At 39.8% G+C, this 98,012-nt stretch carries 113 protein-coding genes, 1 tRNA gene and 5 pseudogenes; 20 read left to right on the forward strand and 99 right to left on the reverse strand.

Going from position 1 to position 98,012, the window contains the following annotated elements; all coding sequences use genetic code 11:
* Positions 1 to 135 precede the first annotated feature (135 nt).
* The 35 genes from PGU50_RS10805 to rpsJ form a co-directional block, all read right to left on the reverse strand.
* The gene (locus PGU50_RS10805; RefSeq protein WP_173825842.1) at positions 136 to 1,623 is read right to left on the reverse strand and encodes a sensor histidine kinase; all 1,488 of its coding nucleotides are present in this window, start codon (positions 1,621 to 1,623) and stop codon (positions 136 to 138) included.
* 3 nt (positions 1,624 to 1,626) lie between these two features.
* The gene (locus PGU50_RS10810; RefSeq protein WP_117823724.1) at positions 1,627 to 3,243 is read right to left on the reverse strand and encodes a response regulator; all 1,617 of its coding nucleotides are present in this window, start codon (positions 3,241 to 3,243) and stop codon (positions 1,627 to 1,629) included.
* A gap of 14 nt (positions 3,244 to 3,257) precedes the next feature.
* Entirely contained in the window at positions 3,258 to 4,595 is a 1,338-nt protein-coding gene (locus PGU50_RS10815; protein WP_173825846.1) for a substrate-binding domain-containing protein, read from the reverse strand.
* 159 nt (positions 4,596 to 4,754) lie between these two features.
* Positions 4,755 to 5,291, reverse strand: coding sequence for a bL17 family ribosomal protein (locus PGU50_RS10820; protein WP_117558532.1), 537 nt, complete (start codon positions 5,289 to 5,291; stop codon positions 4,755 to 4,757).
* 147 nt (positions 5,292 to 5,438) lie between these two features.
* Positions 5,439 to 6,398: a DNA-directed RNA polymerase subunit alpha gene (locus tag PGU50_RS10825; protein WP_008372575.1), complete on the reverse strand. Its 960-nt coding sequence runs from the start codon at positions 6,396 to 6,398 to the stop codon at positions 5,439 to 5,441.
* 146 nt (positions 6,399 to 6,544) lie between these two features.
* Entirely contained in the window at positions 6,545 to 7,138 is a 594-nt protein-coding gene (rpsD, locus tag PGU50_RS10830; RefSeq protein WP_022220185.1) for a 30S ribosomal protein S4, read from the reverse strand.
* Between the two features lie 26 nt (positions 7,139 to 7,164).
* Positions 7,165 to 7,560 (reverse strand): 30S ribosomal protein S11, encoded by a 396-nt coding sequence (rpsK, locus tag PGU50_RS10835; protein ID WP_008372572.1) that lies wholly within the window; start codon positions 7,558 to 7,560, stop codon positions 7,165 to 7,167.
* 40 nt (positions 7,561 to 7,600) lie between these two features.
* Positions 7,601 to 7,969, reverse strand: a complete 369-nt coding sequence (gene rpsM, locus PGU50_RS10840) for a 30S ribosomal protein S13 (protein WP_022220186.1) — start codon at positions 7,967 to 7,969, stop codon at positions 7,601 to 7,603.
* 451 nt (positions 7,970 to 8,420) lie between these two features.
* Positions 8,421 to 8,534: a 50S ribosomal protein L36 gene (rpmJ, locus tag PGU50_RS10845; protein WP_005339020.1), complete on the reverse strand. Its 114-nt coding sequence runs from the start codon at positions 8,532 to 8,534 to the stop codon at positions 8,421 to 8,423.
* 119 nt (positions 8,535 to 8,653) lie between these two features.
* On the reverse strand, positions 8,654 to 8,872 hold the full coding sequence (infA, locus tag PGU50_RS10850) for a translation initiation factor IF-1 (protein ID WP_004607275.1): 219 nt from the start codon (positions 8,870 to 8,872) through the stop codon (positions 8,654 to 8,656).
* Positions 8,873 to 9,133 (reverse strand): KOW domain-containing RNA-binding protein, encoded by a 261-nt coding sequence (locus PGU50_RS10855; RefSeq protein ID WP_055157816.1) that lies wholly within the window; start codon positions 9,131 to 9,133, stop codon positions 8,873 to 8,875.
* Positions 9,134 to 9,152: 19 nt separating this feature from the next.
* Positions 9,153 to 9,917 (reverse strand): type I methionyl aminopeptidase, encoded by a 765-nt coding sequence (gene map / locus PGU50_RS10860; protein WP_117558530.1) that lies wholly within the window; start codon positions 9,915 to 9,917, stop codon positions 9,153 to 9,155.
* Between the two features lie 3 nt (positions 9,918 to 9,920).
* On the reverse strand, positions 9,921 to 10,565 hold the full coding sequence (locus PGU50_RS10865; protein ID WP_022220188.1) for an adenylate kinase: 645 nt from the start codon (positions 10,563 to 10,565) through the stop codon (positions 9,921 to 9,923).
* 86 nt (positions 10,566 to 10,651) lie between these two features.
* A complete protein-coding gene (gene secY, locus PGU50_RS10870) occupies positions 10,652 to 12,004 on the reverse strand; it encodes a preprotein translocase subunit SecY (protein ID WP_270246954.1) in 1,353 nt (450 codons plus the stop codon).
* Positions 12,004 to 12,444, reverse strand: a complete 441-nt coding sequence (gene rplO / locus PGU50_RS10875) for a 50S ribosomal protein L15 (protein WP_008372558.1) — start codon at positions 12,442 to 12,444, stop codon at positions 12,004 to 12,006. The genes secY and rplO overlap by 1 nt, the downstream gene beginning before the upstream one ends.
* Before the next feature lie 22 nt (positions 12,445 to 12,466).
* On the reverse strand, positions 12,467 to 12,649 hold the full coding sequence (gene rpmD, locus PGU50_RS10880; RefSeq protein WP_008372557.1) for a 50S ribosomal protein L30: 183 nt from the start codon (positions 12,647 to 12,649) through the stop codon (positions 12,467 to 12,469).
* A gap of 13 nt (positions 12,650 to 12,662) precedes the next feature.
* Positions 12,663 to 13,172, reverse strand: a complete 510-nt coding sequence (gene rpsE / locus PGU50_RS10885; RefSeq protein ID WP_008372554.1) for a 30S ribosomal protein S5 — start codon at positions 13,170 to 13,172, stop codon at positions 12,663 to 12,665.
* A gap of 15 nt (positions 13,173 to 13,187) precedes the next feature.
* Positions 13,188 to 13,556: a 50S ribosomal protein L18 gene (gene rplR / locus PGU50_RS10890; RefSeq protein ID WP_008372552.1), complete on the reverse strand. Its 369-nt coding sequence runs from the start codon at positions 13,554 to 13,556 to the stop codon at positions 13,188 to 13,190.
* A 19-nt stretch (positions 13,557 to 13,575) separates the two neighbouring features.
* Entirely contained in the window at positions 13,576 to 14,118 is a 543-nt protein-coding gene (gene rplF / locus PGU50_RS10895) for a 50S ribosomal protein L6 (RefSeq protein ID WP_008372550.1), read from the reverse strand.
* 133 nt (positions 14,119 to 14,251) lie between these two features.
* Positions 14,252 to 14,653, reverse strand: a complete 402-nt coding sequence (gene rpsH / locus PGU50_RS10900; protein ID WP_008372548.1) for a 30S ribosomal protein S8 — start codon at positions 14,651 to 14,653, stop codon at positions 14,252 to 14,254.
* 19 nt (positions 14,654 to 14,672) lie between these two features.
* Positions 14,673 to 14,858, reverse strand: coding sequence for a type Z 30S ribosomal protein S14 (locus PGU50_RS10905; protein WP_008372546.1), 186 nt, complete (start codon positions 14,856 to 14,858; stop codon positions 14,673 to 14,675).
* A 13-nt stretch (positions 14,859 to 14,871) separates the two neighbouring features.
* The gene (gene rplE / locus PGU50_RS10910) at positions 14,872 to 15,411 is read right to left on the reverse strand and encodes a 50S ribosomal protein L5 (RefSeq protein WP_008372545.1); all 540 of its coding nucleotides are present in this window, start codon (positions 15,409 to 15,411) and stop codon (positions 14,872 to 14,874) included.
* Between the two features lie 23 nt (positions 15,412 to 15,434).
* Entirely contained in the window at positions 15,435 to 15,746 is a 312-nt protein-coding gene (gene rplX / locus PGU50_RS10915; protein WP_022220190.1) for a 50S ribosomal protein L24, read from the reverse strand.
* Between the two features lie 12 nt (positions 15,747 to 15,758).
* Positions 15,759 to 16,127, reverse strand: a complete 369-nt coding sequence (gene rplN / locus PGU50_RS10920) for a 50S ribosomal protein L14 (protein ID WP_008372541.1) — start codon at positions 16,125 to 16,127, stop codon at positions 15,759 to 15,761.
* A gap of 36 nt (positions 16,128 to 16,163) precedes the next feature.
* Positions 16,164 to 16,418 carry a 30S ribosomal protein S17 gene (gene rpsQ / locus PGU50_RS10925; RefSeq protein ID WP_022220191.1) on the reverse strand — a complete coding sequence of 85 codons (255 nt, stop codon included), beginning with the start codon at positions 16,416 to 16,418 and terminating at the stop codon, positions 16,164 to 16,166.
* A 29-nt stretch (positions 16,419 to 16,447) separates the two neighbouring features.
* A complete protein-coding gene (rpmC, locus tag PGU50_RS10930) occupies positions 16,448 to 16,654 on the reverse strand; it encodes a 50S ribosomal protein L29 (RefSeq protein WP_008372537.1) in 207 nt (68 codons plus the stop codon).
* Entirely contained in the window at positions 16,644 to 17,081 is a 438-nt protein-coding gene (gene rplP, locus PGU50_RS10935; RefSeq protein WP_008372535.1) for a 50S ribosomal protein L16, read from the reverse strand. Before rplP ends, rpmC begins: the two co-directional genes overlap by 11 nt.
* Positions 17,081 to 17,737, reverse strand: coding sequence for a 30S ribosomal protein S3 (gene rpsC / locus PGU50_RS10940; RefSeq protein WP_008372532.1), 657 nt, complete (start codon positions 17,735 to 17,737; stop codon positions 17,081 to 17,083). The genes rplP and rpsC overlap by 1 nt, the downstream gene beginning before the upstream one ends.
* 11 nt (positions 17,738 to 17,748) lie before the next feature.
* Complete coding sequence (gene rplV, locus PGU50_RS10945; protein ID WP_008372530.1) at positions 17,749 to 18,135, reverse strand: 50S ribosomal protein L22; 387 nt, start codon at positions 18,133 to 18,135, stop codon at positions 17,749 to 17,751.
* Positions 18,136 to 18,166: 31 nt separating this feature from the next.
* Positions 18,167 to 18,448 carry a 30S ribosomal protein S19 gene (gene rpsS, locus PGU50_RS10950; RefSeq protein ID WP_008372528.1) on the reverse strand — a complete coding sequence of 94 codons (282 nt, stop codon included), beginning with the start codon at positions 18,446 to 18,448 and terminating at the stop codon, positions 18,167 to 18,169.
* Between the two features lie 25 nt (positions 18,449 to 18,473).
* Entirely contained in the window at positions 18,474 to 19,316 is an 843-nt protein-coding gene (gene rplB, locus PGU50_RS10955; RefSeq protein ID WP_055261675.1) for a 50S ribosomal protein L2, read from the reverse strand.
* A gap of 69 nt (positions 19,317 to 19,385) precedes the next feature.
* Positions 19,386 to 19,691 carry a 50S ribosomal protein L23 gene (rplW, locus tag PGU50_RS10960; protein ID WP_008372525.1) on the reverse strand — a complete coding sequence of 102 codons (306 nt, stop codon included), beginning with the start codon at positions 19,689 to 19,691 and terminating at the stop codon, positions 19,386 to 19,388.
* Positions 19,691 to 20,311 carry a 50S ribosomal protein L4 gene (rplD, locus tag PGU50_RS10965; RefSeq protein ID WP_008372524.1) on the reverse strand — a complete coding sequence of 207 codons (621 nt, stop codon included), beginning with the start codon at positions 20,309 to 20,311 and terminating at the stop codon, positions 19,691 to 19,693. The genes rplW and rplD overlap by 1 nt, the downstream gene beginning before the upstream one ends.
* Positions 20,312 to 20,341: 30 nt before the next feature.
* On the reverse strand, positions 20,342 to 21,022 hold the full coding sequence (rplC, locus tag PGU50_RS10970) for a 50S ribosomal protein L3 (protein WP_055297549.1): 681 nt from the start codon (positions 21,020 to 21,022) through the stop codon (positions 20,342 to 20,344).
* A 90-nt stretch (positions 21,023 to 21,112) separates the two neighbouring features.
* Positions 21,113 to 21,430 (reverse strand): 30S ribosomal protein S10, encoded by a 318-nt coding sequence (rpsJ, locus tag PGU50_RS10975; RefSeq protein WP_008372521.1) that lies wholly within the window; start codon positions 21,428 to 21,430, stop codon positions 21,113 to 21,115.
* 407 nt (positions 21,431 to 21,837) lie between these two features.
* Here rpsJ and PGU50_RS10980 point away from each other — a divergent pair, with 407 nt between their 5' ends.
* Positions 21,838 to 22,329, forward strand: a complete 492-nt coding sequence (locus tag PGU50_RS10980; RefSeq protein WP_270246955.1) for a nitroreductase family protein — start codon at positions 21,838 to 21,840, stop codon at positions 22,327 to 22,329.
* A 425-nt stretch (positions 22,330 to 22,754) separates the two neighbouring features.
* Entirely contained in the window at positions 22,755 to 22,946 is a 192-nt protein-coding gene (locus PGU50_RS10985) for a hypothetical protein (protein WP_118198918.1), read from the forward strand.
* A gap of 468 nt (positions 22,947 to 23,414) precedes the next feature.
* On the opposite strand, the gene PGU50_RS10990 is transcribed toward PGU50_RS10985, so the two are convergent.
* Positions 23,415 to 25,703 carry a hypothetical protein gene (locus PGU50_RS10990; protein ID WP_270246958.1) on the reverse strand — a complete coding sequence of 763 codons (2,289 nt, stop codon included), beginning with the start codon at positions 25,701 to 25,703 and terminating at the stop codon, positions 23,415 to 23,417.
* A gap of 196 nt (positions 25,704 to 25,899) precedes the next feature.
* Between PGU50_RS10990 and PGU50_RS10995 the strand changes: the two genes are divergently transcribed.
* Positions 25,900 to 26,520, forward strand: a complete 621-nt coding sequence (locus PGU50_RS10995) for a TetR/AcrR family transcriptional regulator (RefSeq protein WP_117558517.1) — start codon at positions 25,900 to 25,902, stop codon at positions 26,518 to 26,520.
* A gap of 115 nt (positions 26,521 to 26,635) precedes the next feature.
* Here PGU50_RS10995 and PGU50_RS11000 read toward each other — a convergent pair whose 3' ends face one another.
* From PGU50_RS11000 to PGU50_RS11030, 7 genes are all read right to left on the reverse strand, one after another.
* Positions 26,636 to 27,109: a glycine/sarcosine/betaine reductase component B subunit gene (locus PGU50_RS11000; protein ID WP_055158009.1), complete on the reverse strand. Its 474-nt coding sequence runs from the start codon at positions 27,107 to 27,109 to the stop codon at positions 26,636 to 26,638.
* Between the two features lie 11 nt (positions 27,110 to 27,120).
* Positions 27,121 to 27,885 carry a proline reductase cluster protein PrdD gene (gene prdD, locus PGU50_RS11005; protein WP_270246960.1) on the reverse strand — a complete coding sequence of 255 codons (765 nt, stop codon included), beginning with the start codon at positions 27,883 to 27,885 and terminating at the stop codon, positions 27,121 to 27,123.
* 177 nt (positions 27,886 to 28,062) lie between these two features.
* On the reverse strand, positions 28,063 to 28,788 hold the full coding sequence (prdB, locus tag PGU50_RS11010) for a D-proline reductase (dithiol) protein PrdB (RefSeq protein WP_270246961.1): 726 nt from the start codon (positions 28,786 to 28,788) through the stop codon (positions 28,063 to 28,065).
* A 21-nt stretch (positions 28,789 to 28,809) separates the two neighbouring features.
* A complete protein-coding gene (locus PGU50_RS11015; RefSeq protein ID WP_022220196.1) occupies positions 28,810 to 29,091 on the reverse strand; it encodes a CBO2463/CBO2479 domain-containing protein in 282 nt (93 codons plus the stop codon).
* Between the two features lie 11 nt (positions 29,092 to 29,102).
* The gene (gene prdA / locus PGU50_RS11020; RefSeq protein ID WP_117558504.1) at positions 29,103 to 30,974 is read right to left on the reverse strand and encodes a D-proline reductase (dithiol) proprotein PrdA; all 1,872 of its coding nucleotides are present in this window, start codon (positions 30,972 to 30,974) and stop codon (positions 29,103 to 29,105) included.
* A 77-nt stretch (positions 30,975 to 31,051) separates the two neighbouring features.
* Positions 31,052 to 32,380, reverse strand: coding sequence for a proline reductase-associated electron transfer protein PrdC (gene prdC / locus PGU50_RS11025; protein WP_270246963.1), 1,329 nt, complete (start codon positions 32,378 to 32,380; stop codon positions 31,052 to 31,054).
* A gap of 421 nt (positions 32,381 to 32,801) precedes the next feature.
* Positions 32,802 to 32,899: transfer RNA gene (locus PGU50_RS11030), tRNA-Sec, on the reverse strand.
* A gap of 145 nt (positions 32,900 to 33,044) precedes the next feature.
* On the opposite strand from PGU50_RS11030, the gene PGU50_RS11035 reads away from it, so the two are divergent.
* Positions 33,045 to 34,076 (forward strand): proline racemase family protein, encoded by a 1,032-nt coding sequence (locus tag PGU50_RS11035; protein ID WP_117823717.1) that lies wholly within the window; start codon positions 33,045 to 33,047, stop codon positions 34,074 to 34,076.
* Between the two features lie 136 nt (positions 34,077 to 34,212).
* Positions 34,213 to 34,800: a TetR/AcrR family transcriptional regulator gene (locus tag PGU50_RS11040; RefSeq protein ID WP_008372489.1), complete on the forward strand. Its 588-nt coding sequence runs from the start codon at positions 34,213 to 34,215 to the stop codon at positions 34,798 to 34,800.
* 273 nt (positions 34,801 to 35,073) lie between these two features.
* Here PGU50_RS11040 and PGU50_RS11045 read toward each other — a convergent pair whose 3' ends face one another.
* The 14 genes from PGU50_RS11045 to yedF form a co-directional block, all read right to left on the reverse strand.
* Positions 35,074 to 36,276 carry a Wadjet anti-phage system protein JetD domain-containing protein gene (locus tag PGU50_RS11045; protein WP_022220200.1) on the reverse strand — a complete coding sequence of 401 codons (1,203 nt, stop codon included), beginning with the start codon at positions 36,274 to 36,276 and terminating at the stop codon, positions 35,074 to 35,076.
* Between the two features lie 6 nt (positions 36,277 to 36,282).
* Positions 36,283 to 39,642, reverse strand: coding sequence for an ATP-binding protein (locus tag PGU50_RS11050; RefSeq protein WP_270246996.1), 3,360 nt, complete (start codon positions 39,640 to 39,642; stop codon positions 36,283 to 36,285).
* Positions 39,635 to 40,261, reverse strand: a complete 627-nt coding sequence (locus PGU50_RS11055; RefSeq protein WP_117823716.1) for a DUF4194 domain-containing protein — start codon at positions 40,259 to 40,261, stop codon at positions 39,635 to 39,637. Before PGU50_RS11055 ends, PGU50_RS11050 begins: the two co-directional genes overlap by 8 nt.
* Positions 40,262 to 40,288: 27 nt before the next feature.
* On the reverse strand, positions 40,289 to 41,647 hold the full coding sequence (locus PGU50_RS11060) for a Wadjet anti-phage system protein JetA family protein (protein WP_195502407.1): 1,359 nt from the start codon (positions 41,645 to 41,647) through the stop codon (positions 40,289 to 40,291).
* A 171-nt stretch (positions 41,648 to 41,818) separates the two neighbouring features.
* The gene (locus PGU50_RS11065; protein WP_008372464.1) at positions 41,819 to 42,055 is read right to left on the reverse strand and encodes a DUF3343 domain-containing protein; all 237 of its coding nucleotides are present in this window, start codon (positions 42,053 to 42,055) and stop codon (positions 41,819 to 41,821) included.
* A complete protein-coding gene (locus PGU50_RS11070; protein ID WP_022220208.1) occupies positions 42,055 to 42,258 on the reverse strand; it encodes a sulfurtransferase TusA family protein in 204 nt (67 codons plus the stop codon). The genes PGU50_RS11065 and PGU50_RS11070 overlap by 1 nt, the downstream gene beginning before the upstream one ends.
* A gap of 69 nt (positions 42,259 to 42,327) precedes the next feature.
* The gene (yedE, locus tag PGU50_RS11075) at positions 42,328 to 43,425 is read right to left on the reverse strand and encodes a YedE family putative selenium transporter (protein WP_270246966.1); all 1,098 of its coding nucleotides are present in this window, start codon (positions 43,423 to 43,425) and stop codon (positions 42,328 to 42,330) included.
* Between the two features lie 181 nt (positions 43,426 to 43,606).
* Positions 43,607 to 44,746, reverse strand: a complete 1,140-nt coding sequence (locus PGU50_RS11080) for an aminotransferase class V-fold PLP-dependent enzyme (RefSeq protein ID WP_270246967.1) — start codon at positions 44,744 to 44,746, stop codon at positions 43,607 to 43,609.
* 13 nt (positions 44,747 to 44,759) lie between these two features.
* Complete coding sequence (locus tag PGU50_RS11085; protein WP_117823712.1) at positions 44,760 to 45,677, reverse strand: selenium metabolism-associated LysR family transcriptional regulator; 918 nt, start codon at positions 45,675 to 45,677, stop codon at positions 44,760 to 44,762.
* Entirely contained in the window at positions 45,674 to 47,590 is a 1,917-nt protein-coding gene (gene selB / locus PGU50_RS11090; protein WP_270246968.1) for a selenocysteine-specific translation elongation factor, read from the reverse strand. Before selB ends, PGU50_RS11085 begins: the two co-directional genes overlap by 4 nt.
* Positions 47,587 to 48,981 carry an L-seryl-tRNA(Sec) selenium transferase gene (gene selA, locus PGU50_RS11095; protein WP_270246969.1) on the reverse strand — a complete coding sequence of 465 codons (1,395 nt, stop codon included), beginning with the start codon at positions 48,979 to 48,981 and terminating at the stop codon, positions 47,587 to 47,589. The genes selB and selA overlap by 4 nt, the downstream gene beginning before the upstream one ends.
* 24 nt (positions 48,982 to 49,005) lie before the next feature.
* On the reverse strand, positions 49,006 to 50,049 hold the full coding sequence (selD, locus tag PGU50_RS11100; protein ID WP_117558478.1) for a selenide, water dikinase SelD: 1,044 nt from the start codon (positions 50,047 to 50,049) through the stop codon (positions 49,006 to 49,008).
* Positions 50,050 to 50,135: 86 nt separating this feature from the next.
* A complete protein-coding gene (locus PGU50_RS11105; protein ID WP_117558476.1) occupies positions 50,136 to 51,056 on the reverse strand; it encodes a selenium metabolism-associated LysR family transcriptional regulator in 921 nt (306 codons plus the stop codon).
* Between the two features lie 357 nt (positions 51,057 to 51,413).
* Positions 51,414 to 52,013 (reverse strand): sulfurtransferase-like selenium metabolism protein YedF, encoded by a 600-nt coding sequence (gene yedF, locus PGU50_RS11110; protein WP_117823709.1) that lies wholly within the window; start codon positions 52,011 to 52,013, stop codon positions 51,414 to 51,416.
* Between the two features lie 289 nt (positions 52,014 to 52,302).
* Here yedF and PGU50_RS11115 point away from each other — a divergent pair, with 289 nt between their 5' ends.
* Complete coding sequence (locus PGU50_RS11115; RefSeq protein WP_270246970.1) at positions 52,303 to 53,160, forward strand: class I SAM-dependent methyltransferase; 858 nt, start codon at positions 52,303 to 52,305, stop codon at positions 53,158 to 53,160.
* Between the two features lie 233 nt (positions 53,161 to 53,393).
* Here the strand turns inward: PGU50_RS11115 and PGU50_RS11120 are convergent, their stop codons facing one another.
* The 8 genes from PGU50_RS11120 to PGU50_RS11155 all read right to left on the reverse strand — a co-directional run bounded on the left by PGU50_RS11120 (position 53,394) and on the right by PGU50_RS11155 (position 58,728).
* Positions 53,394 to 53,855, reverse strand: a complete 462-nt coding sequence (locus PGU50_RS11120) for a low molecular weight protein-tyrosine-phosphatase (protein ID WP_270246971.1) — start codon at positions 53,853 to 53,855, stop codon at positions 53,394 to 53,396.
* A gap of 162 nt (positions 53,856 to 54,017) precedes the next feature.
* Positions 54,018 to 55,217, reverse strand: a complete 1,200-nt coding sequence (locus PGU50_RS11125) for a site-specific integrase (RefSeq protein WP_270246972.1) — start codon at positions 55,215 to 55,217, stop codon at positions 54,018 to 54,020.
* A 90-nt stretch (positions 55,218 to 55,307) separates the two neighbouring features.
* A complete protein-coding gene (locus tag PGU50_RS11130) occupies positions 55,308 to 55,508 on the reverse strand; it encodes an excisionase (protein WP_270246973.1) in 201 nt (66 codons plus the stop codon).
* Between the two features lie 14 nt (positions 55,509 to 55,522).
* Complete coding sequence (locus PGU50_RS11135) at positions 55,523 to 56,524, reverse strand: hypothetical protein (RefSeq protein WP_270246974.1); 1,002 nt, start codon at positions 56,522 to 56,524, stop codon at positions 55,523 to 55,525.
* A 90-nt stretch (positions 56,525 to 56,614) separates the two neighbouring features.
* Positions 56,615 to 57,415: a type IV secretory system conjugative DNA transfer family protein gene (locus PGU50_RS11140; protein WP_270246975.1), complete on the reverse strand. Its 801-nt coding sequence runs from the start codon at positions 57,413 to 57,415 to the stop codon at positions 56,615 to 56,617.
* Complete coding sequence (locus PGU50_RS11145; RefSeq protein WP_270246976.1) at positions 57,399 to 57,995, reverse strand: hypothetical protein; 597 nt, start codon at positions 57,993 to 57,995, stop codon at positions 57,399 to 57,401. Before PGU50_RS11145 ends, PGU50_RS11140 begins: the two co-directional genes overlap by 17 nt.
* A gap of 52 nt (positions 57,996 to 58,047) precedes the next feature.
* Positions 58,048 to 58,428: a hypothetical protein gene (locus tag PGU50_RS11150; protein WP_270246977.1), complete on the reverse strand. Its 381-nt coding sequence runs from the start codon at positions 58,426 to 58,428 to the stop codon at positions 58,048 to 58,050.
* A 66-nt stretch (positions 58,429 to 58,494) separates the two neighbouring features.
* Entirely contained in the window at positions 58,495 to 58,728 is a 234-nt protein-coding gene (locus tag PGU50_RS11155) for a hypothetical protein (protein WP_204454647.1), read from the reverse strand.
* 255 nt (positions 58,729 to 58,983) lie between these two features.
* Here PGU50_RS11155 and PGU50_RS11160 point away from each other — a divergent pair, with 255 nt between their 5' ends.
* The 3 genes from PGU50_RS11160 (at position 58,984) to PGU50_RS11170 (ending at position 62,755) form a co-directional block, all read left to right on the forward strand.
* Positions 58,984 to 59,370, forward strand: a complete 387-nt coding sequence (locus PGU50_RS11160; protein ID WP_270246997.1) for a helix-turn-helix domain-containing protein — start codon at positions 58,984 to 58,986, stop codon at positions 59,368 to 59,370.
* A gap of 179 nt (positions 59,371 to 59,549) precedes the next feature.
* Positions 59,550 to 61,658: an HsdM family class I SAM-dependent methyltransferase gene (locus tag PGU50_RS11165; protein ID WP_270246978.1), complete on the forward strand. Its 2,109-nt coding sequence runs from the start codon at positions 59,550 to 59,552 to the stop codon at positions 61,656 to 61,658.
* The gene (locus PGU50_RS11170) at positions 61,637 to 62,755 is read left to right on the forward strand and encodes a restriction endonuclease subunit S (RefSeq protein WP_204454653.1); all 1,119 of its coding nucleotides are present in this window, start codon (positions 61,637 to 61,639) and stop codon (positions 62,753 to 62,755) included. The genes PGU50_RS11165 and PGU50_RS11170 overlap by 22 nt, the downstream gene beginning before the upstream one ends.
* Positions 62,756 to 63,135: 380 nt before the next feature.
* On the opposite strand, the gene PGU50_RS11175 is transcribed toward PGU50_RS11170, so the two are convergent.
* The 10 genes and pseudogenes from PGU50_RS11175 to PGU50_RS11230 form a co-directional block, all read right to left on the reverse strand.
* Positions 63,136 to 64,389, reverse strand: a complete 1,254-nt coding sequence (locus tag PGU50_RS11175; protein WP_195509666.1) for an RNA-binding domain-containing protein — start codon at positions 64,387 to 64,389, stop codon at positions 63,136 to 63,138.
* Positions 64,390 to 64,846: 457 nt separating this feature from the next.
* Positions 64,847 to 65,047, reverse strand: a complete 201-nt coding sequence (locus PGU50_RS11180; RefSeq protein WP_270246979.1) for a hypothetical protein — start codon at positions 65,045 to 65,047, stop codon at positions 64,847 to 64,849.
* A gap of 104 nt (positions 65,048 to 65,151) precedes the next feature.
* A pseudogene (locus PGU50_RS11185) lies at positions 65,152 to 66,056 on the reverse strand (HaeIII family restriction endonuclease).
* Positions 66,057 to 66,174: 118 nt separating this feature from the next.
* Positions 66,175 to 67,173 (reverse strand): alpha/beta hydrolase, encoded by a 999-nt coding sequence (locus tag PGU50_RS11200; protein ID WP_270246982.1) that lies wholly within the window; start codon positions 67,171 to 67,173, stop codon positions 66,175 to 66,177.
* Between the two features lie 187 nt (positions 67,174 to 67,360).
* A complete protein-coding gene (locus tag PGU50_RS11205; RefSeq protein ID WP_270246983.1) occupies positions 67,361 to 68,128 on the reverse strand; it encodes a carboxymuconolactone decarboxylase family protein in 768 nt (255 codons plus the stop codon).
* A 28-nt stretch (positions 68,129 to 68,156) separates the two neighbouring features.
* A complete protein-coding gene (locus PGU50_RS11210) occupies positions 68,157 to 68,627 on the reverse strand; it encodes a flavodoxin (RefSeq protein WP_270246984.1) in 471 nt (156 codons plus the stop codon).
* A gap of 126 nt (positions 68,628 to 68,753) precedes the next feature.
* Positions 68,754 to 69,632 (reverse strand): LysR family transcriptional regulator, encoded by an 879-nt coding sequence (locus PGU50_RS11215; RefSeq protein ID WP_270205988.1) that lies wholly within the window; start codon positions 69,630 to 69,632, stop codon positions 68,754 to 68,756.
* 76 nt (positions 69,633 to 69,708) lie between these two features.
* Entirely contained in the window at positions 69,709 to 69,855 is a 147-nt protein-coding gene (locus tag PGU50_RS11220; protein ID WP_270246985.1) for a hypothetical protein, read from the reverse strand.
* A gap of 98 nt (positions 69,856 to 69,953) precedes the next feature.
* A complete protein-coding gene (locus PGU50_RS11225; protein WP_117834809.1) occupies positions 69,954 to 70,988 on the reverse strand; it encodes an alcohol dehydrogenase in 1,035 nt (344 codons plus the stop codon).
* 55 nt (positions 70,989 to 71,043) lie between these two features.
* A complete protein-coding gene (locus PGU50_RS11230; RefSeq protein ID WP_270246986.1) occupies positions 71,044 to 71,787 on the reverse strand; it encodes a TraX family protein in 744 nt (247 codons plus the stop codon).
* Between the two features lie 209 nt (positions 71,788 to 71,996).
* Between PGU50_RS11230 and PGU50_RS11235 the strand changes: the two are divergent.
* From PGU50_RS11235 to PGU50_RS11270, 8 genes and pseudogenes are all read left to right on the forward strand, one after another.
* Positions 71,997 to 72,122: pseudogene (locus PGU50_RS11235) on the forward strand (helix-turn-helix domain-containing protein); the annotation flags it as partial.
* A gap of 213 nt (positions 72,123 to 72,335) precedes the next feature.
* Positions 72,336 to 72,707 carry a GntR family transcriptional regulator gene (locus tag PGU50_RS11240; protein ID WP_004611555.1) on the forward strand — a complete coding sequence of 124 codons (372 nt, stop codon included), beginning with the start codon at positions 72,336 to 72,338 and terminating at the stop codon, positions 72,705 to 72,707.
* 3 nt (positions 72,708 to 72,710) lie between these two features.
* Positions 72,711 to 73,562, forward strand: a complete 852-nt coding sequence (locus PGU50_RS11245) for an ATP-binding cassette domain-containing protein (protein ID WP_004611556.1) — start codon at positions 72,711 to 72,713, stop codon at positions 73,560 to 73,562.
* Complete coding sequence (locus PGU50_RS11250) at positions 73,559 to 74,215, forward strand: ABC-2 transporter permease (protein WP_117801673.1); 657 nt, start codon at positions 73,559 to 73,561, stop codon at positions 74,213 to 74,215. The genes PGU50_RS11245 and PGU50_RS11250 overlap by 4 nt, the downstream gene beginning before the upstream one ends.
* 239 nt (positions 74,216 to 74,454) lie before the next feature.
* On the forward strand, positions 74,455 to 74,676 hold the full coding sequence (locus tag PGU50_RS11255) for a hypothetical protein (protein ID WP_009320125.1): 222 nt from the start codon (positions 74,455 to 74,457) through the stop codon (positions 74,674 to 74,676).
* 22 nt (positions 74,677 to 74,698) lie between these two features.
* Positions 74,699 to 74,884, forward strand: coding sequence for a DUF4177 domain-containing protein (locus PGU50_RS11260; RefSeq protein ID WP_044929481.1), 186 nt, complete (start codon positions 74,699 to 74,701; stop codon positions 74,882 to 74,884).
* A 268-nt stretch (positions 74,885 to 75,152) separates the two neighbouring features.
* Positions 75,153 to 75,350, forward strand: a pseudogene (locus PGU50_RS11265) (winged helix-turn-helix domain-containing protein); the annotation flags it as partial.
* 325 nt (positions 75,351 to 75,675) lie between these two features.
* Positions 75,676 to 76,842, forward strand: coding sequence for an XRE family transcriptional regulator (locus PGU50_RS11270; RefSeq protein WP_117801671.1), 1,167 nt, complete (start codon positions 75,676 to 75,678; stop codon positions 76,840 to 76,842).
* Between the two features lie 330 nt (positions 76,843 to 77,172).
* Here the strand turns inward: PGU50_RS11270 and PGU50_RS11275 are convergent, their stop codons facing one another.
* Positions 77,173 to 77,373, reverse strand: a complete 201-nt coding sequence (locus PGU50_RS11275; protein ID WP_154266806.1) for a hypothetical protein — start codon at positions 77,371 to 77,373, stop codon at positions 77,173 to 77,175.
* A 460-nt stretch (positions 77,374 to 77,833) separates the two neighbouring features.
* On the opposite strand from PGU50_RS11275, the gene PGU50_RS11285 reads away from it, so the two are divergent.
* On the forward strand, positions 77,834 to 79,447 hold the full coding sequence (locus PGU50_RS11285; protein ID WP_117801670.1) for a recombinase family protein: 1,614 nt from the start codon (positions 77,834 to 77,836) through the stop codon (positions 79,445 to 79,447).
* Positions 79,448 to 79,511: 64 nt separating this feature from the next.
* Entirely contained in the window at positions 79,512 to 80,057 is a 546-nt protein-coding gene (locus PGU50_RS11290; protein WP_270246987.1) for a hypothetical protein, read from the forward strand.
* A gap of 8 nt (positions 80,058 to 80,065) precedes the next feature.
* Here PGU50_RS11290 and PGU50_RS11295 read toward each other — a convergent pair whose 3' ends face one another.
* The 10 genes and pseudogenes from PGU50_RS11295 to PGU50_RS11340 form a co-directional block, all read right to left on the reverse strand.
* Entirely contained in the window at positions 80,066 to 80,767 is a 702-nt protein-coding gene (locus PGU50_RS11295; protein WP_270246988.1) for a transglutaminase-like domain-containing protein, read from the reverse strand.
* Positions 80,757 to 81,425, reverse strand: coding sequence for a class I SAM-dependent methyltransferase (locus PGU50_RS11300; RefSeq protein ID WP_270205992.1), 669 nt, complete (start codon positions 81,423 to 81,425; stop codon positions 80,757 to 80,759). Before PGU50_RS11300 ends, PGU50_RS11295 begins: the two co-directional genes overlap by 11 nt.
* Positions 81,426 to 81,438: 13 nt before the next feature.
* Positions 81,439 to 82,350 carry a ketopantoate reductase family protein gene (locus tag PGU50_RS11305; protein ID WP_270246989.1) on the reverse strand — a complete coding sequence of 304 codons (912 nt, stop codon included), beginning with the start codon at positions 82,348 to 82,350 and terminating at the stop codon, positions 81,439 to 81,441.
* 19 nt (positions 82,351 to 82,369) lie between these two features.
* On the reverse strand, positions 82,370 to 83,152 hold the full coding sequence (locus PGU50_RS11310; RefSeq protein ID WP_044998575.1) for a ZIP family metal transporter: 783 nt from the start codon (positions 83,150 to 83,152) through the stop codon (positions 82,370 to 82,372).
* Positions 83,153 to 83,634: 482 nt separating this feature from the next.
* Entirely contained in the window at positions 83,635 to 84,501 is an 867-nt protein-coding gene (locus PGU50_RS11315) for a TrmH family RNA methyltransferase (protein WP_270246990.1), read from the reverse strand.
* A gap of 44 nt (positions 84,502 to 84,545) precedes the next feature.
* The gene (locus PGU50_RS11320) at positions 84,546 to 84,818 is read right to left on the reverse strand and encodes a hypothetical protein (RefSeq protein WP_008369091.1); all 273 of its coding nucleotides are present in this window, start codon (positions 84,816 to 84,818) and stop codon (positions 84,546 to 84,548) included.
* A 28-nt stretch (positions 84,819 to 84,846) separates the two neighbouring features.
* A complete protein-coding gene (locus tag PGU50_RS11325; protein ID WP_270246991.1) occupies positions 84,847 to 85,359 on the reverse strand; it encodes an HD domain-containing protein in 513 nt (170 codons plus the stop codon).
* A 108-nt stretch (positions 85,360 to 85,467) separates the two neighbouring features.
* A pseudogene (locus PGU50_RS18240) lies at positions 85,468 to 85,749 on the reverse strand (zinc-ribbon domain-containing protein); the annotation flags it as partial.
* 7 nt (positions 85,750 to 85,756) lie between these two features.
* Positions 85,757 to 86,299, reverse strand: a complete 543-nt coding sequence (locus PGU50_RS11335; RefSeq protein WP_117558437.1) for a hypothetical protein — start codon at positions 86,297 to 86,299, stop codon at positions 85,757 to 85,759.
* 13 nt (positions 86,300 to 86,312) lie between these two features.
* On the reverse strand, positions 86,313 to 86,453 hold the full coding sequence (locus PGU50_RS11340) for a hypothetical protein (RefSeq protein WP_181974551.1): 141 nt from the start codon (positions 86,451 to 86,453) through the stop codon (positions 86,313 to 86,315).
* 155 nt (positions 86,454 to 86,608) lie between these two features.
* On the opposite strand from PGU50_RS11340, the gene PGU50_RS11345 reads away from it, so the two are divergent.
* Complete coding sequence (locus PGU50_RS11345; protein ID WP_028087387.1) at positions 86,609 to 87,124, forward strand: helix-turn-helix domain-containing protein; 516 nt, start codon at positions 86,609 to 86,611, stop codon at positions 87,122 to 87,124.
* 50 nt (positions 87,125 to 87,174) lie between these two features.
* On the opposite strand, the gene PGU50_RS11350 is transcribed toward PGU50_RS11345, so the two are convergent.
* The 13 genes and pseudogenes from PGU50_RS11350 to PGU50_RS18245 all read right to left on the reverse strand — a co-directional run.
* Positions 87,175 to 87,591, reverse strand: a complete 417-nt coding sequence (locus tag PGU50_RS11350; protein WP_008369083.1) for a hypothetical protein — start codon at positions 87,589 to 87,591, stop codon at positions 87,175 to 87,177.
* Positions 87,592 to 87,613: 22 nt separating this feature from the next.
* A complete protein-coding gene (locus tag PGU50_RS11355) occupies positions 87,614 to 87,829 on the reverse strand; it encodes a hypothetical protein (RefSeq protein WP_055248899.1) in 216 nt (71 codons plus the stop codon).
* Positions 87,830 to 88,277: 448 nt separating this feature from the next.
* Entirely contained in the window at positions 88,278 to 89,843 is a 1,566-nt protein-coding gene (locus PGU50_RS11360) for a hypothetical protein (RefSeq protein ID WP_270246992.1), read from the reverse strand.
* 244 nt (positions 89,844 to 90,087) lie between these two features.
* On the reverse strand, positions 90,088 to 90,660 hold the full coding sequence (locus PGU50_RS11365; protein ID WP_270246993.1) for a CDP-alcohol phosphatidyltransferase family protein: 573 nt from the start codon (positions 90,658 to 90,660) through the stop codon (positions 90,088 to 90,090).
* Complete coding sequence (locus tag PGU50_RS11370; protein ID WP_117558430.1) at positions 90,650 to 91,714, reverse strand: FUSC family protein; 1,065 nt, start codon at positions 91,712 to 91,714, stop codon at positions 90,650 to 90,652. Before PGU50_RS11370 ends, PGU50_RS11365 begins: the two co-directional genes overlap by 11 nt.
* Before the next feature lie 33 nt (positions 91,715 to 91,747).
* Positions 91,748 to 92,791 carry a HAMP domain-containing sensor histidine kinase gene (locus tag PGU50_RS11375; protein WP_117910575.1) on the reverse strand — a complete coding sequence of 348 codons (1,044 nt, stop codon included), beginning with the start codon at positions 92,789 to 92,791 and terminating at the stop codon, positions 91,748 to 91,750.
* A complete protein-coding gene (locus PGU50_RS11380; RefSeq protein ID WP_044024695.1) occupies positions 92,791 to 93,501 on the reverse strand; it encodes a response regulator transcription factor in 711 nt (236 codons plus the stop codon). Before PGU50_RS11380 ends, PGU50_RS11375 begins: the two co-directional genes overlap by 1 nt.
* Positions 93,480 to 94,913 carry a phospholipase D family protein gene (locus tag PGU50_RS11385; RefSeq protein WP_270246994.1) on the reverse strand — a complete coding sequence of 478 codons (1,434 nt, stop codon included), beginning with the start codon at positions 94,911 to 94,913 and terminating at the stop codon, positions 93,480 to 93,482. The genes PGU50_RS11380 and PGU50_RS11385 overlap by 22 nt, the downstream gene beginning before the upstream one ends.
* Positions 94,914 to 95,111: 198 nt before the next feature.
* Positions 95,112 to 96,671 carry a cardiolipin synthase gene (gene cls / locus PGU50_RS11390; RefSeq protein ID WP_270246995.1) on the reverse strand — a complete coding sequence of 520 codons (1,560 nt, stop codon included), beginning with the start codon at positions 96,669 to 96,671 and terminating at the stop codon, positions 95,112 to 95,114.
* A 277-nt stretch (positions 96,672 to 96,948) separates the two neighbouring features.
* Entirely contained in the window at positions 96,949 to 97,158 is a 210-nt protein-coding gene (locus tag PGU50_RS11395) for an integrase DNA-binding domain-containing protein (RefSeq protein ID WP_243014418.1), read from the reverse strand.
* A gap of 1 nt (position 97,159) precedes the next feature.
* Entirely contained in the window at positions 97,160 to 97,336 is a 177-nt protein-coding gene (locus tag PGU50_RS11400; protein ID WP_004843915.1) for a hypothetical protein, read from the reverse strand.
* A gap of 89 nt (positions 97,337 to 97,425) precedes the next feature.
* Positions 97,426 to 97,551, reverse strand: a complete 126-nt coding sequence (locus PGU50_RS18165) for a DUF6462 family protein (RefSeq protein WP_330674237.1) — start codon at positions 97,549 to 97,551, stop codon at positions 97,426 to 97,428.
* Positions 97,552 to 97,672: 121 nt separating this feature from the next.
* Positions 97,673 to 97,852: pseudogene (locus PGU50_RS18245) on the reverse strand (zinc-ribbon domain-containing protein); the annotation flags it as partial.
* Between the last annotated feature and the right edge of the window lie 160 nt (positions 97,853 to 98,012).

Genomic DNA, 98,012 nt, shown 5'->3' on the forward strand with positions numbered 1-98,012 from the left:
TTCAAGGTTCAAGCAGGGGTTAGTATATAGAAAACGCTATGTTTTGACCCCGGCATCATTTTCATACTTTTAATACGGAAAATCTTCCTCTTTTGGTAGAATATTTTCTGCTTTTCCGTGAAAAAGTTAGTTTTTTTATGATGGAAGTTGAATATTTTTAGCTGCTATGATGATCGTCGCATTTGTGCCTTCATTTTCCTTGCTTTCAAAGAACACTCCGTATTCTTCCCCGTAATAATACTTGATTCTCTGGTTCACATTCGATACACCAAAGCCCTTCGCTTCATCTCCTGTATCCGTCCCTGCCATCTTTTTCCGGAGACTGTTCAGTTCTTCCTCTGTCATACCTTTTCCATTGTCAATGACCTGGAAAATGATTTTATCTCCCTGCTTTTTACCGGTAATCAGGATTTTACCTTTCCCCCGCTTATTCTTAATTCCATGATAAAGCGCATTTTCGACAAGAGGCTGCAGTGTAAGCTTCGGTATAATGTAGCCGTAAATCTCCTCATCCATCTGGATCTCATAGTCCAGAATATCCTGATAGCGGAACTGCTGGATCTCCAGATAGCTCTCAATATGCGTCCGCTCTTCTTTCACTGTAATATAATCATGTCCTTTGCTTAAGGTTGTGCGGAAAAAATCAGAGAGCGAGGTTACCATTTTCACAACCTCTGCACTTTTATTTTCCTCAGCAAGCCAGACAATGGCATCAAGAGTATTGTAAAGGAAATGTGGATTGATCTGTTCCTGCAGAAGTCGGTTCTCAATAATTCTGAGATTTTCCTGTTTTTTCCGGATATCATCTACCAGAATCCCGATTTCCTCTGTCATATCGTTAAAGCTCCGCGTAAGCACCGCAATCTCGTCCCCTGCTTCGACCTGTGTTTTTACAGAGAAATCACCGCCGGCAACCTTCTCTGTCAGATCACACAGATCGCGGATCGGTCTTGTCACACTTCGTGCTGCTCGTCCACTGAGCAGCAGGGAAATACTCATCGCAACAATTGCTACTCCGACCGCCAAAATGGTCGAATTACGGTTATTCCGGTTCAGTTCCGTCTGTACAGTCACAAAATTGGAAGTTTCCAGATAGACATAGTCCTGGATTCCGGTTTGTACCAGTGTCGTCAGATCTTTGACATTACTGTTAAAATATTCCATTCTCTCATCATAAGAAGTCCGTTCTTTAATCTGTTTATCCAGATCCTGTACACAAAAACGGAGTGAAGACAGTGAATTTTTAATACGTCCCGCCTGTGACTGGTTGAGCGGAACCGTCGCATTTTGCGTCATCTTATCACACGCCTCTTCCATCTCCGTAATATAGTCGTATGGATTCACCGTCACTACTCCATTTACCGTTGTAACTCCATCTCCGACCTCCTTAAGCTGCTTATTACTTACCACAGCAAGATACACACTATAGTCCAGCCGACTTTTAAAGTCTTTCACATAACGGTTGGCATAGGCAACACTTTTTGTAATCTCAGAATAAGCTGATGCCGCATTATTTAAAGACACGATCAAATAGGCGGACAAAATTACCATTGGCAGAAATGCTGACAGCGAAATGGAAAGCAGTTTCTTATTGATCGACCAGTTCTTATATTTCACCTTCATATTCTATCCCCTTCCTCTTGAACGGAATTCCTTCGGCGAACATCCCTGTGTCTTTTTGAATATATAGCTGAAATAATGGGAATCTTTGTATCCCACCTCATATCCGATGTCCGATGTCCTCTTATCCGAACACATCAGAAGCTCTTTTGCTTTTTCCATACGAACACCCGTCAGATATTCTACAAAGGTTGAGCCAACCTCCTGACTAAACAAAGAACTGAAATAGCTCGGACTGATGTTGACGCTCGAAGCCACCAGGTTCAGTGAAATATTCTCTGACATATAATTTTGTCCGATATAATCTCTCGCTTTTTCAATAATTTCTGAATAGCGTCTGCCCGATGCCTGCTCTCTTAACCGGATCATTCGTCTGACTATATTTTCCAGGTACTTCCTCGTTGCCTCCAGTTCCTGCACATACTGCGATACCTCCCGCACATCGCCAAGCTCTCTTTCAATATCTTCTTTTTCAATGTTCAGACTGTCTCCCAGACTTTGGACGCTGATAAAAGTATCCATTACAATATACTGTCTCAACATCATCGACTGCAGGTTCTGCTCACCAATTGCATCAAAATATGCATCCATAAAGCTTTTTACTTCATTTTCCGTTCCTGTCTTCAGGAAACGCTCCAGCATTTTCCGGTTCTCCGCCATGGTTCCGAGTCTGTGCATCTCAACGTCATTCTGAACTCCCATTTGATGAACCTCTGAATAACTCACAAACTGTCTCAAACTTCTTGAAAAACGCTCTGCAAAGGCTCTGTTTGCATCATTGTAGGATCTTTTAATCTCACTGAACCTCCCCACCTGACTTCCAATTCCTCCAAAATATTCCAGATTTTTATATTTTTCCAGAACTTTTTCCAGATCTTCCCTAAATGTCTGAGCTCTCGCAGTCAGTTCTTCACCAACAGCTCCCTGTGCAATAAATCCCCATCCTTCTACACCTCTCCGGAACCACAGGAGCTTTTCTGTCTGCTCACTCAGATTTTCTATATCTTCAGTTGCACTTACAATATCCTCGTTATAATCCATCGGATGATCGATCATAATGATCTTAAAGAGAATCACACAATATCCCTCTGCACTGATTTCAATTCCCAGTTGCTTTCCCTGCTCCAGACATTCTCCAAATGGCATACTTCCTGCAAACACCTGATTGAAAAACTGAAACTTTTCACTTTCTTTGTTTTCCTGCATTTCACGGGCATATTGATTCATCTGCTCTTTTTCGCTTTGCTCTTTCCGGATTTCTTCTGCTACTTTGTTAACTGCATCCAACAATTTCTCTGAAGAAATTGGTTTCAGAAGGTAATCGGTTACACCGATCTTAATCGCCATCTTTGCATAATCAAACTCATTATATCCACTCAGAATCATGATTTTCGTCGCCGGAAGTACTTTTTTAACCTGCTCACTGAGTTCCAGTCCATCCATAAAAGGCATCTTAATATCCGTGATCAGGATGTCTGGTTTCTTTTCAAGAATCATCGGTAACGCAAGTTCTCCATCACTTGCCTCTCCGACAAAGTCATATCCATGCATTTCCCAATTAATACTGTTCTTGATCCCATTTCTGATAATAATTTCATCTTCAACCAAAAATACTTTTATCATTCTTCTTCCTGCCTTTAATATGTTCTGTTTTCTATAATTTCATCCAAATCCATAGTTCCATCAAAATATGTTTCTTCCACGTATTGTTCCTTATCAATGGAAATATCCGATTCCAGTCTCTGGATCAGTTCTGCCGCTTTCGGTCCCTGGCCAGGATTGCATTCAAAGGTTACATTCAATTTACCTTCTTTTACAGCTTCGATCCCCGCTTTACTTCCACCAAATGAAATCACAATAATATCTCCGTCCTCTCCACAGGTCTTTCCTGATTTCCCGATCGCATCGATGGCTCCCAGTGCCATCTCGTCACTCTCTGCAAACACTACCCGTAAATCCGGTTCCTGCTCAAGAAATAGTTTCATGACTTTCTCTGCCTCTTCTCTGGAATTGTCACCGGTTTGTTGTGCCACCATCTCCCAGTCCGAATACTTCTCCAGCATAGTCTGATATCCCTGCGCTCTCGTCAGCTGCTCTTCCGAGCCGATGGATTCCTGAATCGCGGCGATCTTGATAGTAATGTCTTCTTCTGTCTGCTCCTCCTCTGTCGAATCCGTCTCATCTTTCACTGACGAACTACCTTTTATAATCTTATTCAGAATAGATGTACTGCTGTCTGATGACTCCGTCCTGGTGTTGCCCGATATATTTGAACTGCTATCGGTTGTTTTAGAACCATCCACTGATGTTTTGCTATCTGTCGCTTTGGAACTATCTGACGCCTTACTATCCTCTTTCTGAGAATCCTCTGCCGAATCCTCTACCGCTTCACTTTCTGTCTGTTCTGCTTCTCTCTGTGCCTCAGAAGCCGTCTTTTCTTTCTCTGCCTTTTTCTCGTCCTCTTCTTTCAGATATTCATCCAGCCATTTTCCTGCCTTTTTCATCTGTTTTCCGTAATCACTTCCAAGCATGCACGAATACAGACTGCTGTCATCCGTATCAACACCGTTATTCACAAGGATTACAGGAATATGTGCCTTTTTTGCATCTTCCAGCACATCATCCCAGCCAATTTCAGAAATCGGATTCAGAATGATATAGTCCACACCCTGTTTTATAAATCCTTTCACATCTTCAATCTGTTTTTCCTGATCGCTACCTGCATCTGCATACACCGCTTCATAGCCGTTTGATTTGACAAATGTATCCATAAAAGACGCTGTATTTGCATCCTTCCATGAGCTTTCTTCTCCACTCTGTGAAATTCCCACTGTGATCAGATAATCGAACTCGCTTTGCAGATTATCCCCATTTCTTGTCTCTCCTGTAAATAAAGAAAGTGCAAATGTACCAGCCGATATAATCAATATCAATACTGCCGCAACCTTTAAAATAAATCGCCCTACACGTCCCATGTCGTTCCTCCTTCACGTCTGCTAAAGGACATTCTTTTCAGATGTTTTCTATTATACACTGACTTTTATCAGAAAGAAAGGCAGAAATCGAGCAGACCGGCTCACTATATATACAAAAAGCCACAGGCATAAATGCCTGTGGCTTTCGATCTCATTTGATTATACAAGCTCAAGAATAACTTCCATTGCAGCGTCACCTTTACGCTGTCCAATTTTGATGATTCTTGTGTATCCGCCGTTGCGGTCTGCATACTTCGGAGCGATCTCTGTAAACAGTTTGTCTACCAGATCAACTTCTTTTGTATTTTTCTTCTTTCCAGCTGCAGCAGTCGGAACTTCTGTTACAGAGTAAAGTACTTTCAGCATCTGACGTCTTGCATGAAGTCTTGACGGGTTGTCTTTTTTGATTGTCTTTTCAACTTCTTCGTATACAGTAACTTTCTTACCATCTACTACTTCTTTAACTCTCTTGCCTTCTGCATCTTTCTTAGCAACTTTAGCTTTGATTGTAACTTCTTCGAAGTTATCTTTTTCTTTTACAGCTGAAGCGATAAGACCTTCTGCGATCTTACGGATTTCTTTAGCTTTAGCTTCTGTTGTTCTGATTTTTCCGTGCTGAAGAAGCATTGTTACCTGATTTCTCAGTAATGCTTTTCTCTGACTTGCTGTTCTTCCAAGTTTTCTATACTTTGCCATTTTTTTAATCCTCCATTATTCGGGACATACCGGCATGCACCTTCGGTCTTACTGCGGATATGCCATCTGGTTATGCTTTCATCGGGCTTACTAGCCAGATCGTGTGTCAGTGTTTCTGCCTGTATTCACATGCGAAACGGGAACTCCTTATTCGTCTCCCTGGCTGAGTTCAAGACCAAGTTCTTTTAATTTAGCAAGAACTTCTTCAAGAGATTTACGTCCAAGGTTACGAACTTTCATCATATCTTCTGATGTTCTGTTTGTAAGTTCTTCTACAGTATTGATTCCTGCTCTCTTCAGACAGTTGTATGAACGAACAGAAAGTTCAAGTTCATCAATACTCATTTCAAGAACTTTTTCTTTTTCATCGTCTTCCTTTTCAATCATAACTTCCGCTGACTGAGCAACTTCAGAAAGATCAATAAAGAGCTTGAGATGTTCATTTAATACTTTTGCAGCAAGGCTGACTGCTTCATCCGGTGCAAGAGTACCATTTGTATAAACATCAAGTGTGAGTTTATCATAATCGGTAATCTGTCCGACACGAGTATTCTGAACTGTAAGATTTACACGCTCAACCGGTGTATAGATAGAGTCGATCGGAATCACACCAATCGGCATATCTTCTGTCTTATTCTTATCAGAACCTACATATCCTCTTCCCTTTGTGATAGTCAGTTCCATATAAAGCTTGCTGTCTGCACCGCCGTTAAGTGTAGCGATTACAGTTTCTGGATTCATGATTTCAATATCAGAATCTGCCTGAATATCAGCAGCTGTAACTACGCCCTCTCCCTCAAATTCGATGTAAGCTGTTTTCGGCTCATCTGTCTCGGAAGAATTCTTAATTGCGAGTGTTTTTAAGTTCATGATAATTTCAGTTACGTCTTCCTTTACGCCCGGAATAGAACTGAACTCATGCAATACTCCGTCGATTTTAATCTGGCTGATTGCAGCTCCCGGCAGAGAAGAAAGCATAATTCTTCTCAGAGAGTTTCCAAGTGTTGTACCATATCCTCTTTCAAGTGGTTCTACAACAAATCTGCCATACTTCTTATCATCTGAAATTTCTGCAATTTCAATATTAGGTTTATTAAAATCAAACACTATTTTGGTCCCTCCTTATGGGTTTTTGTATGTTGAGGGTGTCAGTTTTTGTCCTGTTTTCGATAAAAAACAGGATATTTCCTAACAGAACCTTAACGAACCCAGAAATCAGGTTCGTTAAGTATTGCATTTTATATGAATGCGTTCTATTTAGAATATAACTCGACGATCATCATTTCGTCAACTGGAACATCGATTGCTTCACGAGTAGGAAGTTCTTTAACTGTTCCTTTCAGGTTTTCGATATCTGATTCAAGCCATTCCGGAACAAGACGTCCACCTGTAACTTCTACGATATCTTTGTATCTCTGTGAAGATTTTTTACCTTCTTTAATCTCGATCACATCACCTGCTTTAATGAGGTAAGAAGGGATGTTAACCTGTTTTCCGTTAACAAGAACCTGTTTGTGATCAACGATCTGTCTTGCTTCACGTCTTGTTCTTGCAAATCCAAGACGGAATACTACGTTATCCAGTCTTGATTCAAGAAGAACCATCAGGTTTTCACCTGTCATTCCGCTCATCTGATCTGCTTTCTTGAAGTAGTTCAGGAACGGTTTTTCTAATACACCATAGATGAATTTAGCTTTCTGTTTTTCACGCAACTGAAGACCATACTCGCTCATTTTTCTATTGGATCTCTTTAACTGTCTGTTAGACTTTTTATCAATTCCAAGATATACCGGATCCATTCCAAGGGAACGGCATCTTTTAAGAACCGGGACTCTATTTACTGCCATGTTCGTATCCTCCTATAATAATTCGACTAGACTCTTCTTCTCTTCGGCGGGCGGCATCCATTGTGTGGTACCGGTGTTACGTCTCTGATGCTTGTTACATCAATTCCGCATGCCTGAAGAGCACGGATTGCTGCTTCTCTTCCTGAACCTGGTCCTTTTACGAATACGTCTACTGATTTAAGACCATGCGGCAGAGCTGCTTTAGCTGCTGTTTCAGCTGCCATCTGAGCTGCGTATGGAGTAGATTTTCTTGAACCTCTAAAACCAAGACCACCGGCACTTGCCCATGATAAAGCATTTCCCTGTGCATCTGTCAAAGTAACGATTGTATTATTGAAAGATGACTGGATATGTGCCTGTCCGCGTTCAACGTTTTTCTTGACACGTTTTTTTGTCACTTTTTTTGTAACTTTCTTAGCCATTTAAACTAACCTACACTTTCCTTTTTATTATTTGTCGAAATTATTTCTTCTTGTTTGCTACTGTTCTCTTAGGACCTTTTCTTGTTCTTGCATTGGTCTTTGTCTTCTGACCACGAACCGGAAGTCCTTTTCTGTGACGGATTCCTCTATAGCATCCGATTTCCTGAAGTCTCTTGATGTTAAGAGCGATCTCTCTTCTAAGATCACCTTCAACTGTCTGAGTTTCATCGATCACTGCACTGATCTTTTTAACTTCGTCGTCTGTAAGATCTCTGCAGCGAGTATCAGGATTAACTCCTGCTTCTGCGAGAATACGGGTTGCACTTGTTCTTCCGATTCCATAGATATAAGTCAATCCGATTTCTACACGTTTGTCTCTTGGTAAATCTACACCTGCAATACGAGCCATTTGTGATTTCCTCCATTTTCTTTCTTTTTTTGGTTTCACATTGTCCTATAATGAGGCTGCGGGCATCCCGTTATCAAAAAGAGCCCTACCGGACTTTTCAAAATGTATCCAATGCCTCAGACACGTCCGATATCCCAGCCCAGATGCGGTTCGGTATCCGCATCCTTTCCGGCAACCGATCTCTCGGCTAATGACCGCCGGTTTTTAAGCAATATACTAGAAACCACTTGCCCGTGGTGTTCATGTATATTAAATAGTGGATAACGCTCTACACACACCCTGGCGTATCCTCTATCAGCCGCCTAATTAAGTTTACATAAATCTGTCTTTCGCTGCTCCGTGCGCCTAAGTTCCTCTGTCGCCTACGGCTCGTCGTCACTAAGGCTTGGGAGCGGTCTTCTCACTAAATTCAAGCTGCGCCTGTGGCTTGCTTTCATTAAGTGTTCAGAACCTATCCCTGACGCTGTTTATGTTTCGGATTCTCGCAGATAATTCTGACGCTTCCTTTTCTCTTGATAACTTTGCATTTTTCGCAAATCGGTTTTACTGATGATCTAACCTTCACGTCAAATCCTCCTTTCATACCTTGCCTGGTCTGCATTTTCCCCCTGTGCGCAGAAAAAGTCCTTCGCACAGTTCGCATAAAATTATATCACCTGGTTTTTGGTTTTGTCAAGTAATATTTTATTTATCTCTCCAGATAATTCTTCCTTTAGATAAATCGTATGGTGACAGTTCCAGAGTAACTTTGTCACCCGGTAAAATTTTGATAAAGTTCATACGCAGCTTTCCGCTGATATGTGCAAGTACCTGATGTCCATTTTCCAGTTCTACCTGAAACATGGCATTCGGAAGTTTTTCTACTACTGTTCCTTCGATTTCAATTACATCTGCTTTAGACATTTATTTGTCCTCCTTCTTTTCTGACATCTTATATTCTTTTAATATCCGTTTCAGCTTTACATCATCCGCTTCGGAAATCTCATGCTGTTCTCTAATGAGCTGTACATGTTTCTTTTTCTTTTTCTTTGGACTCTGAAGCGTTTTCCTCTCCCCGTCTGCAAGATATGTAAACTGTTCATCCAGTCCGACGATCACGTATACCTTATCTTTATCATGACCGGCCAGAGATTTCGCAAGCATTCCTGTTTCCCATCTATCCATTTTCTGTTCCTCTGTTCTGTTATACATTTCCATCTGCAATCGACAGGATCTTCGGTTCGTCTTTTGTGATCAGAATTGTATTTTCATAATGTGCTGATTCTTTTCTGTCTGCCGTCACCACCGTCCAGTTATCACTCATCCAGCGAATCCGCTCTGTTCCGAGATTGACCATCGGCTCAATTGCCAGTGTCATTCCGGCTTTCAGCTTCGGTCCTCTTCTTCGCATCTGGAAATTCGGAATCTCCGGTAATTCATGAAGACTGGTCCCGATTCCATGTCCACACAGTTCCCTGACAACACCGTATCCAAAACTTTCCGCATAATCACCGATTGCTCGGGATATATCATATAGATGATTGCCTTCTTTTGCGAACTTTATTCCTTCGAAGAAGCTTTCCCTCGTTACATCGATCAGTTTCTGAAGATCCGGTCTGATCTCACCGACAGCATGTGTCCTTGCAGCATCGGAATGATAACCTTTGTAGATCACTCCTGCGTCCAGGCTCACAATGTCACCTTCTTTTATGAGGTGCTTTGCTGACGGAATCCCATGAACGATTTCATCATTTACAGAAACACAGATAGACGCCGGATATCCATTGTAATTCAGAAAAGAAGGTTCGCAGCCATAGCTGCGAATAACTTCTTCACCTAATGCATCGATATCCAGTGTACTCATTCCTGGTTTTAATGCCTTCTCCAGTTCCTTATGTACGATCCCCAGAATCCTTCCGGCTTCTGTCATCAGTTCAATTTCTCTTTCTGATTTAATCGTAATCGGCATCTGTTACTCTCCTAATATAGAAACAATGGCTCCAAATACATCTTCCATATCCACTGTTCCATCAACGCTTTTCAGAATTCCCGCTTTTGTATAATAATCGATCAGCGGCTGTGTCTGATCATGATATACATGCAGCCTCTTTTCAACTGTCTCCGGTTTGTCATCATCACGAAGGATCAGTTCTCCTCCGCAGACATCACAGATTCCGTCTTTCTTCGGTGCAGCATATACAAGATGGTAAGTTGCGCCACATCCTACGCATGCGCGTCTTCCACCCATACGCTTTACAATATTTTCATCCGGAACATCTACATCGATTGCATAGTCCATCTTCTGGCCCTTCGCTTCCAGTGCCTTATCAAGCGCCTCAGCCTGTGGAATTGTACGTGGAAAACCGTCCAGTACATATCCCTTCGTACAGTCATCCTGACTCACACGGTCTACAACAAGATCTACGACCAATTCATCCGGAACAAGAAGTCCCTGATCCATATAAGTCTTCGCTTTCTTTCCAAGTTCAGTTCCGTTCTTAATATTTGCGCGGAAAATATCTCCTGTTGAAATATGAGGAATTCCGTACTTAGCGGCAATTTTTTTTGCCTGTGTACCTTTTCCTGCACCAGGAGCACCTAACATAATGATTTTCATTTTACTATTCCTCCTTCAAATGTCATAATGGCAAAAGAGCCCGTTGTCTTTGATTATACTCTAAAAGACAACGGGCTACAATTGTTTTAATATCCAAGAAAACTATTTTTCATAGATTTTCCTTTGACATTCAAAAATCCTGTGTAATTACGAACGAGCATCTGAGACTCAATCTGTTTGAGTGTCTCAAGAACAACACCGATGATAATGATCAGAGAAGTTCCCCCGAATGATACATTCGCTCCAAACACACCATTGAACACAAACGGAATTACCTGTACAATTACAAGTCCGCATGCACCAATAAAGATAATATAATTCAATATCTTATTTAAGTAGTCCACAGTAGGTTTTCCAGGTCTGATACCTGGGATAAATCCACCGCTTTTTTTCATATTATTTGCAATTTCCAACGGGTTAAAAGTAATGCTCGTATAGAAATATGCAAAGAAAATCGTAAGTACGATATATACTATAAGTCCCCAGGAATAGTAAATCTTATTCGGATTACACCAGTTTCCTGAACTTAAGCCTCTGAGGATTTCACTTCCGATGCCTTTTCCGTTGCCCTTGCCCATAAATGAAGCAATTACAACCGGGAACTGCATAATAGATGAAGCGAAAATAACCGGAATTACTCCGGCGGTATTAACCTTCAGCGGAATGTTCGTTGACTGTCCACCTACTGATTTTCTTCCCTGTACTTTCTGCGAATACTGAACCGGAATTCGTCTCTCCGCATCCTGAAGTATTACCGTAAATACTACAAGTACGAGAATGATTGCAATGATGATGATTGCTGCAAGTCCTCCACTGGCAAGACCTTTGCCGCTGATGAACTTCTCATACAGTGAGGTCATATCACTTGGAATGCGTGATAAAATGTTAATGAGCAGGACAATAGAAATACCATTTCCCACTCCTTTTTCTGTAATTCGTTCCCCGATCCACATAAGGAATGCAGATCCTGCAGTTAATGTAAGAACTACAATTGCAGCATTTACAAAATTGAACTTTTCCAGAAGTCCCTGACGTCCAAATCCAACAGCCATAGCTGTAGATTCAATCAGAGCAAGCACAACTGTCATATAACGAGTTAATGCGGTAAGCTTCTTTCTTCCATCTTCCCCTTCTTTCTGCATTTCCTCAAGCTTTGGAATTGCAATTGTAAGAAGCTGGATGATAATGGAAGATGTGATATACGGGGTAATACTCAATGCAAAGATGGACATCGTCTCAAACGAACCGCCGGTGAAAGCGTTAAAAAAGTTAAACGAATCACCGGTCTGGTTCGCAAAGAAATTCTGAATATAGGTCGGATCAACTCCCGGTGTCGGAAGCTGAGATCCGAGTCTTACTACAAACAGCATTGCAAGGGTATACAATATTTTTCTCCGTATGTCTTCAATCTGAAATGCTTTACGGAATGTTTGTAGCATTAGATCACCTCTGCTTTTCCACCAACAGCTTCAATCTTTTCTACAGCACCTGCGCTGAATGCATTTGCCTGAACAGTAAGCTTTTTGGTTAACTCTCCATTTCCAAGAATTTTAACACCATCTCTGGCATGTTTTACGATTCCTGCTTCAATCAGAGTTTCAACAGAAACTACTGCATCGTTGTCAAATACTTCAAGAGCACTGACATTGATTCCAACGATTTCCTTAGAGTTTCTGCAAGTGAAACCTCTCTTAGGAATACGTCTGTATAATGGCATCTGTCCACCTTCGAAACCTGGTCTCGGAGCTCCGGAACGAGCTTTCTGACCTTTGTGTCCCTTACCAGCAGTCTTACCATTTCCTGAGCCGTGTCCACGACCTCTTCTGAAATTATCGCTATGTTTTGATCCGTCAGCCGGTCTTAAATTAGATAAGTCCATTGTGACACCTCCTATCTAAGATTTATGCTTCTTCTTCTACTTTTACCAGATGTCTTACCTGCTGAACCATTCCTCTGGTTGCAGCGTTATCCGGAAGGACAACTGTCTTATTAACCTTCTTAAGGCCTAATGCTTCTACTGTTCTTCTGTGTTTCGGAACAGCACCGATTGTTGATTTTACTAATGTGATTTTTAAATTTGCCATTGTAATCTCCTCCCTAGCCTAAGATCTCTTCTACAGTTTTACCGCGAAGTTTAGCTACGTCTTCTGGAGCTTTCAGCTGACTTAAACCTTCGATAGTAGCAAGTACTACGTTCTGTTTGTTGTTAGATCCGAGAGATTTTGTACGGATGTTCTTGATACCTGCAAGTTCGATTACGGCACGAGCCGGTCCACCTGCGATAACACCAGTACCTTCCGGAGCTTTTTTCAGAAGTACAGAAGCACTTCCGAATTTTCCAATATAATCATGTGTAATACTGTCGTTTTCATCTAAAGTAACTTTGATAAGTTTCTTCATAGCATCTTCTTTTCCTTTGCGGATTGCTTCCGGAATTTCAGCTGCTTTTCCTAAACCTGCACCAACATGGCCGTTTCCGTCGCCAACAACTACTAAAGCTGTGAATCTCATGTTACGACCACCCTTAACAACTTTGGTAACACGTTTGATTGATACTACTTTTTCGGTAAGTTCTAACTGATTAGCATCAATACGTTCCTGTTTCATGTGTCCGTCCTCCTTCTAGAAATTCAAACCAGCTTCTCTTGCTGCGTCTGCTAATGCTTTGATTTTTCCGTGATAGATAAATCCTCCTCTGTCAAATACAACAGAAGTGATACCTTTCTCGATTGCTTTTTTTGCAATTACTGTTCCAAGGTATGCTGCTGCTTCAACGTTGTTGGTTTTTTCCAGTTCTGCTTTCACATCTTTCTGAAGAGTGGAAGCGGAAACCAGAGTGTTTCCAACTGTATCGTCAATAATCTGAGCATACATATGATTATTACTTCTAAACACAGCGAGACGCGGTCTTTCAGCTGTACCACTGAAACGGTTACGCAGTTTTCTATGTTTATTTACACGAACTTCGCTTCTTGATTTCTTACTAACCATTTGTTCACACTCTCCTTACTTATTTTTTACCAGTTTTACCAACTTTACGTCTGATAACTTCATCAGCATATTTGATTCCCTTGCCCTTATAAGGTTCCGGTCTTCTCTTATCTCTGATTTCAGCTGCGTACTGGCCAACTTTTTCTTTACTGATTCCCTTAACGATGATTTTGTTCTGTCCGTCAAGAACAGTTTCGATTCCTTCCGGATCTTCCATCTCAACCGGGTGAGAGTATCCCAAATTCAATGTTAATTTGTTTCCTGATTTGGAAGCTCTGTAACCTACACCGTTTACTTCAAGAACTTTTTCATATCCTTCAGTAACACCGATTACCATGTTGTTGATCAGTGTTCTTGTAAGACCATGAAGAGATTTCATCTTCTTGAGATCGTTCGGTCTTGTTACGATAACTTCTTCGCCTTCTTTTTTGATTTCCATTTCAACTGGAAGTTCTCTTACGAGAGTTCCCTTAGGACCTTTAACAGTCACTACATTCTTCTCTGCGATTTCAACAGTTACGCCTGCCGGGATCGCTACTGGATGTCTTCCGATACGTGACATACCTTTTACCTCCTACACTTACATTTTCGGAACAGCACCTTATGGCTGCTCTGTTTTCAGTTGCAATTTATTGAGTATCGAATGAAATCACAGGAAATATGATTTCATTCGTTTTCTCCATTTTATCTGGTTATTACCATACGAAGCAAAGAACTTCTCCGCCTACGCCAAGCTTTCTGGCTTCTTTGTCTGTAATCACGCCCTGGTTTGTAGAGATGATTGCAGTTCCAAGTCCTCCAAGTACTCTCGGAAGTTCGTCTTTACCAGCGTAAACACGAAGACCTGGTTTAGAAATCTTTTTGATTCCAGAAATAACTTTTTCGTTCTTATCTGCACCATATTTTAATGTGATGCGGATTGTGTTGAAGTTTCCTTCTTCTACGATGTCATATTTTGTGATGTATCCTTCGTTAACGAGAATGTCAGCGATAGCGATCTTCATCTTTGAAGCCGGAACATCTACTGTATCATGTTTTGCAGTGTTTGCGTTACGGATTCTTGTAAGCATATCTGCAATTGGATCACTCATAGTCATTGTGGATTATCCTCCTTTTCTACCAACTTGCTTTCTTTACGCCCGGAATTTCACCTTTGTATGCCAGTTCACGGAAGCATACACGGCAGATTCCATATTTTCTTAAATATGCATGTGGACGTCCACAGATTCTGCAACGATTATATTCTCTTGTAGAGAATTTCTGTTTGCGCTGCTGTTTCAGTTTCATTGCTGTCTTTGCCATGAAAATTTCCTCCTTATTTTGTGAATGGCATGTTGAACTGTGTTAACAATTCACGTGCTTCTTCGTCTGTATTAGCAGTTGTTACGAAGATAACATCCATACCTCTAACCTTATCTACTTTATCATATTCGATTTCTGGGAAGATAAGCTGCTCCTTGATACCAAGAGCGTAGTTACCTCTTCCGTCGAATGCGTTCGGATTAACTCCTCTAAAGTCACGTACACGAGGCAGTGCAAGGTTGATGAGACGATCAACGAACTCATACATCTTTTCTCCTCTTAAAGTAACTTTGCATCCGATAGCCATTCCTTCACGGATTTTGAAGTTAGCTACTGAATTTTTAGCTCTGGTCAGAACTGCTTTCTGTCCAGTGATCTTTTCCATATCAGCTACAGCTGAGTCTAATGCTTTTGCATTGTCTTTTGCTTCGCCAACGCCCATGTTGATAACAACCTTGTCGAGCTTCGGCACTTCCATAATATTCTTATAACCAAATTTTTTGATCATTGCGTCAATGATCTCGTTCTGGTACTGTTCTTTAAGTCTACTCAAAGCCTTTGACCTCCTTCCTAGAACTAATCAATTACTTCGCCTGTTGATTTTGCAACACGTACTTTTTTGTCTCCATCAAGTTTGAAGCCTACTCTTGTAGCTTTTCCCTTGTGAACATACATTACGTTAGATGCATCGATCGGTCCTTCCTGATGAAGGATTCCGCCTTCCGGATTAGAAGCGCTTGGTTTAGCATGTTTTGTTCTCATGTTAACGCCTTCTACCAGGACTGTACCGTTTTTCTGATCTACTGCGATTACTTTGCCTTCTTTGTCTTTATCTTTTCCAGCGATAACTTTAACGGTATCGCCTTTTTTGATCTTCATTGTTGACATACTCGAACCTCCTTACAGTACTTCCGGAGCCAGTGAAACAATTTTCATAAACTGTTTCTCACGAAGTTCTCTGGCTACAGGTCCAAAAATACGAGTTCCTTTTGGGTTTTTGTCATCTTTAATAATAACAGCAGCATTTTCATCGAATCTGATGTATGATCCATCTTTACGACGAGTGCTGTTTACAGTACGAACAACTACAGCTTTAACGACATCACCTTTTTTAACAACGCCGCCTGGTGTTGCATCTTTAACCGAAGCAACGATTACATCACCGATAGCTGCATATCTTCTTGTAGAACCGCCTAATACACGGATACAGAGTAATTCTTTAGCACCTGTATTATCTGCTACTTTTAATCTGCTTTCTTGCTGTATCATGCAGGTAAACCTCCTTATACTTTTATCAAAGTCAAACTATTTAACTTTTTCTACGATTTCAACAAGTCTCCATCTCTTATCTTTAGATAACGGTCTTGTCTCCATAACTTTTACTCTATCACCAATATTGCATTCATTATTTTCATCATGCGCTTTCAGTTTGTAAGTTCTTTTTACGATCTTATTGTAAAGCGGATGTTTTACATGGTCTTCTACTGCAACAACGATTGTCTTATCCATCTTGTTGCTTACAACCTTACCAACTCTCGTTTTTCTCAGGTTTCTTTCCACGGTTATACTCCTTTCTGAATATCACCTAATTAAGCATTCTGGCTTTTTTCTGTGATCACTGTCTGGATTCTTGCGATATTCTTTCTTACTTCTTTGATTCTGCTTGTATTATCTAACTGATTTGTTGCGTTCTGGAATCTCAGATTGAAGAGTTCCTTTTTAGCAGCTACTAATTCTTCATTTAATTCTGCAACAGATTTTGCTTTTAAATCTTCTACAAATGTCTTAATTTTCACTGTTATCACCGCCTTCTAAGTCTGCACGAGAAACGATTTTACATTTACATGGTAATTTGTGCATAGCAAGACGTAATGCTTCTTTCGCAACTTCTTCAGGTACTCCTGCAAGTTCGAACATTACACGTCCTGGCTTAACTACAGCTACCCAGTATTCAAGAGTTCCTTTTCCAGAACCCATACGTGTCTCAGCCGGTTTCGTTGTTACTGGTTTATCAGGGAAGATCTTGATCCAAACTTTACCACCACGTTTAATGTAACGTGTCATAGCGATACGGGCAGCTTCAATCTGGTTAGATCTGATCCAACATGGTTCCATTGCTACAAGACCATATTCACCGTTCGTGATCTTGTTTCCTCTTAATGCTTTACCTTTCATGGAGCCACGGAACTGTTTTCTACGTTTTACTCTTTTTGGCATTAACATTATTTATCGCTCCCTTCCTTACCTGCCTTTGTTGGAAGTACTTCGCCTTTGTAAATCCATACCTTAACACCAACTTTTCCGTAAGTTGTGTCTGCTTCAGCGAAGCCATAGTCAATGTCTGCTCTCAGTGTCTGAAGCGGAATAGTTCCTTCGCTGTAGAACTCTGTACGAGCCATATCAGCTCCGCCGAGACGTCCGGATACGGATGTCTTAACACCAAGTGCTCCTGATTTCATAGTTCTTGACATGCAAGATTTCATTGCACGACGGAAGGAAATACGATTTTCCAGCTGCTGTGCGATGTTTTCAGCAACGAGCTGAGCATCTTTGTCAGGTCTTTTTACTTCTTTGATGTCAACGATAACTTTCTTATCTGTCATTTTCTGAAGTTCAGCTTTTACTTTTTCGATCTCAGAACCGCCTTTACCGATTACAACACCCGGTTTAGCAGTATAAACGATGATCTTAACACGATCAGAAGCTCTTTCGATTTCAATCTTAGAAACTCCTGCGCTGTATAATTTATTCTTCAGAAATTTTCTGATTTTATGATCTTCTACTAAATAGTCAGCAAAATCTTTTTCTGCATACCATTTAGAGTCCCAGTCTTTGATAACACCGACTCTTAAGCCATGAGGATTAACTTTCTGTCCCATTATTGCCCTCCTTATCTTTCATTAAGCACAAGTGTAATATGACTCATTCTCTTTTCGATTCTGTAAGCTCTGCCCTGTGCTCTCGGTCTGATTCTCTTCATTGTTGGTCCTTTATTTGCGTAGCATTCCTCAATATAAAGGTTTTCAACACTCATACCGTTGTTATTCTCAGCATTTGCGATAGCTGATTCCAATAATTTCTTTATAATGCTTGAAGCGTATCTTGGATTGTATGTTAAAATACCAAGCGCTGTTGTTACATCCTTACCTCTGATGGCATCTAATACGAAGCATGCTTTCTGAACAGAAACTCTGGCGTAAGATAACTTAGCTGAAGGTCTGGTGTCCTTGTTTGCATTTCTTTCTCTCTTAATTTGACTTCTATGTCCTTTTGCCATGGGATGAAACCTCCTTTCAATACGTTAAATATTATCTAACTTTCGATTTCTTTTCGTCTTTTCCATGTCCTCTGTATGTTCTGGTTGCTACGAACTCTCCGAGTTTATGTCCAACCATATCTTCTGTTACATATACCGGAACATGTTTTCTTCCATCATGAACTGCGATTGTATGTCCAACCATAATCGGGAAGATTGTAGAACGACGAGACCATGTTTTGATAACACCCTTGTCTCCTGATGCGTTCATTGCTTCCACTTTCTTAAGCAGGCTTGCGTCTGCGAATGGTCCTTTTTTAAGTGAACGAGCCATAGGTTCTAACCTCCTTGAAAATTAACTATTTGATTCCTCTACCGTCTTTTCTTCTGATGATCAGCTTGTTAGACTGTTTGTTTTTCTTACGAGTCTTAAGACCAAGTGCCGGTTTACCCCAAGGAGTGCACGGACCCGGACGACCGATTCCAGTCTTACCTTCACCACCACCATGCGGATGATCATTCGGGTTCATAACGGAACCACGAACTGTAGGTCTGATACCCATGTGACGTTTACGTCCTGCTTTACCAATGTTTACAAGGTTGTGATCGCCATTTCCAACAACACCAACTGATGCGCGGCATTCGATCGGAACCATTCTCATTTCTCCTGAAGGAAGACGAAGTGTTGCATACTTTCCTTCTTTAGCCATGAGCTGTGCGCTGTTTCCTGCTGAACGAACCATCTGTCCGCCTTTTCCAGGATGAAGCTCAATGTTATGAACCTGTGTACCAACCGGGATAGCTGAAAGCGGCAGGCAGTTTCCTACTCTTACTTCTGCTTCTGGTCCGTTCATAACTTTCATTCCGTCTGTAAGTCCTTCTGGTGCGATGATGTAAGCTTTTTCTCCATCAGCGTAGCAGATAAGTGCGATGTTAGCACTTCTGTTCGGATCGTATTCGATTCCGATTACAGTTGCCGGAATTCCGTCTTTTTTACGTTTGAAGTCGATTACTCTATATTTTCTCTTAACTCCGCCTCCGCGGTGTCTAACAGTGATTTTACCCTGATTGTTACGTCCGGCAGTCTTGCTCAGAGAAACTACTAAAGATTTCTCCGGTGTTGTTTTTGTGATTTCTGAGAAATCAGAGCCGGTCATATGTCTTCTGGAAGGTGTATATGGGCGGTATGTTTTAATTCCCATTACTCTATCTCCTTTCGCATTTTGCTAGTTATTTTTGTCACGGATTTGCACCGTTTAGGTTCCAGTTTCTTACAGTCCCTGGAAGATTTCGATCTCTGCTGATTCTTCTGTCAGCTGAACGATTGCTTTCTTTGTCTTAGCTGTCTTTCCGAATGTCATGGTTCCGCGAACTCGTTTGTTCTTTCCGTCCATGTTGATTGTGTTAACGCCAGCAACTTTTGTTCCTGGGAACATTTTTTCTACAGCTTCTTTAATCTGAGTCTTATTAGCTTCTGTGTGTACAAGGAATGTGTATTTCTTGTCAGCCATAAGAGCCATTGTCTTTTCGGTTACTACCGGTTTAAGGATTACATCATAATACTGAATGTTTGCCATTATGCGTACACCTCCTCGATTGCCTGTACAGCAGCCTTAGTTGCGATTACTGTATTGTATTTCAGGATGTCATACACATTGATTGTGTTTGTCTTAGCAGTTTTAACATCAGCAATGTTTCTAGCTGAAAGTTCTGCATTCTTGTTTCCGTCTTCCAGAACTACGAGAGCCTTGGATACTGACAGGTTATTAAGAACATCCTGGAATTTCTTTGTCTTGATTTCATCAAAGTTAATTTCATCAACAACGATGAATTTCTTTTCTTCTACTCTTGATGTCAGAGCGGATTTGAGAGCTGCTCTTCTTTCTTTCTTGTTAAGTTTGAAAGAGTAATCTCTCGGTGTCGGAGCGAATACTACTCCACCGCCTGTCCACTGCGGAGCTCTTGTAGATCCCTGTCTTGCATGACCGGTACCTTTCTGTCTCCATGGTTTTCTTCCGCCGCCGGAAACTTCTGAACGAGTTTTCGCTTTCTGTGTTCCCTGACGTTTATTTGCAAGCTGGCTTACAACTGCCATGTGTACAAGGTGTTCGTTTACTTCTACACCGAATACAGCATCGTTTAAGTCGATTGTTCCAACTTCTTTACCTTCGATATTGTAAACAGATACGTTTGCCATCTGTATGTTCCTCCTTTCCTAGTGCCATTCTTAGATAGATTTTACAGATTCTTTAATCGTTACAAGAGATTTCTTTGGTCCCGGAACTGCGCCCTTAACCAGAAGAAGGTTGTTTTCAACGTCTACTCTTACGATTTCAAGGTTCTGAATTGTAATCTTCTTTGCTCCCATGTGTCCTGGCATCTTTTTGCCCTTGAATACTTTACTCGGGTCAGATGCAGCACCGTTGGAACCAGCATGACGATGGAACTTAGAGCCGTGAGCCATAGGTCCTCTGTGCTGGTTGTGTCTCTTGATAGCACCCTGGAATCCTTTACCTTTGGAAATTGCTGTTGCGTCTACTTTGTCGCCAGCTTCAAAGATATCTGCTTTAATTTCCTGAGCTAACTGATATTCATCAGCGTTCTCGAATTTGAATTCTCTTACAAATCTTTTTCCTGTTACTCCAGCTTTGTCAAAGTGTCCTTTTTCAGCCTTTGTAACTCCGTGTCTGTGCACGATTTCTTTCTTTCCGTTCTTGTCAACGTTAACAATTTTGTCTTTCTTGTCAACGAATCCAACCTGAACTGCGCTGTATCCGTCATTTTCAACGGTTTTGATCTGTGTTACAACACATGGTCCAGCCTGAAGAACAGTTACCGGAGTAAGTACTCCATCTTCGTTGAAGATTTGAGTCATTCCGACTTTGGTAGCTAAGATAGCTTTCTTCATTTTATTTTACCTCCTGTGATTTACAGCGGAACGCCCTTATGGGTGTTCATCCTAAATATTAGGAACTACTGTGTTTTAATTTATTAGAACTTATTTGTTCTTCATTTTGATATCGATGTATACACCAGCTGGCATTTCCAGTCTTGACAGAGCATCTACAGTCTTCTGTGTCGGTGCAATGATATCGATCAGTCTCTTATGAGTTCTCTGTTCGAACTGTTCTCTGGAATCTTTGTATTTGTGAACCGCTCTTAAGATTGTTACAACTTCCTTCTTTGTCGGAAGCGGTACCGGTCCGCTAACCTTTGCTCCATTTTTCTTTACAGTTTCGATAATTTTCTTGGCAGATGCATCTACAAGCTGATGATCATATGCCTTCAATGTGATTCTCATTACTTGACTTGCCATAAAAAAAGTCGCCTCCTTTTCGTACTTAAACCTCAGTACGACAAGCGGTGACTGTACACTTCCCCGTGTGTGTCGTGAGAAACTCACACGTTGTTACTGCATCTCAGCAGCTGTTATGATTTCGTACAGTGACTTGTCGCCAGTTTCCTAACTTGACATTCGCTCCACGGAAAACCTGCCATTCTTCTCGGCAGCAACCTCGCGCTTCTTTGCTATCATGTCACAGCTTTTTTAGTATACCCGATGTTTCTGCATTTTGCAAGCATTTTATTTTATTTTTTGTACTTTTTTTCATACAAATTTTTCTTAAAAAATCTTCTCCTTTTGTGCTATTTTTCTTATTCCCTTTTTGCGGTATAATATTCTCATATTCAGCGGGGTACCAGATCCATAGGCTTCTTCGCTAAATGCAGCCTGTCTCACATGAAGTGATCGAGAAAATCGTAGAAACAAGTGCCTACGCTCCATCCTGGAAGAATACGCAGACAGCAAGATATATTATAATAGAAGAAACAGCTCTCAAAGACAGGATTGCCAGAGAAGCTGTTATGGGATTTGAATGGAATACAGGCATCATTCTTGGTGCACCGGTACTGGTTGTTCTCGCTTCCGTTCCGGGGAAAAGCGGTTACGAAAAGGACGGAGCTTATTCCACCTCAAAAAAGGATAAATGGGAAATGTTCGATGCCGGTATCGCTGCGCAGACCTTCCAGCTCGCTGCTCATGAATGCGGAATCGGTTCGGTTGTCATGGGTATTTTCGATGAGGTAAAGGTAAAAGAACTACTTGGTCTTGACGATACTCTGAATGTATCTGCCCTGATTGCAATCGGTCATCCGGCTGTCAGCCCAACTGTTCCGGCACGCAAATCAGCCCAGGAGCTGCTCCAATACCGTTAATCTCTCACTGGCGTACAGTTGACCGTGTTGTACACATTTTAATACACAAATTATCTAGAAATTTACCAGTTTCTTGTTGACACTACTGTGATAAAGTGCTATAGTGTAACCAACTTAATCAGAGAGCTAAACCAAAGGCGGTTTCCAACACGAGGATACCGCTATTTTAAAAAGACTTGATTAAGCTACAACATTGGTTGTTATTGCAGTTATATTGTTGCCGGTCGTTTCCCCCAAGAATGGTCTTGCAACGATAAAACTCCAATTTATATATACATCCTCTTTGTAGGAGCATTCCCCAGCTTTGTATATAAGGCAAACTGCAATGCAACGAGGAAAAACCTCTCAATGACATACCAAAAAGAAAAGACATGACCTCGAGGGGTCATGTTTTTTCTTTCCAAAAGTAAAGGAGACGTGAAAATATGAGTAGTTCAAGACCGATAGATACCCCGAAAGATCCCCGTACAGACGAGAAACCCGTATTTTCAAAAGAGCTGGTGCAGGAAGATCTGAAAGATGAATTCAAAGCAGGCTCCAACTCCGAATGGGCCGCTGATTCCCAAGATGAGCTCGAAGACTGGATTGAGGAGCAGGGGATACAGTTGCGGTACTAGATTTTTTGTTAAATAAATACAGATATTTATGCCGGGAAAGCTTCTTTGACTTCCCGGCATTTTTTCATTCATATTTTTTATACACATTTTACGTTTCCAAAGGATGATTGTGGAACACGAATTTTAATCTTGAATTGCAAAATCAAAAATCAAATCAATACAAATGGATGAAATTTTTGACTTTAAATCGCAAATATTAAAAGTAAATCAATAAAATGAGGTTGAAAACTTGATTCAAAATTATAAAACTTAAAAATGAGTCAACAAATCTAATGTCCTGCACTCTTAATATGAAAAGGGGCTGTGAAAAAAGAATAGTCCCCCAAAAAAGAAAGACCAAGAGTTTATAATGAACTCAAGGTCTTTCTTTCTGTTATAATTAACTTGCAATGAAAATTAATAACATAATCTATTCTAACCCAACTCTCGTTTTTTCACACGCCCCATCTTCTATCCATTATTCATCAATTATTTATCACTCACGAAAATGAATTTTACGCTTCCGTCCATTCCGTCTGCGATTCCAGAGAAGTTCTTGTATTCTTTGGATGCATCCAGAAGTTCGTTTGCCTTATCCAGAAGTGCATCGATGTCCCCGTCAAATACGCTTACCAGTTTTTCAATTCCTTCTTCGTTGAACTGGATCATACCACTGTTCAATTCAGCTGCTCCGGAATCAAGCTGTTCTACACCAGATACCAATGCACCAGTGCTATTCTGAAGCGTGTTCAGGCCTGTCGAAAGAGTTCCGGCTCCGCTGTTGAGCTGGGATGCGCCACTTGCCAGCTGACTTGCACCACTTGCTACTGACTGCGCTCCTGCATTTGCTGTCTTCATATTTGTGCTGAGGGCTACGCTTCCTTCGCTCACCTGACTTGCGCCTGCGCTTAATGTTCCAAGTCCTGAGTTGAGGCTCTGTGTTCCTGCAAGTAATGCTCCAGTTCCTTCTGAAAGCTGTTTGGTTCCTGCTGCAAGCTGAGTTGCCATACTTCCAACACCAGACTGCAACTGGTTTGCACCTGTTCCAAGAGTTCCAAGGCCTCCCGATAATGTTTCAGCTCCTGTCTGTACACTTGCGGCTCCATCTGCCACCTGTGTCGCTCCTGCTCCAAGTGTTCTAAGGCTGTCGGATAAGTTTCCGGCTCCTATTGCAAGATTGTTCGCTCCCGTCACAAGATTTCCTGCTCCTGCTGCCACCTGACTAATTGCCGTCTGCTGTGCCTGTATACCCGTAATAATCTGGTCAATTGTCCCTGCCTGTTCCGGCACTGCCTGTTTCAAAGCCTCAAGCCCTGCGATCATAGCATTGCTGTTTTCTGAATTCGCAATAGTATTCAATCCTGTCTGTAACCCAGAAGCTCCTGCCTGTAACTGATTCGCCCCGTCTTGCAACGAGCCAGCACCTGCCTGTGCCTGTGCAAGTCCATCTCTTACCTGTCCAGCTCCTGTTGCCACCTGTTTTGAACCTTCCGTAAGACTTACCGCACCATCTTTCGCCTGACTGATTCCATCACTCAACTGTCCCACACCATCATTTAATGAACTTACTCCTGCTCCAACCTGGCTCTGCATCTGTGCAACCCCATCGTTTAATGCCTGCGCTCCACTTTCAAGCTGTCCAACTCCGTCTTTTGCACTCTTTGCTCCTGCTGCTACCTGTGCGGATCCTGCATTCAAACTCTCAGCTCCACTTGCCAACTGGCTTGTTCCACTTGCCAGGCTCTTGCTTCCATCAGCCAGCGTATTCGCTCCGCTCACCAGACTACCAGTTCCGCTAGCCAATGTATTTCCGCCACTTGCCAGCTGATCAATTCCGCTTACCAGTGTTCCTGATGAAGAAAGCAGTGTATCCAGTCCGTCTTTTAGTTCTCCGGAGCCGCTGACAAGTTTGTTTGATGCATCCTGAAGCTCTGTCATAGAATCCTTCAGTTCATCCAGACTGTCAAATTTATCTGTATCTACTTCATTAAATACTTCATTTGTTGCGACCGTAACAGCTTCTACTTTTTCGTAATCTGTCACATCTGCTTCTACTGTAAAGGAATCCGGGATATCCAGATCATCCACCTTGCTACTAACTGATGTAAGCTGTTCTTTCAACTGTGGAAGTCCCATTCCAATCACGATGTTTCTGTCACCGTCTGAGATTACTTTTCCATTATCAACGGTTACATTTGAAAACTTCTCTCCATCCATCAGAAGTCCGGTTGCCATCAAAAATGGTGTATATTTCCCGCTGTCAGCACTTGTATTCTGATATTCATAATGGATCTTTAAGTGTCCACTCTTTCCTTCCAGATCATCTGCGCTAACTTTCTTTCCGTCAAGTTCATAAGTAACCTTCATTCCTACAGGAATCTTCTTTGTGGTTGTTCCCTGATAGCAGATATCTTTCTTATCTCCCTGCCATACCATTTTACCGTTATTTTCAGAAAAGGTTTCATCACCTTTTACATTCTTGATGTCTTTCAAATCTGATACATCATCGATTGTTCCAAGACTCGAAATATTTTTCAGCTGATCCGATACCGTAACATCTTTCTGGTTTCCTGCGTCATCTACTTTTACATATACAGTCTCATCTTTTGCAGGTGTTGCGCTGCTGCTTGTTTTTGTTTCGCTTGTTTTCTTTGTCTCTGTACTTTTATCTTTATTATCTGCCGCCTGCACATTTACAGATGTTCCTGCAATATTTCCAACTACAAGTGATGCCATAAGTGCAAGTGTAACTAATACTCTGTATTCCCTGTTCTTCATGTTTAAAAACCTCCTGTAAGCCTCTACTGACTTTCCTGTCGGTATGCTTTCTTCTTTTTGACTACTGGTCATTTTCTAGCTCGCACTTACTATACCTCAAAAATGACCACAAGTCAATATTTTTCTACAAAAAAGTTGACGCTGAGTCATTTTGATTTTATAATAAAGATAATTCAAAAGAAAAGAGGAATGAATCATGGGAAAAGTAGATGAAAACAAGCATCAGAAAATGGATGCTCTCTTTCAAAGCGCATACGATTTATTTCTGAATCAGGGAATCGAGAAAACATCAATCAGCGATATAGCAAAAAAGGCCGGAGTTGCGAAAGGAACGTTCTATTTATATTTTGCAGACAAATACGAGATACGCGACCGGCTGATCGCACGGACAGCCAGCCGACTTTTCCAGAGAGCACACAAAGCTCTTGAGACAGCCGACATCCCCGAATTCGAAGATAAGATTATTTTTATTGTAGATTACGTTTTAAATGCCATGCAGAAAAATAAACTGATTCTGAGATTTATCTCTAAGAATCTCAGCTGGGGCATTTTCAGACAGGCTATCACCAATAATACACAGGATGATGAGGGTGAAATTCTTGCATATTTTAGTAATATCCTTTTAGATCATCCGACAATCAAACTTCGTGCACCGGAAACTATGCTGTTTCTGATCATAGAACTTGCAAGTTCTACTTCATACAGCACGATCCTGGACAACGATCCGATGTCGTTTGAAGAATTGAAGCCATATCTTAACGAAAGTATCCGCGCGATCATCCGTAACCATATTATCGAAGATACCGCAGAAAATTAAACAGCAAAAGTCCTGTCAGAATCCGAATATCGAATCCGGATTCTCAACAGGACTTTTCTATATCTTCTTTCCCTGCCAGCTTTACTTTTGACAGTTTTCTTCAAATTTCAAAACCTTAACGCTTCTCATTTTTCCGCATTTTCAGCTTCAGCATTGCAGTAACCTTTTTCGCATCTAGCTCCGTCACATTATTTTCTCCGAGTACATCTGTCTCAATGCCCTCTTCACTTTTATTGATATCCAGAATTTCTCCCAGATGATCATTTTCTACCACAAACTGGCCAACTGTACCACTGAATTTCAGCCCGGTTACCGGAATTCCTCTGATTTCCATCTGTTCAGCCGTATTTGCGAAATCTACGTCACTGTTTCCCCATCCATCGGACGACAGGATAACTCCGTCTGCCCGCATAGCTTCCGCCCATACTGCCGCACGGGTTCCAACAAGCAATTTATCTGTATTATCATCCGGCGTTCCAACAATTATGATTCCCATCAGATCCAGATCTTCATCCGATGATACCACATCAAGAAGAGGATCCCTGAAATGGTGCAGTGATGTTTCCTTTGTCGATGGTCCAATTCCCATAATCGCACCTCCTACTGCATAGAACGGATAATTCCGTCACGATATTCGTTTGGTGTAACGATCACCGGCATATTTCCCATATCAATGATCGAGCGACCGTTTTCAGTTCCCGAAGGCTCTTTTGCAAATAACGAAGTATCGTACATCGCACCCTGTCCGGCAACCTGTTTTACGATCAAAACACGTTTTTTCCCTGGGCGAACCACATCATGGTACTCATGTCTCTCTGTGCAGAGATCGCCCCTGAACTTCTTCATCTGTTCCCGGAAAATCTGGATAAACTCGTCACAGGCATGGTGGGCTGCAAGTACACCTTCTCTTTCCTGTCCCATTCCAGGTTTCAGAACAACATCAAATGACACAATATAATCATCATCCCCCGGAGTACCCGCACGGTTCAGATACAGCTTCTCTTTCAGATTGCCTTCACTGGACCCAAATTCGTGTGCCTGTTTTCCGTTTTCATCTACACCGGTAAGGATTACATAAACGCCGGTGAGCGTATGCGTAATCCCGTCCCCAATCTTTCCAAGTACTTTGGTCGATATCGGAATGATATCCATCATCGTATTGGTATAACGGTCATGTTCTCCCGGTCTTATAATCTGTACATCTAATTTGGAAAGCTGTGGATATTTCGGTAAAATTTCATCCAGTATTTTCTTCTCGATCGTCATCTTTCCAGATGCTGTCACTTTATTTTCTCCGCCTTCTTCCACCTCAGTAATATGGAAAGTTTTGATCACAAGCCGGCGCAGATCTATTTCTTTCTCCATATAATCATCCTCAATTCTAAATTGAACCCAAATGCGCCCTGGCACATTTGAGGCACGTAGCACCTTTTATCTAACAGGAAATTTTATCAAAATATCCAGTTAAATAAAAAGGACATCTCCGGCAAATCAGAGCTTTCGCCCCAATCCTGCCGGGGATGTCCCCTTTTTACTATTTGATTATACTTTCGCTACATATTCAAACGGCAGCGGAACAACTTTTCCTGGAATATCCAGCTTCACAAGCTGTTCCAGAGTTGCTTTTATGATGCCTGTCTGCATCTCAACGTTGTGTGGTTCACCAGCGTTAGCTCCCATAGGAACACGCGGAGCAACCGCACGTGGGGTACCGGTCTGACGAACAACCGGCGGAAGCGCAGCAATAATAATTGTAGGAATTCCTGCGGCTTCAATCGCTCTCTGCACCAGAACTGCAGAGCGGTGGCAGGTACCTCAACCAGCGGTGAGGATAACTGCGTCTACGCCTTCCTCTACAAACATCTTTGCAATGGCAGGACCAGTTTCATGTTTGAATTTTTCCTGGTTTCCGCCACCACCCATGAATCCGGCATGTACCGGTGCACATGCTTTGATAAATCCTTCTTTAGCAAGCTCATGGATACGGTCAATCGGGAACATACAGTTGATGTCTTTGTTTACATCACTGTTGTCATATCCACCGTGAGATACCATTAATTCATCTGACGGCATTTTATCTGTTATTTTTCTCCAGGTAAAGTCACCGGCAAGGTTGAATCTCTTCTGATCCTTGTGGTGCACACCTGCTGCTGTGGCGAGGGCAATTGTCATATCCTTCAGTTCTTTTTTCACCGGAGCCCATACTGGCGGCGGAGTTACCGGAACAAAGATTTCTGACTGAAGTCCTTTAACAACGGTCAAACTCATGTCTATTTCCTCCTGATATAATTACACTTCATCATTCTTCTTATGAGACTTCATTTCTTCCTGACGTCTCTGATACGTCTGCAGGTTACTAACATATTTTTCATTGGCGTCCGGTCCAAGCTGTTCGACAAAACTCATATTCCATCCAACTTCCTGTCCTACCACTAATGGATAATCCGTAATCAGCATTCTCATCGGGATTTTCAGATAACCTAATCGTCCCTTCAAATCGATTCCAACACATCCATCATGGATCTCTACGATTACGCCTTCCATATAGATGATCTTATCGCCATATTTCATAGTCATTCACCTTAATCGTATTTTTCTTTTCTCTTCTGGCTCATCGGCAGTGACTGCTCGTTCTTAACCAATTCAATTGTTCTGTCCATAGTCTTTGAAATCAGTTCGATGTTATTTGCTTTTACATTCGGATTCCATTTTCTTTCTGCCTTCTTCACTTCTTCTCCAGCCATTCCAGCTTTCAACATAGCAAGTGCACGGATTGCTTCTTCCTGGCAAAGCGTGTTGCAGGCAAGAACTTCGTTCTCGATTCCTGATTCAGATTTGTTGTTATCTACCATGTACTGCATGTATTTGTTTCCAACTACAAGTGCTCCCTGTACTGCGCAGAATGAAAGTCCAACAACCGGAATTCCTCTCATACCGATCTGTTCGATATGGCTTGCAAAATCGATGTGGTTGTTACCAAATCCTTCTGTTGTAACAAATGCACCATCAACATCAAGAGCTTCTACCATCATACCAACACGTTTTGATACATAGAATTTCTCTGTATTGATCTGTGGGCTACCTACAAAGATAACACCGCAAAGGTCAACTTCTTCATCATGGAGAGTTTCAAGAACCAGTGGTTCTCTCCAGTAATGTCTTGACATTTCTTTTGATGCAGGTCCGATACAGGTAAGTGCATGGATACATCCGTCAAGTACTTCCAGTGGAGATGCCATGATCGGTACGTTTCCAAGGTCAACGTTTGGTCTTGCACCAAGTACTCCGACTGGTTCCACAGGAAGGATCAGATTGTCATGCATAGCACCCTGTCCCATGATTTCTTTTACGATAACGACTTTCTTCTTACCAGGTCTTCTTACCTGATTGAATGTCTCTGTATCTACTACAAGGCTTTCGTCTTCTACTTTCTTCAGAGCTTCACGGATTTCCTGTGTGATCACGTCTGTTGCAGAATGTGCAGCAAGCGGGCCAGGTCTTTCCATGTTGGTTCCTTCTTTGATGATAACTTCTGTCTTGATGAAGATCTCACCTTTATCAGGAGCTCCCGGACGTCCCCACATGATATTTTCATCCAGGTATCCTTCGGAAGAACCGAATTCACCAATCTGAACACCATTGTCGTCTGTTCCGGTAACCATCATGATAACGCCATCAAGTACTCTTGTTGTACCTGTACCGATTTCGTCTTCGCCCTCTTTTGTAGCGATCGGCTGTACGTCCATGATTGTATTAGAATAAGTATGGTACTGATCCGGTGTAATGATATCAATCTTTAACTGATGAACCAGTTCCTGTGAAGCAACTGCTTCTTCTTCAATTCCTTCTCGGATGTAAAGAGTTGTTCCTTCGATCTTTGTCTCCGGTCCACGCTTTACTTCTGTAATTTTATAATGCTTTCTGGTAACGCTTCTTACGACTTTCGGTTCCAGCTCTTTTGTCGGTGTTGCGCCTGAAACCACGCCTGCCGGTAATTCTACCTCTGCCGGTACTTCCGCTACTGCAACACCGTTATTAAAACCCATCGGCATTTCGATATCGATATCTTTGCCTTCTCCAATGTGGATTTTTAACACGCCGCCAACTTTCTGTACACTTGCTGTAGGATTTGCAGTAACTGCTGGTGCTTCTTCTTTCACTTCTTCTTTTGCTTCTTCAGCCGGTGCTTCCTCTGCTGCAGGTGCTTTTGCGCCTTCAACAAGATCAGCTGTAAGTGGTGTAAGAGAATCGCAGGTCTTAACAAGCTTTGCTCCAAGTACCTGTTCGATTGTAAGTGTTCCATCAAGTTTCAGAAGTCCTGAATCTACCAGATCATCAAAGATAGCCGGATCTTCAAGGTTTGCAGCCTGGATTGTAATGCCGCCTTCTGCTCTACAGCATAATACTGCAGGATCTTTTGCATGTTCTTTTGCGGTTTCCGCTGTAATTGACATAATAATTTCCTCCTTGTTAATTTAACAATAACTCAATTAACTATTTATACACTCACCGAAGTGAGGTATCAACTTATCTATTTACCTTCCGGTAACTGTTCTACCTGTTTTGAAACACGCAGATATCTGTAAAGTGGATGTCCGATTGTACGCATTACATGGTCTGTCTGGTGGAATACCTTAAGTCCCATCTTCGGTGCTGATCCCATTACTGTATTTGAACAGTCTGAGCAGTTACCAATAATAATGTACTCGCATCCATCCTTCTTGAACTGGATATTATTCTTAGCCTGTCCAGGACAGTTTCCAGGTCTTTCGCATTTAAGCGGAGCTCCCGGTTTGTTTTCAATTGCCTGTTTACATCTGGCTACTGATTTCACTACACCATTCATCTTCTGACAAATATCTCTCATACGTTCTTCGCTACCACCGCAGGCACATACCAAAAGACCTACACTTGCACCATGAAGATCCGGGAAATCAATTGTAACAATGATTCCACCAGTTGTCTTTGTGATCGGTGCATCCTCTGTAGTAGCATGTCCGGTAAATGGACCACCCATGATGATTTCCCCATATACACCATCAATACCGCCGGCACGTTCGATCATTTCCCCAACGCTTGTGCCGACCGGTACATCCATAAATACATGTGGCTCATTACCGCCATTGATCTTACCGATAACAGTAAGGTTCTTAGAAAAGCATGGCTTTCTCTCTTCAATTGCTTCCGCAACTCTCGCAAGAGTTTCTACATTACAGACAATTGCATTCGCTGCTGACGGAAGCTGTGTTGTATTCAGTTCGATTCCAAGACATTCTCTTACAACCGCACGTTCTTCTCCCATCGGATAAATATCCGGAAGTAAGTGGATTGTGATCGTCTCTTCATCTTTTAATGCCTCGCGCAGTGCCTTTACTGCTTTTTCATTTTTCTTCTTAATTGCAAAAATAGCTTTTGATGCATTGGAAATCTCCATGCAGTGTTTTACTCCGCGGATAACTTTCGCACAATCATCTTCCAGCTGCTGAATGTTATGACGAAGTCCAGGCTCACACTCCGCTGCATTTACAAGGATATATCCTCCCTGCAGATCTGTTCCGAGTTTTACACCTGTCGGGAATCCGGCGCCACCCATTCCGACAACACCTGCCGCTTTTACCATATCAAGCTTGCTGCCTTCCGGAATCTTTACATATTCATCCTTCTGTTCTTCATCCGGCTTGATGATGATACGGTCTTCCAGTACGTCTTCTACCACACCATATGCACTTGAAAAAATATTAGCTCCAAGGCCTGTCGGTGTTGCAATCAGAGTCCCTTTTTCTACTCTGTCTCCGGCTTTTACAACCGGTGCACAAGGAGCTCCTACATGCTGACGCAGCAAAATCTGTAAGTTTGCCATGTCTCTTCTCTTCCTTTCTCCTCTACGTCGAAATCTATATCTTATCTTGTCCTACGCGTATTTGACTATAGTTTAACAAATAGATATATTTTTTTCAATAGCATTTATAGATTTTCACTTTTCATGTTGGACTCAATACTAGAATCTAGTCTAGTGATTGATCTGTACTATAGTCTATATGATTTTACTTGAAAATTCAATATCTTTTTTATATATAATCTATTTATTTTTTTCATCGGTTCTGTCTGATTTTTACAGATTGTCTATTTTTTCTCATTTTACTTATCCGCATTATCTATAAGTATTCTGGTCAAGAGGATTTACGTCAAAAAAGAAAAGCCACCGTACTGTTTCCCCTAAAACAATACAGCAGCTTTTCTCTTTATCTTTTTAAGGCTTTTCGCCCAAAAACCTCTCTTTTTGGCGAGGGCATGTGGGAATCGAACCCACCCAGGACGCTCCTAACGCCCCACACTGGTTTTGAAGACCAGGAGACACACCAGTTATCCATCTACCCCCATATATTGATTATTCCAATCAAGCTTATTCATTATAGCAAATTACCATTGACTTTTCAAGTATTTTCGTACATAATATTTTTAAAGAAAACTGAACTGCATACTAGACTCTGGTCTGGTCTTTCAACTAAGGAGGAATATTAAAAATGGAAATCAATCCAAAACTGAATCTTGACGCATTTGAGGCATCTTTCCATGCGATTGACACACATACAGTTGGGGAATTTACAAGAATCATTACATCAGGTTTCCCGAAGCTTGAAGGGGATACCATGATCGAACGTAAGAACTTTCTTGCAAAGCATTACGACAAATACCGTCAGGCTCTTATGTTTGAGCCACGTGGACATCATGATATGTTTGGTGCTCTTCTGACAGATCCGATCCACCCGGAAGCTGATTTTGGTGTGATCTTCATGGACACTGGAGAATATCTGAATATGTGTGGTCATGGAACAATCGGTTCGGTTACAGCAATCATCGAAACAGGACTTGTTCCTGCCGTAGAACCTTATACAGAAGTTGTTCTGGATGCTCCTGCAGGAATTATCCGTACCAAAGCAGAAGTCAAAAATGGAAAGGTACTTAATGTAACACTTACTAATGTACCGGCTTTCCTTTACAAAGAAAACCTCACAACAGAAGTTGATGGCAGAGAAGTTCACTATGATATTTCTTTCGGCGGAAGCTTCTTCGCACTTGTTGATATCGAACAGTTCGGATGGCACGTAGATCCACAGTCAATCCCACAGCTTACCGATTTCGGTATGAAGCTGATTGAAAAGGTCAATGCCGAAGTAGAGATCCGGCATCCGGAACTTGATATCACAACTGTCGACCTCGCAGAGCTTTACTGCTCTACCGATACTCCTGGATGCGACAAACGTAATGTCGTTATCTTCGGAGATCATATGGCTGACCGTTCTCCTTGCGGAACCGGAACCAGCGCAAAGCTCGCCACCCTTTACAAAAAAGGTGAGATCAAAGTTGGACAGCCTTTCGTATATGAAAGCTTTATCGGCTCTCAGTTCAAAGGCGTAATCTTAGACACTACAAAGGTTGCCGACTATGATGCCGTTATTCCGCAGATTACCGGAAGTGCTTATCTGACAGGGGAATCCACTTATGTGATCGATCCAGATGATCCGTTAAAATATGGCTTCAAAGTAGGCCGTTAAGTCAAAATCTTTCAGGAGACAGAGCTATGTATATGGCTTTGTCTTCTTTTTTTGTAAACAAATTACTTTCTTGTTATTTTATGTCCATTCTGCTATAATAAAAAAAGATTACTATTTTCAAAGGAGGGGAATTTTCATGCCAAAGAAAAGAAGTTCCACCAAAAGCCGTATCATAAAAGCTGCGTGGAATCTATTCTACAAGCATGGTTATGAACAGACCACTGTTGATGAGATCATCTCGGCTTCTAAGACCTCAAAAGGAACCTTTTACCACTATTTTAAGGGAAAAGAAGCTCTTCTCAACACACTTTCTTATCTGTTTGACGAAAAGTATGAAGAGCTTGCAGGAATCGTAGATCCGGATCTTTCCGCTTATGACAAGCTGTTATTTTTTAACCATGAACTATTTCATATGATTGAGACCAGTGTCGATGTCGGGCTTTTAGCCTCCCTCTACTCGTCCCAGCTGATCACCAAAGATAAGCGCTCCCTTCTTGAAAACGATCGTTACTATTTCGTGTGGCTCACTGAGACAATCAGCACTGCACTGAAAAATGGAGAATTCAACGGCACCAGTACTGCTGATGAACTTCTGAAGATTTATGCAATGTACGAACGTGCTGTTCTTTATGACTGGGCATTATGCAAAGGCAAGTATTCTCTCACCGCATACAGCGACAAGCTTCTTCCACATGTACTTGACCAGTTTGTAGAAGGATTTTAATTCTGTCATTTTTTCATTGACAGTATAGACACCCTTCTGCACATGGATCATCGCACTACAATCGAGTAGGCTGACTCCTACTCGATTCTTATACTTTGTACATCATCTCGCTTAACAGCTCGATGATGTACATTCGTCAAATGCAGATCCTTGTGCAAGCACAAATCTGCACTTGGCTCATCGTATACACAAAAAGACCAGAACCCGCCCCACTACCAGGGCATTCTGGTCTTTTTCTTTTCACTGCCGCACTTTTTCCTTATGCACTGTACTCTATTCTTCAATCAGGAAGCTTTCCTGTTCAATTCCCTTTCCGGTTTCAAGAAGCTTTTCTTTTAACTCCTCTAAAAGTGGAACATTTACCTTTTCCAGCTTTTCCATCGTCTCTTTCGAGATTGTTTTCGCATATTCTTCGTATTTCTCGTAGGTCTCCACATCCATCTGCAATGGCTTTATTCCCGGGAAAATATGCTTCTGGATATATTCAAAAATCCGGATTCCACCGTAATCCATATCTCCGCTGTGGAATACTTCCACGTCTTTCCCTTCGATCACTCTCTGCAGCTTCTTCAGAAATTCTCTTTCAAGTGGTGAAAAATATCCATGACTGTAGATATAAAGGATCTCCGGATCATATTCCATCGCAAGGTAATTCGTCTTATTCTCGATCGTCACGATTTTTTTCAGTGCCGGCTGCTCTACCTCAACCATTGCATGCTTGACTGTCTGGCTGTTCAGCACAACTCCATATGTAAAATCGGAAAGATCCACTCTTTTTGCTTCTGATCCTTTCCAGATCTTCAGTTTAAGCGGTCCTTTAACTGCCAGTTCCTGGGAATTTTCTTCGATCAGCAGCTGCTCCAGAACCGTCTGGATATCCATATCTGCCGTAATCTCCGGGCAATATCTCCTTGCAGCCGTCACCACATTTCGTTCCATCTCCCGCTCGAAGATCTTGCTGTCCTTCAGATAGCGTTTACTGAAAATCCGCTTCATCATCGGTTCTTCCAGAGAGTCCAGTCCCCGGTAACAGTCCAGATATTTTTCCAGCTTCTCTATATTTTTCGGCAGATCACCTTCTGCGATCCGCTCTTTCAGCTTTTCCAGATAATTCTCGATCCATTCTTTCTGAAAGCCTTCCGAAAGCTCCTGGTCAATCATACGTATATAATAATTTACCTTCGCCTGCTTCGGCCAGTATTCTTCTCCACTTTCGCTGTCTGCAAGACGGTAAAAATCCGGAAGATGCTCTACCTGATATGCCACAAGCTCTACATCGCTGTCTGGGACAACCCATTTTTTCACAGTCAGAAGTCCTGCTCTTTCCAGGCGCTGCACCTCTTCGATCAGCTCTTCTTTCCCACAGGCATCATAATCCTCCTGTGTGATCCGAAGGGTCCTCCCTCCAGTCGCTCCTTCCCGCCAGTCACGGCTGCTGTTCTCACATCTTTCTATAATCCTGTCTACCAGATACATTTTCTATCACCCCTGTTCTTCCTCATCCGCAAGCTGTGCGAACTCGGTTTTTTCAAATTCCTGAATTGATATATGCCGTTTATTCGGGTTGGCATATACAAAGGTTTTATCAACATTTTCCAGATAATTCTGGATCTTATCATTTGTGGCACTGATGATCGCCTGGAAACCAAGTCCACGGATCAGCGCAATACAGCTTGCCACCTTCTCGGCATCCATTTTTGAAAATGCCTCATCCAGAACGACCAGTCTGAGTGTCGGATTCCTGTGGATTTTCGGGGAAAGATTGATCCTGTAAATCTGTGCAAAGCTTGCAAGAAGTGCAACATAAAGAGGATTTTGTCCTTCTCCTCCGGAATTCTTGCGGATCATCTTGCCAAGACCGATTTTCATATCTTCCTCACCCTGGACGATCTGCTGCATATCAAACGAAAGATAAGTACGGTAATCCGCGTACTTGTCCATATTTTTCTTCGCCTCTTCCAGTTCCTCATGGGTAGCATTTTCCGGTGGGATAAATATGCCGATCAGTTCATTCATCATATCACCGTAGTTTTCTTCATGCTCCATCGTGAACAGATTCATCTGGTTCTCAATAGAACCTGAAAGCTGTGCCGGATTGATCTGCAGGGTATCATCCATAAACATCTTATAGTACTTTCCGTCTGCACCCTTATTCTTCGTGATCACAAACTGGTACTTATCTTTTCCGAAATCCAGCCGGCTGATGATCCGGTTCAGCTCATCTCTTCTCTGGTAGGCCTCGCGGATCGCACTGCGGATCTTGAAAACAAAGTCATCCTTGAAGTGCTCAACCGCTGCCTTTGCCTGTTCATTCGCTGCCTGCCGGTAGGTTTCCAGATTATCACACGACAGGCTTTCCAGAAGCTCCTGATAAACCTTATTATCTTCTTCTACCACTGAAAAATTACGCTGCGTATATTTTTTGGTATAAGCACTGCGGGCTGCCACCAACTCCTGATAGATCTCTTCTTTTTTCTTTCCAAGCTGCTGCAGCTGCCTTGCACTTGCCTCTTTTAAATAAATATAGTTTCTGCTTTTCTGTGCTTCCAGATACTCTTCAAACTGCTTCTCAAACCTTTCGTTTTCCTGAAATTCTTTCTGGATTCCAGAAAGTGCAAATTCCGACTCTGTAATACTGTTTCTGAATTTTTCGATTTCTTCCCCGTTTTTCCAAATTTCTTTCTCTGTCTTCGTGATCTCTTTCTGCTTTGCATCCCGTCTTTCCTGCACTTCTTTCATCTGTGCTTCCAGAGTATCGACTGATTCTGCACGCAGTTTCTGTAGCTTTTCAAGTAAATCTTTCTTACGGGTTTCTTTTCCCTTTATCGCCTTTGCATCCAGGATCTGGCTGATATAATCCTCTGTCGGAAGTGGCATTGCTTCCAGTTCCAGAAGTTTCTTTGCCTCTTCCACAAGTGCCGCAAGTGGAAGCCTCTTCTCCTGAAGCTCATCACAGTGCTTCTGAAGCTGCCGGATCCTCTGGCGGAGACTAATCTCTCCGATATAAGCACGTCTCGTATAATTTTCCGGATTAATATGCTGCAGACGATAGCTGTGATACAGCATACAGTCCGGTGTCACACCAATCCTGCACTCCCTGAGTTCCTCAATGTTCTCACATTTCATGACATTACCAAGAAAGAAATTGATGTAAGACTGCACGTATTTTTCTTTTGCTTTTACTTCTTCTGCAAGAGTGCCCTGCCGGACAATGTGCTCTTCTTCCATAACCTTTTCCGTATCCAGAATTGCAGCACGGAAGAATTTCTTCTTATCCATCTCCTGATAAATATCCATTGCCGCTTTTGCGTACTTCGGCTCTACGATCAGCAGAAGTTTATTATTTCCCATATAGCCTTCCACTGCATTGTGCCATCTTTCATCCCGGATTTCCAGAAGATCTGCGAGAATCTGCACGGAAACAAATTTTCCACAATTCTCCTGCAACCGGTTCTGTAGTTCCAGCCTTGCTTCTTCCAGCTCTTTTGGATATGCTTTTCTTCCCTGTTTCAGCTCTTTTAGCTCTTCTTTAGCTTCCCGTTCTTCTTTCTTGATCTGACGAAGTGTACTGTCCGTATCCCGACGTTCTTCTTCGATCTCCGCACGCATCTGTGCGATATTTTCTTTCAGCCTTGTAAGTTCGCCCTCCGAAATCGTACCGGCTTCAAACTTATCAATATCCCAGATTGTCTGGTTGGACGTAATCTCCTGTTCTTTCCATGCTGCAAGTCTCTGTGCTGTCTTTGTGAGACTCGCCTTGCTTTTTCCCAGATGTTCCAGAGTCTCGTTAAGTCCTGCAAGTTCTGCTTCCAGTGCTTTATAACCACTGTTATTCAGACGAAGTAACAGCTCCTCATGCTCCTTTTGCAGTTCTCCACTCTGGCGCATCAGCTCGGCTTTCGTATGCTCCTGTACCTTGATACCTTCTTCTCTGGTTTTAATCTTATCATGGAGTCCCTGGATGTCCGCCTGCAGCCGGAGCATTTCCAGACGGGTAAGTCGGTACTCACATTCCCTGCTTTTTTCCCGTTTCTCATCAAAATCCTGATAGATTCCATCAATCTTCTTCAGATCCTCAATCTCTTCCATCGTTGACTCGATCTTGCTGCGCATTCTGCCATACTGCATGATACTTTCTTTCAGATCCTCAATCTGGATATCCTGTTCCATACAGATATATTCTTTTACAAATTCTTCCAGCTTGATATTCATCCGAAACGGGATTGCCCGCTTAAAAAGACGTGGGAACTTTTCTTTATCCAATCCGCCCAGATACACATCATAAAGCTGACGGCGAAAACGCTCATTGCTCGGTCCGCAGTAGAATGCCTCTTCACCAAAGGTACGCTGCAGATATTCTCTTATTTCCACAGTAGAAAGACATCTCTTTTCTCCCCGGTAAGCATTCGCAAGCAGACCGCTTCTGTGCCAGAAAAACAGGCGGTTGATCTCATTTGTTGCTGTCTCCACGTCAAATACAACGCCCACGCACTGTTTCTCATGGGTTCTCGTCTGTTCCAGCTCGATCACGATCGTACTGGAAAAATTCTTATTTCGCAGATACTGGGACTCATTATTTTCACTGATGTTTACCATTCCGCGCAAATACTCGATCAAGGTACGGTCGGAATCATCTGCTGCCGCTTTATTAAAAAATCCACGTCCGTCCGTGTTAGCATAGAGCACAATCTGAATTGCATCGATAACCGTTGATTTTCCACTTCCGGAATGCCCGGTGAAAAAGTTGATTCCTTCGCTCAAAGTCAGTATTTTTCTGTCTATATAATGCCAGTTGTTCAGGCAGATTTTTGAAATCGCCCAGAACGGCTGCCTGTTATCCAATGTCTCCAAGAGTCTCCTCCTCTTCTTCCCGGCTGTTTCCAAATGATTCCAGAACTTCTCTCACCGCATCTCCCTGCAATACTGCATGGATACACGGATAGATCAGAAGTCTTGTACTTTCATTTAACTCTTCCAGTAGATCCAGCGGCTCGATCAGCTGGTATTTTTTCAGCATGGCTATGGTCCTTTTCATCTCTGTCGGTGAAGGGATACTTCGAAGCACACGAAAATCTCCTGCTTTTCCGTTGAGTGCCCCAAGCGTCGTCACGATCTGACTACTTGACGAAACCGATGCCATCTGTTCATCATAAATCAGCTTCAGTAATAAGATGTAAATCGTTGCAAGACGCGGAAGCTTTTCTCCCCAGATCATTTCATCTTGAATGTAGATCAGTCCCAGATGTACGTTCTCACATAATGTGATCCCGGCAATCTGAAAATACATTTTCAGAAAATCAATGTGCTTTTCACAGATGCGGTACTCTCTCTGATACTGCAGTCTGCCCGCACGCTTGTCGAACTTCCTCTCCAGAAGGAACGTCTGTCTATAGAGAAGCCGGATCACATCCGTCAGGTCTTCCTGTTCTTCCTGTGTAAGCTGCTCAAAATATTCTATCATCCATTCTCTCCAATTTCCGTATACTTTTTATAAATGCCTTCTTACAAATTTCAGTGCTGGATAACGATATCCGTTCTTTTCAATCGTTTCCGCATCCTCTTCCAGCGCTTTGTATTTGCTGTTCTTACGGGTACTGAGGTCGTATGCAAGAATCAGCTTTTCAAAATCATCCTCTGATGTAAGGGAAAGCTTTTCCGTATCCAGCATATCTTTCTCCATATGCTCTTCGATAAATTCTTCAATCTGCTTTTTGCTGAATCTGAGCTTGATCCGGTTCAGGCGAAGCACATCTTCTCTGTCCAGATCGTCTACTTCCTCTTCTTGTGCCATCTTGCTGACAAAATCCTTCCGGCTTCTTCTTCGCTTATAAAGAGATTTTTCTGACAGGATTTCGACCAAAGACAGATTCATCTTCTCCCCCGTCTTTTGAATGACCTCTTCATAATCATCCTCTGACATCCGGTTCAGCAGCTGAATCACCAGTCCCTTCGTGTCACTCTCTCCGCTCAAAAGATAATTCAGCCTCGTCACCGTCGCACGCACATATTTGCTGTGCTCCTTATCCATATTGGAAATGCGGTGCTCGATATCGTCAAAGCCTCTCTCGATCATATCCAGAAGTTCCAGCACATCTTCTCCCGTATCTCCGGTTGCACGGGCGCGCTCACGGATCTTCTCGATCCATTCCTCATCATCCCGCATCTGACGCAGACATTCTTTGATATCTGTCTTATAGATATAGAAATTATCCGAAGTCTTCAGTATATGGTATTTTTTCCGGACAATCTCTTCCACATATCCGTCCAGATGCTCTTTCAGAAGATCCCCGTAAAACTGCTGTTCCAGAAGCCTTGCAAAAAATTTATCCATGTTATGCAGCATATCCTGCAGTGCTTTGTTGAGCCGTCTGGTATTGATAAGTGCTGTCCGGAGCATATTCAGATTCACCCTCGGATCATTTTTAAACGAGAACAATGTCGCATAGACATTCTGGATATAGATCTCTGTCTCCTCCAGGTTCTCCGTAGAAAGCCGCTCAAAGGCATCCACAAATATTGCTGCATAATCCGGAATTACGATATTCGTCACCAATGTATTATAATCTTCAATTTTCTTCAGCCATCCTTTTCGGATCAGCCAGTTCAGAATCCTTGCCGACGGAGTCTCCAACATATCAAACTCAGTCTCATCTTCCTCCCGCTTAAGTTCGATCTGTTTCTTCATATACAGATCCCGAAGCACCTGAATACAGACTTCCCTGGTCAGGAAATAATTGCTGTATTGGTATTCTTCATTGATCGCCATCAAAGCCTCAATGTATGTCTCTCTGTTCACAGAACGGAACAGACTCCAGAAACCCTCCGGAATTTCAAAACGTAACTGCATGCCTTGCCTTTCTGTAAATTCATAAATTTTTCCATTATCTATAAGTATACCATATTCTAGTCTCTAAATGGAAAAAATTATTTTTCTTGTTCCACGAATATTCTCAGTAAACGGAAAAAGGAAACCGCAAAAATGATTTCTCATCTTGCGGTTTCCTCGTTTTACCTCTTCTTATACCATACACTCGTGGATCTCTTCTTCTTCAAGACCAATTCCCTGCATGACATTTTTCAGTTCTTCCCTGCATTCCAGTGGTGCGCACCAGGAAAGCCCGCATCCTGCTGAAATACTTCTCGGCACCGGAATCATACGTCCCTGTGCACCAACTTTTTTACATTCTTTTTCCATCGCCATCGCATCCGCTGTTGTGTGGAATGTGATGACCAGCTTTAACTCTTTTTTTCTCATTATTCAATCACAATTTCAAATTCAGAGCCCTTCTCGGTAGAAGTTGCCTTCTTTCCTTTGTCCTTCGCAAACTTCTCAATGTTCGTCTTCTGGTGAGGTTCGCTCACAAGAACCTTGATCGGTCCGTTTGCATTCTTCAGTGCCTCTGCGGTAAGCATCAGCGGTTCCGGACACGAAAGTCCTCTTGCATCTACTTCTTTCATATTTTTTACCTGCCTTCCTAGCATATCATATTCCTTATGGATTATCTATCCAAATTTTGTAACTTCTGATTATTTTGCCTGTTCTCTCTTGTTCGTAAATGCAATGATAAAGCATGCAATAATACAGATGATACAAGCAACCTTTCCGTTCGGAGTAACTGCTCCCGCAACAACCTTTCCAGTCTCTGCATTCATTGCGGTTCCGCTTGATGCAAGTCCGAAGTTATGGCAAAGTGCTGCTGCAAAGAACATGCCAAGTACTGTCACTGCTGAATCAGAAGAGCCCTGTCCTGCAAGGATCAGCTGGCGAAGCGGGCATCCGCCGGCAAGAACTGCCGCGAATCCTACTGCATACATGCCAAGGATATTCCACAGATGGTTGGAATGTGCAATGATTCCAGGTGTGTTAAATCCAAGTACGAATCTTCCTGTTGCCAGGTTGAAGATCAGCATTACTACAAAAAGACCTGCAATAATTGTAAGAAGATCAAAGTTCTTCATTAAGATCGCATCACGGATTCCGCCGGCGAAGCACATTCTTGATTTCTGAGCAAGTGCTCCGAAAATAAGTCCGCCGATCAGTGACATGATAATTGGTGCATGAAGACTTCCAGGACCTGCTTCACTTGCTTTGAGAAGTGTTGAGCAAGTTGCAAGGATCAGAATACCAAGCATCAATACCGGAAGCACTGCTCCACTTTCTTTATTCGTCTCATGCGCACGTCCAAGGCTGAATCCTTTTTTCAGGGCAAATGCTCCTGTTCCTACTCCAAGTACAAATCCAACCAGTGCTACCCATGCATTCAGGTCACCTGCTGACATACGGATTACCATACGGAGCGGGCATCCAAGGAAAATCAGGGAACCAATCATAATTACCATACCAAGGATAAAGCGGATCATCGGTGAAGATCCTGCTGTTGAACGGTACTCTTTTGTTGCCACTGAAATAATAAATGCTCCGATCACAAGACCGATGATCTCCGGTCTTGCATACTGTACAACTTCGGCCTGGTGAAATCCCAGAGCTCCTGCCGTATCACGGATAAAGCAGGCAATACAGAATGCCATGTTTGCCGGATTACCAAAGTAAGCCAGACATGCAGCTACAAGCCCACACAGAACCCCCGCAAGTGCAAGCTTTTTCTTTGAATCTGATAAATTCATTTCTCTTCCTCCTTCGTCTTTCTCTCATTCGTCATTTTGACTATTAAAGGCTTTTTTGTTACCTTATAATTATACCTTTTGCACAACTTTTTGTCCAATTCATAATTAAAATAGACCGATATATATATTGATACTATCAATACTATACCGGTCTTCTATCAACCTCTGATCTTATAAAATTTTACTCTTCTTCTGCAAGCTCGCAGACTGCCCGGATTGCAGTATCCACTTCTTCCTCTGTGTTATAGTGGGAAAAACTGAATCTGACAGCCCCCTGCTCTACGGTTCCAAGCGCCTCATGCATCCGTGGTGCACAGTGTCCTCCTGAACGGGTAGAAATCCCATAATCTGTCAGAAGTGCATCGCTGACTTCTCCCGAATCATAATCTCTGATATTCAGGCTCACTACCGCACAGCGGTCCATGCTGCTGAAATCCCCATAAATTTTGACTCCCGGGATTTCTTTTACCCCTTCATAAAACCGTTTCATCAATGCCTGTTCCTTTGCACGGATCGTATCAATTCCTGTTTCTTCCAGATATCCGATCGCAGCATCCAGTCCGGCAATTCCGTGTCCGTTAAGTGTTCCTGCTTCCAGTGCTGTCGGCATCTCTTCCGGCTGTGTCTTACTATAGGTCTGCACACCGGTACCGCCTGAAAGAAGCGGCCGGACATGAACGCCTTTTCTCACGTACATTCCACCGGTTCCCTGCGGTCCCAGAAGTCCCTTATGGCCGGTAAAACACAGAATATCAATATGCATCTTCTGCACATCGATCGGAAATACACCGGCAGTCTGTGATGCATCTACCACAAACAACAGACCATGCTTCTGGGCAATCTCCCCGATCCGCTCCACATCCACTTTATTTCCCGTCAGATTAGAACCATGGGTGCAGACAATTGCTTTTGTATTCTCTTTGATTGCTTTTTCAAAATCTGCATAATCCAGAATTCCTTTTTCATCACATCCAAGGAATGTCACTTCAACTCCCTTTTTCTCCATCTCATAAAGTGGTCGGAGAACAGAGTTATGTTCCAAAACCGTAGAGATCACATGGTCTCCCGGATTTAAGATCCCCTTGATCGCAATATTCAGACTCTCCGTTGAGTTCATGGTAAATACGATCTGTCTTGCATCTTCCGCCCCGAAAAAACCTGCAAGCTTCTCTCTTGTGTCATATACGGTTCTTGCTGCTCCGAGAGATGCCTCATTGACACCTCTTCCTGCATTCCCCATTGAGCACATTGCTGCGGTAATCGCATCAATTACTTCCTGTGGTTTGCGCATTGTGGTTGCTGCATTATCTAAATATATCATATTGATCCTCTTTTCATTTCCCCATATGTGCATCCGGATAGAAATCCTTTACAATCCGGATCAGATGCTCTGCTGCTGCAGGCAGCTGATAGTTTTTATTGTATACAAGGTTCAGATAACGACTGCTTTCATCCTTCTGTAACGGGAATTCCAGAACCTGTCCGGTCCGGATCTCCTCTTCTGCTGCAAGTCTTGATATGATCGTGATTCCAAGCCCACTCTTTACTGACCTTTTTATCGCTTCCGGATTCTCAATGCATGCTACTATATTGAGGGTATCAGGCATAATTCCTGCTTTTCTCAATATTTTTTCTGTTTCCTTGCGGGTTCCCGATCCTTCTTCCCGCATAATAACCGGTTCATTCTTTATCCATGTTGCTGTCTTATAGCGCTTCTGTATTTCCTGATAAAACTCGGTATTCGGCATGATAACAACCAGTTCATCCTGATAAAAAGGCATATATCTGCAATACTTTTTTTCAAGTACCGTACCTGTGAATCCAATATCTACCATATGCCCTGCTACCTGTTCAACAACACCGCAGCTGTCATTTTCTGAAATCCGGAACTGCTCATCCGGATAAGTCTCTCTGAATTTCGCCAGAATCGCCGGAAGAACATACTGTGCCGGAATCGTAGAGGTCGCAATTGTAATACATTTTTCCTCACAATGCGCATCCTTGGAAAATACCTGCTCGATTTCTTTTTCGAGTTCCACCATCTGGCGCGCATACTGATATAATTGCTTTCCTTCTTCCGACAATTTTACTTCCTTTGTATTTCTGACAAAAAGCCGTGAGTCCAGTTCTTTCTCCAGAGAAGAGATATGTGCACTGACCGTTGGCTGCGTCAGGAACAAAAGCTTTGCCGCTTTTGAAAAACTTCCCGACTCAGTTACCTTAACAAATGCCTCCAGCTGCTTTAAATTCATAAGTATGCCACCCTCTCACTTTCTCCGCCTGTCTTCTTTGTCACCTTAATGCTGTCCATATATTCTAAAATCGGTTTCGCACTCTTTCTGCTTGTTGAGAACATATCTCTCACCTGTGCGATCGTGATCAGATTTTCTTCCTTCAGATGATTCTGAATTTTTTCCTTCGCTTCATCCATCAGATGTTTCATCGTAAACATCTCTTCATTGATACGGAGTACTTTTCCTTCATCAATCATCATAAGAACCACATCTTCCGCTGTCTGGCGCGGAATTTTTTCAAAATCAATCTCTGAAAATCTCACAAAATCATATCCTGCTTTTTCAAATGTATCTTCGATCAGCTTCTCTGTCTGAAGATACATCGCGTCCTTCGGAACTTCATATCCCGGAAGTGAAAGATATTCTTCCCTTCTTCCATAGACATTTTCTTCCGTCATTCTTTCGATATACGCATCAAATATGTTTGGTTTGATCTTTTTCAGGAATGTATTGTGAATTTCTGCTTTCTTCATTCCATATCGGTATGGATGCTCACTGTGATATTTCTGCAGTGCCTCCTCTATCTTCTGACGTACTGCAAATTCGCTGTCTCTGTGCCACAAATATGTGTCCTTCTTCATTGGGAATACAAAGATTGTGCCCGATTCTTCCAGTTCTTCAAGATACTCCTTCAGTTCATCTACGGAATGTGCCATCACCTTTGCAAGCTCAGCAAGTGTGATCATCGTGTCGCCGTGTTCTTTGATCTGAAGCTCCATAACATCGCCAAGTGAACCGGATTCTTTTTTCTTCAGTTCTTCGATTGCCTGTGCATCAAAACGTTTCTTACGCACCGGATTCGGTTCCAGAACGATCCCGCCTCCGATAGTCTCCATCGGCGAATAGAAACGTACTACAAAACGGTCGCCTCGTTTGACCGCAATCTCTTCTTCCAGTCTGAGCTGTACCAGTCCCTCTTCTCCCGGTCCGATCTGCTCCTTATCCAGCAGAACAGCACGGCAGAGGATCTCACTCGTACCCGTGTATAAATGCAATCTCTCATGATTTGTAAGGATACGCATGGAGTCTTCCAGAACTTTCAGCTTCACATCCAGAAGATCTGTATTTTTCATACTGTTCTTCGGCGCAAGCACACACCCTCTGCGAATCTCCTTTTTCTTCACATTTGACAGATTGATCGCCACTCTCTGTCCGGCATAGCATTTGTCCTGATTCTGCCCATGTACCTGAATATTACGAATCTTGCACTCTTTTCCGATCGGATACATTTCCAGAACGTCTTCCCTGGTGATCGTACCGGAGATAAGTGTCCCTGTGATAATTGTCCCAAAGCCTGACAGGGTAAATGCCCGGTCAATCGGAAGTCTTGGAATAGTCTGTGTATCCTTTGCAACCACCTCATCCGACATCAGTTGCTGGATCGTATCCGTCAGTTCATCAAGCCCCTGCCCGGTTGCAGCCGATACTTTAACAACCGGTGCACCTTCCAAAAAAGTACCTTCCAGTTCTTCCTGGATTTCTTCCTCAACGAGTTCCAGCCATTCTTCATCGACCAGATCACACTTGTTGATCACCAGAATGCTCTTCTTGATCCCAAGGAGTCCCAGAATGTCCATATGTTCTCTTGTCTGCGGCATGATACCTTCATCCGCTGCCACAACCAAAAGTACCAGATCCATTCCGACAACTCCCGCAACCATGTTGTTGATAAATTTTTCATGTCCCGGAACATCAATGATCCCTACACGGTCTCCATTTTTCAGATCAAAATAAGTAAACCCGAGGTCAATGGTGATCCCTCTTCTCTGTTCTTCTTCCCACCGGTCCGTGTTACGTCCGGTAAGTGCTTTTATCAGTGTCGTTTTCCCATGGTCAATGTGACCTGCGGTTCCTACGATAATGTTTTTCATAATAATTCTCCCAGCATCTCTGCTATCTTCTTAAAGTAGCAGGATTCAATTGTCCGCACATCCAGATAAATCGTGTCGTTGGCTGTACGCGGAATGATTGGCATAGAAAGATGCCGCATCTCTTCTTCCAGCTTCGGTACACTGATATTCTCCGGCTTAATCGTAACTGCCATACTCGGAATGCGTTCAAGTGGAAGAGAGCCTCCACCGATCTGTGATTCACACGGTTCCATCCCGATCGTTGCAGCAAGATGTGCATTCTGCAGAATCCGTTTCAGGGATCTTGCACGCTTTTCCACATCCTCTTTGGACTCTGTGATCATACGCAGTACCGGAAGATTCTGGATTGCCTTTTCTTCTGATAAATATTCCTGTAATACCAGTTCCAGTGCTGCTGCTGTGAATTTATCAATTCGCAGTGCACGTGTCAGCTGATTCTTCTTCATCTGGTCAATATATTTCTTTTTACCGATGATGATTCCAGCCTGTGGACCACCGAGCAGCTTGTCTCCGCTGAAGCATACAACGTCCGCTCCCTTACGGATAGAATCCTGAACCGTCGGTTCATAGGTCAGTCCGTATTTACTCAGGTCGATCAGCACGCCACTTCCAAGATCTTCGATGATCGGGATATCGTGTTCCTGCGCAATCGGAATCAGTTCATCGATCGTAACCGTCTCTGTAAATCCAACAATACGGTAATTGCTTGTATGAACTTTAAGGAGTGCTTTTGTCTCCTCTGTAATCGCTTCTTCATAATCAGAATAATGTGTCTTATTCGTCGTTCCGACTTCCACAAGTGAAGCTCCGCTCTGCTCCATTACATCCGGAATCCGGAATTTGCCACCGATCTCAACCAGCTCTCCGCGGGATACTACAACTTCCCCGCCTTTTGCCATTGAACTTAAGATCAGCATAACAGCCGCAGCATTGTTGTTAACCGCCATCGCAGCCTCTGCCCCGGTCAGTTTGCAAAGCAGTTTTTCAAAATGAGAGTATCTCTCTCCACGTGCTCCTGCTTCCAGATTATATTCCAGATTGGAGTAACCACTCACAATTCCTGCCAGTCTCTCAACATGCTCCTTACTGATCGGTGCACGGCCGAGATTGGTGTGGAGAACTGTTCCTGTTCCGTTGATCACCATTTTCATATTCGGCTCATGCAGCTTTCCGGCATGTCGTTTTATATTCTGCGTAAGCATCCCGATCTGCGCTTTTGCTTCCTCTTCTTCCTCGCACTTTCCGATAAATGTTCTGAGCGCATCCATCTCTTCACGGATCACATCCATCACAAATTCACGTCCATATACATCAATCAGATTCTGTATCTCCTGTTCTTCAAGCAGAATATCTACTTTCGGAATACTGCGAAATAATAAATTTTTATTCATTTTCTCCTCTACCTCTTTGGATTCCTAGTGCAGCCGAATCAGTTTATCGCTCTTTTCTGTTACGGTTCCGATCAGGGATACCTTGGTATCCAGCCTCTTCTTCTCGAATGCTTCCATCACGGCTTCCGCATACTGCGCTTCCACGCTGATGAGCAGCCCACCTGATGTCTGCGGATCATATAACAGATCGATAAAATGATCTTCTACATTTCTGAAATCTACTTTCTGATAAGAATATCCCTTGTTCTTGTAAGCCCCCGCCGGAACAAGGCCCATCTTTGCATAGCTGATTGCTTCATCAAGATATGCAATATCGTGAACATTCAGTTCAAATGTCACATTGCTTGCCTCTGCCATTTCAACACAGTGACCTAAAAGACCAAATCCTGTAATATCCGTACATGCATTTACAGGAAAATGATCCACAACTTCTTTTGCTTTTTTATTTAAAGAAGACATGACAATCTCAGCTTCCCTGATTGCGGCTGCAGATGCCATCTCTCCTTTGATTGCCGTATTAACAATTCCTGTTCCGACCTGTTTGGTAAGGATCAGCACATCCCCCGGTTTACATCCGTAATTCTTAAATATCTTCTTCGGATGTACAAATCCGGACACACAAAGTCCGTACTTCGGCTCATCATCCTGTACTGTGTGTCCACCAACCAGAACAGCTCCCGCCTCTTTTACCTTATCGGCTCCACCGGCAAGAATATCTCCTAAGATCTGTGGATCAAGACAGTTCGGAAATCCTACGATATTAAGTGCTACCTTCGGCTCTCCTCCCATTGCGTAAACATCACTGAGCGAGTTTGCTGCTGCAATCTGTCCAAACATATACGGATCATCCACGATCGGTGTAAAGAAATCTACCGTCTGAATCATCGCAATATCATCTGTAACCTTATAAATCGCAGCATCATCTGATGTCTCGATTCCGACGATCAAATTTTCATCTTCAAATTTTGGTAACTTACCCAGAACCTGGGCAAGGGTCTCCGGACCTACTTTAGCGGCTCACCCGGAAGTTTTTGCATACTGTGTCAGTCTTACTTTTTCTTTATTCATTGTTTATCCCCAACTTATACTTTGTATTTAACATGTTACCTACCGCAAAAAATGCGCACATAGACACATTCTATCATTGGTATTTTCTATTGTAAAGACTGCTTTTGCAATTCATACTTTTCTATGATCAATTCTCTCACATGTTCAGCCGCCGCCGGAAGTTTGTAGTTCTTATTGTATACAAGATTCAGGTTTCGACCGCTGCCAGCCTGTGAAAACGGGAATTCCAGAACTTCTCCTGACTGGATCTCATCTGCAGCCGCAAGTCTTGAAATGATCGTAATGCCAAGACCGCTTTTGACAGATCTCTTGACCGCTTCCGGATTCTCAATTGTCGCAACAATGTTCAAATCATCCAAAGAGATTCCCATCTTTTTTAATTGCTTTTCTGCTTCTTTTCTGGTACCGGATCCCTCCTCACGCATAATCAGAGGTTCTCCTTCCAGCCATTTTAAATCCTTCTGCTCTTTTACGATTTTCTGATATTCTTTCGTATTCGGCATAATAACAACCAGATCATCCTGGTAAAACGGTATGTATTTACAATTTGCTTTTTCGATTACTGTACCGGAAAATCCAATGTCAACCAGATGCGATGCTACCTGTTCAATGACAGTACTGCTGTCACTTTCTACGATTCTGAACTGTTCTTCCGGAAATCTCTCCCGGAATTTCACCAGAATATCCGGCAAAATATACTGCGCCGGTATCGTAGATGTTGCGATTGTAATACATCTTTCTTTCTGCTCTGCTGCTTTTGAAAACATTGACTGGATTTCCTGTTCCAGTTCGATCATCTGACGTGCATACTGATAAAGTGTCTTTCCATCCTCAGATAATTTGACAGTCTTGGTATTACGCACAAACAATCTCACTTTCAGTTCTTTTTCAAGTGTCTGTATATGTGCACTTACTGTTGGCTGTGTCAGATATAGTTCCTGTGCTGCTTTTGAAAAGCTCTTTGAATCGGATACTTTAATAAATGCTTCCAGCTGCTTTAAGTTCATAATTATTCCCTCTCTCTATTCGATCAAATTCGTATAAATACAACCTCTCTGGATTCCTTTATTTCCTTTGATCAAATCGCGCAGCCACATCCATCTTCTACTATCCGATATCAAATACCAGAGAGCAAAGTGCATCTGCCCGAACAGACAAATTCTTTCTGTCCAGGAGGTTACCATCTTCAGTTTTTAACAACTTGTCCAGAACCTGAACAAGGGTCCTTCGACCTGCTTTGACGCCTCAACATGATGTCCTTGTACACTGTGTCTCTCTGATATCTTTATTCATACTTAATTTCTCAACTTTTCTTAAATATTCTCTGTCCGTTATACGGAGTTCTTTGTTATATAGTTCTCAAACTATGGTCTGATGATCTTTCCTGCTTCAGCCATAGATTCAACAATACTGTACATATTGGTTACACCACCAACAACAAGCTTGTCTTTTAAGTGATAGTAGTCAAGACATGTACCACATGTAAGAATCTCTACGCCCTGTGCCTCCAGAGACTTCAGATCTTCAATAGAATCTGATCCTTCTGTTGTAAGAGTAGCTCCTCCATTGTAGAAAAGCATCTTCTTCGGAAGTGTATCAAGCTGTGTAACTGCATAAATAAATCCCTTGATCAGGACTTTACCAAGTTCATCATTACCTGTTCCCATACGGTCAGAAGATACAACTACAATGAGGTCTCCCTTCTGATCCGGTGTACATACAACTTCTGCATCTGCTGCCGGTGCTCCCTGCATCTTGATCGTTACTTTGTATTCTTTTTCTCCAAGCTTTTCAGAGCTTACTTCTCCGCCCTGTTCTTTTGCCAGCTTTGTAACATTCTGTACAGCAATCTCATTATCTACTAGTACTTCAATTGTCTCCGGTCCTGTAAGAGCCTGCATTGCTTTTTTTGTTTTGATTACCGGAATCGGGCAGTTATCTCCCATTGCATTAACTGTTACCATAATATTCATTTCCACCTTTCTTTTACGTGAATCTTTTCACTTATAGATACATTCTATCACCCTTCTTCCCTTATGTAAACAGATAGTCCCGTTATTTTTACCAAAAACCAATTGTTATCGCGATAGCTTTTTGTGTATTATTGCGATATTTTACATTCGCTTCTTGCAGTATCCTTTCTTCTATAATAAAATAGAAAAGTAAGGCAGTATGTCTATAAATATGCATTGAACAAAACTATAGAAAACTGAGAATCTATCGAAAAGCACTTCAGAAAGGATTTAATAATATATGTGGTTAGCAGATGGTTGGAAAGATTATGAAGTAATTGACTCCTCAGACGGAGAAAAGTTGGAACGCTGGGGGCAGTACATCCTGGTTCGTCCAGATCCGCAGGTGATCTGGGATACACCTCGCACAGACAAACACTGGAAGCATCCGAACGCACACTATCACCGCAGTAAAAAAGGCGGCGGTGAATGGGAATTCTTCGATCTCCCGGAACAGTGGCAAATCAGTTATAAGAATCTTACATTTAACTTAAAACCGTTTAATTTTAAACATACCGGACTTTTCCCGGAACAGGCAACCAACTGGGACTGGTTCTCTGAAAAGATCCGCAATGCCGGGCGCCCGGTAAAAGTACTAAACTTATTCGCCTATACCGGTGGTGCAACACTTGCAGCAGCTGCTGCCGGCGCACACGTAACTCATGTAGACGCTTCCAAGGGAATGGTTACATGGGCAAAAGAAAATGCTGTTTCTTCCGGACTCGGCGACGCACCGATCCGCTGGCTGGTTGATGACTGTGTCAAATTCGTAGAGCGCGAAATCCGCCGCGGTAATCATTACGATGCAATCATCATGGATCCACCTTCCTACGGTCGTGGACCAAAGGGCGAGATCTGGAAGATTGAAGACGCAATTCATCCACTGGTAAAACTCTGTACGAAGATTTTATCCGATGATCCGCTGTTCTTCCTGATCAATTCTTATACGACAGGACTTGCCCCGGCAGTACTGACTTATATGATCGCGACTGAGCTTAAGAAATACGGTGGACATGTGGATTCACAGGAGATTGGGCTTCCGGTATCTTCAAATGGGCTGGTACTTCCTTGTGGAGCCAGCGGAAGATGGGAGAGATAAGATTGCGGATTTTTGGTTGATACATTTGTGGCTTCTCAATAATACAACGTTTTTCCGAATAGCAGAATCTCAATTTGTGCAATCATAAAAAATCTAAAATAAAAGAGAAGTGATCCGGTATGAAATGGATTCCTCCTGCTACAAAGCTTGTGCTTTAAAGAAAATCCTTTTCTAAACTCAGATTACTTCTCTTTTTTATTTTCCATTCTCCTTTGGGTTTCCCATCTGAAAATTTATTGCAGATGCTCCATCAGATAGCTAAGAAACGCCTGGCAACCTTCCATCACATCATCAAATGTCTCATCAAAATTTCCTGTATACCATGGATCTGCAATGTCTCTCGGACGATTTGTGTAATCCAGAAGTCTCTGTACCTTGTGCTCCGGGTCATTTCCGATGATTCTCATAATGTTCTGTATATTGTATCGATCCATGCAGATGATGTAGTCGAATGCGGCATATTCTTCTCTACACATCTTGCGTGCACGGTGATTGCCACACGGAATTCCTTCCTTGCGGAGCTTCTTTTGTGTGCCGCGGTGAACTGGGTTTCCATGTTCTTCATTGCTTGTACCGGCGGAATCGATGAAGAAATCGGACTCTATGCCGGATTGTTTAACTAAATGTTTCATAACGTATTCTGCCATGGTGGAGCGGCAGATATTGCCGTGGCAGATGAATAATACCTTTATCATTGTTAAAACTCCTTGTATTTTCGGCATTTCTTAAAGTTTGCTTACCTCTTAACTCGGCATATTATATGCATAAAATGGCATATTATTTCAAGCAAAAGGTATAAAGTAAGGTATAAAATATTGCATTTTATACCTTGAATTTTTCTCGAAAATACGGACTTTTTACATAACTTTTAATCTTGCGATTTCAGCTTTGGCATCATCAAAATTGACATGAGTATAAACATTCAATGTTACGCTAATATCTGAATGCCCCATAAGATATTGAAGCGTCTTTGGATTCATTCCCGATTTAGCCATATTTGAGCAATAAGTATGTCTGCAAACGTGTGGTGTCACTTTGGGCATCTGCACTTTATAAATACTGTTGTATTTATCAACAATATGTTTAAAGTAATGCTCCCAGTGAAGTGCATAGGTAATACTTCCATCTTTATCAAAATAAAGGAATCCTGTATAACCATCAACCATAGGCTCAACTTTAGGCGGCTTTCTGTTTGCAATAATTTTTTTTAAGCACTCCTCAATATCCGCTGTCATAGGTAAAACTCTTGTACCGCTTTCAGTCTTAGTTTCTTCAATGTAGTAGCCTATCTTCGACTTCTTTTGAAGCTGACGGTCGATATTGATTTTATGTTCTTTAAAATCAATATCGCTTACTGTAAGACCACAGAACTCAGATATTCTCATTCCTGTCTTAAACAGAATATAAATACCTTCATAGTATCTGCTAAAATGCGCATCTTCTTTAACAAATTTGAGAAATTTACGTTCTTCTTCCCTAGATATTGCTTCTCGCCTTACACTATCATTTACAACTGCATCAACAAGCTGAAATGAAAATGGATTTTTGCGAATTAAGTCATCATCCACCGCAAGCTGAAAGGCAGGTCTCAAAACTCCTCTTATTGAATGAATTGAACTGTAACTTCGTCCATCTTTCTTTTGAAGTTTTATCAACCACGTTTTTGCATCTGATATTCTAACAGTATCAATTCTTTTTTTGCCAAAAGAATCTTTTTTCAATACATTAACAACCGTATTATATCCAGCTTGTGTTGTTGGTCTTACTCCTGTCTTAGTTTCAATATACTTTTCTACAAGCTCTAATACTGTAAGATTGCCACCGTTTGTAACAATATGGTCAAATAAGTCTGCTTGTATCTGCTTCTCCATTTCTTTTAAAGATAACATTCTTTTCTTGCCTGAAGGTGTTGTATCGTTGTGGTCAAGCCTCCAACTGTAAACAGCTTTTTCATTACCATTTTCATCAACATACTTAAATCTGTAGCGTCCATCTGACATCTGTATCTCGCCATTATGTAAAATACGTCCTTTTTTATCTCTCCTTTTCTCACTCATAATTCGGTCTCCTTTCATCAAAAAAGAAGACTATCTTGGATAAATACATTTTACCATCAGATAGTCTTCTTTGCCATAGAAAAGTGTTAATTACACTGTGTTTACCTTATCAAGAAATTTTTCAAATAAATTTCTTTTTATCCTGTAGTGTGAACCAATTTCAAGAAGAAAATCCGCATTGGGATTACTTCGAATTATTTCATACAACCTTTTTATTCCAATACCGTAATATATCGCCGCCTCTTCAACATTAAGCGTATACTTCTCCCAAATTGGAATTTCCTTTTTCATTTCTGACACTCCTTTCAATCAAAAGGTAAATCTTCCCCTGTATATTCAATAAAGCCATCGTTTCTATCCAGATATTCTTTAACAGAATTGTACTCTGTCCGATTTCCTGATTTATCATAGATAATCACTTTATGGATTCTTCTAAGAAAAGCATTCCATGATTCTTCATCCTCTCTCTGAATCTCGGGATATTGTTTTTCCAGAGACCAATTCGATACAATATAGACCTTATTGTAACAGGCAAATTTGTTTGCATAGCGGCTCGGCAATTCTATCGGGTAAATATCGCAGTACAGAAGCATTTCCTTTAATTTGAGGGAAGAACGGAATTCATCGAAGCAGATTACAGACTGACACGTATAACCATCGAACGGATGCAAATAGTCCGTAACCCTGTAAACATTTGAATAACCGTTACCTTCCAGAACTCCTCTTGTTTTTCCTGTGCCTGTCGCACCACTGATATATATAACTTCTAATTCGAGCCGTACCGTTTCCTTGAATCTCTCCGTCAGGATGGTAGTACGGATTTTATCAAGCTTAGCTATCTGTAAAATGTAATCCTGATTTGTTGCAAGAATCTCGGCATTAGTCATATTATCAAGAACCATTTGATATAAGTCCGACATATCGCTTCTTTTTCCTTTACTGTTGGGCGGTTGTGTTCCATACTCTTCAAACGTGCCTTCTATTTTCTTCTCTTGCTTGCTTTCGTCTAATTCCCATTTACCAGATTTCTTTATGTAGTTTACATTGTCCAATACTGACCCTCTGCATTTTTCGATATGCGCTTCTGGAAAATATCGCTTAACCATACTGAACCTGACTCTAGAAGCAAACACAACGTATATGTGCGTGTGAAACATGCTTCCTTCTTCGTCAGCCATGCAGAAGTAAGTTATCGTTTTGAAATTACTCCTGATGATTTCAACAATATGCTCATGTGAATATCCTTTTTCCAGAGGAGCGTTAATCGTTAATTGATACATGAAGGATTGCGTATCTATTACAATCACCCCCTTTGTTCTTTTTGTGCACATCCGTGAACAAGCTGCAAACCCTTGCAGTTATTGAGCTTTTTCACGTTCGTTCACGGTCGGGTAATACTAGCCGACCGTTTGAGGGCTTGCGGCTACGCCGCCGCCCTCAACGGGGCTTTCTTCTCGGGTGAGTGCATCAATACAGACTTTTTGCATCTTCTCCATATCTCGAACCATCGGTATTTTTATAAAACGCAATTCTGAACCCTGTAACAATGCAACCCCTTCGCCCCTCTTAAAAGCTCTATCGCCTATTTCATCAATGTATTCTTTCGAGATAAGCATTTCGTATATACTTCTGATCGGCGCACCGACTATCAGTATAACTCCATAATTTAAGCGGCTACCTGATGGAAAAGCGGCGGCATCTGGACGCTGACACGATATCACAAGCCTCACTCCCAAAGAACGCCCGAGCATCAATATCTCTGATACCTTGCGCATGATATCCTCAGCCTTTTTCTTTTCCGTTCCCTGTATAGCAAGGATATTCGCCATGTATTCATCCCATACAAGCGTTACAGGGCTTCTTGAAGTATCTTCGCCTGATTGTCTTTTATGAAGCGTATCATAAACTGTTTCCAGAGCTTCTATCGTCTTATCATACGGATAATACCGAGGGCAGTTTCTAAGAAACGTGAAGCTATCATCCTGCTTAAAATCCGAAAAGAAAACCATTCCTTCTGTATTGGCTATCCGAGCAATCAAGATATTTTCCGCATAACTCTTTCCGCTTCCTGACATTCCGCATAAAAGAGTGTGGCTGTTCGTTTTAGGTGAGATATCCGTTATCACAGGCTCTTTTACGCCATAGCCATACCACTTATCAAAATCATAGCCAAGAACCAAATCAGAATTCATCATCATACATAATTTCCCTTTCTGCTGTTATTCTTCCTTCGGCAGACTCAAAGCAGATATGATTTCCTTTATTATGCTTTTTACCGCCATACGTAATATCACCTATCAAATGAATATCAAGCCTGTCGCAGATTGCATCCTTCTTTTCCTTCCATCTTTCCATTGGTATGGTCGTATAGAATTCTCTTTTTGTTACACCTGACTTTCTGTCCCTCTTCTTGTAATAAAGTATGGGCGGCTGATTTTTCACATCTCGTTTATCTCCGAATACTATCTCCATATCGGCTTCATCCCTAATCGCAAAACAAAAGCCCACGAACTGAATCAACCCGATTGCACATATTACAGGAAATATAACAAGCATAATTGTCATACACGCAGAAAACACCGATTTAAACAAAGGGTATATTTCCATATTTGTAACGAATCTTTTTTCTGTAATTACCATCAGCACAACACCACCTGCAAACAAAATCCACAGAAGATTGATTATCGGATAATTCCATAACTGCTGAATGCCAAAACGAAATCTGCACTCCTGTTTTTTTCTATTGTGCCTTCTTTCGTTAAACTCTTTATTATCCATTTTCCACCTTTCTTCTAAAACAGGGGATGGAAGCCCATCCCCCGGTACAAACTCAATCGTAATTCAAGCTGAATCCCTCTGACATGAAATTACTTAACTCCATAAGCAAATCATGTACATGGTTGTACTTTCTGAAAATAATGTTTTCAAGCGAACGGTCAGAATCAATAATGAAATGATTCTCTTCGTTGTACGAACCACAGCTTTCATCCTTTTCTATAAAAGACCAGAAATCTGCATCATACGCCATCGGGCGAATATTCTTATCTGCGAATTCCTTAATCTTTCCATATACATCCTCAGGAAGCTTATTACGATATTGTCTAATCTCAAACAGCTTGTTACTTATATAAGCTCTGTCCTCATATTCTTTAAGTGCTTCACTCATCAAGCTATGACATTCTATGAGCATAGTTTCAATATTCTTATCCATTACTAATTCCTTTCTGATGAACAAGGGGATGAGGTCATCATCCCCCTGCTATCTTTGGTAATTTGATTAAGCCTTGAAAATCATCTCTACCTTACCCTTCATATTGAAGCTGATATCGATGGCATCGTTAAGCTTAGTGTCTTTCGGAAGGGTGATTCCATCTTTTAAGAAGAAATCTGCCGTACGAAGTCCTTCAACGTTCTCGTCCTGAAAAGCACAATAGATTTTTGTTCCGTTGACTTCTTCGCCACTGTTGTTTGTGAAATGAATTCCCTGTACACCAACAAGTTTAGCCTTCATAGCTAGTCTCCTTTCTGCTTCTGCTGATATCTGCATAGGCTTTTATATTTCGGTTGCGCTTCCGATGACTATAATATAAATCCTCTCAAAACTATTGTAAAAACCTTTGTACGATAGTTTTAAGCATAGTTTATGGTAGTTATTCTATCTTGATTTTTCGTATATATGCTTTATAATGGGTTTTAAGAAACAAATGATATTTTATTTATTCATTTTTCCGATGGAGTACACTATGGAGAACAAAACCGATAGAAAATCTGTAGGCTTACGAATACAGGAACTCAGAAAAAAAATAAAGAAACTCAAAAAGACCTTGCAAGTGTTATTAGCACGACACCAAACTCCATTTCCAAACTTGAAAATGGAGAAATCGGCTTGACCTTCGATAATATGATTCTTATCTCGGAACACTATAATGTATCGCTTGATTATTTATGCAAAGGCGAAGGTGGTTCAAACCTTCTCGAAACCCTTAACAAATATGTATCACTGGATTACCACGATATTAGCGGCGTTACAGATAATGACACCGTTTATCCTCTACCAACTCTGACAATTAACAGAGCTTATTTCGAGTATCTTATACAAACAGCTAACGCCAAAGCTGATAAGAACATTCCTAAAGAGCTAAAAACACAATGACTTGACATAGAAACACAAAAATTCAACGAAAACATAATCCATGACATCTACAAGGACTATGCAACCATTATTCCTGTAAAAGAATCCATAATACACAGTAATCCCGATGTACTTATAACCGTTTCAAACTCGAAACTGAAAGATGTATAAAAAAAGAACTCAACCAAAGGAGAAATACGATGTCAGAACAAACTATCCAAGATGGTCTTTATTCCATTCCAGTACAGCTCGATAAGTATACCTGCCGTAGTCTCGGCGCTACTACAATCAAAGACCTTGTTAAGAACAAGGAGATAACCGGACTTACTGCCAAAGAATGTAAAGACATCAAAGCAAACAAGCCCGATGTTCTTGTATTAAACAAAAACAAAGAAATCGTAATCTTTATCGAAATGAAAACTCCTGACGAATTTCATTCAGATGCACTAAAACGTTTAGCGAAGTATCAGGAGCTTCTTGTAGCAAAACAGACCAAGGCTAAAATTTATGTAATCTCTGACGGAGATACATTCATTTGGTTCAATCCTCTTACAGAAGAACATATCCTCTATGAGGATGGATCTCCTGTATATAGAAAAATCAATCCTAAAGAATTATCTCAGGAACAAAACAAAGAACTAGCTGAGTTTATTGATGATGTTTGTTATTGCATCGATGATAAAAACAATCAGCTTATTCCTAAAGATTATATTGACCCTACACCATTAGCCAAAAAGACAGCGAGAATATTACAAAACATGTCTCTGTCGTCTGCCAAGAATTCTCTTTATACATTTGTTGAAATGTTCACCTTCAAGTTTCTATCCGATATTGGTGTTTTAAAAGGAATATACTGTTTTGACAGCGTATATGAAATATATGAAAAACAGAGTGCTAAAGATGCCTTTAAGCAATACCTCACCACAATAAGAGAGCAATTATTAGTTCTTTTTCCTGTTGCAGATGATAACACAACTATTATAAACGGTAGATTGTTTCATACTCAGGTCGATGAAATGGGAAATCCTATAATCATAGATAGTGCAGCTGATGGCTTTGGAAAGCTTTTGGATTGCTTCAAGGATTACGAGAACGAACACGGTAAATTCCTGTATATAAACAAAGATTTTAAATCTAAACTGTTTGAAACCTTTATGAAAAATAGTTCGGATAAAGAAGGTATGGGACAATTTTTCACACCATTAAAAGTCGTTCAAGAAATGGTGCGAATGGTTGATGTTCGTGAGGGAATGGATATCTGTGACCCTGCTTGCGGTGTTGGTAAGTTTTTATTAGAAGCATCATTGAAATTATCCAACCCCTTCTATTTTGAAAATGGCATCTTAAAAAAATCTGTTAACCTCTATGGGATGGAAAAAAGAATGGAAGATAACAATGATGATTTAACAACAATACTTGCTAAATCTAATCTATTATTATTCTATTCTGACCTTTTCAAAAACAGCAGTGATGATTCTAAGCGTATACAAAAACTATCAAACGAATTACTTAGCACGGTTATAAAATCAAGTCACTCTACTCTTGGAACCCTTGAAAAGTTAGTTCCAGAAAAATACGATTTGATTTTAGCCAATCCACCATATTATCAAAGTGCTGTTATAACGGAAGCAAGCAAAAGTGTATCTTTATCTGGTAGTTCATCCACAGCATATACAACTGGCGGCAGAGGAATAGAATCACTATTTACAGAATGGATTATTAAATCCCTCAAAAAAGGTGGTGAAGCTAATATCATTCTTCCCGATGGTATTTTCACAAACATCGCCAATGATAAATTAAAGAAATTTATACTTGATACTTGCTACATAGAAAGTATCATCTCCTTACCCGTTGGAACATTTTTCAACACCCCTAAAAAAACATACATACTTACAGTACACAAACGGACTGATGCAGAGAAGAGTTCTGCACAGCCTTATCCGATATTTGCTTATCTATGCAGCACAATAGGAGAAACTTTAGATTCGTACCGTTTCGATATCGATGATAATGACCTGAGAGACGCTGTTGATCTCTATACCCTGTATAAGAACAACAAGTCTCATTCCATGGTTCAAAATGCGGTAAATGATAATCCTCGAGCAAAACTTCTCAAAATAGAAAAATTTGGGAAAGACGATAATTGGGATATTAATCTTCATTGGACAGATGAAGAAAAAGAAGCACTTGGAATAAAAAAGAAAGACAACATCATGAACCTCGATGAATTCAACGGATATATATCCGAACTAATCGATGAAATCCACGATTATCAGGGAGCGATAGAATGGTTAAAGGAAGATTTGTAAAAAAGACTATTCACGAAATATTTGATTTTAGCATCAGCACAAACAGTGGGTTGACTAAATCTTTTGTCAATTCACATAAAGGAACTGTACCCGTTTATGGTGCATCACAAGACCTATCTATCCCCTCTTATGGATATATCCAAGACGGTTTAGAAGGGATTAAATATTTCGATGATTGTCTAACATATAATAAAGATGGTGCATCTGGTTTAGTTTTCTTTAGAAAAGGGCATTTTACCATCTCGGAAAAAGTAGTCCCTCTTGTTATTTTTGAAGATATCCGCAATCAGCTTGATTGCAACTATCTTAAATATGCAATTGAAAACGAATCAAGAAAGCAGGAATACACTTTTTCAAATAAAGCTACAAAAATAACTTTCAAAAACATTGAGATTAAAATACCCATTCTTGATGATGGGACTTTTGACTTATCTAAGCAAATAACTCTTGCCCAGAAGTACAAAGAAGTTGAAGAAAAACGATTATCATTAATTAACAGATTAGACGAAATCAAAGATATTGCTTTCAGATTACCCAAAGATAAAAATATTAAATGGGCTGAGGTAAAATGTTCTTTTTTGTTCAAACCAACTAACGGAAATAGCATCTATACAAAAGAATACTGTAAAAATCACGCTGGAGATATCCCTCTCTATTCAGGTAACACCGAAGGTTCTTTTGATATGGTTGACAGTTTCGATTACGATGGCGAATATCTTACATGGGCAAAAGACGGTTTAGCAGGGTATATGATGCTTCATAGCGGAAAATTTTCTCTTACAGGACATAGAGGAATACTTATTCCAACAGATAATTGTCAAAATATCGATTTAACTTATATCAAATATGTTCTTGAACCCATCTTTCGAGCCAATAAAAAAGGTCGAGAAGGTGATTTGGGCAAAAACGAATATACTACATTAAACTCAGATATGATAAAGAAAATGAAGGATACTATACCAATCCCAATCTTAGATAACGGTTCATATGATATTGAAAAACAAAAAGAATTAGCAATAAAGTATGAAAAATTAGAAAACATAAAATTGGAATTAATGAACAAAATAATCGAGCTAACTAACATCGTAATTGCCTAAAATGAAAGCACCCTCTGAACTATTCAGAAGGTGCTTTTTAACGTGTTCTCTTATTTGGTCGTAAATTGGTCGTAAATATTGACCTTGCCTACTTGTAACCGCTGATTTTACGCCATTTCTTACGATAAAGATTTCATCGTCGGGAATAATAATATGTCTGTCTTCTTTACAATCAAAACCAAGATAGTCTTCAAAAATTTATACACCAATCGGTATAAATAAGGTATAAAATCTATATACTACGCCTAAATCTTACTTAATTACAACATCCTTTCGCTTACCTTAGGATGTTGCCATGACATAAAAATAAAATTTTTATCATATGATTTTCTCCTTGTGTTATTGAAAGATTGTGTAATTTGACCCCTCTATGTTCTCAATCACTTAATGATATATTTTGTTCCTCTGCCTTTTCCTTCAACTGCAATCACACCCTTTTTCTCCATAGCTTTCAGTAATTGTGTTGTTTTTGATTTGCCAAATGGGACATATGGTGCAATTTCACTTATTGGTTTCAGCATCGTCTTACTTAAAAATTGGTAAATCACTTTTTCGTCTTCGGTTAAATTGACATTCGTTTCAAATATCGGTAGTACAATTTTTATAGCATTTTCTGACACTTCAAATTCTGGTTTTATCAAACTCTCTGCATACAGTTGTTTGATTCGTGTAATTCCTGTTCCAAATATCTCTACTAATCCCAGTCTGTAAAATACATTTGCAAGATTTCTATTTCTTAAAATAGATAGTTTACCTGATAAATATTCTTCTGCCGTTATTCCAGCCGGCAATCCACCAGGAGACACTACTTCTATTCTATCATCGAACATAGAAACTCTGATGTGTGAATTAATATCCCATACCCTATGAATCAAAGCATTTGCAATTGCTTCTCTGAAAGCTGCTTCCGGTATTTTCTCTACCATCTTTCTGTCAGCCCCCTGTATTACTTCATATTGGTAATAATCTCTAAATACAGCAAGTGCTTTTTCATATATTTCTAAAACCGATATATGTTCAAACGTTACTCTTTTTTGAATAATACTGATATTCTCACCGAACTTAACAATATCAATTCCTGAAAAATGATTTTTATCTGCCAAAAGTCCCGCTGCATTATTATAACCATTTATATTGTCATACAGGTTCAATGTTTTTAAAGTATCTTGATTGAAAGTTTCAATGTAAATATTTTCTTTCAGTTTACACTGTAAAATTTTAAAAGATAGCTCCTGATCTTTACAAGGTAATTCTTCGAAGCTAATATTTTTTCCATCTAATACAAGCCTTGAAAATTCCAATGTATCTACCTCTATCGTTGCTGTATCATTTCGTTTGTATGCTTTTGATTTATATAAATACGGTTTTTGAAGACCACTTTTTACAGTAAGTTTTATCGTCTGGTCATTATTCTGTATTTCAAGTGTATAGTTTGGTTGAGGTGATATACTGTCATTGATTTTATTTTCGATATCCAGACAGGCTTGTTTTACATCTGACAATCCTTTCACATTTCCATTATCATCAACCCCAAAAAGAATTGTTCCACCATTGTAATTCGAAAAGGCACTAACTGTTTTCAAAAAAGTATTCGTAATCGTTTCCTTGAATTCTAATATTCTTGTTTCACGCATAGTAATCGTTCCCTTTCCAACCATAATGATTATATTATATGCAAAAATGCGCAAAAAATCAATCGTATTTTTTTACGATTGATTTTTTAATTGATTTTGAGTGTAGTATTATTTTTTGACCAACTGAATTATGACAACTTTTTTAATTATTCCGATTCGGTCTTCCAAAGGTATAAATACGGTGTAAATTATTTGTTTCTATCTAGAAAATCCTACAAAATCAAGTCTTTCTCGCCATACTTTAAATGTTGCCGTGACATATAAATAGTATTTTGACCATTTTTTTATCTCCTTTAGTGCTAACGGATTTGAGGCGATAAACCTTTATTTTTCAACATTTTTGCACATTTTTATATTTAATTGTTTTTCATTTTTCCTCATAAATGAGGGTATTTTCTCTATAACTTTATGCGTTAGAAAGTGTGTTATATCTTCGATATATAACACACTCTCTTTTTTAGTCTTCGTCGTCTGCCTCTTCGTCAAAATTTGGTTCCGGTTCTTCGTCGTAATCCTCATTATTTAACGATACTACAGCCGGAGCACGGTCAAGGCTATAAAAATTATATTGCTTGCTTTGTGCCATATTAAAGAACTGTTCTTTAATGTTTCCCACCTCAAGGTGCGTATATACACATATATGCCATAATTGGTTCATCTGGAAAGTTTCTTCTATGTTCAAATTTTTTCTTTCCTGATTTTATTTTCTCATATACTTCCGGTTTAAAACTTAAAAGCATTTTTCTCACTTATGACACCACCTTAATTCCATCTACATTCGATATTAAAAACTTCCATCGGCATACTAACAAATTGAACATCAAACTTAAGGCTTGGTTCGACCTTTGTGCTTGCATTGTGAATTCTAAAGCTGAGTTGCCAACCATTATCAAGATACATTTCTACTGTATTATCACTGCCAGGTTTAAACTCAAGTGCCACAAGTCTTGTAGGCAACTTTACAATGGGTACTGTGATTGCAGATACTTTATTCTTCGCTGGCTTATTCAATGTATCATGCATATTAAATGTATGAATCATCGTAAGTCTCTTACTATCTTTGCTCACGACTTTATAATAATCTTCAATACCAATTAAATACTCAATCATTTTTCTCGGCATCGTCTGATCTTTTTCATTTGCTCGATTTATTTCATCAATAAATGCTTGTAATAATGGAATGTATACTTTCTGACTCTTGTCTGCAATTTCAGACCATTTTGTACCATAATTTTTTTCCTGTTTCAACAAATCAAATACAGGCTCAACTGCCTCCCAATATTCGTCAGAACAAGGCGTTCCAAACCATTCATTCCCAAAATCTAACTTATGACTTAATCTACTATGCTTAACTGCATCATGATTGTGCTTAATACTTAAACCAATTTCCCATTCAATATTTTTTTCTTTATAACAATATCTCTAACATCACCTTTTACACCTTGACCATCTTTTTGAAATTCAAGAGTAAGCTCGTCACTATCAACTTCTGCCATTCTCGGCTCAAGTTCTAATACCATATCGATAGCAGCCCCAGCAGATGTCATAAATATTTCCTGCATATCTTCATCCATTAAAGACCATGCTTTTTCATTTGCTACCAAACTGGAATTCTCAACAATTCTTGTTTTTCTTAACTCAGCTATTGCCTTATATAAAGTTTGCATCCAAGCATATTCATATGCCCCGCTTCTTTTGCTCCCTTTGCACACTCATTTGCAAGTATATCAGAATTGCTCCCTCCTCGAAGACTTGTCGATATGATCAATACTTTTTTTACCATAATTAACCAACTCCGTTTTCTTCAAAAAATTTCTGGATTTTATCAAATGGGATTACATCCAGATTATCGTAAAGATCTGTATGAACAGCCCCTGGAATTGTTATCAGCTCTTTATTGGATGTGTACTTGCTGTCCTTAATCATATTTTCATAAGCATCTTTTCCAAAATAATAGCTGTGTGCTTTTTCTCCGTGAACAATGAGGACTGCACTTCTGATTTCATTACTGTACTTTAATATTGGCTGATTCATAAATGACATACATCCAATACTGTTCCAGCCATCATTGGAATTCAGGCTTCTTTTATGATAACATCTGCCTTTATAATACTCACTGTAATCTTTTACAAAGAAAGGGGCATCCTCTGGAACCGGAAGAGAAACACAACCACCAGCTCTGGAATATTCGCCTTTACAGTATTCTTGTGTTCTGAGGGTATTCAGCGACTGTTTCTTCGCATAACGTGCTTCTTCACTGTCCTCAGAATCAAAGTACCCATTCGCATTTACCCTTGTCATATCATACATGGTAGATGCAACCGTTGCTTTTATTCTTGTATCGAGTGCAGCTGCGTTAAGAGCCATCCCACCCCAGCCACAGATTCCAATGATTCCTATTCTATCTTGATCTACCTCTTCCCGAACAGAAAGGAAATCAACAGCAGCCATGAAATCTTCTGTATTAATATCCGGAGAAGCCATGTATCTTGGATTGCCTCCACTTTCTCCCGTAAAAGAAGGATCAAATGCAATAGTAAGGTATCCTTTTTCAGCCATCGTCTGCGCATACAGTCCGGAACACTGTTCTTTGACTGCACCAAATGGTCCACTTACAGCAATCGCTGGATATTTCCCAAATGCATTTTTCGGCTTATACAAATCTGCAGCAAGTGTGATTCCATAACGATTTACAAATGTCACTTTCTCATGATCTACTTTTTCACTTTTTGGAAAAGTTTTATCCCATTCAGATACTAGTTTTAATTCTTCTGTTTTCAACATAAATATAACCTCCATATGCAAATTGTCTTATAATTCAAGAATGCCTCGGCATTCTTGCTGCGAGGTGCGCTGTAGAAGTATGTCATGCAATTGCATGACATACTTCTACAGCGCACCTCTGCAATCCTGCCGGAGGCTATATCAGCTGGGGGATTGACTCCCAGCTGATATACTTTTTTCAACCTTCCTATTTTAGTTTTCTATATTCTTCATCACTTACCGGTTCAAGCCATTCATTGGAACTATTTTCGCCCGGAACTTCTATTGCCAGATGTGAAAACCATTCATCCGGTGCTGCGCCATGCCAGTGTTTTACTTCTGCCGGAATATTGATGCAGTCGCCTGGCTTCATTTCTACAGCTTCTTTACCTTCTACCTGATAATATCCTCTTCCGGCAACGCATACCAGAATCTGTCCGCCTCCACTTTTTGCATGATGGATATGCCAGTTATTTCTGCATCCTGGTTCAAATGTCACATTGAAAATTCCAACCTGAGAAGTAGAAATCGGTGCAAGAAAACTTCTGCCCGAAAAATACTGTGCAAAGCCATCGTTTGGTGCACCAATTGGAAATACCATCTTTTTTGCATGCGCCCGCATCGCTTCCTCTTCGTATGACAAATCTCCTTCGCCTGTTTCCCACACTGCCTTTGCAAGATTGAAAACAGCCCATGCTTTTGGCCAACCTACATAGAATGCGACATGTGTGATCACTGCAGCAATCTCTTTTTGTGTCACACCATGATTTTTTGCATTTTGAAGATGATATCTTAAAGATGAATCCGTAATTCCGGAAGCCATCAGAGCAACCACTGTAATAATGCTTCTTGTTTTTACGTCGATGTCCTGATTATTCCAGTTTTCGCCGAAAAGTACATCATCGTTAAAATGTGCAAATTCCGGTGCGAATTCACCAAGTGTATTTCTCCCTGCTGTCTGTACTATTTTTCCCATATTCTGTATACCTCCATAACGCTGTTATTTATAAAGAGTTTACCCATTCAGCGATTTCCTGTTTCGTTCCACAATTTAACAGTCTGCCTTCTGTAATAACTGCGTCTGATGCAGATGACTGCAATTCTTTCACAGTGTTCCCAAATCCACTTCCTCCGGATGTTGCAAAAAGCACAATCTTTTTACCACTGAAATCGTAAGCTTCTAAAAATGTATTGATGATTGTCGGAGCCACATACCACCAGATTGGGAATCCCAGAAGGATCTCGTCATAAGAACTCATATCCATCTCTTTTTTCATAATCGCCGGTCTATATTTTTTATCACTCATTTCCACACTGCTTCTGGATTTTTTATTCATCCAGTCAAGATCAAGCTTTGTATATGGAACTTTCGGCTCAATCTCAAACAAATCCGCTTTTGCTTCCTCTGCGATCATCTGTGCTACTTTTTTTGTTGTTCCGCTTGCACTGAAAAATGCCACTAATTTTTTACTCATAATAAAAAGCCCCTTTCTATACGTATTTTTCACAAAAAAATAGATGTATAAGATTTACATTCATCTTACACATCTATTTTAAGCTCTATCGCTTCATTATGTCTAATGCTTATATTGAATTTTGTTTTATGCCTGAAAAGCATTAATCTCCTCGATCATTTTACGGACTGCCAAAGAATATGGGATATTCCGTCTCCAGGCAATCACCGTACTGGTTGTGATTTCAGGAGAAATTCTTCGCTGTACAAGAATATCCTCTCGCCAATATTTTGCAGCACCCTCAATTGAAATTGGATACCCCAGTCCATTTGCCGCCATAACTCCGGCATTCGTTCCAAGATTACTCGTAAAAGCAATCTGTAATTTTGAAAAGTCTTTCCCAAACCAGTTGGCAAGTTCACTTTGAACGTTCATTCTTTCCGGCAGGATCAAGGGTTTTCCAATAAGATCTTCTTTTTTTATAAACTCTTTTTCTGCCAGCGGATCATCCGGCCGCATTCCGACACACCAGTGATCACAATCTGTGATCCGGATATAATCCAGACCTTCGGTGTCCACCGGCTCCATGAATAATGCAATATCTACAAGTCCTTTGTTCATCATCTCATACACTGCATCTGCTGTTGCAGTATGCAATACAATCTGAACCAGCGGATATTTTTCTTTATATGTTTTACATATCTTCGCCAATGTCTCCACTGCTGCAAATTCACCGCATCCAATGGTTATCGTGCCCTCTACAACCTCTTCTTTTCCTTTCAGTTCCTCAAGCGTCCTTTCCTCAAGATTAAGAATCTCCAAGGCACGCCTTTTTAATAAAATTCCTTCATCAGTGAGCGATATTTTCTTCCCGTTTCGAATAAATAATGTTATTCCCAGGTCCTCTTCAAATGCCGCCATTTGTCTGGATAGCGTTGGCTGGGTAATATGCAATTGTTCTGCTGCTCTTGTAAAGCTCTGTTCTTTTGCTACTGTTAAAAAATAGCGTAATAATCTTAATTCCATATCTTTATATTCCTACAAATTTTTCTTGTAACCATTCTATCATATTGCATCCCAGGCATCATCTATATCTTTACCTTTAATAATAAATCGCACACAAATCAATTATATCAAGAAGTAAATTATACTGCTTCTTTGCTGTATCGTTCATTTCATGATTCATCGGTGCGTTCTGTGAACACAACGTTGCTTCCGAAAGTTTTGATGGTGCTGAATGATATAACATCAAGTCTTCTACATGAATTTTCATTCTATTTCTGATATATCAAATTCAACCGCTTTCATTAAAATCTTACTCTGTGGCATCTTTTATTTCTATTATATTTAACATTCTACCGCCACCTTGATCACGCCGTTCCTCTTATTTTCAAAAAGTTCATAGGCTTCTTCGATTCTGCTAAGTGGATAGGTGTGTGTGATCAGTGGTTCCGTGTTGATCTTACCTTCCGCGATCAGTCTCAGCGTTTCTTCACAATCACAACCGTCTACTCCTCCTGTTTTAAAAGTCAGATTCTTTCCATACATATCCGGCAGAGGTAACGTCTGGGCTTTATCGTAAAGTGCCACCACCGTCACGATTGCATTTGGCCTTGCGCATTCCCATGCAAGACGGAAAGTAGATTCTGCTCCTGCAACTTCAAGAACAACATCCGCTCCACCATGCTCGCTGTTTGCCTGAACAAAATCAAAACATTCTTCTGGCGAAACTGTAAGAACTTCCGGATAATGTTCCCTGATAAAGTGCATACGCTTTTCGTCTTTTTCACACATGATGATCCGCTTCGGATTTTTCAGCATAACAGACAGTAAGGTACAGATACCTGTAGGACCGGCTCCAATGATCAGCACCGTGTCATCCTCAGTGATCTCGGAAATACGTGCTGCCCAGTAACCGGTGGCAAGTACATCTCCTACAAATAACGCCTGTCTGTCCGTAACTTTATCCGGAATCTTATTCAGCCCCTGATCTGCAAATGGTACACGGACATATTCTGCCTGACCGCCATCGATACGGCATCCAAGAGCCCAGCCGCCATTTTCATTGGTACAGTTATTCACATAACCTTTCTTGCAGAAAAAACATTCTCCACAAAAAGTTTCTACATTTACCGTCACCCGGTCTCCTGGCTTCACATTCTTCACAGCAGTTCCGACTTCTTCCACAATTCCAACCATCTCATGACCGACTGTAATCCCCGGCACTGCCCGTGGAACGCTTCCATGCTTAATGTGCAGGTCACTGGAACAAATGCTGGCAAGTGTCACCTTTACAATGGCATCTCTTTCATGCATCAGCACAGGCTTTGGCTTTTCCATTAATTCAAATTTTCCTTTTGAAACATAAGTATAAGTCTGCATTCTTTTCCCCATCACTTTCTATAATAATTTATCAAGAATTTCCGCTGCTGATCTATTACCGAATACGCCATTGCCAAATAACAACCAAGATAAGAAGGTGCACCGGATAAAACGCATAACAGAAATACTTGAACCACTTGCTATGGTACCCCTGCTCTCCATGATATAACCAGATTGGAATCAGTGCCAGCAGTGCAAAGCTCTGCTGTGCAATCTCAAAATGATGTCCCAGAATCGTTACCGGATAATACAGATTCCTCAGCATAACTACATTCAAATAATACAGCCCGACAAGCTGTGCCGCAAAAGAAATCCAAGTTTTCTTGCGAAAAAAATAAAAAAGCAATACCGTCAGTATTCCTGCAGCATTGTAATCTACCATGGTTATGGTTCCAAGCAGAAAATCCATCAAAAGCACGAGGCAAACCACAAAAAACGATATCCATTTCTTTTGTTTCTTCTTTGCCTTTTCAATGATCTGTATCGATAACACCCCTAATAAAAAGGTCCATAGTACATTTTGATGAAACGGGTAAAATACAGAACTTCCCATAATCAGGTTAAATGGTATTTCTGAAATTATGGCAAATAGAAAAAGACGCAGCATGTATTTTTTCACATTCGAAGTATAATAGCATCCTTCTGCGATCATAAATGCGAAAATCGGAAAAGCAAGTCTTCCTACGCATGTCATCCATTCCTGTGCTGGAAATAGTGTCGCCCACAAATGATCACATAACATAAACAGCATTGCCAGAATATGTAGTGTAAACGAATCAATTTCTCTTTTTTTCTCCATAGGTTCTTCTCCATCTATCCAGGCATAGATATCTGCCTTTTATTCTTTTCATTATATTATGGAGCATTATCCAACGTCAATCAACTCTTGTATCCAAATCTATCGCTAATTCAGCCAAAACTAAAATACTCAACACATTCTACTCATAAGGGGTGTTCATTTCTTATAATTTCTATTATGCTTAGATTAAACAGAAGGGAGTGAATTATATGGATTTAATCAAAATCGGAAAATATATTGCAGAAAAAAGAAAAGCTCTTGGACTGACGCAGAAGCAATTGGCAGAAAAACTGAATATGAGTGACAAATCGGTTTCTAAATGGGAACGAGGAGTTTCCCCAACAAAAGGATATTAGAAACAATCCATGAAACACCTGCTTGCGTTAAAGGAATTACAATAGAATACTATATTTTTTAACATGCATTTCTATATTGATTTGCATGTTTTTAATTTCAAAAGAAAATTTAAAATAAACACTATATAACACTTGACAACAGTTTGTGACTGTTATATACTGTTATCAAGAAAAGAAGGAAGGATATAAAGAATGAAAATTATAATCAATACTTCCCTAATGGTTCCCATATATGAACAGATTGTTGACCAGATTAAAATGCTCATACGCAACGGGGAACTAAAGGAAAACGACAATCTTCCATCTGTCCGTACACTTTCTAAGGAACTAAAAATAAGTGCTTTAACTGTAAAAAAAGCTTACGACAATTTGGAAAGTGAGGGTTTTACGGTTACAGTACATGGAAAAGGCACTTATGTAGCGGCTACAAATACAGAACTGCTTTTGGAAGAACAGAAAAAAGAATTGGAAGCGGATTTGGAGCAGGCTATCCAAAAAGGCAGACGATGTGGTATTAGTGATGAAGATATAAAAAGTTTATTTGAGCTGATATTGGAGGGTTGATGTATGTTAAAAATTGAACACTTGAAAAAGCATTATGATAATTTTTCTCTTGATTGTTCATTAGAGCTTATGTCTGGATGTGTAACAGGCTTGATTGGACAAAACGGTGCTGGAAAAAGCACAACATTTAAGGCGATATTAGGTTTGATTTCAACTGACGGCGGAAATATTACCATACTTGGAAAGGACAGAAAAGACTTCACAGCAAAAGATAAAGAGGAATTGGGTGTAGTATTGTCGGATTCTGGTTTTAGTGGGTATCTGAAGATAAAAGATATTATCCCTATATTGCAGAATATGTACTCAAAATTCGACAAATCACTATTTATAGAACAGGTACAGAAATTTCAACTACCTATGAATAAACAGATAAAAGAATTTTCAACAGGAATGAAAGCAAAATTAAAAGTGCTGGTTGCAATTTCACACAATGCAAAACTGCTGATACTGGACGAACCGACAGCAGGTTTAGATGTAATCGCAAGAGACGAATTGCTTGAAATGTTAAGAGAATTTCTGGAAAAAGATGAAGAACGCTCCATTTTAATCAGCTCTCATATATCCAGTGATTTGGAGTCGCTATGTGATGACCTTTATATGATACATGACGGAAAAATTATTCTGCATGAAGATACGGACGTTCTTCTTAGTGACTATGCTTTATTAAAAGTAGACGCAGAACAATACAGCAAGCTGGATAAACAGTTTATATTGCGTTCCAAAAAAGAAACATATGGATATAGCTGTCTGACAAATCAGAAACAGTATTATATGGAGAATTATCCTAAAATTGCCATTGAAAAAGGTACAATAGATGAAGTCATTACCATGATGATAAGGGGGACAGAACAATGAAAGGCTTATTCGTAAAAGATTTGAAATTGATGATGTTACAGAAAGATTTTCTGTTGCTCATTTTGGCGATTGTAATCGGAATGATGATATTTACTGATGATGTGATATTCCCATTAGGTTTTCTGAGTTTCATTGTATCACTTTTTACAGTAAGCACAATCAGTTATGATGATTTTGATAATGGAAATGCGTTTCTGTTTACATTACCTATTACACGTAATCATTATGTGAGTGAAAAATACTTTCTTGGTCTATTATTGGGGTGTATGGCTTGGGTTTTGGCAACTGTTTTAGGAATAATTACAACTGTATTGAAAGATACATTACCTATTACAGACTTAGTACAGAATTCATTGATGATTTTACCTATTATGATTGTCGTTCAAGCAATCATGCTTCCTTTTCAGCTAAAATTCGGTGGAGATAAAGGAAGAATTGCTATGATTGGTGCATTTGGCGGTCTGGCAGTAATCACTCTCGTTATCGTGAAAGGAGCAGAAGCCATTTTCAATATTGATTTAGTTAGTCTGTTAGATAATATGCCAACTGTAAGCATGGGAGTTCTTATCGCTATTGCAATTATTATCGCTTTGTTGATGTTATTGGTTTCAATGAAAATCAGTTTGTCAATTATGAACAAAAAAGAATTTTAAAAAGGAGCAATTATATGGACTTTACAATATTGGCTGTTGTACTACTGCTGTGCGGTGGTATTCCTTTAAGGAATAAGATATATAAGGAACGCAAAAAGAAAAAAGAGGATAAAAAGAAAGGTATATAAAGTGGGTGATTTCATGGATAGTATTTTATGTGTTCTTGCCTTGATTGTATTTGCATATTGGTTTTTTATCAAACGTAACAAAAAATAATTGCTGTTGTGAGGAGAATATAAATGAAAAATACTAAATCATGTCCTAAATGTGGCTCAACCGATATTGTTCGTATTCCAGATAACCCTAACCGCCATGCCAGCGGAAATAATATTTACACAAGCACTTATACGCTATTTGGGAAAATCCCTGTAATACGTTATGTTTGTTGTTCATGTGGATATGCAGAAAATTGGGTTGAAAACGAAGAAGAATTAGAAGAAATTAGAAAAACATTTAGATAATTGAAAGGCGGTATTGATGACTATGAAAGAATATAAGTATGTAGAAGTGAAATTTGAGGCAAAAGGTGTGCTATTCCATTCTGCTTCTGAACCAAAAGAAATAATCAACAAATATGCTAAAGAGGGATATTCCTATGTTGGTTTTATTCCTACTTTAATAGATGCACATGGCGGTTTTAGAAGAATTGATTTGATATTTGAAAAATAATCTTTAAAAGCGCAGGTGATACTATGGGAAGATATTAGTAGCAGAATTTTGGGATAATGAAGAACATTATTTCCAGCAAACAGTTGAATGGCTATCGAAAAAGATATGTACCACTCCTGCTTATATACAACAAGACAGGACAGATTTTATAATCAATCCTTTTACTCGTACTGTATCAAACAAAACAGGCAATATCATACAGCTTACAGCAAAAGAGTTTGATTTACTTTATTTTCTCATTTCTCATAAGGAGTAGGTTTTTACCAAAGAACAGATTTATGAAAATGTATGGGGATATGACTATCCGGAAGACCCTAATAATCTGACTTCATTCATACGAAAATTAAGAAAGAATATTGAGCCGGAGCCGGACAGACCACGCTATATCGTCATTGTCAGAGGTGTTGGATATAAGTACACGGAAAATGAGGAAATGGTAGGCAAGACAGCAACACCGCCGGAGTGATCCAGACGTGGTGGCGGTCGTAAGACATCAAGCCATGCCAGTTTTGCTGGCAAACGGCTGGTTCACTCTGACGGTGGGGCGAGCGTCAGCGAGCCATAAAGCCCCCGTTATCTAACAGGGGGGTACTATTACAAAGGACAAGAGAAAAAATAAATACAAAACTGCTGATATGCAACGATTTATAAGGTTATAAGAACTTATTTCACTTCACACCATATTCTTTTTACCCGACAGGTCTAAAACAGCATATCAATAGAAAATAAATATAAGATACAAGGTGTATGCTCCTATGAGTATATGCCTTTTTTGATTGGAGGAATGAAGCATGAATGATATAGAATTTATTGAAACATTAAAGCAAAAGAGAAATGCCTGTGATTATTCTCAATCACGACTGGCACAGGAATTGCAAATTAGCAGGCAGAACTTAAATGAAATTGAAAACGGAAAAACAAAAGCCAGTAAAGAAATGAAACATATACTTTTACATTATCTTGATTATTGTAATTGTACACAGCCTTTCACTTTAACGATTGACTATCTGCGTGTTCGTTTTCCTACCACAGACGCATTGGAAATTATAAAAAATGTACTGGCAATGAAAAGCGAATATTTTATACATGAAGATTACGGAATGTTTGGTTATGAAGAACAGTATATCTATGGGGATATTAGTGTAAATGCTTCTAAAGATAGTTCTATGGGTGTTTTATTGGAATTAAGAGGTATGGGGTGTCGAAACTTGGAATATGTTTTACAGGCAAGAGGGATAGACTGGTATTACTTTTTAAGCAGTTGTATAGATTATCAAGGTGTTTTTAAACGCATAGATTTGGCGGTCAATGATATGGGCGGATTGCTGGATATAGAAATTCTAAGAGAACGTTATTATGCCAACAAGGTATGGAAACGTTCAAGAACCCATGAAGCAGTAGACAGCGGAAAATTATCGGGTACACATGGAGATACTGCAAAAACTTTTTATATCGGTTCAAAGAATAGTTCTATTTACTTTTGCTTGTATGAAAAAGAAAAGGAACAAAAAAGCAAAGGTATAAAAACAGACATTAAGAACCGATTTGAAATTCGTTTAAAAAGTGGAAAAGCAGAACAAACGATAGAACAACTTGTTTTTTCAAGAAATCCCGAACAGATCATAGCAAGCCTTATCCTCACACAGATAGATTTTCCCGTTTATATTTTATGGGATATATTTTTAGATAATGTAACGACTTCACTTCCGTTTATTATGACGCCTGTTGCTGTCAATATGGATAAAACAAAACGTTGGTTAGAAAGACAGGTCATGCCCTCTTTATTGATGATAAAAGAGATTGAAAAGCAAACAGGAGCAAATTATCTGGAAGAAATCGACAGACATACAAGACTAACAGAAAAGCAGGAATTAAAAATTAAACAAATGACAACAGACATAGCAGATATGATTGAGAAAGATACCGCTGTTCCACAAGGGAATGACGGTATTTTTTAATTTCTTCAAAAAATCTGCAACAAAACGGCTACTTGCGTACAGATATGGTGCGAGGAAAGGAAATCTAACTTTTTTTCAAAACTACTCATTAAATCGAGGTTTCCATTCCCTATATGGAGTGAAAGAAGAAAATATTTTCATTCTCAACTTAACCTTTGGCAGTTGCCGTTCCCTATATGGAGCAAAGAAAATCTTTCATTCCATAGTTGGCAATAACGGTGTTGCATGGGTAGTTAGGGTATGAAAAGAAGTTTTTTCATCAGCAACTTAGCAGAATGACACTTTCTTTCCCTATATGGTACAGGAAAAGAAAAAAGTTTTGAATATTGGTTACGCTTTTGCTCTTTTCCAACGCGATATATAGGAAAGACGATTTTCTTCTTTTGTGTTCTTTGACAACTGAATAAAGCAATTCAATACCTTAGACAGACAGCGAGCCGTTGAAACAGATACGCCATGACCTTTCTCCAGCAAAAGCGAGCGATAACCTATTTGTGTTCCTGTAAAAGATTTGTCCTCTTTTATCGCCATGACCTGTCCTGTCTGATAATGATACTCCCGTACAGCCACAGCTTGAGCGTTCAGAGCGTCGCACGCAATGGGTACGGCTACATAAGAACTATGCAGAGGTGGAACTCCTGTGGGCTATGACAAATGCCATTGAATTGTTTAGAAAAGATTTTTACAGAAAAGGGGGGGGGTATGTGTTATTGCTGATATTGTAAAAACAAGGCAAGAAAAGACAAATAATAAGCGTGGCATTGGCAACAGAGGAAAAACAAAGATTGTTGTAAAAGAGCATTTTTCTGAAAATGGAAAGACAATGGAAGAACTTCTGACTGATGTTATGCTTGAAAAGGCAAAGCAGACAATCGCATAAATTCGGTGCAGTTGTAAGAAATAGATTGAATGTGAAAAATAACCCATGTTATACTTTACTTGCAAGCAGGTATTGTAAACATGGGTTAGTTATAAAGGAGGATAACTGACAATGAAACAACAGATTTACAATACTGCACTTTATCTTAGGTTAAGCCGAGATGATGAATTACAGGGCGAAAGTTCCAGCATTACCACACAAAGAAGTATGTTGCATCTATATGCAAAAGAACATCATTTGAATGTGATTGATGAGTATATTGATGACGGCTGGTCGGGAACAAATTTTGAAAGACCGAGTTTTCAAAGAATGATTGAAGATATAGAGGCAGGAAAAATCAACTGTGTTGTAACGAAAGACCTTTCCCGACTTGGCAGAAATTATATTATGACAGGACAATATACAGAATTGTATTTTCCCAGCCATAATGTCCGTTACATAGCGATTGACGACGGGGTAGACAGCGAAAAAGGCGAAAGTGAGATTGCACCATTTAAAAATATCATCAATGAATGGGTGGCAAGAGATACAAGCCGTAAAGTGAAATCGGCATTTAAGACAAAATTTGCAGAGGGTGCGTATTATGGGGCTTATGCTCCGTTAGGATATAAGAAACACCCCGACATTAAAGGAAAACTGCTGGTTGATGAGGAAACAAAATGGATTGTTGAAAAAATCTTCTCCCTAGCCTATCAAGGTTACGGTAGTGCAAAAATCACAAAGGTACTGCGAGAAGAAAAAGTTCCGACAGCGTCTTGGCTGAATTTCACAAGGTACGGTACTTTTGCACATATCTTTGAGGGAAAGCCCGAAAGCAAGCGTTATGAGTGGACGATTGCTCATGTCAAGGCAATTTTAAAAAGTGAAGTCTATATCGGAAACAGCGTTCATAATCGACAATCAACAGTTTCATTCAAGAGCAAGAAAAAAGTGCGTAAGCCCGAAAGTGAATGGTTTCGAGTAGAAAATACCCACGAACCGATTATTGACAAAGAAGTGTTCTATCGTGTGCAGGAACAGATAAAATCAAGGCGTAGACAGACAAAGGAAAAAGCAACGCCGATATTTGCAGGGCTTGTCAAGTGTGCGGATTGTGGCTGGTCTATGCGGTTTGCGACAAATAAGGCAAATAAAACGCCATACAGTTATTATGCTTGCAGTTACTACGGACAGTTTGGCAAAGGTACTTGTTCTATGCACTATATCCGTTATGATGTGTTGTATCAAGCCGTATTGGAACGATTGCAGTATTGGGCTAAGGCAGTACAGCAAGACGAAGAAAAGGTGTTGAATAAGATACAAAAGGCTGGGAATGCAGAGCGAATACGGGAAAAGAAGAAAAAGGCAAGTGCCTTGAAGAAAGCCGAGAACCGACAAAATGAGATTGACCGCTTGTTTACGAAAATGTATGAAGATAGAGCCTGTGAGAAGATAACGGAACGAAACTTCATCATGCTGTCGGGGAAATATCAAAAAGAACAGATAGAACTGGAACAGCAGATAACCAACCTAAGAGAAGAATTAAGTAAAATGGAACAGGATATGATAGGTGCTGAAAAGTGGATTGAGTTAATTAAGGAGTATTCCGTACCAAAGGAACTGACAGCACCGTTGTTAAATGCAATGATAGAAAAAATCCTTATTCACGAAGCAACAACGAATGAGGATAACGAAAGAATACAGGAAATAGAGATATACTACCGATTTATTGGAAAAGTAGACTGATAATGAGGGGTCATATCTTTAACTAAGGGAAACTGGCATATGCCTGCCGGACGTGTCAATTTATATGGAATTGTGCAGCATACTTAGAATCAGCATTAATGAATTTCTTGCAGGTGAAGATATCGGTGCTGAAAATGTAATTGAAAAATCAGACAGCAATCTTATTCAGATTACAAAAGAGAGTAAAAAGAAACAAAAAAATTTAAAAACAATTCTTGCTGTAGTAACTGTTTTTGCAGTAATTGTCTCTGCGATCCTTGGCACTTTATTCTTTCACAAACTGATACAGCCAAAAAATTATATTACCGCAGTTGATCAGACAAGTACTGAGATGAAAACAGCAGAATTATTATCCGGAACAGACGGCGCATATCTTTTTCATTATTTTACAAAAGATGAATTTAAAACACTCACCATTTATGTATCTGAATATCAGTCTGGGACACTGATCAGTAAAAGTAAAGTGGCTGATTTGGACTATGACGGAATCGATTCCCCTTCCAGAGGCGTCATTGCTGTTGTGCCGGATTTTGAATCTTTTAAGGTAAAATTAATTGTAGCAGATGATTATGCAAAATATTCTACGGATTTTCCTATTTTAGGACAATAAGCTTAAAACTATCGTTCTCTGATTTTTCTGACATTACGATTCATTAGGTGTCTTCCAATATGTCTATAAACAAATGATTTAAAGGCTGAAATTTCTTGATGATGTTCCTTCAACAGTTCATCTGGACAATCATAAACACCAAAATCCTGATTGATTCCCTCGCTCTGAATATAAGTATTGTTCCTATCAAACTCAATAATGAGATTTCTGAAATCCTTGACTGCTACTCCATAACCGCAAAATGCACCTGTACATTCCGAATTTTGTTCCTGTAACTTCTTTATGTAGGTTTTATCCAAAATGAAAGCTTCCAGTTCGTACCACTGATTTTCGAAATTAATTTCTACCCAGCTATGGAAAATACTTTTTGGAGCATTACGGTAAACAAACCCGGTCATAGCCCCTTTCTGCAATCTTTTATCAATCGTAAAACCATGTACTCTGCATGGAATATTGCAGGCACGTAAAAGTGCCATAAATAAAGTTCCTTTTGTATTACATTGTCCATAACCATCTGCAAGTACTTTTGAAGCTGAAATTCCGTCATCAATATTATATCCAAATAAAACATCATCTCTTACATAGTTGTAGATTGCCTTAATCCTTTCAAATTCACCCATTTCCTTCCATTTCATATTTTGAATAAGTTTTTGAATTGCCGGATTAGAAAAATCAACCATTCGTGTTTCCCTAAGATACTTATCTTTCATTTCCTATCGCCTTTCCCATAGGTTTTCTCACGACACAATGCATTCGCATACCTTTACGAATTTCAAATTTTTCTACTTTTAATCCTGCTTTTTTGCAACATTTTATGACCACATCTCTTGTTGGCACTTGGACATCTCCATGTCCGCATATATTTGCCAACGGCATTTCCAATGTATTCATTAGCCATACCAATACTTTATTGTCACTGGTCACATCTCTCAGTATCAATCTTCCATTTGGGCGAAGACATCTTTTCACACTGTCAAAAAATGCCTGTGGATCCGGATAATGATGGAAGCTCATAGAACAAATAATTGCATCAAATGAATCCTTTTCAAAAGGAAAGTTCTCACAATCTCCTACAACAAATGTTGCATTTGAAATATTTTTCTTTTTTGCCTGTTCAATCATGGCAGGAGTCAGATCCAGTCCTGTATAATGTCGTTCTGGATATTTTTCTGCTAATAAAGAAATCATCGGAGCAGGTCCGCAGCCTGCATCCAATAAATCTCTAAATGGCTCCTTCTCTAATTCTTCCAGAATATCCGGATAATCCTTCTTGCACATTTCGTAAATACCAGCATGGCTACTTTCATATCTTCCTGCTGCTTTTGTAAATTCTTTAATTGACAATTTTTTATATTCTTCATTTTTCATGCTTTTTCTCCAATCACAGTACCTTTTTCGCCTTGCATCCGCATTTCTTCATTCTTTTCATATAAGCATAAAACTGCTTATGCAATTCCCTCATTTCATCTGGTGCCTTCATAGCATGTTGATACATAAATTTATCTCCAAAACTACTTCCAAATGTAACTGCCAGCATAATCGTCAGAAATGACAATGGCAAAAAGCGAAAAATATTCATTTTCCATGGTGACAGTTTACCCTTTTGTTTTCGCAAAAAGTTAAAATTTCTTTTCAGCCTTTCCGCTGTTTTCCTCATAATTTTCCATTCTTTTTCCACTTTCTCTGGATCGTCTGATTCATAATACGCATCTGCAATCGGTACCACCATAGCAAGATGACAAAGCTGCCATAGATGCATATCCGTTACTTTCTGGTATGGTATATGAGCATGCCTCAATATCTCTGAAAACTGCTTAGTTCTTTCGGATTTATTTCCTGATATTTCTGCAAATGTTGTCGGCTGAATCAACCTTGGAGTGAGTGCTGCATCAAGGATACCATCATCATTTATACTTCCGCCTGCTCCTGGAAAAGCCGGTAATATTCTCCCTTTTCCAACAATGTTTTCCCATTTATTGTAACTGTCCAGTGAATTTATCATTGTAACAATCGTATTACTTTTATTATTTTTCAATTCAGTAAGTGCTTCATACAGCTGGTTTTCCCGGACAGTAAGCAAGACAAAATCATAAATATCATCGTTTGGTAGTTCTCCAAGAATCCTAATTTTTGCCTTTATTACTTCCTGATTTTTCTTATATAGCAATCCATTATTTCTTAAAGCCTCAAATCTTTTTCCTCTGGCATAAATACTTGTATCATAACCGGCTTCTGCAAATAAAGCTGCATACAAGGAGCCGATCACACCCGCACCATAAATCAATATTCTCATAAAAATCATTCCTCTCCTCTTACCCCAGTGCCACATCCAAGATCATCATCAAACTAAATCCAAGTGCAAAGAAAAGCGTACCGATATTCGAGTTCTGTCCCTGAGACATTTCCGGAATTAGTTCTTCAACCACGACATATAACATGGCTCCTGCTGCAAAGCTGAGTAAATATGGTAATGCCGGGATTACCAGCTGTGCGACAAGAATCGTCATTACTGCTCCAATCGGTTCAACGACTCCTGAAAGTACACCTCCCAGAAATGCCTTTCTCTTACTTTCACCCTCTGCCCTAAGCGGCATGGATATAATTGCTCCTTCTGGAAAATTCTGGATAGCAATTCCAAGTGATAAAGCAAGTGCACTTGTTGCTGTAATCTGTGCATTTTCAGCAAGAAATCCAGCATACATTACACCAACTGCCATACCTTCAGGGATGTTATGTAATGTAACTGCCAACACCATCATCGTAGTACGGCCAAGTTTGCTTTTCGGTCCCTCTGCCTGATCACTTCCAACATGAAGATGCGGAATCAAATGATCAAGTGCAAGTAAAAACAATATACCAATCCAGAACCCAGCAACTGCCGGAACAAACGATAAAGTTCCCATATTTTCAGATTGTTTAATTGCCGGAATCAGAAGACTCCAGATTGAAGCCGCAACCATTATACCTGCTGCAAATCCTGCAAGTGCACGTTGCAGTAACTTGCTAAGTGTTTTTCTCATAAAAAACACACATGCTGCACCTAGCGTTGTTCCAACAAACGGAATCAGTATACCTTCAAAAATATTTATTCGCATTATATTTTCCTTCCATATATGCTCGAAAAAATTCATTGGCAAAAATAATTATCTTCAGCGGTATAGTATTAGTTCTATAGCTTATTGATTATATTGCCTAATACCTAATATATGTTATTCTATAATCTTTCATACTTTCATCGTGTTAGTTTTAACTAACCATCTAGTATAAAGAAAACCGTGTAAAAAGCAAACTGTAATTTTACACGGTTCTTTTATGCTTAAGTATATCACTTACGTAATCATATAACAATATATTTCTTTCAACAATTTACAAAACTGGGCGGTGGAATTTACTCTTTCACACAATAATGTTATGGTTGTATCTCCTTCTGACAGCAGTACTGTAAAAATATCATATCTTCCAAAGGTGTAAATTCTCCGTTTTTGCATTCGACTCTACGATTGCTGCATCAATCTTCTGAAAACGTTCTGTCAAATCTCTTTCCTCCTTCGTGTCATCTGATACAATACGGTTACCATTACAGAATTATTTTCCCAAGCTGCCAAAATGCCACCGCACTCGCCGTTGCCACATTCAGCGAATCAACACCATGTGTCATCGGAATTTTAACCGTATAATCACATAACGCTATTGTCTCGTTTTCCAGTCCTTCACCTTCATTTCCAAGAATAACTGCCAACTTTTCTTCCTTCATCAGTTCCGAATCATCGATGCTGACCGAATCATCAGTCAGCGCAAGTGCTGCCGTCTTATAGCCAAGCTTTTTCAATTCTGCAATCGCCTGTTTTGGCCAGATTACTTCCCGCTTGCACCGCATTTCATTGCTATCCCGGATAAATGTCCACGGAATCTGAAATACGGTTCCCATACTCACCCTGGAAGCCCGTCTGTAAAGCGGATCACTGCATCCCGGACTCAGAAGTACCGCCTCCATATTAAGAGCCGCTGCAGACCGGAAAATTGCTCCTACATTTGTCGGATTCTGCACATTTTCAAGAATCGCGATTCTGTTTATCCCATCACACAGATCCTGAAATTTTCGAAGCGGTTTCCGTCTCATTGCGTAAAGCATTCCTCTGGTCAGTTTGAAGCCTGTCAATTTAGTCAGCACCTCAAAATCCGCTGTAAAAATCGATACTTTCGTATCATCAAATCTGTTCATAATCTGGCTTGTTTCTTCATTCTCTTCCATCTGCTTCTTTTCAACAAGAACAGACAATGGCTCATAACCTGCATCCAACGCTCTGCCGATCACCTTCGGACTTTCCGCAATGAACATTCCCTCTTCTGGGTGATCTTTATTCAGAAGCCGTGCTTCTGTGCATCTGGCATAAATATCCAATTCCGGCACATTAAAGTCTTTGATTTCTATTACGTTCAGCATTTCTTTTCCCCTGTTTTCATCCGTATATTTAATCTGATCACCTTTTACAGACCTTCGCGATACACCTTATTGATCGTTGCCTGCGCATGTTCCAATTCTTTTTTCTGGATAATTGCGTTCCGATCGCTTAGAATTGCCAGCATCTCATCCACCACATCTTCCGGTCGCGGATCTGATATACGGTACAGATAGCCGAGCATTCTTGTTGCTGTATAATCTGTGTTCATCTGTTTATAAGCAATTTCCCTGCAAAGGCTGTCCGGATAGCCTTTCTGTTGCAGTGCTTTGTATAGTTCATCCTGTTTTGATTGTGCCATAAATTATTCTCCAATATAATGCTTTTTATTATTCTTCTCTTAAAAATATTGATTCCAACAATCTGCATCCCGCTGCCGTCTTAAAAATACGGGATTTCGCATTTTCAATCGACACTTTTGAAAAATTACTCTCACTTGCATTTACAAGAAAATCTGCCTCTATTAAAATCTGATAATCAATCCCATCTATATTGGTGTATGTATGATGATGTGTGACCAGCCAGATAATACGCTCCACTTTCTGTTCTGATACAAGCATTCCTTCAAAAAACTCCTTTACCAGCGGTTCACTTTCAAGTTCCTGATTTTTACCATTTGTGTTTCCATATTTTTCACGGCAAAGTGGACAGGATATATCATGCACCACAGCTGCAAGTTCAAGAATTCCCTGGGTGTTTTCATCCACACTTTCCTGCTCCCCTATCGTCTTTGCATACGCCCATACTTTCAGGAAATGTTCGATATCTCTCAAATTCCCCTGATAAAAATCAATCATTTTTTCAATGGCAACTGCTGTTATTTTAGATTTTTCGTCTTTCATTGCATTCTTCCTCCTGACTTCTTCTGATTTATCTTTTATAACTATAGCACACTTTTCATTTGCAAATCTATTTTTTGTATTCTAGTCTTGCACCTGCTGGAGTGCACCCATACCTTTTTGCAAGTTCGTATAATTTGCACGGACAAGTGCATTTCTGAAATACCACGCATTTTCTGCAAAAATATCATTGGTTGCATAGAACCCAAGCGTCCTTAAATATTTGATGAAGAACACTGCCGTTGTTGTCAGCAAATCATTAAACTCTTTCAGGAATATGTACCCACTGCAATACGGGCATTTACTCCCACCGGAACGGGTAGAAATAAGGGTGTTCCACTCTCTGACACAATCCTTACATTTCCACCAAGCCTTACGATTGGCAAAGACCGTAAAGCTATTATGCAACATTCTGATTCTCATCATCTAGTTGAGGTAAATCTTCATCACTGCCAATTGCTTTTAAGCCTAACATTGTTACTGTCACTCCCAAAGCTAATGTTACAACTCCCCCAATCGTCTTTAATACTCGCTCATGAAATTTCTGCTGCTGTAAATATAATTCCGTTATTTTATCAGCTTCTTCAATCATTTTTTCAGAAAAGTCCCTTCTTTCCTCCTCTGTTAAGTTTTCTTGTTCCAGCTGATTTGCGAAGGTCTCAAGAACATACTGATGTGCATGAACTGCTTGTTCATATTCTTCTTTATTTGTTTCTAAAATTGTTTTGCATAACTGTGTATAATTTTCTATTGCTGATTCCACAAACTCTACATATACTGGGAACTGCTTTATTATTTCAAGCGCCACTTCCTTTTCCATATATGGAATCATAGATGTAAACTCCATCACTTTATCCTTTGTTAAATTTCGAAACGATTCAATTTTTAACGCTTTTTTTACAGCTTCTTCTGAATGATATCTTTTTCTTATTTTCTTTTCCATGATTATGTTCCTCCTACTTTGCTTCTTTGCGAATGGTGCCAATTTTTTTGTCACTTCTGGTATCTCTTCCATTTTTGTTTCTAATAGTCCCCGGTGGAAGACCATGCTTCTTTTCAAATGTTCCTACTCTACAATCACTTCTAGTTTTCCTCATGTTTTTTCTTCCTTTCATAATTCCGTATCAACAATGCGCTTGTTGTTTTTTTATGCTTCAAGTATAATGAAATTCATAAAGGAAATACACGTACGGCATGTGGACTTACCACCCGATAATCCTCATGTTTTGCGATATACAGGGAGGTTATTCTCATGGGGAAACAATCTACGAGAGAAAATAAGACAATTTATCAGATTTGCCGGGAAGAAGCCGGTCTCACCAGATCAGAAGCCAGCGAAAAAATGACTGCTGTTTCTGATTCTAAAATTGAAAAGTTTGAATATGAAATGCAAGAACCCACACCTTACGATATCATCCAGATGGCTGATGCTTACAAGCGCCCGGATCTCTGCAATTATTACTGCTCTCATAAATGCGAAATCGGTCATCGTTATGTCCCGGAGGTCGAAGTTTCTGACTTATCCAATATAATCCTGGAAACCATTGCCAGTCTGAATGAGATTAATCCTCTTACCACACGTCTGATCCAGATTGCCCGTGACGGTAAGATCAGCGATGATGAGATCAAGGATTTTGCTTTTATCAGTAACAAACTGGATGAAATTTCTCTGGCAATAGATTCCCTGAATCTCTGGGTTGATAAAACGGCCGGAGAGCAGGGACTAAACATCGAATTGCTCAGAGAAGAAAAAAAGAAACAGAAATAAGTATGAAAAACAAGGCAGCGAACCTATTTATGGTCCACTGCCTCTTTCCTTTACATATACTGTAACTGGTTTATGATGTATTCCGTTCTGCGGATAGCTTCTTCCACCTGATGTCTGGCATTATTGATTCGATCCTGCACCATCCAATCCACAACAAATCCATCAAAAAAATAATCTGCAAAGGATAAGAAATCTCCAGTATTGATGTTCAGATTACAAGCCATGTTCACATCATTTAATTCCCTACTGAAATTACGAAGATCATATTTCGCCTGTTCCATATTTTGTCTGGCCTGATCCATCTTGGAGTGTTTCAACATCGTAGAAAAGAATCCACCGCCAAACATATCCACCAGTCCCCAATTTTTTGCACTGTTCAGGTTTTCTTTTGCTGTCCGAAGACTACTTAACGCTCGTTGTCCTGCTTCAATCGCTTCTCGTTTCTCTTTTTCTATATCATATCCCATAATTTCTTCCCTCCTCGTATTTTTATGAGTTAGATGATATAAGTGCAATGATTCCGCCGATGATCAACAATGGAAATGCAATATAAATCAGTCCACCAACAACCATTCCTATCAAAATCACCGGAAAAAATACAACTGTACAGAGCAACTTTAAGATTCCCCAGGATGCTTTTACACCAAATATAAAAAATTTTCCAATAAACCAGATCATGCATATAGTAAATAGTAACGATAACATATTCTACTCCTTCTGACTCCTGTTATGATTTGAATCATTCATTTTTTTGATTGTTTACTTGATATAAACTCAGATGTATTTCTCACACCGATTTTACTACTGAATTCTGGGTTCTTCTCTATTTTTTCAATTATCCGAATTAACCTTATTCTCTGTGCCGTATCCATCTGCTCACCTCATTCTAACAGTTCTGCCTTTTGATATTTTCAGTATAACCGGACAACTTTTCAAAATATATACCTAATACAAAGAATTGAATATATGTAATTCTCAATTTTCGAGGAATATTAAAAAAGACCCAGAGGGAATTATTCCCTGCTAAGCCTATTGGTTATATAGCAGTATTTTTCATATTTGCTCTGATTTACTTTTTTTGTAATTTCTTCTCTGGAAATCTTCGAACCAAGGTGCATTCCTCGTTGCTTACACATATACGCTTTCATTGTTTCTATATTCTCATCAGCACTTCCTGACTCAAGTGAGCACATTTGCGAATTGTTTTACATGCCACACTTCCAGAGCAGAAATTTGCATATGTTTTATGCATAACTATTGTTCCATTTGAAAACTTAATATCAATATCATTTGCAGAACCATATCTAACTATTTTAGCTTTCATTCCATTTCTCATTATCTTCTCTGTCCATAACCGTTCATTTTTCAAAGTACGCCTCAGTTGCGGAATCCCAGGTTTACCCATAGCTCCGTGAATAAAATCCTCATATTTTCTATCTTTCACAATAGTGCCATCTTTAAATTTAACGGTGATATGATTTGCATCTTTTACTTCAATAATCTCCGCCTCCTCATTACCTCTGTTTTGAATTTTTTTATCCCCTATATGATTTCTTGCATAACAGGAAGGCACTGCTACACTACCTGTACTAAATCTTTCCCATCTTGTTTTTACTATTTCTCCATTATCAAACTTCACTTTGATATCATTACTCAAATTATATTCAATCACTTCTGCCATCATCCCGTTCTTCATTTGTTTTCGTAAATTTAATCTTTGATTCTTTTTTGCCAGACTTGTATCTTTGGGATGTGAAATATTTCCTTTAACAAAACTTTGATAACATTTATGATATACAATTTCTCCATCCTCGAACTGTACAGTGATATTTCGACAACTAGACATTTTAATGATTTCTGCAACCATACCATTATTCATTTTTTTCTTTTCATATAAATGAATCGTTGCACGTTTATTATTTGATACATATTCCTTTATTGTACGTTTATCTTTCTCAAAGTTTATAAACTTATCATCCTTTTTGAGAACATCTCTGACAAAGCTTTTCAGGCAACATTCCAATGAAGCTGACATAAATCTACTATCCTCTAAAATATAGTTTCTTCCACTAACACCAGAACATCCCGGTTCTCTAAAACGATAAAGTTTTATTCCCAACTTTTCAACTATTTTATTCTTTCCTTCATCATCTTTATTTTTAGTATGAGAATATTCACCATCATACTCAATCGCTATTTTCAGCTTATCATTATATAAATCAAGCTCTTTCCCTTCTAAACCAACTCTGTCAGAACGCTTTGAACGTTGTGGAATTCGAACAAACCCCAATGACTCTAAATAAAATCTTAATACCAATTCATTTTGTGATACATTTCCTCCAGAAATTGTAGGATGTGCAATACTACCGATACAAAAATCCCGCCAGGATACTCCCGTTCTTTTTCCGCCATCTTCAAACAAAATATCCATATCATGACTCCCCCTGTATTCAATAACCTCAGCAGTCAATCCATTATTCATTACCTTTTTCTCGCCAATTCGCTCTTCTCTATTTCTTGGAGCTTTAAAATGTTTTTCATAGTTGAAGTTTCCCTCAATAAAGTATCTCCAATTTTTTAACTTCATTTCTTTCCCATCACAAAATCTGATTATAAAATTTTCACAAGTACTATAACTTACAACTTGTGCCCTCTTTCCATCCCTGGATGTACTCTCTACCCCTATTCTTTCACTTGCTTTTGTTATGTATTTTCTCATTTACACGCCTGCATTCTAATTTGATAAGTGTTTCTTTCTAAAATCAAAAAATCCTGTTCTGTACACCAAAACATTATTTTTTGACTTCCTTTATTATATTTTTCTATATAAAGAAATTCCCAGAATACTTACTGCTATCACAATAAGAAATTTTCCAAATCCTGATATTGTATATTCTAGACCTCTCATACAAATAATCTGGCTTCTCCTAAATATTTTTCTAGTCATTGCAATATAAAATTGCTTATACAGTCTCTCCCTTAAGAGTCCTGGTATTCTGGATAATATACAGAGCGACCGATATGACCATCATTATAGCGCACAAACCAATCAACAGATCTGATACCATCGATGTAATGTGGAACCATATAATATGCACCGCTGCAGTTCCATATAATAAAAAGGTTACTATCTTTCCATGCCAGTCTGCACCATGTACTTTTCCTGTCTTTCGTATCACAAGACATCCACTGACTACCATATACAGCTCCTTACCTGCCATTATTACGATTAAAAGAAACACATGCGGAAAACGAGTAAACAGACAGATTAACATCGCTGCCTGTGTCAGCTTATCAGCCACCGGATCAAGTATTTTTCCTAAATTACTAATCCTATGGAATCTTCTTGCGATATATCCATCAGCAAGATCCGTAAGACCAGACAGCAATAAGATTTCACCAGCTAACAGAGGATTTTTCTTTACACAATAACTCCATATAATTACCGGAATCAGACAAAGCCGAAAAAAAGAAAGAAGATTAGGAACCGTAATAATTCTATTCAAATTTTCTTCCTGATTCACTTCACTCTGCATGTACAGTCACCTCACTTTCCTTTTTTTTAGACATAAACCAATAAAATATAACACAAAATGCTAAAGCAAACACAACACCAAAAACATTTTGAATCACTCTAAGACTAACCGCTCCTTGTAGTCCATAAGTCTCTGCAGCAATGGCTAAAGCACCAAATGTGTTAAATACTGCCTGCCAGCCATATTGTGCTGAAAGTCCTACACCGATTCCACCAAGAATTCCTATATATGCATAGATTGACGAAGGAAGCAGAAAATATAATACTGTAAAACATATAACACCTGCAATATTTCCGACAATTCTTTTACGGACTCTGTAGTGCATATCTTCCATAAACGGCAAAATCGCGGACATGGCCGCAATACCAGCCCACATTGCACGTGGCATATTACAAAGTTCTGCAATGCAAAGGACAATCGGTACGCATAAAATCTGACATATCTGCCATTTTGTTCTGGAAGAAGTGATATCAAATTCTTGTATCAGATCTTTCAGATTTCTTTTATAAGTTCTGTTTTTATGATTTCGATAAAATACGAAGCAGGTAAGTGCTGCACCTAAAGCCATTCCGACTAATCGCATCTGATAGCTTTTTCCCGTAACATCATAACCATATAGCAGCAGATACCCAAGAACCAATGTAGATTGATTAAACATGAATGGATTATGGCATCCGAACAGAATCAACACAGCCAGTGCCGCAATATTTAACAGCATTCCCAATACCGGTGAAAACTGATTTGCTAAATGCGGACATACAGTCATAATTACAAAGAACAAAGCCAAAAGCATCGTAGATTGTCCGGTGTGGATCCCCAGATCCGCATTTCTAAACACCATGAGACATAATAAGACTACTACACCTACAATGCTGTTCTCATTTCCAAATAGGATGCTGAAAATACTAACAAAGAAAAAACAAAATGCCAATGTAACAGCTATCTTCACCAGATATACCCACATATGATATAATTTTTCTTTTAGTGTTTCACTCTTTTTCAACAGGTTTTTAGAACCTGCCTGATTTAACTGCAACTCCTGATAAAATGTCATATAAATTCTCCCATCTTCTAATTTATCTTAAAACTATATAATCTCATCTTTCTGCTTTGGCAGCTCTATAACAAATCTGCATCCACCATATTCACGGTTTTCTGCTTTGATTGTTCCTCCGGCACTATCTACAATCCGTTTTACAAGTGCAAGACCTAGGCCATTTCCTTCTGCTTTATGAGATCCATCTACCTGATAGAACTTGTCAAATATTCTGGATTTTACATCATCCTCTATTCCTGGTCCTTCATCTTCCAGAATGAACTTAACAGAATCCTGTTCTTGTTTCAGAAACATCGTAATTGTCCCCTTTGAAGGACTGAACTTAATCGCATTATCCAAAAGATTTATCCAGATATGCATAAAAAGTCCTTCATTCCCAGTATATTTAACTTCCTCCAATTCTACCTGAAAACCAATTTCTTTTTCTGTCCATTTTGTTTCCAATGAAAGAAATGCCTGGCGGATCTGTTCATCCAGACGATATTCTGTTTTTTTCATTGGTATATTCTGATTCTCTAACTTGGATAACAGCAAAATATTACCAACCAATCCGGAAAGTCTTTGGGTGTTAAATAAGATTTTTTCTACATATTCCTCTTGATCCGGAGACAGTTCTTCTCCCTGAAGCAGCATTGTATATCCTTCAATGGCATTAATCGGGGTCTTAAACTCATGAGAAACATCAGATACAAAATCCATCTGCAGCACCTCTGTTGCACGAAGTTCTTTTGTCATAACGTTAAAACTTTGATAAGATTCTCCAACTTCTGCTATACGGCTGTTCGTTTCCAAATGCTGTTCAAAATCTCCCTGAGAAACTTCCTTCATTGCTTTACTAAGTCTGGTAATTGGTTCCAGTAACTTTGCATTAATAAAGGAAGTGATCAGCCCTGCAATCAATGTATTGAAAATCAAAAGCCAGCCAAGCACAGGTATGCTGCCCGGCAGATTAAAAAAATGATTCAAAAAAGCAAATAATAAAGCAGATATGACTGTTGAAAATACAAGTGCCAGCCAGATTGCACCAGTCAGACAGGATCGGATCCGCAATCCTTTTTCTTTCTTTTGTTCCATTATTTTTTCACCACCTTGTATCCAATTCCACGCATTGTTACGATTTCAAAATCAGGGTTATCTTTAAAACGCTCTCTGATTCTTCCTATATGTACCTCTATCGTATGTGGGTCTGCCTCCGTCTCGTATCCCCATACTTCATCCATCAACTGTTGTTTTGTAAATGTTCTGCCTGGCGAAGCTGCAAGCTTATATAAAAGCAGGAATTCTTTTTTAGGCAAAACAAGACTTTCCTTATCAGTTGTAACCGTCATTGCATCATAATCAAACTCTGTTGAACCGATCACAATTTTGTGTTCATTCAGTATCTGTGCACGGCGAAGCAGTGCTCCAACTCTTAAAACCATTTCATTCACATTTACCGGTTTTACCATATAATCGTCACTTCCCGAAAGAAATCCCTGGCGCATATCATCAAAGGAACCTTTCGCAGTGATCATAAGTACCGGTATCTGATATCCTGCTGAACGGAGTTCCGACACCAGTTCATAACCATCCATAACCGGCATCATAATATCGGAAATGATCAGATCAATATACTCTTTATCCAATATTTCTAATGCCAGTGCTCCATCCGATGCACTTTTGACCTGATATCCATTCTTCTCAAGCACTTTTTGGAATAGCTGACTTAATTCTTTATCATCTTCTACAATCAATATTTGAAACACGTTTTCCTTCCTCCTTATTAAAACAGATACCTTGCCCATCCAAGCAGATGCTGTACCAAAAGTACGTTTCTCTGACGCTTCTTTGTCAATTCAATTGGCTCTACATGATACGGATCACGATAGGTTCCATCTTCCAATACCTGTCGGGACACTCTTTCATATTCCATCATGCCTTCTTCCAACTGTTTATTAATCTCTTTGCTACGTATTACAAGCATCAGTTCCGTATCCAGATATGCACTTCTCATGTCCATATTAAAGGAACCGATTACAGACAGATCATCGTCAATCAGAATACTTTTTCCGTGGTATGAATAACCGCCTTCATATTCCCAGATATTAATTCCTGTACTTAAGATTCTATTTCTGTTTTTCGCATAATCGGCAGACCCAAATGGATTCCCATTATTCGCAACTGAATTTGTCATGATAGAAAAATCTGAAACGTTCTCTGCAATCTCCTCCCATGTATTATACATCATATCATTACAGATAATATATGGCGTGTGGATCTTCACACGATTTTTTGCATTTTTCATCAATTCTCCCAACTGATACCACACTACTGGTTCTTTGGAACCTGTGTGAATAGGATTTGACACTAATGTAATCTTTTCTGTCTCAAAAGTTTCGTCCGTATAATCGGTCTCGCAGATTCTTTCCTTATTCTCTTCAAAATATTTCTGATAGCTGTTCTGCAGCTCTAAAACTGCGTTCTTTACAGATTTTCTATTTGCCAGTTTTTTATTGTCATGAAAATAACCACTGTCTTCTTGTTCCCATATCGTTTCAAAATACTCTAACAACTGGTTAACTGAATTTTCTTTCTCAGGTTCATCGCAAACCACTAACACGTCTCTGTCATAGTTCTTATGTCCCGGAAAATCACCCAGGAAATAATTGTATGTATTTCTTCCCCCAAGAATATATCTCTTTCCATCTGCAATCAAATATTTATCATGCATTCTACCCATCATTTTCCACGGTTTCAACGGATTGGCCTTATTATACAGTTTAATTTCAACATTCTCATGGGAAGATAATCCATAGAAATACGGATTTCCTTCCATATCAATCCAGCTCTCCATTCCATCTACTAACAGACGAATATGTACACCTCTGTCTGCCGCATCATGCAGTGCTCCTAAAATCAATTTTCCACTTTCATCGGATTGAAATGCAAAAGTAGAAAGAATAATTTCCTTTTTTGCATTCTTGATCAAACGCACTCTTTGTAAAAGCGCTTCTGGATTCTTTTCTATGATTACTGCCCGTTCTGTATTTTCACTGCATTCGTTCCATGACCCATTTTTTGTTTCTTTTTTGGTTGTATTGGACACTTCCGGCTGCTTTTTATATGCAACGCAGATTCCGAGCAATTCATAAAAAGCCACACATAAAAAAATTGCCAGTATAACAAGAAGGATTTTACATATTTTATGCTTTTTCATTGTACATCACCTGATTCCTTTTTATTTCATACTTATACAATACAAAGTCAATCTCAATTTAACCTCAACAAGGTTTGTTTTTTTCATCCATGCAAAATTTTCTTTGTACAACAGACTGTTAGATATAGCAAAAACGGCCTTTCAAAAACAGTTAACTTCTAAATCAACTGTTTTTTGAAAGGTCGTTTCATCAGATTCTTATAGCAATCCAGCAAATAATCTCATAAATAATTGTCCCAGTCGCAAATATGCACTTCGTCCGGTTTGATATTGGTCTGTCACATCACGACATTCTCCCATCGTTCTTATCAGATCATTTTTTATTTCCACAACTGCCTGACAATCTGCCATAAAACAGCCGTTTTCAAAATGGTGATATAAACTTCGATAATCCAGATTAATTGTTCCACAAGTTGCCATACAGTCATCTGCCACACTCATTTTTGCATGACAGAAACCAGGAGTCCACTCATAAACACGAACACCATGTTTAACCAATCCATGATAAAAAGAACGAGTTATATTATAAATGAATTTTTTATCAGGGATACCAGGTGTGATAATTCTTACGTCTACCCCTCGCTTAGCAGCCAGACATAACGCATGCGTCATTTCATCTGTTATGATTAGATATGGAGTCATAAACCAACAATATTTTTCAGCTTTATTTATCATACTGATATAAACTTCTTCTCCTACTTGCTCATTATCCATAGGGCTGTCTGCATAAGGTTGAACAAACCCAGTTTGCTGTGCCGCATAATCATAGTGGAAAAGGTATTTACTAAAATCAGAATCATTAGCATCCTTATCACTTACTGCATTCCACATTTCCAAAAATGTCACCGTAAGCGACTGAACAGCATCTCCTTCTAAACGAATACCTGTATCTTTCCACTGTCCATACGGGTGTGTGTAATTAAAATATTCGTTTGCCAGATTATATCCACCTGTAAATCCGACTTTTCCATCAATAACTGTTATTTTTCTATGATCACGATTGTTCAAAAACAGATTTAAACCTGGCATAAACGGATTGAATACACGGCAATGAATTCCTATTGCCTCCATCTTTTTCACAAAATCTGTGTTAATAAAGCCTATCGAACCCATATCATCGTAGAATACTCTAACTTTCACACCTGCTTTTACTCGCTCTTCCAGAACATCTTGAATCTTATGCCATGCTTCAGCGTCTTCTATCGCATGATATTCCATAAAGATAAACTTCTGTGCTTTCTCCAACTCCTTAAGCTGTGCCTCTAATCCTTTCACTGCTTCATCAAAATACACAATATCCGTATTCTGATAGATTGGATACTGCGAATTTCTTTGTATGTAACTTGCTATATTTCCTGCTTTCGGAATTGTTTCTTTTATTCTGCTCAAACACTCCTGACTGTCCGGAAGCATTGGTAACAATTTGCTATCAATTTCTGTATATCGCTCACGCATTTTATGTGTGCCACCATTCAAACCAATCAACAAATACAGGCCTACACCCATAATTGGGAAAATTAGAATTAAAATGACCCAAGGCATTTTCATAGAGGATGTCTTATTTGATGCGTACAATCCCAAAACCAAGATCCCACTCAAAATCCTTGTAAATAAATTTATGATTTCTGCATATTCATTCAAGCGTGTTACGATAGTAATAATAAAAATCACTTCCAGAAGAATGCAGATTATGGAAAAACACAGCCGTTTTACCCCATTTTTTGTTTTTGCTTTGCCCTCTAAAGTATCTTGTTTCATATATATTCCACCTTCCTACTTGCTCAGTTTTCTCCCTAAATTTCGTGTAACATACCAATTTTGTCTTTTATAAGTAAAGCGGACATTCGCAATCCGCTTTCGCTACTTGCTCATGAACGCAGTCGCTTTGCGACCTGTCTGTACTGTTCTTTTACACTTTCTGGTGCAAGTATCTGTACCTTATAATTCACTTTTGTTGATAGTTTCAAATCATATTTCTGTTCGATAAATCGATCATCTAATTCATTCAGCGTCATCCTGTCAGCTAGCAGCGGATTCAGTCCATCTTCTTTGTCACGGATGATTTTCTTTCTTTTGCTCTGAGTTCAACCAATGTTTTTGCGTAAACGGTTCGTCTATTTTTATCTAAAGCTGTATAAGAATAGCGACCGTCTTTTCTCTGACTCTCACCGGTTCGCAACACATAACCCCCGGCTGTCTTTTCTTGATTTTTCCATCCTCTCACTTCACTAATCGTGAGGAGCATCTTAACTGTGCTTATCCTGTCGGTATAATAGTTCCAATCCTTTCTTAAGCACCTGCCCTTTTGTAAGATCGTACTTTTCAGCATAAGCTTCCAATTGCTTCTGTTCAGCATTGGAGAAACGGATGGTGAAGCGATAGTTCATGGGGTCATCACTCTTTGGTCTTCCCATCTTTGCCATACTATTTCCTCCTTCCTTACAACACTATTATGCTTTATGTCCGACAATAAGTCAACGTGTTTTGCTCCTCATGTATTACATTTTATTTTTTATAATTCATCTCTGAAATTCTCAAGATATTCATCCACAATCTCTGTATTAACCAGAACAACTCTCTTCACATGATAGACTGCTTTTGCATCTTTCGCTAATTCCTGAAATGTATGCCCCCCCATGGGAACCAATAGAAACTTCTGTCGGTTTTATATTATTCTTTTCCGACCACTGCTTTTCCAGTAGCGGCTCTAATGTTGCCAAATCGTTAATCCCTGCAATCACTCTCGCACCGGAACATATCGGGCATTTCTCTCCATTGGAACGAGCCTTAACGTTTGTCTTCCATTCGTGACCACAAGCACCTTTCCACCATACTTTTTTATTTGAACCGAAAGTAATGTCATCAGGTGTAAGCGGTAAGTTCTTCTCCGACCACTCCGAAACAAGCTCCGGGTGTACTTCTGCTAAACTGTTACTCATATCAAAACCTCCACTTCCTCTGTGATTAGAGTATATGAAGTTTTAGCTTTATCTTGTAGTTTGCGAATATCTGTATAAATAGAAAAAGCCCTTTGAGAAAAGGATTTCTCCTCTCTCAAAGGGCAAGTTGGCAGTCGAGTAGACTAAGACCTCTCAATCT

The sequence above is a fragment of the Coprococcus sp. AM11-30B genome, from assembly GCF_027674365.1.
Classification (GTDB): domain Bacteria; phylum Bacillota; class Clostridia; order Lachnospirales; family Lachnospiraceae; genus Allocoprococcus; species Allocoprococcus comes.

Bases quoted from the DNA above. Each gene is read 5' to 3' on its own strand.
- PGU50_RS11000 (WP_055158009.1), bottom strand. From the start codon at position 27,109: ATGGGAATTGGACCATCGACAAAGGAAACATCACTGCACCATTTCAGG.
- PGU50_RS11105 (WP_117558476.1), bottom strand. From the start codon at position 51,056: ATGAACTTAAAGCAGCTGGAAGCATTTATTAAAGTATCCGATTCAAAG.
- PGU50_RS11345 (WP_028087387.1), top strand. From the start codon at position 86,609: ATGGGGAAACAATCTACGAGAGAAAATAAGACAATTTATCAGATTTGC.
- prdC (WP_270246963.1), bottom strand. From the start codon at position 32,380: ATGGCAAACTTACAGATTTTGCTGCGTCAGCATGTAGGAGCTCCTTGT.
- PGU50_RS11355 (WP_055248899.1), bottom strand. From the start codon at position 87,829: ATGTTATCGTTACTATTTACTATATGCATGATCTGGTTTATTGGAAAA.
- PGU50_RS11070 (WP_022220208.1), bottom strand. From the start codon at position 42,258: ATGAAAGAAGTAGATGCAAGAGGACTTTCGTGTCCGGAACCGCTGATG.
- PGU50_RS11015 (WP_022220196.1), bottom strand. From the start codon at position 29,091: ATGAAATATGGCGATAAGATCATCTATATGGAAGGCGTAATCGTAGAG.
- rplB (WP_055261675.1), bottom strand. From the start codon at position 19,316: ATGGGAATTAAAACATACCGCCCATATACACCTTCCAGAAGACATATG.
- PGU50_RS10990 (WP_270246958.1), bottom strand. From the start codon at position 25,703: ATGAAGAACAGGGAATACAGAGTATTAGTTACACTTGCACTTATGGCA.
- PGU50_RS11260 (WP_044929481.1), top strand. From the start codon at position 74,699: ATGAAAGAATATAAGTATGTAGAAGTGAAATTTGAGGCAAAAGGTGTG.
- infA (WP_004607275.1), bottom strand. From the start codon at position 8,872: ATGTCTAAAGCAGATGTAATTGAAATCGAAGGAACAGTAGTAGAAAAA.
- PGU50_RS11240 (WP_004611555.1), top strand. From the start codon at position 72,336: ATGAAAATTATAATCAATACTTCCCTAATGGTTCCCATATATGAACAG.
- secY (WP_270246954.1), bottom strand. From the start codon at position 12,004: ATGCTACAAACATTCCGTAAAGCATTTCAGATTGAAGACATACGGAGA.
- rplR (WP_008372552.1), bottom strand. From the start codon at position 13,556: ATGGTTAGTAAGAAATCAAGAAGCGAAGTTCGTGTAAATAAACATAGA.
- PGU50_RS11210 (WP_270246984.1), bottom strand. From the start codon at position 68,627: ATGAGTAAAAAATTAGTGGCATTTTTCAGTGCAAGCGGAACAACAAAA.
- PGU50_RS11335 (WP_117558437.1), bottom strand. From the start codon at position 86,299: ATGGAAAAGAAAATAAGAAAAAGATATCATTCAGAAGAAGCTGTAAAA.
- rpmD (WP_008372557.1), bottom strand. From the start codon at position 12,649: ATGGCAAATTTAAAAATCACATTAGTAAAATCAACAATCGGTGCTGTT.
- PGU50_RS11085 (WP_117823712.1), bottom strand. From the start codon at position 45,677: ATGAATTTAAAGCAGCTGGAGGCATTTGTTAAGGTAACTGAGTCGGGA.
- PGU50_RS11225 (WP_117834809.1), bottom strand. From the start codon at position 70,988: ATGCAGACTTATACTTATGTTTCAAAAGGAAAATTTGAATTAATGGAA.
- PGU50_RS11045 (WP_022220200.1), bottom strand. From the start codon at position 36,276: ATGTATCTGGTAGACAGGATTATAGAAAGATGTGAGAACAGCAGCCGT.
- yedE (WP_270246966.1), bottom strand. From the start codon at position 43,425: ATGAATTTATCAGATTCAAAGAAAAAGCTTGCACTTGCGGGGGTTCTG.
- PGU50_RS11145 (WP_270246976.1), bottom strand. From the start codon at position 57,995: ATGGATAATAAAGAGTTTAACGAAAGAAGGCACAATAGAAAAAAACAG.
- rplW (WP_008372525.1), bottom strand. From the start codon at position 19,691: ATGGCAAACATTCAGTATTATGATGTAATCCTTAAACCGGTAGTAACC.
- PGU50_RS11375 (WP_117910575.1), bottom strand. From the start codon at position 92,791: ATGGAACAAAAGAAAGAAAAAGGATTGCGGATCCGATCCTGTCTGACT.
- rpsM (WP_022220186.1), bottom strand. From the start codon at position 7,969: ATGGCTCGTATTGCAGGTGTAGATTTACCAAGAGACAAACGTGTAGAA.
- PGU50_RS10820 (WP_117558532.1), bottom strand. From the start codon at position 5,291: ATGGCAAAGTATAGAAAACTTGGAAGAACAGCAAGTCAGAGAAAAGCA.
- PGU50_RS11165 (WP_270246978.1), top strand. From the start codon at position 59,550: ATGTCAGAACAAACTATCCAAGATGGTCTTTATTCCATTCCAGTACAG.
- PGU50_RS11385 (WP_270246994.1), bottom strand. From the start codon at position 94,913: ATGAAAAAGCATAAAATATGTAAAATCCTTCTTGTTATACTGGCAATT.
- PGU50_RS11140 (WP_270246975.1), bottom strand. From the start codon at position 57,415: ATGATGATGAATTCTGATTTGGTTCTTGGCTATGATTTTGATAAGTGG.
- PGU50_RS10995 (WP_117558517.1), top strand. From the start codon at position 25,900: ATGGGAAAAGTAGATGAAAACAAGCATCAGAAAATGGATGCTCTCTTT.
- PGU50_RS11275 (WP_154266806.1), bottom strand. From the start codon at position 77,373: ATGGCGATAAAAGAGGACAAATCTTTTACAGGAACACAAATAGGTTAT.
- selB (WP_270246968.1), bottom strand. From the start codon at position 47,590: ATGAAAAACATTATCGTAGGAACCGCAGGTCACATTGACCATGGGAAA.
- PGU50_RS11395 (WP_243014418.1), bottom strand. From the start codon at position 97,158: ATGCTCCTCACGATTAGTGAAGTGAGAGGATGGAAAAATCAAGAAAAG.
- rplP (WP_008372535.1), bottom strand. From the start codon at position 17,081: ATGTTAATGCCAAAAAGAGTAAAACGTAGAAAACAGTTCCGTGGCTCC.
- PGU50_RS11200 (WP_270246982.1), bottom strand. From the start codon at position 67,173: ATGTTGAAAACAGAAGAATTAAAACTAGTATCTGAATGGGATAAAACT.
- rplV (WP_008372530.1), bottom strand. From the start codon at position 18,135: ATGGCAAAAGGACATAGAAGTCAAATTAAGAGAGAAAGAAATGCAAAC.
- selA (WP_270246969.1), bottom strand. From the start codon at position 48,981: ATGAATAAAAATTTATTATTTCGCAGTATTCCGAAAGTAGATATTCTG.
- PGU50_RS10810 (WP_117823724.1), bottom strand. From the start codon at position 3,243: ATGATAAAAGTATTTTTGGTTGAAGATGAAATTATTATCAGAAATGGG.
- PGU50_RS11315 (WP_270246990.1), bottom strand. From the start codon at position 84,501: ATGCTGAACGTAATAGAAATCAAAGACTTTAATGTGCCGGAATTGGAT.
- PGU50_RS10905 (WP_008372546.1), bottom strand. From the start codon at position 14,858: ATGGCAAAGACAGCAATGAAACTGAAACAGCAGCGCAAACAGAAATTC.
- PGU50_RS11215 (WP_270205988.1), bottom strand. From the start codon at position 69,632: ATGGAATTAAGATTATTACGCTATTTTTTAACAGTAGCAAAAGAACAG.
- PGU50_RS11305 (WP_270246989.1), bottom strand. From the start codon at position 82,350: ATGAGAATATTGATTTATGGTGCGGGTGTGATCGGCTCCTTGTATGCA.
- PGU50_RS11080 (WP_270246967.1), bottom strand. From the start codon at position 44,746: ATGATATATTTAGATAATGCAGCAACCACAATGCGCAAACCACAGGAA.
- PGU50_RS11065 (WP_008372464.1), bottom strand. From the start codon at position 42,055: ATGAGAAAAAAAGAGTTAAAGCTGGTCATCACATTCCACACAACAGCG.
- PGU50_RS11380 (WP_044024695.1), bottom strand. From the start codon at position 93,501: ATGGGCAAGGTATCTGTTTTAATAAGGAGGAAGGAAAACGTGTTTCAA.
- PGU50_RS11170 (WP_204454653.1), top strand. From the start codon at position 61,637: ATGGTTAAAGGAAGATTTGTAAAAAAGACTATTCACGAAATATTTGAT.
- PGU50_RS11325 (WP_270246991.1), bottom strand. From the start codon at position 85,359: ATGAAAGACGAAAAATCTAAAATAACAGCAGTTGCCATTGAAAAAATG.
- PGU50_RS11365 (WP_270246993.1), bottom strand. From the start codon at position 90,660: ATGCAGAGTGAAGTGAATCAGGAAGAAAATTTGAATAGAATTATTACG.
- PGU50_RS11350 (WP_008369083.1), bottom strand. From the start codon at position 87,591: ATGGGATATGATATAGAAAAAGAGAAACGAGAAGCGATTGAAGCAGGA.
- PGU50_RS11130 (WP_270246973.1), bottom strand. From the start codon at position 55,508: ATGAAAAAGGAAATTCCAATTTGGGAGAAGTATACGCTTAATGTTGAA.
- rplO (WP_008372558.1), bottom strand. From the start codon at position 12,444: ATGGACTTATCTAATTTAAGACCGGCTGACGGATCAAAACATAGCGAT.
- rpsH (WP_008372548.1), bottom strand. From the start codon at position 14,653: ATGACTATGAGTGATCCAATTGCAGATATGCTTACAAGAATCCGTAAC.
- PGU50_RS11255 (WP_009320125.1), top strand. From the start codon at position 74,455: ATGAAAAATACTAAATCATGTCCTAAATGTGGCTCAACCGATATTGTT.
- PGU50_RS11285 (WP_117801670.1), top strand. From the start codon at position 77,834: ATGAAACAACAGATTTACAATACTGCACTTTATCTTAGGTTAAGCCGA.
- PGU50_RS11360 (WP_270246992.1), bottom strand. From the start codon at position 89,843: ATGAGAAAATACATAACAAAAGCAAGTGAAAGAATAGGGGTAGAGAGT.
- PGU50_RS11115 (WP_270246970.1), top strand. From the start codon at position 52,303: ATGTGGTTAGCAGATGGTTGGAAAGATTATGAAGTAATTGACTCCTCA.
- PGU50_RS11060 (WP_195502407.1), bottom strand. From the start codon at position 41,647: ATGCAGTTACGTTTTGAAATTCCGGAGGGTTTCTGGAGTCTGTTCCGT.
- PGU50_RS11035 (WP_117823717.1), top strand. From the start codon at position 33,045: ATGGAAATCAATCCAAAACTGAATCTTGACGCATTTGAGGCATCTTTC.
- PGU50_RS10815 (WP_173825846.1), bottom strand. From the start codon at position 4,595: ATGGGACGTGTAGGGCGATTTATTTTAAAGGTTGCGGCAGTATTGATA.
- rpsS (WP_008372528.1), bottom strand. From the start codon at position 18,448: ATGGCTCGTTCACTTAAAAAAGGACCATTCGCAGACGCAAGCCTGCTT.
- PGU50_RS11220 (WP_270246985.1), bottom strand. From the start codon at position 69,855: ATGTTATATCATTCAGCACCATCAAAACTTTCGGAAGCAACGTTGTGT.
- PGU50_RS10865 (WP_022220188.1), bottom strand. From the start codon at position 10,565: ATGAAAATCATTATGTTAGGTGCTCCTGGTGCAGGAAAAGGTACACAG.
- rplF (WP_008372550.1), bottom strand. From the start codon at position 14,118: ATGTCACGTATCGGAAGACATCCAGTAGCGATCCCGGCAGGCGTAACT.
- cls (WP_270246995.1), bottom strand. From the start codon at position 96,671: ATGAAACAAGATACTTTAGAGGGCAAAGCAAAAACAAAAAATGGGGTA.
- rpsJ (WP_008372521.1), bottom strand. From the start codon at position 21,430: ATGGCAAGTCAAGTAATGAGAATCACATTGAAGGCATATGATCATCAG.
- PGU50_RS11150 (WP_270246977.1), bottom strand. From the start codon at position 58,428: ATGGATAAGAATATTGAAACTATGCTCATAGAATGTCATAGCTTGATG.
- rplC (WP_055297549.1), bottom strand. From the start codon at position 21,022: ATGAAGAAAGCTATCTTAGCTACCAAAGTCGGAATGACTCAAATCTTC.
- PGU50_RS11290 (WP_270246987.1), top strand. From the start codon at position 79,512: ATGGAATTGTGCAGCATACTTAGAATCAGCATTAATGAATTTCTTGCA.
- PGU50_RS11040 (WP_008372489.1), top strand. From the start codon at position 34,213: ATGCCAAAGAAAAGAAGTTCCACCAAAAGCCGTATCATAAAAGCTGCG.
- rplD (WP_008372524.1), bottom strand. From the start codon at position 20,311: ATGGCAAACGTATCTGTTTACAATATCGAAGGTAAAGAAGTTGGAACA.
- PGU50_RS11205 (WP_270246983.1), bottom strand. From the start codon at position 68,128: ATGGGAAAAATAGTACAGACAGCAGGGAGAAATACACTTGGTGAATTC.
- PGU50_RS10980 (WP_270246955.1), top strand. From the start codon at position 21,838: ATGCAGCCTGTCTCACATGAAGTGATCGAGAAAATCGTAGAAACAAGT.
- PGU50_RS11250 (WP_117801673.1), top strand. From the start codon at position 73,559: ATGAAAGGCTTATTCGTAAAAGATTTGAAATTGATGATGTTACAGAAA.
- PGU50_RS10855 (WP_055157816.1), bottom strand. From the start codon at position 9,133: ATGGATAGATGGGAAACAGGAATGCTTGCGAAATCTCTGGCCGGTCAT.
- PGU50_RS11310 (WP_044998575.1), bottom strand. From the start codon at position 83,152: ATGCGAATAAATATTTTTGAAGGTATACTGATTCCGTTTGTTGGAACA.
- PGU50_RS11245 (WP_004611556.1), top strand. From the start codon at position 72,711: ATGTTAAAAATTGAACACTTGAAAAAGCATTATGATAATTTTTCTCTT.
- PGU50_RS10985 (WP_118198918.1), top strand. From the start codon at position 22,755: ATGAGTAGTTCAAGACCGATAGATACCCCGAAAGATCCCCGTACAGAC.
- PGU50_RS11230 (WP_270246986.1), bottom strand. From the start codon at position 71,787: ATGGAGAAAAAAAGAGAAATTGATTCGTTTACACTACATATTCTGGCA.
- PGU50_RS18165 (WP_330674237.1), bottom strand. From the start codon at position 97,551: ATGGGGGGGCATACATTTCAGGAATTAGCGAAAGATGCAAAAGCAGTC.
- PGU50_RS11120 (WP_270246971.1), bottom strand. From the start codon at position 53,855: ATGATAAAGGTATTATTCATCTGCCACGGCAATATCTGCCGCTCCACC.
- PGU50_RS11300 (WP_270205992.1), bottom strand. From the start codon at position 81,425: ATGAAAAATGAAGAATATAAAAAATTGTCAATTAAAGAATTTACAAAA.
- PGU50_RS11370 (WP_117558430.1), bottom strand. From the start codon at position 91,714: ATGACATTTTATCAGGAGTTGCAGTTAAATCAGGCAGGTTCTAAAAAC.
- rpsE (WP_008372554.1), bottom strand. From the start codon at position 13,172: ATGAAACAGGAACGTATTGATGCTAATCAGTTAGAACTTACCGAAAAA.
- PGU50_RS11270 (WP_117801671.1), top strand. From the start codon at position 75,676: ATGAATGATATAGAATTTATTGAAACATTAAAGCAAAAGAGAAATGCC.
- PGU50_RS11175 (WP_195509666.1), bottom strand. From the start codon at position 64,389: ATGCGTGAAACAAGAATATTAGAATTCAAGGAAACGATTACGAATACT.
- PGU50_RS11320 (WP_008369091.1), bottom strand. From the start codon at position 84,818: ATGGCACAATCAAAACAGGATGAACTATACAAAGCACTGCAACAGAAA.
- PGU50_RS11340 (WP_181974551.1), bottom strand. From the start codon at position 86,453: ATGAGGAAAACTAGAAGTGATTGTAGAGTAGGAACATTTGAAAAGAAG.
- PGU50_RS11180 (WP_270246979.1), bottom strand. From the start codon at position 65,047: ATGAACCAATTATGGCATATATGTGTATATACGCACCTTGAGGTGGGA.
- yedF (WP_117823709.1), bottom strand. From the start codon at position 52,013: ATGGTAACAGTTAATGCAATGGGAGATAACTGCCCGATTCCGGTAATC.
- map (WP_117558530.1), bottom strand. From the start codon at position 9,917: ATGCCGATTACGATTAAATCAGAAAGAGAAATTGAACTGATGACAGAA.
- rplX (WP_022220190.1), bottom strand. From the start codon at position 15,746: ATGTCAACAATGAAGATCAAAAAAGGCGATACCGTTAAAGTTATCGCT.
- rpsD (WP_022220185.1), bottom strand. From the start codon at position 7,138: ATGGCAGTAAATAGAGTCCCGGTTCTTAAAAGATGCCGTTCCCTTGGA.
- PGU50_RS11125 (WP_270246972.1), bottom strand. From the start codon at position 55,217: ATGAGTGAGAAAAGGAGAGATAAAAAAGGACGTATTTTACATAATGGC.
- PGU50_RS11400 (WP_004843915.1), bottom strand. From the start codon at position 97,336: ATGGCAAAGATGGGAAGACCAAAGAGTGATGACCCCATGAACTATCGC.
- prdA (WP_117558504.1), bottom strand. From the start codon at position 30,974: ATGTCAATTACAGCGGAAACCGCAAAAGAACATGCAAAAGATCCTGCA.
- rpsC (WP_008372532.1), bottom strand. From the start codon at position 17,737: ATGGGACAGAAAGTTAATCCTCATGGCTTAAGAGTCGGTGTTATCAAA.
- rplN (WP_008372541.1), bottom strand. From the start codon at position 16,127: ATGATACAGCAAGAAAGCAGATTAAAAGTAGCAGATAATACAGGTGCT.
- PGU50_RS11155 (WP_204454647.1), bottom strand. From the start codon at position 58,728: ATGAAGGCTAAACTTGTTGGTGTACAGGGAATTCATTTCACAAACAAC.
- PGU50_RS11055 (WP_117823716.1), bottom strand. From the start codon at position 40,261: ATGATAGAATATTTTGAGCAGCTTACACAGGAAGAACAGGAAGACCTG.
- rpsK (WP_008372572.1), bottom strand. From the start codon at position 7,560: ATGGCTAAGAAAGTTACAAAAAAAGTGACAAAAAAACGTGTCAAGAAA.
- prdD (WP_270246960.1), bottom strand. From the start codon at position 27,885: ATGGAGAAAGAAATAGATCTGCGCCGGCTTGTGATCAAAACTTTCCAT.
- PGU50_RS11295 (WP_270246988.1), bottom strand. From the start codon at position 80,767: ATGAAAGATAAGTATCTTAGGGAAACACGAATGGTTGATTTTTCTAAT.
- PGU50_RS10805 (WP_173825842.1), bottom strand. From the start codon at position 1,623: ATGAAGGTGAAATATAAGAACTGGTCGATCAATAAGAAACTGCTTTCC.